Below are 115,343 nucleotides of genomic sequence, written 5' to 3'. Positions count from 1 at the left end.
GATGTCGTGGGCCGGGCATCTAGGCTGAGCTGCCATGAACATGCTCGCAGCTATTGGTTCGACCGGTTACAACGTCTTGTTGGTCCTTCACCTTCTCGCGATGGCGGTCTGGTTCGGGGCGAACGTCGCCATCGGCGTGACCCACGGGCGGGCCGTCGGGGCATCGAACGAGATCATCGGCTGGCTCGCTGGTGTTCAGCGCATGGTGTCGATGCGCATCAAGAGCGCGGCGTTTCTCGTGCTCTTCGTCACCGGCATGGGCCTCGTGGGCATGAGCAAGGAAATTTTCAAGATGTCCGACCCGTTCGTGTCGGTTGGATTCTTCGCCATCATCCTCGGCGGAGCGCTCGGTGGGATGGTGTATGCCCCCGGCTCCCGGGCGGTCGAGGCCGCTGCGAAGGACGGCGACGCTGCGGCGATCAAGCGTCACAACGACAAGATGGGACTCATCGGCATGGTCGAGTCGCTCGTCGTCGTGATCACCGTGTTGTTCATGGTGTTCAAGTGGGGTTGATCAGCTGCGGCTGAGCACCAGTCCTACGACTCGGTCGACACCACATCGAAGCCGAGGGCCAACGCGACGGGAATCTGCGCGGGGTCGAACGTCGCGAACCGGACCGGTCGTGGAAGTCGATCCGCGGCCGCAAGGTGAAGCGCGTCAATCGTGCGCAACGGCTGGGTCCGACCCAACTCGCTCGCTCGGTCGAGGCACCGCTGGTCGACCGGTACGACGTGGATGCGCTCCCAATCGTCGCGCAGGGTGCGCCGTAAGACATCCGCCCGTTCGGGGTCGTCACCGATCTGATCGATCAGCATCAATGCCTCGCTGAGGGCCAACGCCGACGCGCACCAGTCGTCGTCGGAGCGCATCGCGTCCAGCACGATCGGACGAAACGGGCCGTCGAGATAGCGCGCCAACAACGCGGTGGTGTCCAACATGAGCGTCACCGGCCGCGCACCTCACGCACGAGTTGATCGAGGCGCGTCCCCGCCCACATGGGCATGACGAACTCCGGTTCGGGCCGATCGCTGCGCCGTGCCGCGATGATGAGCCCCTTGGCGGCGAGATCGTCGATGGTCAGGTGGTCGAGGTCGGCCTCAAGTGGTCCGAGTTGGGCGACCGGCGTGCCGTCGATCGTGACGACGATGCGTTCGCCCGCTCCGGCCCGACGCAGGTGGGCCGAAAGATCGGCGCGTAGATCGCGTACCCCGATGCGTTCCATCGCCGGACCTTAGCGAAGCTCTGGCGACGATGTACAGCGATGGTGTACAGCGGTGTACACCGCGCCGATTGTGCCGTCGGCCAACACGCCACAGAATGTCGCCATGAATTTCGCCTTCTCAGAAGAACAAGAAGAACTGCGCAAGATCGTTCGCGACTTCCTCAACGCGAAGTCCTCCGAGTCGACGGTGCGTGAGCTCATGGAAACCGAGTCGGGCTATGACCCGGCGGTGTGGAGCCAGCTCGCCGAACAGCTCGGCGTGCAGAGCCTGATCATCCCTGAGGAGTTCGGCGGGCAGGGGTTCGGGTACGTCGAACTCATCGTCGTGCTCGAGGAGATGGGACGCCGCCTGTTGTGTGCCCCGTTCTTTTCGACCGTCGCACTCGCCACGAACGCGCTGCTGTCTTCGGGCGACGATGCCGCCAAGGCCGACTACCTGCCCGGTATCGCCTCGGGCGAGACCATCGCGACCCTCGCCTTCACCGAGGCCAACGGTCGTTGGGATGAAGCTGGTATCACCATCGAGGCCACGAAGTCGGGTGACGGATACACGATCTCGGGCGAGAAGATGTACGTGCTCGACGGCCACACCGCGAACCTCGTCCTCGTCGCCGCTCGAACCGGCGGGGCGGTGAGCCTGTTCGCCGTCGAGGGCGGTGCCGCCGGCCTGAACGCCACCCCGCTGTCGACCATGGACCAGACCCGCAAGCAGGCGAAGGTCACCTTCGACAACACCCCCGCCCGACTCGTCGGCGCGGAAGGTTCCGGCTGGGACATCTTGAGCCGTACCCTCGACCTCGCCGCTGTGGCCCTCGCCGCCGAGCAGGTTGGCGGCGCCCAGGAGTGCTTGGAGATGGCGGTGCAGTACGCCAAGGACCGCGTGCAGTTCGGCCGGCCGATCGGTTCGTTCCAGGCCATCAAGCACAAGTGCGCCGACATGCTGTTGGAGGTCGAATCGGCCAAGTCCGCCGCCTACTACGCCGGCTGGTGCGCCTCGGAACTGAACGACGAACTGCCGTCGGTCGCCTCGCTGGCCAAGAGCTACTGCTCGGAGGCGTACTTCCACACAACCGCCGAGAACATCCAGATTCACGGCGGCATCGGCTTCACGTGGGAGCACCCCGCGCACCTGTACTTCAAGCGGGCGAAGAGCTCGGAGCTGTTCCTCGGCGATCCGACCTATCACCGCGAGCTGCTCGCCCAGCGAATCGGTATCTGATTCTCCGGTCCTCGCCCTCAAAAACCCGTTCTCCGATAACCAGTGGTCGTGATCACGACCACTGGTTATCGGAGAACCGGCGAGGTCAACCGAACGGGTGAGCGGTGTTCAGCGAGCGATGACCGTGTCGCGGATGTCGAACGCGAAGTTCACCTGCGCATCGATGCCCACGGCGACGAAACGTGCGGGGTTGTTCCCCTTCCTCAGCGCCGAGGCGGGCAAGGTGATGCAACTCGCGGCCGGGTGCCCGTCTGAGACGCCGGTCACCGCTGACTTGAACGTTCCCTTGCCCGGGAGTTCGATCGCCCAAGCGGTGATCGTCGGCTCGTCGGAGGTGAGGAACACACACACCGTGCGTCGGCCGACCGCCTGCGCCGGGTACGCGCTCCACAAAGTCAACTTCGGCGGCGTCGTATCGACTGGCGTCGGGGCCGGGGCCAGTACGGATCCACCTGGTGGCGTGGCTGGCGGCGTTGTCGTGGGTGTGGGCGGCGCAGCCGTGGTAGTTGGTGCAGCGGTCGTGGTGGTCGTCGTAGGTGCAGCGCTCGTCGTAGGTGCAGCGCTCGTCGTAGGTGCAGCGCTCGTCGTAGGTGCAGCGCTCGTCGTGGGAGCAGCGGTCGTGGTCGTGCCGCCAGGCGTGAGCGGTGCGACCGACAGCCCGATGGCCTGGTTCAAGAAGCCGTCCTGTTGCTGTCCGCGCCGAATGGTGTCCCCATAGCCCAACCGCCCGCCTTCGCCGTTGCCCCAGCAGGTGATCGCTCCTGTGGTCGAGGTCGCGCAGGCGTGGTAGACACCCGCCGTGATTGCGGCGGTGTCTCCGGGCAGCGCGATCGGTGAAACCGTGGTCACCAACTCGTTGTCGCCGAGGTAGAACCATCCACTGTCGGGCGCGGTTTCGGCGCCGACCGCAGCGACGTTGCCTCCGAGTCCGAGCTGGCCCACCGAATTCATCCCGAAACAACGCACCTTCGACGTATTCAACACGACGCAGGTGTAGTCATACCCGGCGGAGACCTGAACGGCCTTGTCTGGCCCGAGGTTGACCGCGCCGAACGCATCGACCGGCTCGTTGTCGCCGATCACCGGTGAGGTTCCGCTGTCGACGGAGCGACCGAGTCCGAGGCGGCCGTGTTCGGCGTCGCCCCAGCAGTACACCTCGCCGCCAGCGGTGACGGCGCAGGTGTGGAAGTACGATGCCGACGCGGCGACGATCGGCCGGCCGGACAGGGTGATCATCCCGTTGGCGTTGGCGCTCCCTTGTCCGGTTGCTCCATAGCCGTTGTAGCCCCAGCACTGCAGCGACCCATTGCTCAACACGGCGCAGGCATGTTGACGACCTGCGGTGATCGAGGTGGCCTGGGACGCCAGCACGACCGTGCTCGGGAACTGCGTCGGACCGGTGCTGCCGCCCCCGACCTGTCCCCAACACGACACCGCGCCGCTCGTCAGTAGCGCACATGAGAAGTTCCAGCCGGCCGCCACCTGAACGGCTTTGCCCGGAACGATCACCTTGGTGGGCGTTTCAATGATCTCGCCGACATGGGTGGCCGTCTGGGAACCGCTGACGCGTCCGTACGCGTCGTTGCCCCAACACGACACGTCGCCGGCGGTCGAGAGCGCGCAAGCGTGGTCGCGGCCGACCGAAACGCTGGCTGCGGTCGCCCCGCCCGGCAAGGCGAGTGTGGCGGCGCTCGCCGCGCTCAAGATGTCCGCCGGAGCGCCACCGGTGATACCCGATGTTGTGCCGCCCCAGCAACGAACCGTGCCAGACACGACGGCACACGTGTTGCCGTAGCCCGCTGCGACCGTCGACGCTACGGCAGCGCGTTGGGGCGTCGTCGCCCCGCCCGGATCGGAGTTTGCACCAGCTTGGCTGGTGATGACACCGCCAGTGAACGCAGAGAATACGAGCGCCCCAAGCGCGACGCCGGCCCCCAGCCTGCGAAGTTTCATTCCAAGTCGCCTTTCGTTCTTGGGCCAGCCGACCCACTCGGGGACGGTACGGAAGGAGCGCGGGCGACGCAAGGGGGCTATCGGGAAACCGGTGTGCGGGAGCAAGTGCGCTGGCAAGCACTAGCGTCGGGGTCGTGATCTGGTTGTTTGTCGTGCTCAGCGCGTTGAGCGCGTTCGTCATTGCAGCGGTCGCGGTGGGTTCCGTGGTGTCGCAGCAGGGTGAAAAGGCGCGACCGGCCGTCTACGACCTCGACACGGCGGTGATCTTCGTGGGCGATCGACTCCCCGCGGAAATGACGGCGGTGCTGAGCTACGACGAGGTGCGCCAGGTGCTGCTGTGGCATCTCGACTACATGCAAGCCAAGGGGGTCGCGTCCTACCGAACCGACGCCGAGGTGAACGACGAGCTGGTGGTCGTCGACGACGACGAGCCGGTCGCATGGATTCTCGGCAAAGCCGACGAATCGGATCTCGAACTGACCGACGAACAAGTCGCGGCCGTGCTGTTGCAGCAGGCCGAGTACTACCGGCGGATCGGCGCGGTCGGCCCGCAGGTCGCAACCCCGTAGTCGCGGAGGGACGAACCGGGGCGCGACGGTTTCGGCACCGGACCGAAAGGCGCGTAACATCGCCGCTATGAAGCGCCTCGGTAAGTTCGAACACAACCGCTACGTCGGTGACAAGCGCAGCCAGGTTGTGTACGACATCGACGAACTCGACGACGAGTATCGGTCGGTCATCGACGAGTTGATGGCGGCCGAGACGTATCTGTGTTTCGGGCCCGACACCCTCGATGAGGCGCGCAACCGCGGCTATCGCCTGTTCGGTCCGCAACGACGCACCGCCGAGTCCGCGGCGAACTAGCTCGTCGCCGCATCATGGCCGGCGAAGCGACGATGGACTCGGTGCTCGAGGTCGACGGCTTACGCCTTTCGGCGCACATTGCCCGCCCGACACAGGATCGCGGCATCCCCGAATCGCTGCTGCCCGGGGTCGTCGTGTGTCATGGGTTTCCTGTTCGGGGCCGTGAGGCTCCGGCTTCCGGCAAGTCGTTTCCGGAGTTGGCCGATCGCATCGCACACGAGATGGGCTGGCTCGCGATGACGATGAATTTTCGCGGTTGCGGCAGGTCCGAGGGCGACTTCTCGCTCAGCGGATGGGTGCAAGACATCGAGGCGGCCGTCAGCCATCTGCAGGATCTCGGGGCGAGCGCCGTGTGGTTGGCGGGCTTCGGCAGCGGTGGCGCCCTCACGTTGTGCGCCGGCGCTCGTCGACCCGACGTTCGCGGAGTGGCCGCCGTCTCCGCACCGGCGGATTTCAGCGATTGGGCACGCCATCCCCGTCGCCTCGTCGAGCACTCTCGAAGCGTTGGCGTGATCAAGACTCCCGGGTATCCCTTCGACTTCGACCGATGGGCGGGGGAGTTTCGTGGGCTCACGGCGGTGTCAGCAGCCGAGCGTTTGGCGCCGCGGCCGCTTCTGGTGATGCACGGTGAGGTCGATGACCTCGTTCCGAGTATCGACGCGCGTGCGATTGCCGACGCGCATGGGAATGCTGAATTGCGAATCATCGCCGGAGGCGGTCACGAGTTGCGCCACGACCCTCGGGCGATCGCGGTGCTGTTGGGATGGTTGAACCGCCAGCACAACGCCGCCGTGGCGGACGCCTGAGCGACGGAACCCTCCGGATTGCCCCGTAGACTGTTCGGCTATGCGTTGGAGCGGTGACGGGCGGATTCGGGGGCGTCGATGACAGGTTCGACGTTTCTGTCCCGGCCAGGTCGGGTACACGCAGCATTCATCCCCGCCGAACCGCCGAGGTCCTCGCGGCTGGCCCTGTGGCACCGCGACCCCGAAGTCGTGGATGCGCTCGAATCCCTGGGGGCGCGCGGCTCGATCGATGTGGTGATCCCCGGTGACGTCGGGGTTGAACGGGTTGAGGTGGATGCGGTCTTCCTGCCGATGGCGGCCGCGATCGACTGGTTGATGGGTTCGTCGAACGAGATGGCCTCGACCCATGCGCTAGCGCGGGTGGTGCGGTCGGCGCTCGGCTTGGTCGCCCGCGGCCTGCTGCAACCCTCGGTGTCCGACGACGGTACCGACCGCTGGGTGGTGTCGCCGCTCACCTCCGATGACCTCATCGTCCGGTCGCTGTTGGTGACACACCTGCCCCCGAGTGCGCACTGCATCGCGACCGGTGTCGGGGCGGAGCGGATGCAGGCGGCGGCTGAGGTCGTTCATGGCCTGATCGCTGCGGTCGTGGACTCGATGCCTCGAACGCCGGGAGCGGCGGTTGCGGTCGACCAGGTGGCGTGGGCGACCGGCGCTGCGGTCGACGTGTCTCGGCTCCGTTCCCGACTGGCGGGCACCGAGGTGCACGAGCGTGTCACGGTGGGGTTGCGGGTGATCCCACCTCTGGATGAGGGGCTCGCGTTCACGTGTGAGGTTCAGGTGCGCTCCACCAGCGACCCGGCCGTGATTTCGAGTGCTGCGCAGTTGTGGGCCGGCGAGGTCGACTGGGTGGATCGCAGCGCAGAGTTGGAGGTGTTGCGCACCCTGCGCCGCGGGGCCGAGCGGTGGAAGCCCCTCGAGCGTCTGTTGGAACTGCCCGAGCCGGTCGGGATGGAACTCGACGATTCCGAAGCGATGGAACTCCTCGCCAACGCCGCCTCCGGGCTGACGATGGCGGGCCTTGAGATTCTGGTGCCCGCGGCGTTGACCCGGTCGCTTCGCGCCCATGCGACCGTCGATTCCGGCTGGCAGCGCGATGGGGTCGGTGGCCTCGACCTGTCGGCGGTGGTCGATCTGACGTGGCGCGCCACGGTCGACGGGGAGCCGGTGTCGGAAGAGGAGCTGCAGCGCCTCGCTGACGCGCAGCGGCCCGTTGTGAAACTGCGCGGCGAGTGGGTGGTGGTCGACGCGGCGGTCATCTCGCGAATCGGACGTCGTGACACCCTCCGTGCCTCGGACGCGCTCGCCGCTGCGCTCGGCGGATTCGTGAGCTTCGACGGACAGTTTGTCGAGGTTGACGTCGCCGGTCCGATCGCCGACCTCGCCGAACGCGTGCGTTCGGCGGGGGCGTTGCACGACGCGGTCGATCCGTTCGGGCTGAACGCAACGCTTCGTCCCTACCAGCGGCGCGGAGTCGCGTGGATCGACGAGATGGCTCGGCTCCGCCTCGGTGGGGTCCTCGCAGATGACATGGGTCTCGGCAAGACGATCCAGGTGATCGCAACGTTGCTGCGCCGTCTCGACGACCCCGATGTGACCGCGATCGGACCGACGCTGGTGGTCTGTCCGGCATCGGTCGTGGCGAACTGGCAACGCGAGATCACCCGATTCGCGCCCAGCCTGCGATGCGTCGCCTACGTCGGCCTCGAGCGCAGCCTGCCGACGTTGGGTGCCGATGACGTGGTGGTCACCACCTATGGGCTCGCCCGTCGAGACATTGACGAGTTGGTCGAGATCGACTGGCAACTCGTCGTCGCCGACGAGGCTCAGCACATCAAGAACCCGACCTCGGCGACGGCTCGCGCCATGCGCCGTTTCACCTCCGGTTCGCGCCTGGCGATGACCGGTACTCCCGTCGAGAACCGACTGGCCGACCTGTGGGCGCTGCTCGACTGGACGACACCGGGGTTGCTGGGTTCGCTGGAGACATTCCGACGGCGCATCGCCATTCCCATCGAACGCGACCGCGACCCGCTCGCCACCGAACGGTTCGCCCGGTTGATCGCCCCGTTCGTGCTGCGACGTCGCAAAGACGACCCCGACATCGTCCCCGAGCTGCCGCCGAAAACCGAGACCGTGCATCCCGTCGTGCTGAGCGCCGAACAGGCCGGACTGTACCGCGCGGTGTCGCAGGAGCTCATGGTCGAGATCGAGGCAGCGAGTGGACTGGCGCGGCGAGGCCTGGTGTTCAAACTGCTCACCGCCCTCAAGCAGATCTGCAATCACCCGGCGCAATACCTCAAACAGGAGGGGCCGCTCGAACATCGTTCCGGGAAGTTGGAGGCATTCGACGAACTCGTCGACGCGATCTGCGACGCCGGCGATTCGGTGCTGGTGTTCACCCAGTACGTGGTGATGGGCAACTTGTTGTCGAACCGGCTGCGTGGCCGTGGAATCGATGCCCGCTTCCTCGACGGCTCGACCCCGTTGGATCGTCGCGCCGATCTCGTGGACCGGTTCCAGGAACGCGAGTTCCAGGTGTTCATCATCTCGCTCAAGGCTGGCGGTACCGGCTTGAACCTGACCGCCGCGACCCACGTCATCCACTACGACCGCTGGTGGAATCCGGCGGTCGAGAATCAGGCGTCGGACCGGGCGTGGCGCATCGGCCAGGACCGCCCGGTACAGATTCATCAGCTCATCTGCGAGGGAACGCTCGAGGAGCGTATCGCCGAGTTGCTCGACGAGAAGCGGGCGTTGGCCGACGCGGTCGTCGGAGCCGGCGAGGCGTGGCTCGCCGAGCTGACCAATGACGACCTGGCAGAACTCGTGGAGTTGGGGGTGCAGGCGTGACGGGTTTCGACGACGGGTCGTCGTCGCTCGGAGCGCGGTGGATCGACTGGTTGGAGCGTCGCAGCGGCATCGACCCGACCAGGCTCACCGCCGGCAGAAATCAAGCGAGACGTCATCCGATGCGTCCGTTGGTGATCGACCGCGGGGAGGCTCGTAGCGAGGACACCCGGGTCGAGTTCGAGCGGTTCACCTCCCAGCGCTGGCGTCAGGTCCTTGAGGTGCTTGGCACAAAGTCGGGACATGTCGCTGCACTCTTGGACGGCGAACTGTCGAGCGCGATCCTCGACGAACTGGCGGACGCCGGGATCGAACTGTTCGCGACCGCCGACGAGATCGCCTCGAGTTGTCGCTGCGACGAATGGGGTGACCCGTGCCGCCACGCCGCGGCGGTGCTGTATCGCCTCGCCACCGAATTCGACAGCGACCCGTTGGCGCTGGTGACACTTCGGGGGCTGCGTCGCGATGACCTTGCTGCACTCTGGAATGAGCTTCGCGGAATCGAGCCGCAGCCGGCGACCGTCGAGGAGCCAGATGCCGCCGAGATCTGGGCTGGCGTGTCCCTTGCGGAAGCCGAATCTGTCGAGCTCCCGCCGATGCCAGCAGGCTTGGGGGCGCTGTTGGGGGCTCCCGAGCTTCTCGCGGCACCGGATCCGTGGGAACCCGACTTGGCGGCGAAGGACCCGATCGACCCCCACAGCGTCGACGAGCTGGCCCTCGATGCCACCGAACGCGCCTGGGCGGTGCTTGCCGATGGCGCCTCGGCGGGTCTCGTCGGGACGGTGCACGGCGACCTGGCGAGGCGTGCGGCCAATCTCCAGCACACGCCAGGGATGGCGATGCTGGCGTCGAGAACCAGGCAGAGTGTTGAAACGCTGCGGTCCTGGGCGGCGGCGTGGAGCCTCGGTGGCGATGTCGCCGTCGAGGTGCTTGCGGAGCCGCGATCGCGGCTCATCGATCAGCGGCGGCTGGCCGAGGGGCGCGATGCGCTCGTCGAGATGGGGATCTCGAAGCGGACGGTCGCGCTGAACTACGACTCGCTCGGAATGCCGGGTGGGGTGAAGTTGGTGATCGGTGCCGACGGGCGGTGGTACCGGTTGCGCTCCGAGCCCGGGGTCCGCGGTCGCCCCGAGACCTGGCTGCTCGACGGTCCGGGATCGTACGAGGTCGAGGACCTGGTGGGCGACGACGAGGCGTGATCAGCCGCCGGGAATCTCGAAGGGGAAGGGTGCCAGCAGAAACCCGGTGAGATCGTCGTCGGGGACGGTGCCGTGCACGAGGAAGTCGACGAAGGGCCCTACCGGAAGGTCCGTTGCGAAGTAGGCCTCGCCGGCATTGAACATCCCGGGAACGAGGAGGGCCACGACGAGTGCCGCCGCGCTGATCCAGGCCGATCCGTTGGCCGGCGAGGTGGACCGCGTCGAGGGAACCGTCCCACCGGATGGAATCACCCGGATCCCCACCAGGATTGCTGCACCTGCGAGCACGGGTGCGCTCACCATCGAATACACGCGGGTCTGATCGAGGGTGATCAGCATCGGTGCCAGCGACGCGAAAGCTCCGATGCCCAGGAGCACTGCAGCGTGACGCGGGGCTCCGGTCGCTCGTGGTGAACGGCTACACCACAGTGCGAGTGCGGCAACGGCGACCCACAACGGCCCCCACAGCGAGTAGATCAGCCAGCCGGGTGACAGGCGATGGTGCTCGGCGAATCCTTGAACGCCGATGGAGAGAAACGACGTCCTCGAGGTCGAAATGGTGATGTCGTTGAGGCGAAGGTAGCCCTCGACGATCATGCGGCCGGCGGCGACTCCGAGCAGCGGTGCGGTGGCCGCGGCCAGGCGCGGTCTGGTAATCCACGTCAGCGGCACCCGGCTCGCAAGCTTGTAGACGCCCTCGGCGGTGGGGGCGTCGCCGAGGAGGTCGATGGCGAGGCTGACGACCACCGCGATGAGGGCTGCCGCGAACCCCTGCTCGGAATGCGACAGCCCCAACAGCACGCCGAGCGCCACGCGGGCAGGCCACGACCGGGCGATGACGATCGACATGGCGAGGGGAAAGGTGAGCGCGTCGGGTTGGCCGAGCCATTGCATCACCACCGTGGTGCCCGGTGCGGCGGCGAGGGCGACGACCAGCGTCCTGGCGCTGAGATAGCCGAAACGGCGATGGGTCAGTGCCACGACCAACGCGGTCGCGACGAGGAACAGGCCCAGGTGGACCCGGACGTACAGGTGCGGGTCGGTCGAGCCGAGGAGTCGGGCGATGGCTTGACCCAACACGTTGGTGAGGAGGTAATCGCCGCCGATGCCGGACCCCTCGAACGGGTTCGATCCGAGGTGCTTCGACAGCTCCGAGAAGATCGCCAGGTTGGGGGTGGCCCAGAGGCGGTTGCGAAACAGTGCCACGACCAGCGCGACCATTGCCCAGGCGGCAAGCCGGGCGGTTTCGGCCCTCGCGGTTTCGGCCCTCGGGGTGCCGTCGGGCCTCGGCGCTTTGCTCCCGGTGGTCGAAGGCGTGTCAGCGGTCATGTCGAAAAGGCGATCTCTCGGTTCACGCCGTGACCTTGGCGGCGGCTGCGGCCTTCTTCTTCGCCTTTGCCGCCTTCTTCGCCTCGCGCACCGCCAGAAGCGAGGCTTCGTCGTGCACGTCGGCGACCGACCGTGGTTGGTCGTCGCCGAACGGTTCGGAGGCGAGTTCCCACCCCTGCGGTCGGCGGCCGAATCGCTTTGCGAGCAATGCCACAAAAATGCGGGACTTCTCGTCGCCGAACCCGGGGACCTCGCGGACGCGAGTCAGCAGGGTGGCCCCGTCGCGTACCCGCTTCCACAGCTTGGAGGCATCGTTGTCGTAGCGCTCGGAGATGAACACGCATGCCTCCCACACCCGAGTGCCCATCGAGGTGGGGTAGCGGTGTATCGCCGGGGTCTGCACGCACACGGCGATGAACTCGTCGAGGTCCATGGCGGCGATTCGCGCGGCGTCGAGGTGGCCGAGGCGTTCGGCGAGGACGGCGGGACCGCTGAACGCCTTTTCCATCGTGACCTGCTGGTCCAGCAACATCCCGAGCAGCAACGCCAACGGGTTGTCGGTGAGGAGTTGGTCGGCGTCGGGGTTGCCGGTGATCGGGAGTTTGACCTTGGACATGGCCCCGATTCTGGCACCTCGACGTCGTCGATCGGTTCGACGGGGCTGAACCGATCGACCATGTCGGACTCGGCTGGTGTCGAGGTCGAGCGGTCGAAACGAGCGGCGAGCGGTTAGCGGCTAACTCAGCGAGTCCACGGCGGTGCCACGTCGGGGTCGACCCCGAAGCGTTCGAGTGCCGAGCGCACCACCGACGCGTCGATCGTGTCGAGGTCCGCGAGTTGGGAAAGCACCGCGACGACCACGTGTGCGGCATCGGTTTCGAAGAATCGACGCAGCGAGGCCCGATCGTCGGAGCGTCCGAACCCGTCGGTTCCGAGCGTGGTCCAGGGGCGAGGCGAGTAGGGGGCCACCTGGTCGGGGACCATGCGCATGAAATCGGTGACCGCGACGATCGGCCCGTCGCCTTGCAGCGCCTCGGTGACGTGGGCCACGCGTCGCGGCTCGCCGGGGTGAAGGCGGTTGTGGCGTTCGACGGCGATCGCGTCCTCGCGCAGTGCCTTGTAGGAGGTGACCGACCAGAGGTCGGCGCCCACCCCGTAGTCCTCGGCGAGGATCTCCGCGGCATCGGCCGCCGCCCGCCAGGCGGTGCCGGAGAACAGGATGGAGGCCGGGATCAGGTCGCCAACTGGTCGCGGCCGCCACTGGTAGAGCCCCTCGATGATTCCCGAGGTCACCTCCTCGGGGGTGAGGTGGGTCGGCATGGCCGGCATGGGGTAGTTCTCGTTGTAGAGGGTGAGGTAGTAAAAGACGTCCTCGCCGTCGCCATACATGCGCTGGATGCCTTCGCGCACGATGATCGCCGTCTCATACGCGAAGGCCGGGTCATAGGCCTGGCACGGCGGAACGGTGGAAGCGAGCACGAGGCTGTGGCCGTCCTGGTGCTGGAGCCCCTCGCCGGCGAGCGTCGTTCGGCCGGCGGTGGCGCCGAGGAGGAAGCCGCGCGCTCGGGCGTCGGCGGCCGCCCAGATCAGGTCGCCAACCCGTTGGAAGCCGAACATCGAATAGAAGATGAAGAACGGCAACATGGGCACGCCGCGGGTGGCGTAGCTGGTTGCGGCCGCTGTCCACGACGCCATCGAACCCGCTTCGGTGATGCCCTCCTCGAGGATCTGCCCGTCGACCGACTCGGCGTAGCTCAACAGAAGATGGTGATCGACCGACTCGTATTTCTGGCCGGCGGATGCGTAGATCCGCAGCTCGCGAAACAGCGAATCCATGCCGAAGGTCCGCGCCTCGTCCGGCACGATCGGCACGATCCGTCGCCCGACGTTGGGGTCTCGAGAAAGGTTGCGCAACAGTCGGGTGAACGCGGTGGTCGTCGAGGCCGGCTGGCCGCCGGACCCGCCGAGGAGCTCGTCGAAGGTCGCGGGCGTGGGTAGGTCGAGTGGCCGTCGGACCCGCGTGGATCGCTGTGGGATCGGCCCACCGAGGGCGCGTCGCCGTTCACGCAGGTACTCCAATTCGCGACTGCCGTCGGGCAGCCTCACGAACGGCGGATCGTCGCCGGCAAGGTCGCTGTCGGAGATGACATCGTGGAGCCGTAGGCGATCGCGCAGCTCCTGCAACTGGTGGGCGTTGAGTTTCTTGATCTGGTGGGTCGCGTTTCGTCCCATCACCTCGGAACCGAGGGTCCAACCCTTGATGGTCTTGGCCAGGATGACCGTCGGCTTGCCGGTCGAGTTGTGGGTCGCCCAGTGGTAGGCGGCGTACAGCTTCTCGTAGTCGTGCCCTCCGCGAGGCAGGTTCGCGATCTGTTCATCGGTGAGGTGAGCCACCATGTCCCGCAACCGGGTGTCGGGGCCGAAGAAGTGTTCACGGGTGTAAGGGCCGTCTTCGACTGCGTAGCGCTGGAACTGTCCGTCCACGGTGGTGTTCATCTTCTCGACGAGCACGCCGTCCACGTCTGCGGAGATGAGTTCATCCCACGCGGAACCCCACACGACTTTGATGACGTTCCATCCGGCCCCGCGAAACGCTCCTTCGAGTTCCTGAATGATCTTGCCGTTGCCCCGAACCGGCCCGTCGAGGCGTTGCAGGTTGCAGTTCACCACCCACGTGAGGTTGTCGAGGCCTTCTCGGCCGGCGAGTGCGATCGATCCGAGCGTTTCCGGTTCGTCACATTCGCCGTCGCCGACGAAGCACCAGACCCGCGATTCGTCGGTGGGGTCGATGCGCCGGTTCTGCAGATACCGATTGAACCGTGCGTGGTAGATGGAATTGATCGGGCCGAGCCCCATCGACACGGTGGGGAACTCCCAGAAATCCGGCATGAGGCGCGGATGGGGGTACGACGACAGCCCGGGGCGAGAGACCTCTCGGCGGAACCCGTGCAGGTCCTCCTCATCGAAGCGGCCTTCGAGGAATGCCCGGGCGTAAATTCCGGGCGCGGCGTGGCCTTGGAAGTAGATATGGTCGCCGGGGTTGCCGTCGCTTTTGCCTCGGAAGAAATGGTTGAAGCCGACGTCGTAGAGGGCAGCCGAGGATGCGAAGGTCGACAGGTGGCCGCCGATGCCATCGGATTCGTGATTGGCGCGCGACACCATCGCGACGGCGTTCCACCGGATGAAGGCGCGGATGCGACGTTCGAGGTCGGTGTCGCCCGGGAACCACGCCTGTTCGTTCGGGGGGATCGTGTTGATGTACGGCGTCGTGACGAGCCCCGAGTTGTCGATACCCATCTCCTCGGCGCGCATCTCCATGCGGCCGATCAGGAAGCTGGCTCGGGGTTTGCCGCGGGTGGCGGCGACCGATTCGAGCGAATCGATCCACTCGGCGGTCTCCTGCGGGTCGACGTCGGGGAGCTGTTGGAGGAAGCCTTCTGCGCTCATCGTTCGTACGTCCTTTGTTTGCTGGAGAAGTGATCTGCCTCCGAGTCTACGAACTAGGGTCGAGCGCCGATGGTGCAGGTCGTGTACACCGATGGCGCGTGCCGCGGGAACCCCGGGCCCGGTGGCTGGGCGTGGGCGCTCGTGGAGGAGGGTCGTGGCGCCGGGCTAAGCGACCGGTGGGCGAGCGGGGCCGAGGCCCACACCACCAATCAGCGCATGGAGGTCATGGCGGCCCACCAGGCGGTGTTGGCGGTTGACGGGCCCATCGAGGTGCGCAGCGATTCAACCTATGTCGTGAAATGCTTCAACGACCGGTGGTATCGGGGCTGGCTGGCGCGAGGTTGGCTCAACAGTCAGAAACAGGCGGTGGCGAACCGCGACCTCTGGGAGCCGTTCATCGACGTGGTGCTCGCCCGTGGCGATGTCACCTTCACCTGGGTGAAGGGTCACGGAACCGATCGGATGAACCAGTTCGTCGATCGGCTCGCGGTGGAGGCGTCGCAGCGTCAACGCGGGGCCGTCGGTGGTGAAGCAGGTCGGGCGCTCGCCGGCGAGTCGGCTGCGCTGTTGTTGGGCGGCCGCGCGACTGGTGAACCTGGAGCGATCGTCGCCCAGGAATCGCTCTTCTAGACCTCGCTCGGAGAGACCTCAAACGTCCAAGCCGTTCCACGGATCCGGTGTAGAACGCTCCGGTTTCAGTACCAGGCCGGTTTCAGTACCAGGATTGGGGCGCTTCGGTGCGTCGTGCGGTCTGCAGGAGCGTGTACGCGCAGTTAGCTTCGGTGGTGCGGTCGACGGCCATCGCCATCTCCTCGGCGGAACGTTCCACAAAGCGGTCGGGGTGGTAGCGCTTCACGATGGCTCGATGTGCGGACACGACCGTTCGCCAACCCGCGTCGGAGCGGAAGTCGGTGAGCGGTTCGATCCCCAGGTCGTAGCACGCCCGGCACTCGGGACTCATGATGATTTCGCTGTGACCCGTCGTGGCCATGATTGCCTTTCACTTCGATCTTGAGTGTGCCTTCACATTCTTCGGACAGTCCTAGCGAAAAGTAAAGCTTTTCCCGGCTTTCTTGACCAAGTGGTCAACCCGTAGAATCCGGGCATGGATATCACCGGATCATCAGCAATCGTCACCGGCGGCGCTTCGGGCCTGGGTGAGGCAACCTCCCGACTGCTTGCCGAAAGGGGAGTCAAGGTCGTCGTCGCCGACCTCGACCGTCAACAGGACCGGGGCGACGCCCTGGCCAACGAGATCGGCGGACTGTTCGTCGCCTGCGACGTCACCGATGCCGAGCAGGTCCAGGCCGCGGTCGATGCCGCGGTCGAAATGGCGCCGTTGAAGTCGCTCGTCAACTGTGCCGGCATCGGCTGGGCGAGCCGCACGATCGGCAAGAACGGTGAGCCGCACGATCTGGAGATCTTCCGCAAGGTCATCGACATCAACCTCGTCGGCTCGTTCAACTGCATCCGTCTCGCCGCGTCGGCGATGAACCGCAACGAGGGCGATGCCGACGGTGCGAAGGGCGCCATCGTCAACACCGCGTCGGTCGCCGCGTACGACGGTCAGATCGGCCAGGCCGCCTACTCCGCATCCAAGGGCGGCGTCGTGGGCATGACGCTCACCATCGCTCGCGACCTTGCGGCCGCGGGGATCCGCGTGAACACGATCGCTCCCGGCCTGATCGACACCCCGATCTACGGCGAGGGCGAGGCCGCCGAGGCGTTCAAGGAGGCGCTCGGCAAGTCCGTGCTGTTCCCCCACCGCCTCGGTGTCAGCGCCGAGTTCGCGTCGCTCGCACTCGAACTGCTCACGAACTCCTACATGAACGCCCAGGACATTCGTCTCGACGGCGGCATCCGGATGCCTCCGAAGGCCTGAGCTTCGCGACGACCCCTGTCGGGGTCCGACTGAACCTGGGCGTATCGACGGTCACCTACGACCGTCGATACGCCCAGGTTCGCGTTTTGCGGCGGTGTCTACTTGGTCGCTCGGCGGCCAACCCAGGTCGGGTGTGTTGCCATCGCCAACAACTCGACGTCTCCGGAGGAGTCTCCGTAGGCCCACACCTCGGGGTCGATGAGACCCGCGGCGTCTATCCACGCGGAGAGCCGGGCGGCCTTTTCGGCCTTGCGGACGTTGTTGCCGACGAGATCGCCGGTGAGTCGGCCGTCGTCTCCAACCGCCATGTCCACGCCGATCACATCGTCGAAGCCAAGATCCTCGGCGATCGGGCGCAGGTAGTAGACGAGCGACGCGCTGACGATGACCTGACGGTGCCCCTGGGCTCGATGCCAGGCGATGCGTTCGAGCGACTCGCGTCGAAACCGGCGCGGCAGTGTTCTCGCATACTGAAGCCCAGCGGCTTCGACCTCGTCGAGTTGGCGCCCTCGCAAAACGTCGGACAGGACCAGTTCCTTGGCGCGGTCGCGTTGGGTGCTGGATCGCAGCCCCCGTGCCAGCACGGGGGCATGGGAAGCGAGCGATTTTGCGACCGCGGATCGTCCGGCGATGAAGGTGAGAAACGGAACGAGGGTGTCGCGCGTCGTGATCGTCTCGTCGAAATCCCACGCCGCGAGCCCGGGCCGTGGAGAGTGCTGGATGCTCATCGACTCAGCGCGCTCGTCGGCTCAGAGCGCGCTCGATCGATTGGTGACGTAGGTGTCGAGGTTCTCCAGCGTCTTGGCCATGTTGACCTTGTGGCGCTTCGGCCACCCGAGCCCCTCGATGTAGAACTTGATCGGCGAGGGTCGCCAATCGAAGGTCTCGGTGACGAGCGTGCGGGGCGTTCCGTCGACGTCGTCGAGCGGTTCGAAGGTGTAGCGCCAGATGTGCTTGCCAGGGTGTTGCCAGGCGATGAGACGATCCTGTTCAAACTCGACGACGGTGCTGGTCAGCCGGTAGGGAAGGAACATCTTCATGTTCATCCCGAACTTGGACCCCAGCTTCAGCGGTTCGCTCTTGCCGGTGGAGGAACGAACGGTTCCCGAGCCATCGATCACCGGGTGGAACGAGGCATCCGCGACGATCTTGAACAGTTCTGCTGGCGCTGCGGCGATCTCACGTGATGCCGAAACCTGCTTGGCGTCGTCGGTCATGGTTGCTCCGTTTCGGATTCTCGGGGGTTAACGAATGAGATTGGTGAGTGCGCTTCGCAGTTCGGGAAACCGGAAGGCGAAGCCGTCGTCGTCCAGTTTCTTGGGAAGCACTCGTTGACTTTCGAGCAGGAGCGTATCCGCCAACTCCCGACCGAACAGCAGCCGGGGGCCGAACTGGGGGATCACGCCGCATGGGCGGCGCAGCACCGACGCGAGCGTCGAGGCGAACTCGGCGTTGGTGACCGGGTTCGGAGCGGTGAGGTTGACCGGTCCGGCCACGGGGCGTTCGAGCAGCCAGACGATGGCCCGGACGTGATCGTCGAGGTGAATCCAGCTCTGAAATTGCCGGCCGTTTCCGCTGCGCCCACCGAGGCCGAGTTTGAAGGGCAACAGCTGTTGTTTGAGGGCACCGCCCTCGGCCGACAACACGATGCCGGTGCGTAACAAGGCCGTGGAGACCCCGAGTTCAACCGCCGGTGCGGCGGCGGCTTCCCAGCGCCGAACCACGTCGGCCAGGAACCCGGACCCGGCCGGCGAGTTCTCGGTGAGGACTTGAGCGCCACAATCGCCGTAGTAGCCGATCGCCGACCCCGACAGGAACCTCGTCGGCGGTCGAGAGGAGCGCGCCATGGCGTCGACCAACAACTCGGTCGAACGTACGCGGCTGTCGACGATGCGTCGCTTCTGCTCGGTGGTCCAGCGCTTGGCGCCGATCGGTTCGCCGGCGAGATTGACCACCGCGTCGAAGCCGTCGATCGCTCCGTCGGCGAGTACGCCCCGGTCGGGGTCCCACACGATCGTGTCGACACCGGGTCGACGCGAGATCGTCACCGCCTCGTGCCCGACGGAACGGAGTTCGGCGACGAGACGGCTGCCGATCAGACCCGTGGCACCGCTGACAGCGACTCGCATGGTGTCGTGATGGCCGTGTCGTGATGGCTGTGTCATGACGAGGGGCGACGATCAGTTGATGACGGTGTCCATGAGCGGCGTCATGGGGGCCACCGGTGGGGTCACACCCGTGTTCGACCCGCTGCTCGGCCACGAGTCGAAGGTGATCGTGGTCGAACCGACGACGGGAACGTCGACGATGACGACGTTTCGGAACTGGCTGAGTCCGGTGGTGCCCCGAGTCCCGGCCGCGCCGGTGGCCCTCAGGGTCAGATCGAGCGCTGGGAGGGTGATCGTTGTGCCCCCGGGAACGACCGTGGAACCGATGCTCGCCTGCACGTAGGGGAATTTCGTCTGGTTCCAGTTGCCGGTGAGTCGGGCCGTGCAATCGGGCCCGTCCTGGGTGCAGACCGCCACGACCGACCCGGTCGACGTGCGTTCGTCACCGCCGACGATCTTCGCGTCGATCAACTCGAACCCGGCGGGGATCGGGATCACCGACATGAAGGTCCGCACGTTGCGCACCGTGGCGGTGACGTCCTGGGCCTTTTGCTCGTTCGGAATCTGTGAGGATGCGGCGGCCACCTGCAGACCGACGATGTCGCCGGGCTTGGCGACCGTCGCGGCCCGTGATCCGATGTTGAGGACCTGATACTGGTTTTGGGTGATGCCGGCGACCGAGACCCTCGCTCCCATCGTCACCTGTTGGGGCGCCAACACCGACACTCGCACGGTCGCACAGTCGCTGCTGGCGGGTGAGTAGACCGACTCGGTGCGGCAGTAGCCGATCGTCATGTTGCCGGAACCGAATGGCCAGCTCGATTGAAGGTAGCGAACGTAGCTGTCGTCGCCGCGGCGCACGACGCTGGTCGGCACCAACCGCAGCTGCTGGGCGACGTCGCTCACCACCTCGACCGAGGTCGGGTGGAAGCCGGTCTTTCCACCCGGGATGATGCTGGACAGGGCGAAATCGGTTGGGGCGGCGGTGGTGACCGCCGCGCCGGTGTGCAGCGTCCCGGTCCCTCCGGTGCAGCCGGTGAAGGTGGTGGGGTTGCCTCCCGTGCACGACACGATCTGCAGGCCGGAGGTGGTGGCGATGGTGAGGTTGGTGAAGTCGCCGAAGCCCGTTCCGGGGCTGCGGTCGAACACCGAAATCGACGAGGAGGGAAGGGTCACCCCGTTCGAGGCGGGGGCGACGCTGGTGACCGCGACGGCGTTCTGGTAGCTGATGAGCCCGGCGGCGGCGACATCGATCGTGCCGTCGACGTAGGTGAACGCGTATTTCGAGTCGCTCGCTCCACTGCAGCCCGTGGGGAACTGACCGGCGGGCGGGTTCGCTGCGACGAGTGGTCGACAGGTGGCCCCGACGTCGATGGCGGTGTCGCCGTCGACCCACCCGCTGTAGGCCGCGGTCACCAGCGGGAGCGGGTCACCCTGGGTCATCGCTGCCGACGATGCCTGCACCGTCAAACGCGCTGCGGCGACCTGCATCGTTCCGTCGATCGTGGTGATCGTGTAGTTGGCATCGGCCGCACCGACGCAGGTCGTGGGGTAGGTCCCGTACGGCGAGGAAGTCGTCGCCGTCGTCGAACACAGCGGTGCGGTGGCCGGTGCGGTGTCGCCGGCGCGAAGGCCGGTGTAGAGCGGGGTGATGACGGGCGCCGGGTCGGTCGGGATCAGGTTGCCGCTCGAGGCCTGAATCGTCAGTGGGGCCGGGGTGATGGTGATGACCCCATCGACATAGCTGATGTTGGTCGTCCCATAAGTGGCTCCCGAACACACGACGGGATAGGTGCCGACGGGGCTGGTTGCCGTGGCGGTGGTCGAACACTGCAGGCCGCTGGTCGTCACCTTGCGCGGCGAGTAGGTCGGTTCGATCGAGGCGATGTCAGAGCCGTACACGACGCTGAACGACGGCGCCGTGATCGTGAGGTCGGTGAGCGGCGTTGATGACGACGATGACTCGACACACGCGGTCGCAGCGAACAGCGCCACGGTGCTCAACAAGCCGACAACTCGGGTTCGGCGTTTGGCGATGAACATGGTTCCCCCCTTTGATCGACCCGTCACGGCCTGTCGACCGTTCGAATCCACCTCGTTGGCCGAGACACTAACGCCTGAGGGCCTTTGGCGACAGGGGCTCAGCGATTCGACACGATTCGCCACAGCGGTCGAGGCAGGTGCCGCAGGGCCGAGAACAGGTAGCGAAGCGCCGCTGGCGACCAGATGACCGTCGCGCCTCGGTCCAATCCCGACACGATGTCGGCGGCCACCGCGTCCGGGGTCGTCGACAGCGGAGCAGGGTCCATGCCCTCGGTCATCCTGGTATGGACGAATCCCGGTCGCACGATCATCACTCCGACGCCGGTTCCACGGAGGCGGTCGCCGAGGCCTTGGGCGAATCCGTCGAGTCCGGCCTTGGTCGAACCGTAGGTGGCGTTGTCTTTGCGGACCCGTTCGCCGGCGACCGAGCTCAACACGACGATCGTTCCATGGCCTTGGATTTTCAGCTGTTTCGCGACGGCGGTGAGCGCCGACACCTGGCCCGCATAGTTCACGACCGCGAGTTCGCCGGCGGCGGTCGGGTCGTCGTCCAGTTCGTCCTGATCGCCGAGCTGACCGAAGGCGGACAACACGACGTCGAAGTCACCGTCGTCGAAGGCCGAGGCGATGACCCGGTCGTGGGAGGCGATGTCGGCGCCGTCGAACGGGATCGCGGCGACCTCGAGGCCACGCGATCGCAGATCGTCGACAACGTCGGCCACCTTGTCGGGGGAGCGCACGGCGAGAACGACTCGCCGAAGACGCCGTTTGGTGAGCGCCTTGATCGTCTCGACCGCAATTTCAGAGCCACCTCCGAGAACCAGAATCGAAGCGATGTTGCCGACAGCGTCGCGCATGGGGGCGTCTCCCAGAGGTTGGGTGCGGGGCGGGTGAATCCGCTTGGCAGGGTATCGGAATCGGGGCGGGGGCTCACGTCCCGTACGCTGTTTCGCGTGAGTACTCGAATGCTGATCACGATGGCCGTGGTGTGTGGTGTGGTGATCCTCGCCGCAGCCGCCGTTCAGTTCTGGATGGTCTCGCGCTGAGGGCGGTCGCGGGGACCTATGCTCGCAGGGTCGCACCTGGTCGCGTCAGATTCGCGCCGGCGACCGAGCTCAACGACCAAGCTCTTCGACCAAGAGGACTCCCGTGGAACAGATCAACCCCTCGCTCTATGACGTCGTCGTGATCGGCGGCGGACCTGGCGGTTACGCGACCGCGTTGTATGGCGCGAGCGCCGGCCTGAAGATCGCACTCATCGAAAAGGACAAGCTCGGAGGAACCTGCCTGCACCGCGGCTGCATCCCGGCCAAGGAGCTGTTGGAAACCGCGGCGGTGCGCCGGGCCGTGAAGCATTCGGCCGAGTTCGGCGTGTTCTCCGAAGAGACCGGAATCGACTGGAACGTGACGATCGATCGCAAGCAGCGCGTCGTCGACACCATGTTCGGCGGGCTCAAGAGCCTTGTGAAGGGCCGCAAGATCGATGTCTACGAAGGCACCGGGCTGCTCGGGCCGTCCCATCAGGTCAACGTGGTCGGCAGCGACGGCTCGCAGTCGACGCTGCTCGGAACGGCGATCGTGTTGGCGACCGGATCGGTGCCCCGCACGATCGGCGGGTTCGAACCGGACGGAACGATCGTGTTCACCTCCGACGAGTTTCTCGACCTGCGCAAACTGCCGTCGAGCGCGGCGGTCATCGGCGGCGGTGCGATCGGTTGCGAGTTCGCCTCGACCCTGGCCGACATGGGGGTCGCCGTCACGATTCTCGAAGGGTTGCCGAAGATCCTTCCCGGGTGCGACTCAGACGCAGCCAAGGTCGTCGAGCGCGCGTTCAAGAAGAAGGGCATCGACATCCGAACCGGCGTGTCGGTGACCGGTCATCAGCCCCGCCCCGCTGGGGGCACGACGGTGACCTTCGGTGAGGGCGACGGCCTCGACGTCGACATCGTGGTGGTGTCGATCGGACGCACGCCGGTGTCGTCGGGCGTGGTTGGCGAGGGAACCGATGTCGTCATCGATGAACGCGGCTTCTACGTCGTCGACCCCAACTGTCGCACCGCCGAGCCGGGGGTGTGGGCGGTGGGAGATTGCATCAACACCCCGCAGTTGGCACACATCGGATTCATCGAGGGCATCAACGTCGTCAAGGACATCCTCGGCGAGAACCCGGCACCGGTGGACTACTCCAAGGTGCCTTGGGCGATCTACTGCCACCCGGAGGTCGCGTTCGCCGGTCACTCCGAGGAGTCGGCGAAGGCTGCGGGGTACGAGGTCGTGGTATCCAAGCATCGCTTTGCCGGCAACGGTCGCGCCCAGATCCTCGGCGACACCGACGGCCTGGTGAAGGTCATCGCCGAGAAGCGGGCGGACGGAACGGCCGGCACCATTTTGGGGGTGCACATGGTTGGGCCGTGGGTGACCGAGCAGCTTGGCCAGGGGTATCTCGCGGTCAACTGGGAGGCGACCGTGGACGAACTGGCGGCGCTGATCCAGCCGCACCCGTCGCTGAGCGAGCTCTTCGGCGAGACGGTGATCGCACTGACCGGTCGTTCGTTGCACTGACGCGACGCTTCCCGCCCCGTCGCTGCGGCAGCGACGCGATCGGCCGCGTGGTGCCGGTCGGGTCGATGCCGGCCGGGCCGGCGTCGGTGTCGTTGCTCGCCGGTCGCCGTTGAGGCGATAGCGTGGTCGGACAGGTTGCTGACATGTGAGAGCGAATTTCCCCGAAACGCGCGTGTCCTACGGTCACGGCGAACGCTCTCACACAGAAGGGAAGCAGGACATGGCCGAAATCGTGATGCCCCAGCTCGGAGAGTCGGTGACTGAGGGCACGATTACGAAGTGGTTCAAGCAGGTTGGAGACTCGGTCGCCGAGGATGAGCCGTTGTTCGAGGTGTCGACCGACAAGGTCGACTCCGAGGTCCCGTCGCCGATCTCGGGGACCATCACCGAGATTCTGGTACCCGAGGGGGAGACCGTCGATGTCGGCGTGGTCCTGGCCCTAGTCGGCGATGGCGCTTCGGCCGAGGCGCCTGCGCCACAGGAGCCAGCGGCCCCCCGTTCGGTGGAAGTTCCTGCGGTGGAGGTCCCCGCTGTGGAGGTCCCCTCTCCGGTGCAGGCGGCCGCACCCGAGGCGACATCCGAGGCATCCGCTCCTGCTGTGGCTGCGGGTGGAGCGAACCTCGACGTGGTACTGCCCCAGCTCGGCGAATCGGTGACCGAGGGCACGATTACGAAGTGGTTCAAGCAGGTCGGAGACTCGGTCGCCGAGGATGAGCCGTTGTTCGAGGTGTCGACCGACAAGGTCGATTCCGAGGTGCCGTCGCCGGCGTCGGGGACGCTCGTGGAGATTCGCGTCAACGAAGGCGACACGGTCGATGTCGGAACCGTCATCGCGGTGCTGTCGGATTCGGTCGGGGCATCAGCGGCTGCCGCGCCCGCGGCCCCCGCTCCTCCGGCGCCGGCTTCCGCGCCGGCTCCAGCACCCGCGCCGGCTCCGGCTCCCGCCGCTGTCGTTTCAACACCGGTCGCGGGCGAGCCTGCGGTCGGGGCTGCAACCTCGGGACGTCTTTTGTCACCGCTCGTGCGGCGCCTCATCGACGAGCACAACCTCGATCCGTCGACGATCGCCGGCACCGGCGTCGGCGGGCGCATCACACGAGAGGACGTCCTGCGCGTCATCGACGGCGACGCCCTCAGGTCTGCGCCCGCAACCGTTGCGCCCACGCCGTCAGCACCCGCGACCGCTGCGCCCACGCCGTCAGCACCCGCGCCAACGCCGGCCCAGGTCCCAACTGCAGGTGCGGGCGACACCGTCATCCCGTTCAACAACATTCGACGACTCACGGCAGAACACATGGTGCGGAGCCTGGCGACCTCGGCGCACGTCATCACGGCGACCGAGGTCGACTACGAGGGGGTCGAGCGGGTCCGAAAGGCCGCCAAGGAAGCGTGGAAGGCCGAGGAGGGGTTTTCGCTCACGTATCTTCCGTTCATCACGCGGGCGGTCGTCGACGCGTTGCACGAGTTCCCGAACCTCAACGCCACGGTCGGAGCGAACGAGTTGATCGTGCACGGCGCGGTCAACATGGCCTACGCGGTTGACGTGAATTTCGAGGCGCTGCTGGCCCCGGTGGTCCCGGGGGCCGACGGTAAGCGGTTGCGACAGATCGCCCGCGATCTCCACGACGTCGCCACCCGGGCTCGTTCGAAACAACTCTCCCCGGACGACCTCTCCGGTGGCACCTTCACGATCTCCAACTCGGGAACCTTCGGCACGCTGCTCGTCGCCCCGATCATCAACCAACCGCAGGTGGCGATCCTGTCAACCGATGGCATCAAGCGACGTCCGGTGGTGGTCGAGTTGCCCGATGGGAGCGAATCAATCGCCATCCACTCGGTCGGTAACCTCACGCTCAGCTGGGATCACCGCGCGTTCGACGGGGCCTACGCGGCGGCGTTCATGGACCGGGTCCGCGACATCATCGAGACCCGCGACTGGGCCGCGGAGCTCTGAGGCCGGTGGCGCTGCACGCTCGCTGGTTGGGCCGGGTCGATTACGACGACGCGCTCGGCCTCCAGCGGGCGCTGCATGCGCACACCAAGCAGGACTACCTGCTGCTGCTCGAACATCCGCACACCTACACGATGGGCGTACGGGCGGATGCGGCGAACATCCTCATCGATCCTCACGAAGTCGGTGCCCAACTCGTGCGTGCCGATCGCGGCGGCGACGTGACCTATCACGGTCCTGGCCAGCTCGTCGGCTACCCGATCGTGACCTTGGCCGATCACGAGGCCGGCGAGATGCCGTCGACCCGCGACCACGTGTTGAACCTTGAGCACCTGCTGATCGACGTGTTGAGCGACTTCGGGATCGGCGATGCCTCGGTGATCGAGGGGTCGCCGGGGGTGTGGATCGGTGCCGGCACGTCGCGGCCCCGCAAGATCGCCGCCATCGGGGTCCGCATCAGCCGCGGGCGCTCCATGCACGGGTTTGCGCTGAACGTGCACCCCGACCCGGCGATGTTTTCCCACATCGTTCCGTGCGGGATCACCGACAAGGGCGTCACGTCGATGGCGCTCGAAGGCGTCGACGCGACGATGCGCGAGGTGGTCGACGCCGTGTGTGCACGCGCTCAGCAGCGGTGGTCGGCACTCGATCGCGCCGATGTCGTGTGGCGACAGCGCCACGACGATGCCGATCTCTCGCCGTTCTCGCGAGGCGAGGGGCCGGGCGCTGCGGTTCGGTACTCGAGTTCGGTCCGCCAATCCGACGGAACCTCGTTGCGTCTCCTGGGGCGCCTCGCCGAGGCCGGGGTCGAGGAGCAGGTGGCGATCACCGAACCGAAGCCCGAGTGGATGCGCGCCCCGATGAAGCTCGACGCCGGGGTGTTGAAGCTTCGTTCCCACCTGCGCGAGCAGCGCCTGGTCACGGTGTGTGAGGAGGCCGGGTGCCCGAACCTGTCGGAGTGCTGGTCGGACGGCACCGCAACGTTCATGGTCTGCGGGGAGCGTTGTACCCGAGCGTGTGGGTTCTGCCTGGTCGATACCCGCAAACCGGAGGCGCTCGATGTCGACGAACCCCGTCGTGTCGCCGAGGCCGCGGCCGCCATGGGTCTACGTTTCGCGGTGATCACGATGGTGGCCCGCGATGACCTTCCCGACGGTGGCGCGGCCCATGTCGCAGCGACGATCCGGGCGATCCACGAGCGGGTGCCCGGCGCCGGGGTCGAGGCCCTGACCTCCGACTTCCGAGGCGACGACGCATCGCTGCGGCTGGTTTTCGACGCTCGCCCTGAGGTGTTCAACCACAACATCGAGACCGTCGCCCGGATGCAGCGCGCGGTGCGCCCCAGCGCGTCCTACGCACGGTCGCTGTCGGTGCTCGGACGAGGCGCCGCGGCCGGGTTGACGACCAAGTCGGGGTTCGTCGCCGGCATGGGCGAGACCTTCGACGAGGTGGTTCAGACCCTCCGCGATCTCGCCGCAGTCGGAACCTCGATCGTGACGATCGGCCAATACCTGCGCCCGACCGCACACCACCTGCCGGTGCAGCGATGGTGGACACCGGCGGAGTTCGCCGAGTGGAAGCGGATCGGTGAGGAGGAGTTCGGTATCAGCCACGTCGAGTCCTCGCCGCTCACCCGCTCGAGCTATCACGCTCGAGACGCTGCCGAAGCAAGTGCTTCGGGGTTGGCTCGGTCGGCCGGCCCTGGGCCGGTGGCGGTCTCGATCGGAAGTCGCCATGGGTGAGGCGGTGTCGTCGGGTGAATCGGGTTCGGTCGGTGTCGCCCCGTTCGTGGCCCGGGTTGGTCGGGTCGCCGAGCGGATGCGAGCGCTGGGCGTCGACGCCTTGACCTTGTCGGTCGGCCCGGATCTGCCCTGGTTGGTGGGCTATGAGGCGATGCCCCTCGAGCGGATCACCATGGCGGTGCTGTTGGCAGATGGGACCTGTTCGCTGGTGGTCCCCGAACTCGAGGCCCCCCGTGTGGTGAGCCGCGACCACTTCAGCGTGATCCCGTGGGGCGAAACCGACGACCCCATTGCCCTCATCGTGGAGCGGGTCGGCGAAGCCGGAACCATCGCGTTCGGCGACCGGACCTGGTCGCGATTTCTGATCGAGTTGCAGGATCGGCTCCCGAACCGTCGTTGGCTCCGTTCCAATGAGGTGACCGGGCCGCTGCGGGCGGTGAAGGACGACCACGAGATCGACATGTTGGCCCGCGCCGGGGCGATCGTCGATGAGATCGCCGTCGAGTTGCAGCAGGGGCGGATTCCGCTCGTGGGCCGAACCGAGGCCGAAGTGTCTGCGGACCTGTCGCGCCGGATCATCGAACGCGGTCACGGCCGGGTGAACTTCGCCATCGTTGCGGCCGGTGAGAACGCCGCAAGTCCCCACCATGAAGCGGGCGACCGCCGGATCGAGGCCGGAGAGGTCGTGCTGTGCGACTTCGGGGGGACGCTGTTTGACGAGTGGGGGGTCGGGTATTGCTCCGACATCACCCGCTGTGTGTGGACCGGCCCGGTTCCAACCGAAGCGGCGCGTATCTACGACCTCCTTGAGGCGGCGCAGAGCGCTGGGGTTCGCGCGGCAACGGTGGGGGCGAGCTGTGAGTCGGTGGACTCGGCGTGTCGCGACCGGATCAGCGCAGGCGGCTACGGCGAGTGGTTCATTCACCGTACCGGCCACGGCATCGGTGTCGAGGAACACGAGGACCCGTACATGGTGAGCGGCAACGTTGCCGCCATCGAGGCGGGGAACGCCTTTTCGGTCGAACCGGGGATCTACCTTCCGGGTCGGTTCGGGTTTCGACTCGAAGACATCGTCGTCGCTACCGGCGAAGGCCCTCGGTCGCTCAACAACGCGCCGCACGGGTTAGCCGAGGTTCGTTAGGTCGATGCCGTGGCTGTCGATGCCGTGACGGTCGGGGCGGCGAGTGTCGAGGCCGCGAATCGGCGGCCTGGCTGGTATCGCGACCCGTGGCGTAGCGACGACCTGCGTTGGTGGGACGGCCGAACGTGGACCGACTGGGTGCACGCCCGTCCGCTTGCGGGTGGCGAACAGTCGCTGGTGCCGGGTGTTCCTGTTGTGCCCGGTGTGCCTGAGGCTCCGACCATGCCTGAGGCTCCGACCACGCCGGAGGCACCCCTCGCTGCCGAGATGCCGGCGGCCCCGGTGGCTCCGATGGCCCCGGCGACACCGATCGCCCCGATCGCGGCAATGCCGCCACCCAACGTTTCCTCGCAGGTTTCAGCCGCTGGAGTGGCTGGACCGACACTGCTCCCGGCGGGGAAGATCGCTCCCACGGCCGCAACCGCGGAGATGTTGTCGACGGAGATGTTGTCGACGCTCTCAACGTTGCCGCCACCACCGGTGCAGCGAGCGGAGGTTCCGGGGGAGTATGGGCTCGAGGGGTCGCCCTTGAGGCCCAGCGGACACGCGCAAGCAATCCGCGCCCGCACGGGGCGACCGTCGGCCTGGCCAACGGCGAGGCCGACGGTGTCGCCGTCGGTCTCAGCGGCGGGGCTCTGGCGATTCGTCGGCGTCGCGATCGCGATCGCAGTGCTGGTGACGAGGTGCGTGAACGCGTTCGATTCGGCGACCGATCGGGTCGACCTGGATGTCTCCGATCGCCCGGTGACTGCGCCAACGGTGCTGGAGACCGGTATTCAGGGCGAGCTGATCGCAACGGGTTGCGATCGCGTCTTGGCCGAGCCGACTTCAACCGCCCGTGAGATGGTGGTTCGCCTTGGCGTCGAATGGGGTGAGGTGTTCGATACGTCGATGGAGGAGTACGCGTCGCTGGCGATCGACCGGTGCGTCGCCAGTGCGTACGGCGAATCGGTGCAACCCACACACGACGGCATCCGGTGCTCGCCGGCCGACGTTTCGGTTCTCGCCGCCGGCCCGGCAAGGTACGTGGGAACCTGCGCCTCGGTGGAGTTGGTCGTGGTGGCGGTGATCGGACCCTGCGAGGTCGAAGCTGTCTATGACGAGGTCCAGCACTCAACCATCGAAGAGTTCCGGGGGGCGCCATCCATCTTCGACGGCAACGCCTTTGGTGTCGGATGTGTCTTCGAGGGCCTGGGGGATCAGCAGCCGACCCCCGGAACACGGATGAGTGCGACCGTCAGGGTCCTGGCGGGGAGGCCGGAGGTCATCTGGGGCCAACAGATGCGACCGAGCGGAACCTTCGAGGTCGTGTCCTTTGAGATCCATCGCTGAGATCCATCGCTGAGGTGCAGCGCTGAGGTGCAGCGCTGGGGCGGAGGAGAAGTCGGGTGCGGGTCCGGCGCTAGTGTCGACGCTGCCATGAGGTCCCCGACGTGTTGAATCTCGATGCCGCAACCGTGTTTCACCAGTGGGCGTGGGGCGGGCTGTTCTTTCTGTGGGTGACGACCAGAGGCCGTGAGGTCGGCATCGGCTACGGATGGTTGTTGCGCGGCGTCTACAGCGCGTTTGCGCTGATATCGATCGTCATCGGGTTGCGGTGGAACACCGTGTGGGTGCGCGAACTCTCGTCGATGGCGATGATTGCCGGAGCCGGCTTTTCGTTTGTGGTGAGCTGGCAGCGCCGCCGTGCCGGGGTGTTGCATCAGCGAGAACAGGAGCAGCGCAAGAGCCAACGGATCGTCGAGATGACCGGGATCGATCGGTCCGAGCAGCACTTCGACGACTCGGTGCCGGAGTTCGCGCCCGCGCTCGACCTCATCGCCCCGATCCTTGGTTTCGCAGGTTTGGTTGCTGGTGGAATCGATGCGGGTTCGCCAGCATGGCTTCAGGTGGCACGAGTGGTCGCCGGGGCGTTCTTCCTCGGAGCGGTGTCGGACGCGATGTTGCTCGGGCACTGGTACCTGACCCAGCCCGGTCTGCCGCGTCGCCCGCTGATCGAACTCGTCGACTGGCTGACGTGGGTCTGGCCGGTTCACCTGGCGACGCTCGTCATTCCACCCGGGATGGTTGCGGTCATCACCGGCGAGATCGACGATGGATGGAACGGGATGCTCGGCTGGTATTGGGCGGCGAGCGCGCTCGCGACGATCGTGCTGTGTCGCGTCACACGCCTGGCACTCAAGGAGCGCTATTACAGCGCGGTGATGGCGGCGACCGGCCTGTTGTACCTGGCGATTCTCACCGGCTTCAGCCAGGACCTTGTCGCAAGGTTGGTGCTCAACCAGGCGTAGGCACGAACGCCGAGCGGCCGATTCGACCGGCGCGGGCGCACCGGCACGGGCAGGCGCGCGGGAACACGATCAGCACGAACCGATCGTGCGGACGCTGTCGTCTGGTGCTGTGCTCAGTTTCTGTGTTCAGTTGCTGTGTTCAGTTGCTGTGTCGAGGTCGCCCTCGGTCGGACCCGGTTCTTTGGGGCCGCCGGTTCATTGGCGTATCGGTGGTTGGGGTGGTTTGGTCGGGGTGAGTGAGAGTTGCCCGGCGGTGGTTCGTCGCCCTGCCCTCGTCGCTCCGCCGGTTCGTCCGGTCCTGCCCGAGCCTCGGCTGGAGGCGGACCTGCGGGCGTCGTGGGGTCGGTACATGCGGGTGTTGGGGGTGGCGGTCATGCGGTCGTAGCGGTGCCGGATGGTGGCGATCGCGTCGCCCAAATCGACGGTCCCGCCGCGGGTTGTCACTTTGGGTCGGGCCGGTGGTTCGGGTTCTGCCGCGAGTTCTTCGGGGATGGGGCCTTGGCGTTGTACCCCGTGTTGTTGCCCCCAGATGGTGATGCCACAGGGGTGGGTGTAGAGGGTCCATCCGTCGGTGGTGATGTGCATGGCCCATCCGACGCGGTGTACGAGTCCGTGGTGGTGTCGGCACAGACACGCCAGGTTGTTCACCGCGGTGGCACCGCCGTTGCGGTGATGGCGAACATGGTGGGCTTCGGTGTGGTGTGCGGGAGCTTCACAGCCGGGGAAACAACACCCCCCGTCCCGGGCGGCGAGTGCGGCGCGTTGAGCATCGGTCGCCAACCGCACGCTATGGCCAACATCCAACAGTTGACCCAACGAGTCAACAGGACGAAAAACCATTCTGGATACACATCATCCGTTCGATCACGTCACGGTCAGTGGATCACCCGTAGGCGAATACGCGCGTGGTTCGCCGTGTTCGTCGGCCTGCAAGATGATGGTGACTTCGGCGGTTCCTGGCCGGTGTTTACCCGACAGGGTGAACTGGGTGCCGAACCGGCACAGGTCCATCAACGCTTTGGCCCGCAACTGAGATTCCGATGTCGACGGTGACCGCGTCTGGTGTTCGGCATCGTTGCGGACGGCACGGTGACGATTTGGTGGCGTCGTTGATAACCTGGCGAACAACCTCCGCAGCGGCAGTCGCCGAAGAACTCAGGCGATCCACGCCGATGACACCGTCGGGGCCGTGAATGTCGCGTAGGTCGAGCCAGGACTTTTCGGCGGGTGGGGCGGGTTCGGTGCCGTCGGTATCGACGAGGCGTGCCAACGCGGCGATGACCTTTTCCCATTTCGCGAACGTCAAATGTTCCGCGAGGTCCAGCATTGGTCCGGCGTTGTCGGACCAGGTGGGTTCGATCCGCGGGTTCGACCACCGTCCGATCACCACCAGATGATCAAACCCCACGACACCGGAGCGGAGCCGGTCCAACACGTCGGGCCGATACCGGCGCCGCACCGCCCGAGCCACCGAAACCCGTCGGGCCGCGGTCACCCCCGAGCAACGAGCGGTCTTGGACACCCACGCTTTGGTGGACAGGCCTTCGACGACGTCGGTCATCCCAACGGCATCCAGTTCGCCCAACACGTCGATCATGTGCAGATCCAAACGGCGTTGCAGTTCGAACAGGACCGCCACATCGTCGATCCCGGCACCCAGGCTATTCAGTTCGCTGTCGAAGTCCTCGAACATGCGTTTGATACTAAACGCGACCCCCGACAACGAAGCCCGAGACACCGCAAGCCCTCGAGAATTCCCGAGCAACCAGGTCCCGATGCGCTCGGCCCTTCAAAGTCGGCTACGCGAACGGAACGACGGGAATCGACGCGACGCAGGTGGTGTCGAGCTGTGTCGGGTCGTTGATGAATCGCAGGAAGAGGCCCTTGGTGCACGAGTTGGACGACTGCGCCCCGTGGCCGCCTCGGGGGATCTCGACGAACGCCAGGGCATCGATGGCTTCGGCAACCTCACGGGAACGATCGCTCGGAGTGATCGGGTCGTATTCCCCGGCGAACACGATGACCGCGACGTCATCCGGTACCAGGTCACGGGTGACGACGTCGCCGAATTCGACGGGCAACGGTTCGATCGGCCACTGTTCGCAGAACAGGTTCCAGCCGGCCAACAGCAACGTCGCCGCCTCGCCGGGATCCTCGATGAGCGAGTCGACCTCAGAAGGCTCGATCCGAGCGGTGTTGTCGGCGCATTCGTAGGACAGGTAGGCGCCCTCGGTCATCGAGTTGATGAACGGAATGCCGACCTGGGCGATCATCGCCACGATGCCCCGGCCGCCCGCTGCGAGATCGGTGATCGCCGCTGGCAACTGCGGGATCAGCGTGGTGTCATACATCGCGTTGAACAGCCCGGCGATCGCATCGGATCCGTCGAGACGCAGGTGCAGGTTCTGGTCGCCAACCGTGAGGTCGGTTTCGGCGGGCTGTTCGTTCATCGCCGCGTAGATCGCGTCGATAGCGGGGCGGATGTCGCCAAAGCGCTCATTGCACGCGGGTTCGGTGCCGCAGCCGTTCGCGAGCCTGTCGAAGGCCTCTCGCCCAGATACCAACGATCCGTAGACGTTCGCGGCACTCGGCGGAGAAACCGAGTCGAGTACGACCGAACGGATTCCCTCGGGGAAGAAACGCAGGGCGGTGAGCGCGAGACGAGTCCCATAGGACACACCCCAGAGGTTCCAGGCGTCGATTCCGAGCGCGACGCGCAGGTCGGCCAGGTCGGCGGCGTTGGCGAACGTGTTGTACTGACTCAGGTCGTGTCCGGCGGCGTTCAGCCGTTCGAAGCACGTGGAAAGCGCGGTCTGGATGTTCGCCAGTTCGACGTCCCATCCGGCGGTGCCAGAGAGCACTTCGATGAACGCGTCCTCGCGTTCGGGGCAGTTGAGGTTCGGCGACGACGCCCCGACGCCGCGTTGGTCGAAGACGATCACCTCGCGCCGAAGTTCGTGAGCCAAACGTTCCCACCGGGCGGAGCCGGATTGGTACACGCCACTGCCCGGCCCGCCATGGAGATACACCACGGGGTCGGGGGCAGCACCCTCGCCGACAAAGCCGATTCTGCGCACGGCCAACTCGACGAGGTTGCCCTGTGGCTCACGTCGGTTCTCCGGAACGGTGAGCGTCCCACAGGACACTTCGATGTTCGGATCGATCGGCGACGCGGTCGAACCTGGATCGCCACAGTCCCGTGCGGTCCACAGCGGTTCATAGGGGGCGAAGGACGCACGGGATAGGGCGTCGGGAACCGGCGCTGAGGTTGTCGTCGACGGGGTGCCGACAGCTCGGTGCCCGTCGTCACCTTCGTCTCGGCCAGCGCATCCCGCGACGATCGCGCACGCGACGACTCCGGCGATCAAACCGCGCCGGAGTCGAAGCATGCTCATCGGAACCTGCTCATCGGAACCTGCTCATCGGAACCTGCTCATCGGAACCTGCTCATCGCAACCTCTTGAGGGGTCGGAGGGCGCCCGGCGTCACCGAGCGACGAAGTACTTCGCCCGTGGATGGTGGCAGATGAGCGCCGAGGTGCTCTGTTCGGGGTGGTATTGCCAGCCGGTCTCCTCCGACACCTCAAGGCCGATGCGCCCGCCGTCGAGCAGGTCGTTGATGAGCGCATTGTCCTCGAGATTCGGGCACGCCGGGTATCCGGACGAGTAGCGCCCGCCACGGTACTGCTGGCGGAAAAGTCCGATCGTGGTCGGTCCGTCCTCGTCGACGAATCCCCATTCGGTTCGGATGCGTTTGTGCCAGTACTCGGCGAGGGCCTCGGCCATCTCCACACCGATTCCGTGAAACCGCAGGTAGTCGTTGTAGCGGTTGTCGGCGAACAGCTGCGCGCAGTACTCAGAGATGCGCGGCCCCATGGTGACGATGTGGAACGCGGCGTAGTCGAGTTCGCCGGCCCCGTCGTCGTAGGGGCGGAAGAAGTCCGCGATGCACAGCCACGGTTCCACCTGCTGGCGGGGGTAGTGGAACCGGCCCAGCTCCTCGGTGCGCGTCTCATCGGACCAGATGACGAGGTCGTCGCCGATGGAGTTGGCGCAGAAGTATCCGTAGACGACCTGGGGAACGAGCAGTTCCTCGGCCTTGCACTGTGCCAGTCGGGCGCGAAGCTCGGGACGCAGTCGCTCTTTGAACTGCTCGTCGGTTTCGCCGTTCTCGGGCCGGAACTGCCACTGGTTGCGAAAGATCGTCGTCTCGTTGATGAAGGGCGCAATGTCGTCGATCGCCAACCCCTTCACGATGCGACTCCCAAGGAAGGGCGGCGCGAACACCGGGTTGTCTGCGGCCACCTCGGGGGAGCGGGCAGGGATGGTGGCGGGGTCGATTTCAACTTTCTCGCGCTTGGGCAGGGCTCGACCTCCCGGCTCGACCCCCCAGGCGTCGTCGACCACGGTGCCGGCCTTGATCTGACCGAGCTTGTCCATGACATGGAGGCCCTCGAACGCATCCTTTCCGTAGAAAAGGCGGCCCGTGTAGACCTCGCGAAGGTCGCGCTCGACGTAGGTGCGGGTGAGTGCCGCGCCGCCGAGCATCACGGGGATCTTCGACAGGTTGCGGGCGTTGAGCTCCTCGAGGTTGTCGCGCATGATGAGCGTCGACTTCACCAGCAGGCCGCTCATGCCGATAGCGTCGGCCTCGACCTCAAGCGCCTTGTCGATCATCTCGGCGATCGACACCTTGATGCCGAGGTTGTGCACCTCGTAGCCGTTGTTGGTGAGGATGATGTCGACCAGGTTCTTGCCGATGTCGTGAACGTCGCCCTTCACGGTGGCCAACACGACCCTGCCCTTGCCCGCGCCCGCCTCGGAGCTGTCCATCATCGGCTCCAGATAGGCGACTGCCCGCTTCATCGTCTCGGCCGACTGCAGCACGAAGGGCAGTTGCATCTCCCCCTTGCCGAAGAGATCACCGACGACCTTCATCCCCTCCAACAGGACATCATTGATGATGGCCAGGGGGGCGAGGCCTCCGGCGATCGCTTCGTCGAGATCGTCGGTGAGGCCTTCGGAATCGCCGTCGATGATGCGCGTCGACAGGCGCCGCTCAACCGGCCAGTCGGAGCGGTCCTCCTTGACGACGGCCTCCACCTGTACGTCGGCGAAGATCTCCAGGAGCCGGTGAAGTGGGTCGTAGTTCGGGTCGCCGTTCGACAACGCTCCTGCGGTGCCCCGCCGGTCCCAGATGAGATCGAGGCACACGTCGCGCTGTTCATCGGGGATGCGGGACAGGGGAATGATCTTCGACGCGTGCGCGATGGCAGAGGTGAGTCCGGCCTTGATGCACTCGGCGAGGAACACCGAGTTGAGCACGTGGCGGCTCGCGGGGGATAGCCCGAAGCTCACGTTCGACAGCCCGAGGGTGGTGTACACGCCCGGAAGCTCGGCGTGGATTCGGCGGATGGCCTCGATGGTGGCGGCCGCGTCGTTTCGCAGGTCTTCGTCGCCGGTGGACAGCGGGAAGGTCAAGGCATCGAAGATGAGGTCGCCCGGCTCCAGCCCGTAGCGGTTGATGGCGATGTCGTGAAGGCGATGAGCGACCCGGACCTTCCATTCGACGTCGCGCGCCTGCCCCTCCTCGTCGATGAGAAGGCAGATGACCGCGGCGCCGTACTCGCGGGCCATGGTGAACACCCGGTCCATCCGGCTTCCCTCGGCGTCGCCGTCCTCGAGGTTGGCCGAGTTGAGAATGGCGCGACCGCCGAGCCACTGCAGGCCCGATTCGAGCACTTCCGGTTCGGTGGAGTCGAGCACCAGCGGCACCGTCGACTGGGTCGCGAAACGCTGTGCGATCTGGTCCATGTCGATCGTGCCGTCTCGTCCGACGTAGTCGACGCACAGGTCGAGCACGTGGCTGCCATCGGAGATCTGAGCCTTGGCGATCGAGACCGTGGTGTCCCAGTCCTCGGCCAGAATCGCTTCGCGAAAGGCTTTGGAACCGTTGGCGTTGGTTCGTTCGCCGATCATCAAGAAAGCGGTCGACGCGTTGTCGCCTTCCTCGGATCCGAAGGGCTGGAAGCTGTAGATCGAGGTGGCGCCGTCCTGATGCTGCGGGTTCAACGGGGCGGGCTCGGCCGCAGCGACGGCCTCTGCGAGTTGGCGGATGTACTCCGGTGTGGTGCCACAGCACCCGCCGACGACCCGTACCCCGAAATCGGTCACGAATCGTGTCACCTGCGCGGTGAAGTCCTCGGCGCCGAGGTCGTAGTGCATCTTGCCGTCGACCACCGAGGGGAGCCCGGCGTTGGGCAGCACCGAGATGGGTATTCGGCTGTGTTGGGAGAGGTAGCGAATGTGCTCACCCATCTCCGAGGGGCCAGTTGCGCAGTTGAGCCCGATGACATCGGGCCGCATCGGGTCGAGGGCGCCGAGCGCTGCGGCGATCTCTGTTCCGGGCAGCATGCGCCCGGTGGTCTCGATGGTCACCTGGGTCTGGATCGGCACCTCGCGTCCGACCCGTTTCATCGCCCGTCGAACGCCGTTCATCGCCGCCTTGATGCCGAGCAGGTCGAACTGGGTTTCGATGATGAACAGGTCGACCCCGCCTTCGAGGAGGCCGATTCCTTGTTCCTCGTAGAGGTCGCGCAGCGCGGCGTAGGAGACCTGTCCGAGCGTCGCGAACTTGGTGCCGGGTCCCATCGATCCGGCGACGAATCGCGGACGGTCGGGGGTGGAGAACGAGTCGGCCACGTCGCGGGCGGTACGTGCCGCGGCGAAGTTGATCTCGTGGGTTCGGTCTTGCAGGTCGTATTCGCCGAGCGGAATGCCGAATGCGCCGAAGCTGTTCGTCTCGACGACATCCGCGCCGGCGGCGAAGTAGTCGGCGTGCATCTGGGCGATGACGTCGGGCCGGGTGACCGACAGAAGGTCGGTGCACCCGTCGAGGGCCTCACCGCCGAAGTCGTCGGCGGTCAGGCCGACCTGTTGCAGGTAGGTGCCCGCGGCGCCATCGAAGACCACGACGCGTTCGCGCAGAAGCTGCAGGTAAGGGTGACGGTCCGACTCGGTGGTCGACGGTTGGATGGTCAAGAGGAACTCCTTCGCGGAAACTGCGGCGTCGAACGTCCACTGGCATCGTGGGTCGGGCCGCTGACTGTGCTGTGTCACCGCGAGCCGGGGCCTCTCGCCCTTCCCCATCGGGTCAGCTCCGCAGAATCTTCCACACCATAGTGGAAAAACCGATCGCTGGTCGCTCGTCTGAGAGCTCGGGCAGGTGCAGCGTTCGTCTGCGGGTGTGATCGACGAGCGCAACCTCAAATGAAAGTTGCAGTTCTCGGGAATCGTAAGGCAAACCGAACAACGGCTGTTGTGGTAACGGCCATTGGGGAGTGGCGCGTTGAGGACGGGCCACCTGCCAGCCAAGTCGAACACGAGGAATCATGAACGCTTCGAACTCGTCCGAACAGTCGGTGCCCACGCGTGCCGGCCTCCGTCGTCTGGGCCTCGGTGTCGCGGTGGGCGCCTTGGCGCTCACCGCCTGCTTTCCCCAGCAGACACCGACGACCCCGACCACCACGACCATCGAGGTCGTGACCCCGGATCCGGAGCCGACGTTGACCTTGTCGAAGACCTCGGGTCTCAACGCCGCTGGAGACACGATCACCGTCACCGGTTCGGGCTACGACCCCGACGCCTATGTCGGAACTCGCCCGCCGCTGGCCGGCAAACCCACCGGGGTCTACGTGAACTTCGGCAAGTATGCCGATCAATGGGCCCCGAGCACGGGCGCTGCTTCGCCGTCTCGTCAGACCATCGTTCAGCGCTGGGTGCTTCCCCAGGAGGGCTACGACGCACTCGTCGCGCTCGGCGGGCAGAACGCCGAGCAGGCGGTGCTCATGAACGAGGACGGTAGCTTCGAGTTCACGATCGACGTTGCCCCCACGACCACCGGAACCAACGCCTACGGCGTCGTGTCCTACCCGGGTGGCGGGCCGACCTTCGCTCAGCATGAGGTCATCGAGCGGGTGACCTTCGCTCCTCGTGTTACCGCCGACCTGCCCGAGGCGCCGGTTGAGGGTCAAACCGTCAACGTGCGTGGTGAGGGATTCTTGCCCTCCGCCACCGGAACGCGACTCCCGCTCGCTGGTCAGCCGGCTGGCGTCTATGTGGCCTGGGGCCGTTTCGCCGACGTGTGGCAGCCATCGACCGGTGCTGCTGGAAGCACCCGAACCGTGGGAAGCAACGGTACCGGCACGGTGTGGGCGATGCCCGAGCCGTCGTTCTCCATCATGAGCCCCGAGGGGACCGACCCCGCATACGCGCTCATCCGCGCTGATGGGAGTTTCGACGTGACGCTGACGGTGTCCACCATCGAATCCGCCAACCCGAACTACGGAATTGCGACCTATGCCGGCAGCGGAGCGAAGAACTCCGAACAGGAGCTGTTCATCGCTTCGGCGGCCCCAGCTGCGCCCGAGGTCCCCGCAACCTGAGCCCGGCTCACCAAACCGCTGGTGACCGCGACGGTGCCGCGCCCTTAGGCGCGGCACCGTCGCGTGGAACGCGGGGGCGCTGCCGATACGGTGGGAGGTCGACCTATCTGGAGACGTGATGAGCCCGACAGCCCCTGCCGACTGGTACCCCGATCCGCACGGACGCCACGAACTGCGATGGTTCGACGGTTCGGGGTGGACCGACCATGTGTGCTCGAACGGCCAACAAGGGATCGACCCCCAGCCGGTCGCTGCCGTTCCGTTCGCAGAAGTGAACGCTCAAGGCGGTGCGACGGTTCCGCGGGCGGATCTGTCGGCGGAACGGTTTGAAAAGTCGTTGGCGAAGGTCGGCCTCGATGCCGGTGACGCGGGCGGATGCACCGGACACCTGATGACCGAATCCGTTCTCGTCGTCAGCCAGAAGGCGAAGTTCGTCGAGCTCACCAACGAATATGCCGTGTTGAACCAGGCGGGAGCGCAGGTGGGAGCGGTTCGCGAGATCGGCCAGTCGACCGCTCGAAAGGTGCTGCGGTTTGCGACCAACGTCGATCAGTTCCTCACCCACCGCTATGAGGTCGTCGACATGGCCGGCAACATCATCTTTTCGATGGTGCGACCAGCGAAGTTCCTGAAGTCGAAGGTGCAGGTGAGCGACGCGATGGGAACGCCGATCGGCGAGATCGTTCAGGAGAATGCGCTCGGCAAGATCCACTTTGGGCTCAATGTCGAGGGCCAACGTCTCGGGTCGATCAATGCGGAGAACTGGCGGGCATGGAATTTCAACATCCAGGACGCCGGCGGCGCCGAGATCGCCCGGATCACCAAGACCTTCTCGGGGCTGGCGAGAGCCACGTTCACCTCGGCGGACAACTACGTCGTTCAGATCGACCCGACGTTGCAGGGGCCGTTGCGCGTGATGGCGGTGGCCGCAGCGGTCAGCGTCGACACGGCCCTCAAGCAAGACAGCAGATAGTGCCCGGCAAGCGTCGTTCCGGCAGCGGTGCCCGGTAGCGGTGCCCGGTAGCGTCGGCCCCATGTTGAACGTGGAGGTGTTGCGGGGCGACCTGGTCGAGAGCGTGCATCGAATCCGAGCGTGCGCGGTCGACAGGGCTGGTGTGGTGATCGGCGAGGCGAAGCCGGCCGATGCCGATTGGCCGATCTTCATGCGTTCGGCGGCCAAGCCGTTTCAGGCGGCCCCGGCCGCGGCGGCCGGGGTCATCGAGGAACTCGGGCTGACCGACGAACACTTGGCGGTCGCCTGTGCTTCCCACGACGGCTCGGCCTATCCCGTCGGGTTGGTGCGCGAAATTCTTTCAGCCGCCCGTCTCGACGAGTTCGCGGTGCATACCGGCGACGACGGTCAAGGTGGATTGGTGCGGCATCAATGTTCAGGAAACCATGCGTTGGCACTGGCGTTCTGCGTCGTAGCCGGGTGGCCGGTGGACGGGTACCTCGAGTTGGATCACCCCGTGCAACGGGCGATGAATGAGTCCGTCGCCGCGGCGTGTGGCGTGTCGCCCGTGCTCGCAGCCGACAACTGCGGCATGCCCACCCATCGCGTGCCGCTTTCCGCAGTGGCCCGGGCGTTTGGTCGCCTCGCTGGCGACGATGCCGGACTCGATGGCCTGGGTCGTGTCGTCGAAGCGATGCGCCAGCATCCCTACACCGTGCGACAGCGTGGGCAGATCGACAGCGAACTCATCGCGGCAAGTGGGGGAGCGGTCGTCGCCAAGGTGGCGGCCGAGGCGGGAGTGGGGGTCGGCACCAGCGATGGAGTCGGCCTTGCGGTGCGGGTCGAGGACGGATCGCCTCGGGCGTGGGGGGTGGCAACCATGGCGGTGCTGCGACGTTGGATTCCGGACGCTCCAGCGAACCCGGTGCTCGATTCGTTGGCCGCTCCCGTGCTTTTCGACGGCGCTCACCGGCCGGTCGGGTCGATGCGAGCCGTGTGGCGCGACTGAGCCCGCTGACGATCAGGCGGGGCCGCCGCAGATCTTGGGGAGCATCTCGCTGATCGATCCACGCACGATCACGTCGGCGAGCGGGTCCATATCGGTCTCGGTCCCGTTCACAATGACGACGCGCGCCCCGGCGTCCTTGGCGGCGGGAACGATTCCGGCGACCGGATAAACCGACAGGTTGGTCCCGACCGCGATGACGAGGTCCGCGTCCATCGCTGCGGCAAAGCTGCGATCGAGGTCGCGTTCGATGAGGTTCTGCCCGAAGCTGATCGTCGCGGACTTCAAGATCCCATCGCCGCACATGCGACAGTGTGGATCCCGGTCGCCGGAACGGATGCGCTCGAGGGTCTGCCCGGCGGGCTCGCGGGCCCCGCACGACAAGCAAACCACCTCGCGCATGGTCCCATGGATCTCGACGATGCGATCGGGGTCGACCCCGGAGTCGTGGTGGAGTCCGTCGACGTTCTGGGTGACGAGCAACAGCAGTTTCTTGCGGCGTTCGAGGTGGCGCACCGCGTCGTGGCCGCGGTTGGGGATCGCTCCCCACGCCGGATTGTCGATCCGCGCCTGCCAGGCGCGGACACGCACTTCGGGATCGGCAAGGTAGTACTCGATCGAGGACAGCTTCTCGGCATCGGGATTGCGGGTCCACACGCCTTTCGGCCCACGAAAGTCGGGGATTCCCGAGTCGGTGGAGATGCCAGCGCCGCTGAGCACGAGTATCCGCTCTGCTTGGTCGACGAGGAGCGTGGCATGTTCGATCGGGTCAGCGGAGGCGGTCGTCTCGCTCATCGGCACAACGTATCCGGTCGCCTTTCGATTTCCGGTGCGAGGGGGGAAACCCCCCACTGCGCCGAAGCGGTCCGACATGAGATGGTCAGACCCTTCCCCGTATCGCAGGAGACCTGCCTTCATCGATCAACGATCCAGGAGCCGTCATGGCACCCGCCACATCCACCATTTCACCCGCTGCACGCTCCGCCCAGCCGGCCCCCTCCGACCAGCCGGGCACTTCTGCCCAGCCGGACACTTCTGCTCAGCCCGGCGCTTCGGCGAGGCCGGACGGCTCCGAGGACCATCCGGCAGGTACCTCCCCGAGTGCCGAGGAGCGCCGTGTCGGCAGGACGGCAGCCAAGGCTTCGGAGGCCAAGGCCTCGGGGGTCAAGCGCCCTCCGTTCGAACGCACCCTCGAAGTGGTGCCGTGGCACGATGCCGAGGTGGAACGTACGGGGCATGATCCGCGCGGGGACTATGTGGAGCGGTTCTGGCTACCGATTCTCGGCCCCTCGACCACCTGGTTGGTCCGCCGCTTCGCACGCGGATTGATCGAACACCCCGGCGGCATCCGTGTCGACCTTGCCGAGACCGGCCTGGCGCTCGGCCTCGGCGACAACCTCGTCAAGAGCGCCGCGATTCAGCGCAGCCTGGTGCGGGCGTGCCAGTTCGGGTTGGCGGCGCGGGTGAGCGAACACCGCCTCGCGTTGCGAACGAGGTTCCCGGCGGTGAGCGCTCGACGAATCGAACACCTGCCGGACTCGCTTCAACTCGCACACGACCGGTGGTTCGACGCGTCGCGCACGCCCAACGCCGTGGCGAACGCGTTCCTGGCGGCCGACGCGCTCGCACGGGCCGGCGAACCGTTGGGTGTGGTCGAACGCCAACTCGTCGCGTGGAACATCCCGCCGGATATCGCCCGCGACGCGGCGCTCGAGGCCTTCGACCGCTGACGCCTCTGACACCGCTGACCCCGCTGACCCCGCCGCGGTCGCCGTTCGCCGCGGTCGCCGTTCTCCGATAACCAGCGGTCGTGATCACGACCACTGGTTATCGGAGAACGAGCGGGGTGGGCTGACGGGGCGCTGGCCTACGGAGCGAGAAGGCTTCGGACGGTGGTGACGATCGTGGAGAGGTCGTCGTCGGACAACTTCGGGTGCACCGGAAGCGACAGGACCTGTGAGGCGATTGCCGTCGCATTCGGAGTCTGCGCTGTGACGACTTGCGGGTGCGACCGGTAGCAGTCGTAATCGAACACGGTGCGGGGGTAGTAGACGCCCGCACCGACGCCGCGGCTGTTCAGTGCTTCCACCAACTCGTCTCGCGCGAGCGCCGCATCGGGGGTGATACGAACTGTGTACTGATGCCAGACGTGGTGGCGCCCAGCGTGGGCGATCGGCGTGAGCAGACCCGGAATCCCGCTGAGGCCCTCGGTCAGGACAGCGGCGTTTCGGTTCCGGCGATCGTTGATCGTGTCGAGGCGCTCAAGCTGGGGTATTCCCACTGCGGCCTGGAGGTCGGTCAGGCGATAGTTGTGCCCGGGAACCTCGTATTGGTAGCGGGCGCGCATCCCTTGATTGCGGAGAACTGCAATCCGGTCGGCCAACGCGTCGTCGTTGGTCGTCACGAGCCCGCCTTCGCCCGTCGTGACATTCTTGGTTCCGTACAACGAGAAGCAGCCGAGCCCGAACGAGCCGACCCGTCGCGTTCCGAGGGCTGCCCCATGACTTTGCGCTGAGTCCTCCACGATGTGCAGACCGTGTCTCCCGGCGACCGACGAGATCGCGTCCATGTCCGCTGGTTGACCGTACAGATGCACCGGCATGACGACCCTGGTGCGATCATTGATCAGCGACTCGATCGACGCAGGGTCGATGAGATAGTCGTCGCCGATGTCGGCAAACCGCGCAGTTGCACCCGCCTCCAGAATGGCATTGAGCGTCGCCACGAACGTGAACGGGGTCGTGATGACCTCATCTCCTGGTTGTAGCTGGAGACTTTCGAGGGCGACGACGAGCGCTGTTGTTCCGTTGTTGACCGCCAACGCGTGCTTCGTGCCCGCCATCTGGGCAGCGAGCCGTTCCAATTCGGCGACCTTCGGCCCAGAGGCGAGCATTCCGGAGCGAAGGACCTCGAGAACTAGCGTTTCGGCTTCCTCGGGGACGTCTACAGATGAAATCGGGATCACGACACGCTCCGTTTGGAAGAGATCAACATGACGGCGCTCGTCGGGCACCGGTGCGCTGAGGCGAGGCGATATTAGCTGTGGATTCCTATGTGTTTGGACGGGGGACGGCATCGATGAGGTAGTGCAAGCGCGCCGCTAGGCTCCGCACGTGGACATCGAGGAGAGCGTCGAAGGCAGGGGGGAAACGGGCGAGGCGGCCACGAGCGACGGCTCCGACGAAAGTCGAAATGGCCAAGCTGCCCGCCGTGACGGAACAGCCGATCATCGCCATCTCGGTAGGTCAGCGACGCGCTTAGCGGGTTCGCCGTGGCTCTTCCCCCTGGTTGCCTTGATGCTCGTCATCGTGTTGGGTTCGTGCAAGGTGTCGTTCTCATCGGTGGGGATGTATGCCGAGGCGACGGGCCGTGACGCCGCCGACACGGGCGCTGTTTTTGGCCAGCCCCGCGGCATTCGTAGCGACGAGTGGTACGTGCGTACCCCTTGGGTCGTGCGCCAGGCCGCGAACGGGTTCTCGACCTCTGTCATTGCCGGTGTAGGAAACCATGAAGTTGCGTTGATCTCCGAGCTTCCAGTGAGCTCATGGCAGACGTTCTCCTCGCCCGCATCGTTGTACTACCGGGTCTTCGACGTGGAGCGGGCCGTCGCGTTCGAGTGGATGAGCTGGTTGGCGCTTCAGTCGGTGGGCGTTTACGCGCTGCTCTACGCGATCACTCGAAGAGTCGGGCTGTCGGCCTTCGGCGGGCTGTTGATGCTGCTGAGCCCCATTTCCCAATGGTGGACGGTGTGTGCCACCTACACGGTGATCGGTTGGGCTTGCCTGAGTGCTAGCGCGCTGATCTGGTCGGCACGCGCACAACGGCCTGCGCGGCGCTATGGCCTGAGTGTTGCCAGCGGTGCGGCGTTGGCGTGCGCCACCGCCTCGATGTATTTGCCGTGGGTGATTGCCGCGGTGGTCGTGCTCGTACCTGTCGTGGTCGCAACGCTGTGGGCCGATGCGTCGGAACTGGGGACTGTCCGACTGCGCCTGAGGCGTATCGGCCCGCCAGCGATCATCGCCGGAGTCATCGCGATCGCGGTCTTCGGTTCCGTGCTCGTGTCGTACAGGGGAGTTGCCGACGCGATGGCGGCCACGATCTATCCCGGTGACCGAACGAGCGTTGAAGGCGGAGGCATGCCCGCGGCCTCGGCGTTGGGGGCCCCATTGGACTGGTTCGCGTCCGCCCCAGCGGCTGCGACCATCAATGGGAACAATCAGTCGGAAAACTCATCCGGACTCTTCTTGTTGTTGCCCGCGGCGTTGGCGTTGTTCGCAATACGTCAGGCCGCGTCTGAGCGGCGCAGGGTCGTTGATTCGTTGCCACTGTGGGCCTCCGGTGCCACGGCCGTAGTCGCTGCGGCGTGGGTTTGGCTTCCCCTGCCCCCATGGTTGGGTTCAATCGTGGGGTTCAACCGCATTCCTCCCGCACGGATGCTGCTAATGGCCACGTTGGCCGGAATCGTCTTCTTCGTTCTTGTCCTCGCCGAGATGGATCGGTGCAACCGGCGCCTCAGCACCGGTTCGGCGGTGTTCGTCGGGGCGGTGTTCGCTGCGGTTCACGGTTGGGCTGCGGGAACCTACACCGTCGATGGCCTGCGCCCCGACCTGCGGATCGCGGCAGTACTCATCTTTGTCGTGAGCGCGGGCGTCGCTTTGTCTGTGAGCAAGGCCCGCCAGGTTGGGTTGTCGCTGATCTTGGCGTTCTCGTTCGTCCTTGCAGCACGGATCAACCCGGTTCAAGTCGGCCTCGGCGCGTTGTTGGATAACGACCTGCGCTCCGTGATGGAAGACATCGGTGGCGGCGACCCAGCGGACAGCTGGGCGGTGTTCTCACTCGATGCCAGAGTTCGCGGCATTGTTCATTCGGTCAGCGTTCCGAACGTGAGTGGCGTGAGCGTGTATCCGGTTGTCGATGCCTGGGACGTGCTCGACCCCGAGGACGATGACGCTTCACAGTGGAATCGATTTGCGATTGTTTCGCTCGTAGAGGCCGATTCTGAGGGCGAAGAAATAGCGTTCTCGGTGCCGGCTCCGGACTCGGTCTGGGTTCACATCAGCCCGTGCGATGAGCGGTTGCGTGACCTGTCGGTGCGTTACGTCGTGGTTCCTTCATCGTCGACGGCGACCTGTGGCACAACGATCGATTCGGTGGCGCTCGCCGGCGAGCGCTTCGTAGGTCGTGATCTCGGTGACTGATCGGACCGGTGTGGCAGGTCAGCTGAAGCTCAATCTGGCGGCGCTGGTGGCGCTGACGGCGCAGCGAAGGTCGTAGTGACCGCCCGGTTGAGGAGCGCGATCGCGATGGCAACCGTGCACACAGCGCCGGCGACCATCGCGAGTTCGACCCGGAGAAATAAGTCATCCGATGCAAAGGCCGCGACGAGAACAAAGGCGACAACTCCCACGCCCCATGGCCACCCGGCATGGTGGTGGTCGTGCACCGCGATCTGAATCTGGTTGATCGTGAGCACACACATCATCGTGAGGCTCGCGAACGTCAACAGCCCCATGTCGCGTGCGCCGAGAACGGCGAAATCGGGCCCGAAGAGCAATCGGACGGCCAGTGGTCCGAGAGCGGCCGACACGATCGTGGCGACGACCGTAGCTGCGAAGACCGCACCGAGCAGCCAGCTGGTGGTCCGTCGGAACTCGACCTCGTCGCGGTTGGTGGCGAGGCGCGAGAGTCGGGGCAGCAGGACCGCCTGAATCGCCTGCGACAGAAATAGCGGCACCCGCGAAATCGACAGCCCGCTCAGGAACACCCCCGCACTCGTGCTCTCTTGGCTGCTCGACAGCACTTCGACCGCGAGCGTTCCCATATTGAGCAGCGTCTGGCTGAGTGTGGCGGTAATCAGTAGCAACCCGATTGCCCTGATGACCGCGCCCCACTGCGGGATGGGTCCAGGGTCGGTCGCCCGCACACCGCCGCGCGTCAGTGGGGCGGCCCCTCCCACGAATCCGCCGGCGACGAGAACGGCGACGAAGACCGAAGGGTTGCGGCCACCTGCCAGCCAGAAGATCACGGCCGGAAGCGACTTCGTCAAGCCGTCGGCGACGAAGAGGACGGCGAATCCGTAGAAGCGCCCGGAGCCTGCGAGTAGTCCGCGCACAAAGAACATGAACCCGATGCCGGCGATGCCGACGACGAGCGCAATGACAAAGGAGCGCTCCCCTCGAAAGAAGCCTTCAGCGATCGGTCCAGCGGCGATGGCTCCGATGAGGATCACGCAGGCGACGAGCGCTGCGGCGACGACGGCGTTGCGTCGTACGACCTCGCTGTAGCCGAGGCCGAGTGACCGGTTGGCGGAGACGGCGCGGGCGAGTTCCTGTTCGAACGGCTGAAACAACCCCGTTGCCACGAGGAACAACATCGTCCAAAGCACGGACAGCGGCGCGAACTCCGCAGGGCCGAGGGACCGTCCGGCCGCGGCGAGGAATACGTACGCCGCCAGACCGTTGAACGCCAGCCCGATAGCGGTCGCTGACTGTCCCGAGCGAATCAGACCGCCCAGTTGAGCGGCCCTGCGCTGGGCCACCTCAGCTCTCCGCAGAGGTGATACTTGCGCGCAGGGCCCCGAGTGCAAGGTGCGGCTCAAGAAGGCTCTCCCGCACGGCCGTGAGGTCGTGGTCGCCGGCGACCACGTCGAGGAATTCGTCGAGCTGCGCGGCGAGCGGTTCGCGTTGGAACCTGAGGACGGGGATGTCGATGACGGTCTGTTGGCGGTATCCGAGTCCGGTGCGGTCATCGGATGCGGCGTGTTCGACGTGGCGGTAGATGGTGATGTCCTGGCGGAGCAGGTCGAGTTCGATCTGGCGGTCGAGTTCGGTGATCACCAGCGTCCGTACTTTGCGTTGAGCGACGCGGCTCGCTGACGCAGTCGCCAGTCGGCCGGCACCGAAATCGAGGATGGCTTCGGCGATGTCCTCGGAACCGGGATCGCTATCGGGGTGTACCTCTCCCAGCTGGCCACGCTGCAACGTGGGGCGCGTGCCGAACAAACGGATGAGTGCATCGAGGTCGTGAATGAGCAGGTCCGAGGCCACACCGGTGCGAATTCGGGTGACATAGGGGGAGTGGCGAGCCGCGGCGGCGTGGACCGGTGCCTCGACGAATTCCATGGCCGTGCGGATGACGGGATTGAAACGTTCGAGGAACCCGCACATGAGCGGTATATCGCCAGCGGCGGCGGAATCGACGATCTGCATCGTGTCCGCAAGGGTGTCCGCCAACGGCTTTTCGACGAGGAGCGCTTTGCCAGCGTCGATTGCAGCGAGGGCCAACGCCGGATGGGTCTCGGTCGATGAGGCGATGATGACGGCGTCGACGGAGTTGAATTCCATTTCCGGGACCCAACGAGTGGTGAAGCGGGCTGCAGCGTTTCGCCCGCTCGTCTCGTTGCGATCGCAGATCCACGTCAGCTCGCAACGGAGCGATTCGGAAATGACCCGTGCGTGAAGCGTTCCCATCATGCCCGCTCCGACCAAGCCGATTCGGACTCGGGAAGCGGAGCTGGAAGTTGGCTGGGAAGGGGTCACGCTCGGCTCCAGTTCGTTCGTTGCGCGGAAGCCGATGCACCCTACCGCGTCGGTTGTGCGCGGCCATGCCTTCGTCGTGTCGTCGGCGGGCTGGGCTATGGCCTCGTCGGCTGAAGCTCGATGTCGAAACCGACGATCGTGACGTACGGGATGTGCTGTTCGGCCGACAGAGCTCGGGCGGGTCGAAGCGTCGGCATCGCTTGTGGCAGCTCGGAAGTCACGGGAGCCGGAGGATCAGCTTGTGGCGGCTGATGCCTTGGCCGCGCCAACGTGCACAGAGCGCCGTCGTAACCCACTTGCATGTACACACGGAGTATCGTCGCTGATCGGAACTCCCTCAGAGTGTCGCAGCCCTCGCGGCGGTACCGAGATGCCAAGGAACGATATGACACACAACATCGCGCTCGGTCGGCCGACGGTCGGGCCCGAGGAACTCGCTGCTGTAGCGGCTGTGTTCGAATCCGGCTGGCTTGCGGGCCAGGGTCCAACCACCAAGGTGTTCGAGGGGCGTTTTGCCGAGCGAATCGGCGTCTCACACGCGATGGCGGTCAACAACTGCACGGCTGGACTGCACCTCGCCCTCGGGGCGCTTGGTGTCGGTCCGGGCGATGAGGTGATCTGCGCCGATTACACCTACCCGGCCACGTCACATTCGGTCGCGTTCACCGGGGCGACCCCCCGGTTCGCCGACGTGCACCGAGACACAGCCTTGATCGACCCCGACTCGGTTGCTTCGTTGATCGGTGAGAAGACGGTCGGGGTAATAGCGGTCGACACGTTCGGTCAATGTGCCGAGTACGCCGAACTACGTGAACTCACCAAGAGGCACGGTCTGTTCCTCGTCGAAGACGCCGCGTGTGCCGCCGGAGCGACGTATCGCGGTATCCCTGCCGGCCACAGTGAACTCGCGGATATCGCTGCGTTCAGCCTTCACGGGCGCAAGGGCATCACGTCGGGGGAAGGGGGCGTGGTCACGACCTCTCGCTCCGATCTCGCTGCGTTCGTCGCCAAAAACCTTTGTTTCGGCGTCGAGTCTGCTTTGTCGCGCGCTGGAAACAACGATCTTGCGGTGCCACAGTTCACCGAGATTGGCTACAACTACAAGTTGTCCGACATCGCCTCGGCGATCGCCAACGTGCAACTCGATCGGCTTGATGACCTGGTGGCTACCCGCCAACGGATCGCTACGCAGTACATCGAGTTGTTGGGGTCGAATGAATTGCTGACGATGCCGGTTGAGCTTGCAGAGCGAACCCATCCGTGGCAGTCATTTGTCGTGACGTTGGCACCACATGTCCAGCGGGGCTCGGTTGCTCAGGCGCTTCGTGACCAGGGCATTGGTTGTAACATCGGCACATTCGCGTGCCACGTACAGCCGGTGTACGGATCGAGTGATGTTTGCCCGGTTTCCGCAGACATCTTCGAACATCATCTGGCGATTCCGATGCACGCGGAGCTTTCCGAATCCGACGTTGCGATCGTCGCTGAAGCGCTCGCGGCGGCGGTCGCCGCCGCGGTGTAGGCGGGACCCAGACCCAGCGCAATTGCTGACTCCTCCGACACCCGCGTGAATCGAAACGATTCAACAACCTCCCAAGGACACAACATCCAATGACCTCTGAACAAAAGACCGTGCTCGTCACCGGCGGCGCCGGGTTCATCGGGATGCACCTTCTCCCGTTGCTGTTGGAGCGCGGGTATCGCGTCCGGGTGATGGACTCGATGACCCACCGGGCGAACCGGGACGAACTTGAGGCGCTCGTCGCCGAAGGCAACGTCGAACTGTTCGAGCAGGACGTTCGTTATGGCGGTGCGGTTCAACGTGCGGTGGCGGGATGCGACAGCGTGATCCACCTCGCAGCGGTGTCGATCAACAAGAGCATCGCCGATCCCGATGAGAGCATCGACATCAACATGGTCGGAAACCACAACGTGATTGCGTCGGCGGCAAACGCTGGTGTTCGTCGGCTGGTGTTCGCATCGAGCGCCTCGGTCTACGGCGATCCGCCCAGCCTCCCAATGGCCGAGGATGGTCCGCTCAACCCGCTCACGCCGTATTGCATCAGCAAGCTGGCTGGTGAGCATCTGTGCAGGTTTTACGAGAACCAACAGAACCTGTCCTGGGCGGCACTTCGGTTCTTCAACGTGTACGGCGAAGGTCAAAAGACGAGCGCCTACTACACCTCGGTGATCAACCACTTCGTGAAGCGGATCAGCAATGGCGAACCGCCGATCATCGACGGCGCTGGTGAGCAATCGATGGACTTCATCCATGTGAAGGACATTGCACGGGCGATCGTTGCCGCTCTCGAAGCGGACCACGTGAACCAGCCGGTCAATGTGGGTACCGGCGTGCAGACCTCCGTCGCCAAGCTCGCCCAGGTGCTGATCGACGCGGTTGGGGTCGACGTGGCTCCGGAGTTCAACCCGCGCAAGGTTCTGGTGAGCCGTCGTGCCGCTGACATCACACGTGCCCGTGAACTGCTGGGCTGGGAGCCGACCATCACGGTCGAAGATGGGATGACCGCACTAGCGCGAGCAGCGATCGGGTGAGCGAACCGGCACACCCGTATCACCCGAGTGTCTGGCTCTCGGGTGACCCGACCATTGGCGAAGGCACCTGGATCGGGGCCTTCTGTGTGATCGATGGTTCGGGCGGCCTGGAGATTGGGAGGGGGTGCGACGTCTCGTCAGGGGTGCAGATCTACACCCATTCATCGGCGAAACGTTGCGTCTCCGGTAGGGCGTACCCGGAGGTTGAACGCGCCCCAACCACGATCGGAGACCACGTCTTCATCGGTGCGGGATCGATCATCAACATGGGGGTCACCATCGGTTCGAGTTCGGTGATCGGTGCCGGCTCCGTTGTGACGAAGGACATCGAGCCATTGAGCGTGGTTGCCGGCGTCCCCGCTCGTGTGATCGGCCGCGTGCACCTCGACGGCAACGACGTCGCATTTGAGATGTTCAGCGCGCCTGTCGATACTGTCGAGCCAAGCTTCGACGCAGTGAAATCGGAACGCTCATGAAGATCGCGGTCGTCAATAACTTCTTCCCTCCACGCGTTGGCGGGAGCTCCCATCTGTCGGCGTTGCTTGCCCGTGAGTACGCCAGGGTCGGCCATGAGGTGCTGGTGATCACGGCCGCGTATGGCGGCGCTCCGGCCGATGAGGAGCGCAATGGATACCGGATCATTCGACTGCCCGCGGCCAAGCTGCCGAACCTCGGCCTGTCGATCAGCTTCGACATGTCGTTCGCGTTCCGCCCGTCGAACATGCGCCGCGTGAACAGACTGCTGGACGAGTTTCGGCCTGACGTGATCCACCAGCACGGTCAGTTCTTCGATCTGACGTGGATGAGTGGCCGCTGGGCGGCGAAGAACAAGGTGCCGGCGTTGTTGAGCGTGCACACGCGCCTGGAGAATCCCAATCGGGTCTATGCATTGGTGTTCGCAGCGATCGACTACTTCTGGGTCCGACCGATCCTGGCGAGCTATTCCCCATCGATGGTGGTCATGGATCGCTTGATGGATGCCTACATCCGATCTCGTTACGCCGTGACCGAAACGCAGTTGGTCGACATCCCCGTCGGGATCGAACTCGAGCGGTTCAAGCGACGCGGCGACGGTGACAGGATTCGAGAACGCCACGGACTTGTAGGCAAACCGGTCATCGTGTCGGTCGGTCACGTCATCCCGCTACGCGATCGCCGATTGCTCGTTGAAGCGCTTCCAGGGGTGCTGCGCCAGCACCCCGATACGATGTTGCTGGTTGTCGGGGCGGTCCATGACGATTCGTTCCTTCGCGTCGCCGAGGAACTCGGGGTTGGCGATCACATCATCTGCGCAGGTGCGGTGCCGGCTCCGGAGGTGCCCGATTACCTCGCCGCAGGCGATCTCGAGGCGCACGACCTGCAAGGTTACGGTCTGGGTACGGCGAGCCTGGAAGCAATGCTGTCCGGCACACCGGTTGTGGCCGCAATCCGTTCGGACAATTTCCGTGGTATCAGCCTGGTGAACGGCGACAACATCGTGTTGGTGTCAGAGGGACGACCCGCTGAATTGTGCGGTGCGATCAGCCAGATTCTGAGCGATCCTGTCGGCGCGGCTGCGATTGGCCGTCGCCAAATCGAGCTGATCGAGTCATCGTTCAGTATCGAAGCGGTGAGTAACAAACACCTTGAAGTGTTCGAGCGCCTTATCCATGGCGTTTCGGAATCGACCATGCCCCCAAGCGATCGGATCGTCGACCTGTCCGACATCGAATCGAACGGGACGAGTCGCTACCCGGTGGATCGACGCGAGCCCTCAGCAGGGCTGTAACAGGGACACCAATCATCCGATTCGACCTGGCCGGTGTCTGGAAGGCTCAGTGGGCGCCAACGGCCTGGTTGAACCAGTCGAAGGCTGCCTGAAGTTCTGGCGCCATTACGTCGGAATCGAGCTCGATCTCCGATACGAATGCGGTGTGGAGCGCTTCGACGACGTTAGGGGCGATCCCCGCTCGCGACATGCCGACCCGGTTGGCTCCTTTCACCCGGGCGGGTGATCCGTACGCGATTGAGAAAGGCGGGATTGGACGGGTCACCACCGAATTCATCCCGATCATCGCCCCGGCGCCAACCACCATGAACTGGTGTAGCACTGACGCAAGCCCCAAGTTGGCGCCATCGCCAATCCGGCTGTGCCCTCCGATCATCACCGAACATGCCACCGTGACGTCGTTGCCGAGCTGAGCGTCATGAGGAACGTGGGCTTTATCCATGATGAAGCAGCGGTCACCGATCTTCGTCTGATCGCTCAACGAGGCCTGTATGGCAACGAACTCATGGATGATGTTGTCGTCGCCGATGGTGATCGCTGGACCGGGGCCTGGCTTATCCCACAGCGGCGGATGGGGATTTCCCTTTGATTCGCCGGGGGTGCCGATGACCACGTGAGGACCGATCCAGTTCCCGTTGCCGAGCACGGTGGGCCCGTAGAGAACCGCGTGAGGACCGACGATGTTGTCCTCGCCGAGTTCGACACCGGGGCCGATGATGGCTGTTGAGTGGATCTGGTTCATGCGGGCAGACTCTACGTCGTACGGTCTTGGACTTGGTTGAAGGTCGCTCCGAGGGTGGGTCGGCTCCACAACTGGTGCGGCGTTAGCGGGCCCGCGTCTCCAGGAGTTCGATCAGGGTGCGTACCCCGAATCCGGTGCCGCCCCGCGCAACCTCATCGGACGCGGCCTCGGTGAACGCGGGGCCGGCGATGTCGAGATGGGCCCAGGCGATGTCGTCGCCGACGAACTCCTTGAGGAACAACCCGGCGGTCAGCGTTCCCCCGTATTGGCCGCCGATGTTCTTGATGTCGGCGATCGGGGAGTCGATCAGCTTGCGGTACTCGGCGGGCAAGGGCAGGTGCCAGACCTTCTCACCGGCACGTTCGGCAGCGGTCTTCAATGCTTCGATCAATTCGTCGTCGGTTCCCATGAGTCCGGCGATCTGGTCGCCGAGCGCCACCATGCAGGCTCCGGTGAGCGTGGCGAGGTCGATGATGGTGCGGTGGCCGTCGTCGGAGGCGATCGAGAGCGCGTCGCCGAGCACGAGTCGACCCTCGGCGTCGGTATTGAGGACCTCAACGGTCGTACCGTTGTGGGCCCGGTAGATGTCGCCGGGCCGCGTCGCGTCGGGTCCGGGCATATTGTCGGTGAGCGGCGTGTAGCTGGTGACCGGAACGCCGACTCCGAGGGCCGGTAGGGCCACCATGGTCGCCACGACGGCGGCGGCCCCGGCCATGTCGCACTTCATCGTCATCATCCCGGCGACGGGCTTGATGCTTAGTCCGCCCGAGTCGAACGTGATCCCCTTGCCGACCAGCCCGACCGAGGGGCGCTTGCGCGCCGCGGCGGTGGCGGGGTTGTAGGTGAGTTTGACGAATCTGGGCTCTTCGACCGAGCCGCGGTTGACCGCCAGGAGCCCGCCGAGGCCTTTGGCGGCGATCTGCTTGGCGGTCAGCACCTCGACCTTGAGCCCCGCCGCGGAGGCTCGTTCTTTCACCCGTTGGGCGAACACGGTCGGGGTCAGGGTGCCCCCCGGCTCGTTGACGAGGTCGCGGGCCCAGTTCACCGAATCGGAGATCGCAATCGCTCGAGTGAGCCCGGCCTTGCCGCCCGGGGCGACGAGGGTGACCGTCGCGACGTACGGGGTGTCGGAGGCCGCCTTGTACTCGGTGAACCGATATGCGCCGAGTGCTGCGCCCTCGCCGGCTGCCTGCACGACCGCTTCGAGGTCGAGCGATGCCGATGTAGCGAGCACCCCCAGGTCCACGGCGACCGACGCGTGACCGCTGAGTTCGCGTACGGCGTTGGCCGTTGCCTTGCGTATTGCGGTGGGATTGACCTCGCCAGATGCGCCGAGGCCCACAAGTCGAATGACGGTGCCCTCAGAGGTGACGGTGGCTGATTGCCCGGCCTCACCCTTGAACGAGAGGCGCTTCAGTAGCGCAGCGTCGACGCCGGCGGCATCGAGTGCGTCGCTCGGGACGAGACGTGCGACCACCGCCGTGCGGGTGCTGAGTGTGCGGGCGTGCTTGAGCGTGGTCACGTTGCTCCTTGGGGGTGCGTCGGTGGGTGTCGGTGGGGAAGGGGTGAATACGAATGGGTTTGTCAGGCTGCCACTAGATGGAGCGAACGGTGAGCGCCGAGCCCTCCTGCCAACGCGCCAGCATCCAGAGAAGGTCGGACAGGCGGTTGAGGTAGCCGGTCGCGTGCGAGCCGGGGTCGTCGATGGCGACCGCGGAGCGTTCCGCGCGACGGCACACCGTTCGGGCGACGTCGAGCGCGGCCGACACGACGTCGCCTCCCGGGACGACGAATTCCGTCGGTGGTTCAAAACGGGTGGCGGTGGAATCGATCAGTTGCTCCAGAGCGGTGACCATCTCGGCGGTGACCGAGGTCCGCCCAGGCGTGAGCTTGCCCCGGTTGTCGCTTCCGGTCGCCAGGTCGGCCATCACGACCCACAGGTCGCGCTGCACCCCGATGAGGATCCGGTCGAGTTCCGCGACGTCGTGAACGCCCAGTTGCACGGCATGGGCCCTGGCCAGACCGATGGCCGATTGGGTCTCGTCGACGTCGCCGTAGGCCTGCGGTCGCGGAGAGTCCTTGGGCACCCGGCCACCGAAATACAGCCCCGTGGTGCCGTCGTCGCCCTTTCGGGTGTAGATCTGCATCGCTGCGACCCTACCCGCCGACACGCCGCGGGCGGTGCCGCTGCTGGCGCCGGGTACGACGGCTGCTGGCTGTCGGCCGCGGTCGTCGAGCGCGGGAATCAGCTGGCTTTTTCAATTGTTGACCAATTCACTAGGATTTCGTGCCGCTCGCGGGGGCGTTCCCCCATCCGGGCGTCGCGTACTTCGCAAAGAGAGCTGCCATGCCATCGTTTCGTGATTTGTTGAACAGCACCAAGGGTGAGATCGTCGAGGTCTCGACGTCGGAGGCGGAGGAACTCCGCGACGCCGGTGCCATCGTGTTGGATGTCCGCGAGGCCGACGAATTCGAGCAGGGGTCGATTCCCGGGGCGATCTTCATCCCCCGCGGCAACCTTGAGTCGAACATCGAGAACCGCATCAGCGACAAGGACGCCAAGATCGTGGTGCACTGCGCCGGTGGTGTCCGCTCGGCGTTCGCCGCCAAGACGCTGGCCGAACTCGGATACCGCGACGTCGTGTCGATGGCGGGTGGGTTCAACAAGTGGAAGGACGAGGGCCGCGAGTGGAGTGCGCCCAAGGTGCTGACCCCCGAGCAACGCAACCGGTACCAACGCCATCTGCTCGTCCCCGAGGTGGGCGAAGAGGGTCAACAGAAGCTGCTCGGTGCCAAGGTGTTTCTGCTCGGCGCCGGTGGCCTCGGTTCGCCGGCGGCGCTGTATCTGGCGGCCGCTGGTGTCGGGACGATCGGCATCGTCGACATGGACGTCGTCGACGCCTCCAACCTGCAACGCCAGATCGTTCACAACACCGATCGCATCGGCATGCGCAAGGTCGATTCAGCCCGCGAAACCATCGAGAAACTGAACCCGGACGTGAAGGTCATCACCTATGACCAACGCCTCGATGCCTCCAACATCGAAGAGATCATCTCGGGCTACGACATCATCGTCGACGGCGCCGACAACTTCCCGGTTCGCTACATGCTCAACGACGCGTCGGTGAAGCTCGGCATCCCGGTGGTGCACGGGTCGATCTTCCGCTTCGAGGGGCAGGTCACGGTGTTTCACCCACTCGAGGGCCCGACCTACCGCGACATGTTGCCCTCACCGCCCCCGCCGGAGATGGCGCCGAGCTGCGCCGAGGCGGGTGTGCTCGGTGCGCTGCCCGGCATCATCGGTGTCGTGCAGGCGATCGAGACCCTCAAACTGATCCTGGGCGTCGGCGATCCGCTGATCGGCCGCTATCTCACCTTCGACGCGCTCGACATGGAGTTTCGCGAATACAAGATCCGCAAGGACCCGAACAACGCGATCACTTGGGAGAACCGCGACCAGATCCAGGTGGTCGAACTCGAAGGGTTGTGCTCGCCAGCACCGTTGGTGCCGCCCGCGGCCTGAGGTCCGCCGACCCTGGCGGCAGCCGACCCTGAGGTCCGCCGCCACGGTGGTGCGCCGCTCGCTAGCGCACCACCGTGTGGCAGCCGATGAACGTCGCCGGGTTGCCCGGTCCGACGTTGAGTGCGTAGGCGCAGATGTCGTTTCGGCCGCGGTTGATCGGCATCAGCGAGAAGAACAGTCGATTGGTCCCGTGGCTCGGAAACCGCCCGGCGAGTTGGTCCCACGGATACATGGCCCCGGCGAGGTGCGCCATGCGACCGTTGTTGAAGAACAGCACCCCGATCGTGTCGGTCGTGTCGGGGTCGAGGGCCCACCCGACCAAGAGCGCGGAGTTCTGGTGACGGCCTGCGATAAGGAACTCGCCTACCGGATCCGGGTTGTAGCCGACGCTTCGGCAACCGAGACCGACGTTGGAAGAGCCGGCGCCGACGTTGATCGCGTAGGTGCAGATCGTGTGTCGACCGGAATCGGCGGGCACGACGATGTCGAAACCGGAGTTCGTCGGCGCTGCCGGTACGAGTGGTGCGAGGTCCGGACGTGGGGTTCCGGTCGTCGCGACGTGACCGACGCCATCGACGTAGACGTGGATGGGTATCGGTTGAGTCGTGTTGGGATCGAATGCCCAGCCCCTGACGAGATATCCGCCGGAAACGGCGGTGACCGCCTCGACGTTGCCGACCGGGTTGTTCGCCGCAGCGATCGTGGTGCATCCCAGCGATCGCCGTGCCCCATACGTCGTTTCTTCGACGTAGACACATATCGAGTTGTCCCCGTCGGCGAGCGGAATGTCGAGCGCGAAGCCTGCAGTGCGGGTTGCTGCAGGGAAGAGTGCGGAGACATCGGCACGGGCGCCTGATGTCACGGTGGACGCGACCTTGGATCCATTGCGGAACGCCGACACCTTCACGTTGTCGGACGACCGGACGTCGACGCCCCATCCGGCGGCGCGTACGGTGTCGGCCCGTGAGCGGACCCAATGGTCCACCGTTCCGTTGCTGACGGCGGCGCGAGCGGCGGCGAATGATCGGATCAAGCCCAGCTGGCCTTGGATCATGCCAGGACAGCTGGTGGTCCCGACATCGCGATGCCCCACGATGGTCGGCAGCGTGACGACCTGGCCGGGGACGAACTTGTTTGACTCGTTGCCCGTCACCGTGGTCGTCGCGTTCGCGTCGACGCCGTGGAGCGCGAACTTCCATCCGATGACGGCTCCGACGGCTGCGATCGCCGCGTCCGATGCTGCGGACGATGTGTAGTTGCCGAGCACGCTGACGCCGACCGAGCCGGTGTTGACACCGCTTGCGTGCGCTCCGACGACGGCCGCTCCGATGCCGCCGGCGCGCCCCTCCCAGATCCGACCGAACTTGTCGACGAGAAAGTTGTATCCGATGTCGTTCCACCCCTGTGAACGCTGGTGGTAGGTCTGGATCCCGGCGATGATCGATGGCACCTGTTCGGGGGTGTAGTCGTTGGACCCGGCGGTGTGATGAACGATCGCCATCTTGACGGCGGGTGCCGTTGTCGGCGACGACGCAGGAGGTGCCGCACCCCATTCGGATCGGCCGTGGATCGCAGGGCCGTCGTGGGGCGCCGCGGCGGCCCCCGCCTGGTCCTGCTGGAGGACCGGCACCATCACGGTCCTGGTTCGGATCAGGTGGACCGTTGCGTCCCTCACGCCTCGACGGGCTCGGACCCGGTATCCGTTCGCGTCCCCGACCCAGAACGGCTCGCTGAATCGCTCGTCCCCGGTGACCTGCTCTGCCGCGACCGCTTCTGTCGAGCCGTCGTCCGGGCCCAGATCCGGTTCGGCTCCGACGTTGCCGAGGCTCATCCAGCCGCTGGCAGTGTGAACCTCGATGGCCGGCGGTGTCTCCGAGGAGCCGGTCCAACTCACGCCGATCGTCGAGAACGGCTCGATTTCGACGACCTCGGCACCGAATTCGACTGGAACCTTGTCGAGATCTCCTCGGGTGGTCGCGGCGAGCGCCGGAGTGGGGGCGATTCCGAGGAGCGTCGCGATGAGGGCGACGCACACGAGTACGGGCACGGGTCGAAGCGAGTTCCGCATCGCGATGACGGTAGCGGCGTTCGGTGGGGAAGCGGCCGCGCCCGTCCCGGTGCCAGGCGACACCTTTCTGCTCACTCGCCTCTGGACGGGTGTCCTGCTAGACCATTATCCCTGTGAAGGGTCTGATACTTTCCGGCGGCGCGGGAACCCGGCTGCGTCCGATTACCCATACGAGCGCCAAGCAACTCGTTCCGGTCGCCAACAAGCCGATTCTGTTCTACGGCATTGAGGACATGGTCGAGGCCGGGATTACCGAGATCGGCATCATTACCGGCGAAACGGGAGCCGAGGTCCGCGAGGCGGTCGGTGACGGATCGCAGTTCGGGGCCAACGTCACCTACATCCCCCAGGACGAGCCGCTCGGCCTCGCTCACTGCGTGCTGATCGCTAAGGATTTTCTCGGCGACGACGACTTCGTGATGTATCTCGGCGACAACATGTTGCAGCAGGGACTCGTCGAGTTTGTCGCCCGGTTCAACGACGACAAGCGCGCCGCCAACGAGCCGACCCTCGACGGCTCGGTCGTGCCACCGGCCGCACAGATTCTTCTGTGCGAGGTTCCCGACCCGCATCGGTTCGGAATCGCCGCGGTCGACGACGAGGGTCGGGTCGTCCGCCTGGTCGAGAAACCGGCCGATCCGCCCTCCAACCTGGCGCTCGTCGGCGTCTACCTCTTCACCAAGCTCATCCACGACGCGGTCGCCGCAATCGAGCCGTCGCCTCGTGGGGAACTCGAGATCACCGACGCCATCCAGTGGCTCATCGAATCGGGCCAACGTGTTCGCCACGACCTGCTCGAGGGGTGGTGGCTCGACACCGGCAAGAAGGACCCGCTCCTCGAATCGAATCGACGTGTCCTCGAGGAACTCGAGCCCAGCATCGAGGGCGAGGTCGACGACGCGTCGGAAATCGACGGTCGCGTGAGTATCGAAGCGGGCGCGAAGCTCATCAACAGTCATGTGCGCGGCCCGGCGATCATCGGTGCTGGCACGGTGCTGACGAATGCGTATGTCGGGCCGTTCACCTCCGTCGCTGCCAACTGCACGATCACCGATTCTGAGATCGAGAACTCGGTGGTTCTCGACAACGCCGTCATCGAGAACGTGCCGCGCCTGGTCGACTCGCTGCTCGGCCGCAACACCACCGTTCACCGCACCGCGCAGCGTCCCAAGGCAACCCGCCTGATGATCGGCGACGACTGCACCATCGACCTGGAGTAATCACCTCATGGCAACCGTGACCGAGTCCGACGTGATTAAGGGCGTCTACGTCGTCGAACCCACCAAATTCGGCGACGAGCGCGGCTATTTCATCGAGACCTACCGCCGCGAGTGGTTCCCCCAGGGCCGCGAAATGATCCAGGGCAACCGTGGAAATCGCATCGCCGGGTGCCTCGTCGGTCTCCACTACCACCTGCACCAGGCCGACTACTGGTACGTCCCGTTCGGCCACGCCCGCGTCGTATTGCACGACCTTCGCCAGGGGTCGCCCACCGATGGCGCAACCCTGCAGTTCGACCTCGGCGAGGTGGATGGCGGCGAGAACAACCACCTCGGTATCTTCATCCCGCCGGGCGTCGCCCACGGGTTCGCCTCGATCACCGACATGGCGATCACCTACCTCGTCGACGGGTATTACAACCCGAAAGACGAATGCGGTGTGGCGTGGAATGACCCGGCGGTCGAGGCCGACTGGGGGGTCGCCGATCCGATTCTGTCGCAGCGCGACCAGCAGAACCCGCTGCGCAGCGAACTCGACCCCATGTTCCAACCTCACTATTCGCTCCGTACCTGAGGGATCCTCACGTGAAGCTTTTCGTCACCGGTGCCGCCGGTTTCATCGGTTCCAACTTCGCCCGCCACATCCTGACCACCTCCGATGATGAGGTCGTCGTCTTCGACGCGTTGACCTATGCGGGCAATCGCGAGAGCCTCGCCGACCTTGAGGGCAATCCGCGGTTCAGCTTCGTGCACGGCAACATCTGTGACCGCGATGCGGTCCGCGACGCGATGCAGGGATGCGACCAGGTGGTGCACTTCGCCGCAGAGAGCCACGTCGATCGCTCGCTGCTCGACCCCGACGTATTCGTGCGGACCAATTGCGACGGCACCAACGTGATGTGCGACATCGCGACACAACTCGGTGTCGAGCGGTTCCTGCACATCTCCACCGACGAGGTGTACGGCTCGATCGAGGAGGGCAGCTTCGTCGAGGGGGATCCGCTGATGCCGCGCTCGCCGTACTCTGCGGCCAAGGCCGGCTCGGATCTCATCGCCATGGCCTATCACGAGACCTACGAACTTCCGGTGGTTATCACTCGAAGCTCAAATCAGTTCGGCCCGTATCAGTTCCCCGAGAAGATCATCCCGTTCTTCGTGACGACGCTGCTTGAGGGCGGCAAGGTGCCGTTGTACGGCGACGGACTCAACGTCCGCGACTGGTTGTTTGTGCTCGACAACTGCCGCGGGGTCGAGACGGTGCTGCGCAAGGGAACCGTCGGCGAGGTGTACAACATCGGTGCCGGCAACGAGAAGACCAACCGGGAGATCACCGACATCATCCTCGCCGCGCTCGGCAAGGACGAGAGCTCGGTGAACTACGTCGAGGACCGTAAGGGGCACGATCGCCGGTACTCCATCGCCACCGACAAGGTCGCTGAGCTCGGTTGGGCTCCGCAGGTCACCTTCGAAGAGGCGATCGAACTGACGGTCCAGTGGTACGTCGACAACCGAGCGTGGTGGGCGCCGCTGCGCGAGCGGGTGAGGAACCGGTAGCCATGCGCATCTTCGTCACCGGATCGAACGGGCAACTCGGGACCGAGTTGATGCAGCGGCTGGGCGACAGCCATCACGAAGTGGTCGGGGTCGACGTCGACACCTGCGACATCACCGATCGCGACCAGATTCTTTCCGCCATCACCCAGTTCGCCCCCGATGCGATCATCCACGGTGCGGCCTTTACCGCAGTCGACCGCTGCGAGGCCGAACCCGATGTGGCGTTTCGCGTCAACTCGCTGGCGACACGCTTCATCGCCGATGCGGCAACGAAGGTCGGGGCGCACGTGGTGTACGTGTCGACCGACTACGTCTTCGATGGCACCAAGGGCACCCCTTATGTCGAATGGGACATCCCCAACCCGAGGTCGGTGTACGGCGCGTCCAAGCTCGGTGGTGAGCTTGAACTCGATCCGGCATGGACCGTGGCCCGGACCTCGTGGGTCTGCGGCCTGCACGGCAACAACATGGTCAAGACGGTGCTGCGGGTGGCGGCCGAACGCGACGAACTCACCTTCGTCAGCGACCAGTACGGCCACCCGACCTTTGCGGGAGACCTTGCCTCGAAGCTCATCGAGCTGGCTGTCGGCCGGGCCCGCGGGGTGCACCACGTCACCAATCAAGGCGCCGTGAGCTGGTACGAGTTCGTCCAGGACATCCTCGAAGCCGGTGGGCACAGCCGCGACAAGGTCCGCCCGATCACGACTGCGGAGTTTGAGGCGGCACGCCCAGCGGACGCCCCGCCGATGGCCGAGCGCCCGGCGTATTCGGTCCTCGACAACTTCGCTTTGCGTAACAGTGGGTTCGGCGAACTGCGGGACTACCGCGAGCCGCTCGCCGAAGTGGTTTCTGCGCTGCAGGCGCGCTGACAGCGACGCCCGCGTTCGCGGTTCGGGTCTGGTCCGCCGTGTCGGAGAACCCGCTGTGTCAACGTCTATGCTCTTGCGCGTGCCAAGTACACCTGACGTGACGGCCCCGACCTATGACGAGCAGTATTACGCCTCGTACGGAGGGGTGAATTACGCCGAGTCCACGGAATTTGCGGCGCTGTTCCATCATTTCGCCGATCGGGTCGTGGCGACGCTGAATCCGACCAAAACCCTCGACGCGGGCTGTGCGATCGGTCGGTTCGTGGAGGCGCTGCGCGCCCGTGGCGTCGAGGCGTACGGGTTCGACGTGAGTGACTATGCGATCGGCCAAGCGGACCCCTCGATCGGCGAGTACGTGTGGGTCGGCTCCCTGACCGAAGCACTTCCCGACACCTACGACCTCATCACATGTATCGAGGTGATCGAGCACCTTCCCGCCGCGGAGGCTCCGGTGGCGGTTGCCAACCTTTGTGCGGCGACGGATCGGATCTTGTTGTCGTCGACTCCCTATGAGTACGAGGAGCCGACGCATCTCAACGTGCAGCCGCCGGAGTACTGGTCGGCTCTCTTCGCCGCCGAGGGGTTCTTCCGCGTCGTCGATTTCGACGCGACGTTCATCAGCCCGTGGGCGGTGCTCTATGAGCGTCGGCCTGCGCAGTGGGCAGACCGGGTACGCGACTACGACCGATCGTTCTGGCGCCTTCGCGACGAGAACGTCCGTCTTCGCAACGCGTTGCTCGAAGCGACCTCCAACGGCGGATCAGGTGATCCGGACATCACTCGCGCTGACGTGCTCGAGTGGCGTGAGCGGGCGCAGGAGGCTGACGCTCTTGGCCGGCGGGTGGACGAACTCGAGTCGCAGTTGCGCGAGGCACAACACGTGCGGCTGCGCGCCGTCGATGCGTCGGTGGCAGCGGAACGTAAGGCTGGTACTGCGCTCGGCCGAGTGCGGGAACTCGAGAGCGAGATCGCGCGTCTCCAATCGCTGGAGCACCGCTACAACGAGGTCATCAACTCCACCACGTGGCAGCTGACCTGGAAGGCGCTCACGCCCTACCGGGAGCTCCGTCACCGGTCGGGTCGGTGACCGCAATGACCCCGCGTGTTTCCATCGTCACTCCGATCTACAACACCCCTGAGCCCGTGTTCCGGGCAATGGTCGAATCGGTGAGATCCCAGAGCTTCGTCGACTGGGAACTGTGCCTGGTCGACGACAAGTCGCCGTCGCCTCATGTCCGCCCGCTACTCGAGGAGTATGCGGCGCTCGACCCGAGGATCAAGGTCGCCTACCGTGCCGAAAACGGTGGGATCGTGGCAGCGTCCAACGATTGTCTCGAACTTGCCTCCGGTGAGTTCGTCTCGTTCCTCGACCACGATGACGAGCTATACCCGGAGTGTCTCGCCAAGGTCTCGGCGGTGATCGACGCCCACTACGAGGACATCGACTACATCTACACCGATGAGGACAAGCTGACCGAGGACGGCTTTCGCCACAACCCGTTCTTCAAGCCGGACTGGTCTCCCGAGCGCTTCCGCTACCAGATGTACACCTGCCATTTCGCCACGATGCGGGCATCGCTCGTGCGCGAGGTCGGCGGATTCCGGGCCGAATACAACGGCAGCCAGGACTTCGACCTGGTCTTTCGCGTCACCGAGCGGGCGAGGCGGATCGTCCACATTCCCGAGATCCTGTATGGGTGGCGCATCATCAGCGGTTCGGCAGCAGGTGATGTCAACGCCAAACCGTACGCATGGATCGCCGGCCAGAAGGCCATCCAGTCGCATTGCGACCGGACCGGGTTCGAGGCCCATGTCACCCACGATTTGGCCCAACCCGGTTGGTACCGCCTCGAACCGCGCCTGACGCAGTCGCCCCTTGTCAGCATCGTGATTCCGACGGCCGGGAGCGCCAAGTTGATTCGCGGGGCCGTCGAGCCGGTGGCGACGGCTTGCCTTCGCACGATCGACGAGGTCTCGACCTACGAGAACTACGAGGTCGTCGTGGTCGCGGACATTCACACCGACCCGCGGGTGCGGGCGGTCGCCGAGGAACGCTTCGGCGGCCGACTGACGTGGGTCGAGTTCGACAAGCCGTTCAACTTCTCCGAGCAGATCAACCTCGGAGTCCTGAACTCGCGTGGAGATCACCTCCTGTTGTTGAACGACGACATTGAGATCACGACGCCCAACTGGATCGAGTCGATGCTGATGTACTCCGCCCAGGAGGCCATCGGCGCGGTAGGCGTGAAACTCGTCTACGGCGACGGACGCCTGCAACACGCCGGCGTGACCACGGCCAATGCCGAGTCCGGGCCGGCACATGTCTGCATGGGCTTCCCCGGTGATGCGCCGGGTTCATTCTCGGTACTACGGCTGGGGAACAACTACCTAGCAGTGACTGCGGCAGCGATGATGACGCGACGCGACGCGTTCTTCGAGGTGGGAGGATTCAGCGAGCAGTTTCCGTCCTCCTACAACGACGTCGATTATTGCCTCAAGCTTCGCGAGACCGGGTACCGGGTCGCGTTCAACCCCGAGGTCGAGCTGGTGCATCACGAGTCCGCGAGCCGCGATCACAACGTCTCGCCGGTGGAGACCCGTGACTTCAATGAACGGTGGAGCCACTACATCGGAAACGATCCGTTCTACAACCCGAATCTGGTGTTCAACCCGAGCGACTTCGGAATCCCGGGATCCTACGTTTTGAATGAACGCCGTCCTGCGGTGAGGAGCTGATGGTCGTCTCCAACTCTCCGGTGCGTATCTGGCAGTACCGGAACCTCATCTACCACCTTGCTCAGCGGGACCTCAAGGCTCGTCACAAGAAGAGCATCCTGGGCTGGCTGTGGTCGCTCATCAACCCGGCAGCGACGCTCGGTATCTACACGCTTGTGTTCGGCGTCTTCCTGAAGGTCGAGCCGCCCGTCGCTGGCGATGGTTCCACCAAGGTCTTCGCGTTGTACCTGTTCTGCGCTCTGATCGCCTGGAACTTCTTCAACTCGGTTATCAATGGCTCGATGATGGCCTTCCAAGCGTCCGGCGGCATGCTCACCAAGGTGTACTTCCCTCCGGAATGCCCAGCGATCGCGAACATGTGCGTGGCGTTGGTCCAGTTCGGAATTGAGCTGTGTATCGCGCTGGCGTTCCTGATCGGCCTGGGAGTCGTCTCGTGGACTGCGGTGTTCGCGCTCGTGACGATTGTGCAGTTGGCGATGTTCTCGATCGGAATCGGCCTCGTTGTGAGCCTGTGGAATGTTCGGTATCGCGACGTGAGCTACCTCATCGGGATCGGACTGCAGTTGCTTTTCTACGCGACGCCCATCGTCTATCGGGCCGAGATCATTCCCGAGAAGCTGGGCGGATGGTTCCCGATCCGTCGGGTCTTCGAGTTGAACCCCATGACGCAGTTCGTGACGAACATGCGTAAGGCGTTGTACACGCTGGAAGCGCCCTCTCTGGGGAATCTTGCCGTGATGAGTGTCGTTTCGCTCGTGGTGGCGTGTGGCGGGTGGCTGCTGTTCGCCCGGTCGGCACCCGGCGTGATCGAGGAGTTGTGATGGCTGACGCAGCGATCTCCGTCGAGGGCGTCTCGAAGCAGTTCCGGCTCTACACCGAGAGCACCCGGTCGATCAAAGAACAGTTCACGCGCCGCAAGACCGGCCGCTACAACGAGTTTTGGGCGCTACAGGACGTCGACCTGACGGTTGAACGGGGCGAGGTTTTCGGTTTCGTCGGCCACAACGGTTCGGGTAAATCGACCCTGTTGCGCTGCATCGCCGGGATCTACCGGCCGACGAAGGGCCGGGTCGCCACCAACGGGCGCATCTCGGCCCTCCTCGAACTCGGTGCCGGGTTTCACCCGGAGCTGACTGGGCGCGAGAACATTTTCATGAACGCGACCATCCTCGGCTTCTCGCGTTCCGAGATCGAGCCGCTCGTGCCGAAGATCGCCGAATTCACCGGGCTCGGTGAGTTTCTTGACGTACCGGTCAAGGTGTACTCCTCGGGCATGTTCGTGCGGCTCGGTTTCGCCGTCGCGGTCAATGTCCAGCCGGAGATCCTGATCATCGACGAGGTGATCGCCGTCGGTGACGAGGAGTTCCAACGCAAATGCTTCGAGCACCTCTATCAGCTCCGCAAACAGGGAGTCACCATCGTGATGGTGTCTCACGGGTTGGGACTGATCCAGACGATGTGTGATCGTGCGATGTGGCTCGAACGGGGCAAGGTGCAGTCCATCGGGCCGGCTCTCGAGGTCGTCGAGGACTACATCCACAAGGTCAACCGCGACGAGACCCAGTCCGACGTTGCGGCGCCTACGGGTGGAATGGCGGAGTACGGGCGCCAGGGATCCGGCGAGATCGCGGTGACCTCGGTTCAGTTCCTCGACGGGACCGGCGACCAGGTCGGCTTTTTGCCCTCGCGTGATCCGTTGACGATCCGGATGTTCTACCGGGCGTCCGAACCCGTCGAATCCCCCGCCTTCGCGATCTCGGTCCACTCCGATGCAGGTTTCCACCTGACCGGTCAATGGTGTGGGGAAGATTTTGGACGCGTGAGCGGTGAGGGGTATGTCGACTTTCACATCGACGACATGCGCTTGATGCCCGGTGATTGGGAGGTGTCGACGTCGATCTACGACCGCAACCGCGGCCACGTGTTCGATCGGCTCGAACGGGCGTTTCACCTCACCATCCGTCCCAACGGGGACAGCGATGCGTTCGGGCATGTGAAGACCATCGGTGAGTGGTCGATCCACCGTGGCGCGTCCTGAGCCGAGACACCCTGAGCCGGGATGCCGGCGCTGAGGCTAGCGCTCGAGGTGGCCGCAGGGTGTCAGGTTCCTCGGAGAAAGTCGATGAGCCGCTGTGGGTCGACGGGCTCGGCGTGTTCAAGAGGTTCGATTGGGGCCTCTCCGTTCAGCCACGCCTGTACGAGTGGGGCGCTGAGAGGCTTGTGATGACGGCGGTGACCGCCCTCGGGGGAACCGGGGGCGCTCGCGACGGCGACGTCTGGTGTGGCGGCACGCCACCAACGAGCCCGCCGCGGCTGGGTCAGCGGGGAGGACAGGCACACGACAAGATCTCCAGACTGGCAGTATCGCCACAATGACCGCTCATCGGGGCGAATGACGATCTCGGCGTCACCGAGCCTGAGTTTGACGGCTTCGTCGAGTTCGTCGGCGCTCACCACGAGTCGGATACCGGTGCCAAGCTGGGCCTTGAGTGAGCCCACTGTCTCGATCGTTGCTTCCCAGGCCACGCGGTCGGCGGCGACATCGACATCGAAGATGATCGAGCGTGTAGTCGTCGGCTGAGCGGCAGGACCACCAGGGGCGGGAGCAGGGCGGGGAACAGCGACGATGTGCGGTTCGATGACTAACGACCTACCGCCGAGTGCGGCGTGAGCCGATGCTGTCGCGGCGTTGTTGCAGAGGAGATCGAGGTCACGAATCACCTCGTCGGGGTCGACGGCGATGGCGAGGCCTCGACGCGCATCGGCCGCGACGAGTGGACGGATGGCCGGGTCGATCGCCACGAGGGCATCGCCGTCGGGAAGCGGCCGTTCGGCGTGGGGTCCGAGGTGGACGACGCGGTGCACCGGGGCGCTCCGGGATGCGCCGGACACGATGGACCCGAACCACAGCGGGTCCTCGATCGCAGCGACGGCGAACACCGACTCAATGCCCATGTGGGCGAGGCGGGCGGCCACCTCGAGCGCGATCTCGACGTGAGGGTCGGTCGGTCCGGTGAGATGGCTGGCGACCCAGACCACTGTCGACAGCGGACCGTCGACACGTCGGTGGGCCGCGGCAGGGAGCTCGTTCCACGCGGCCTGGATGGCGGGTGCGGGCAGGTCGTCGTCGAGTCGCGGATCGAGGCGGCGATGGAAGTGCTGTTCCATCAGTTGTAGAGGTGTCGGATCCCAGGGGCGGGTCCATGACGGTTCCGGACCGATGATGCGCAGGTTCGGACTGAAGCGCGGGTCTCCCGCTGCGATCCAGTGTCGAAAGCGCCAGTAGCTGCGAAACGTGTCGTCCCACACGGTGGTGTTGCCTCGGGTTACCGACTCAAAGTGGCGCAGGCGGGCCCCCGAGGTGAGTACGTTGCGCGCGCCGCTGCGCAGCGCGTCGATGGAGAGTTCGACGTCGTTCCCGGTCAGCACGAGACGTTCGTCGAAGCCTCCGATCTCGTCGAAAAGCCGACGTTCGAGCGCCGCGCACGCTCCGGTGACGGCGGAGACGGTGCGGGTGAATCCGGCCGGTCCGGCGACCGTTTCGGTGCCTGGGGCGAGTTTCAAGAAATAGTGATCCGCCATGCCGTGATGCGACAGGCGGACCCCTGCGTGCTGAAGAGTGCCGTCCTCGAAGAGAAGTTGAGCCCCGACGACACCGACGCCGTCCCGGGTTGCCCAGCCGACGAGGTTGGTCAGCCAGTCGTGTGACAGCGCCTCGGTGTCGTCGTTGAGGAAGACGAGCACAGCGCCGGTGGTCGCCGCTGCGCCGGCGTTGTTGACGGCCGAGTAGTTGAACGGTTCCTCGGTCCACCACATGACGCGGAGGTCGAGGGTGCCCGTGTGGTCGCGGTACCACGAGGCCTTTTCCTCGCTGTGGCCGGAGTTGTCCACGATCACGACGTCGAAGTTGGGGTAGTCGGTCGCTTCGAGGCTGGGCAGCAGTCGCTCCAACATGGGTCGGTTGCAGCGCGACGGGACGATGATCGACACCGACGGTGGCGAATCCAGCGTCCACTCGAGGTCGATGTGGGTTTGACGGTGCACCGCCTTGGCCGGCCACCCGTGGCGTTCGAGCCAGTGATTGATGAAGGCGTCTGCCCCGTCGGGGGCATCGAGCGGGCGAACGGCCAGGTGGCCCAGAACATCAGGAATGTGTTCGACCCGCGAGTCGTCGAGATCGGAGCGCAGGACAAGGTCCCACCACGCGGCGTCGCCGTCGGTCGGGTGGAAGCCGCCGGAGCGCGTGAACATGTCGGCGCGCAGCGCGAACGAGCGTCCCAGCGTGTTGAAACACAGCAGAGTGTCGGGGGCCCAGCCGTCTCGGAACCTCGGCGAGGTTGCGCCGAGATCGTCGTCCCAGCTGACGAGTTCGACGTCGGGGCGTCGCCACCACGCATCGAGAACCCTGCGAGCCGTGTCCGCCTCGATGACGTCGCCGGCGCGCACGATGATGACGAAGGTCTCGAGGTCGGCACCGCATGACGACGGCGACCACTCGACGGCGTCGGCGTCCACAACCTCGAGGCGGGCTACCGCGCCGTGCTGTGATCGCACCGATGCGGCGGTGCGCTCGAGCGATGTCGCCGACGTATCGGGTTGCACGAAGGCGACAACGAGCACCGATCCCCGTTCGGCCGGGCGCGAGGATGCCGGTCGGGGAGCGCTGCGCCGTGAGTCCAACCATTGAGCGTAGGGGTACTCCCGCTCGGGCTTTCGACGGGTGCCGCCGTAGCGCAGCGGAACGAGCGAGCGGGCAGCGCGCAGCGCTGTGAGCGCGCGTTCAGCGCATCGTCGCGCCATCGTCCCTTCGGGGAGCCGTTCGTTCATCGCCTCCCGTATCCGGTCCCGACGCGTTGGAGGAGGAACCGGCAGCGCTCGTCGCTGGTCATCGGTCATGGGAGGGTGGCTCCGGCAGACGACGAGCAGACGTTCGGGCGGAGAGCACACCGAAACGTTAGCAGCCGTGGGGTTTCGCGCTCGGACCTCCTGGCGACGCCAGGGCGCCCGAGGGGTGATCTCGCGGTGCGGTGCCGCCGGTAGCCTTGGCCCCATGACGCTGCGCTTTGTGATCATCGGTGGTGGGCCTGCGGGGGTGCAGGCGGCGACGGTGGCGGCCCGCCTGGGCGCCAAGGTCACGCTGATCGAACGCGACGTGATCGGCGGCGCCGCGAATCTGTGGGACTGCGTGCCGTCGAAGGCGATGATCGCCACCGGAGGTGCGGTGGGAGAACTGGCCAAGGCCGAGTCGATGGGGCTGCAGCCGGCGCAGGGCCACGTCGATCTGGCCGCGCTCAAGACCCGCATCTCCACCATCACCGCCACCCTCGAACGTTCCGGTCGTCAGCTGCTTGAAAGCCAGGGTGTTCGCATCATCATGGGCACCGGACGACTCGTGGGCGAGCACCGGGTCGAAGCGCACACCGTCGATGGGGCGGTGGAGGAGATCGAGGCCGACGCCATCTTGGTGTCCACCGGATCGCGCCCACGGATCCCCGAGTTCGCCCAGCCCGATGGTGATCGGATTCTCACCACACGAGACGCCTACCCGCCCCGGGAGATCCCCGAACATCTGGTCGTGATCGGCTCCGGGGTGACCGGCGTGGAGTTCGTGCACATGTTCTTGTCGCTCGGGTCCAAGGTCACGCTCGTGGTCAGTCGCAATCAGGTGCTGCCGCAGAAGGATCCCGAGGTGGCGGCGGTGCTCGAGGAGGACTTCGTCAGCCGCGGGGTCAAACTGCTCAAGGGCGCCCGAGCGGTCGGCATCGAACGCAACGACTCGGGGGTCAGCGTGATCTGCGACGACGGTCGGATCGCGGCCGGCAGTCATGCGTTACTGGCCATCGGGTCGATTCCCAATTCCGAGGGCCTCGGCCTGGCGGAGGTCGGCGTCGAGATGGACGGCGGGTACGTCACTACGGTGGATCACCACCTGCGCACCTCGTTGCCGCACATCTACGTTGCCGGCGACCTCTCCGGCAAGCTGCCGCTCAGTTCGGTGGCCTCGATGCAGGGGCGAAAGATCGCCGAACACGTCATGGGCATGCACATCGTGTCGCATCGCCATCTCGACTACGACAAGGCGGCCTCCGCGATCTTCACCGACCCGGAGATCGCGGACGTCGGCCTCGCCGAAGCGGACGCGTTCGCCGAGGGACGCAAGGTGCGGGTCACCAAGGTGCCGTTCGCCACCACCGCGAAGGCCCTCATCAACAACGACAGCCGCGGGTTCGTCAAGCTGGTCAGCGACCCGGCGACGGGCGTGGTGCTGGGGGGCTCGATCGTCGGGCGTCACGCGGCGGAGCTCATCTCGGTCATCGCGGTGGCGGTCAATGCCGGGCTTCGGGTCAACGACATCGCCGAAAGCCTGCTGGTCCATCCGGCCCTCGCGGAAGCCCTGATGGAGGCCGCCGAGTAGCCTGCGGTACCCATGTTCCCGCCAGATCCGCCGCATCCGGAACGCACGCGCCCAATCGGGAGTTTCGCCGACCCCGCAGCGGGAACGGTGCCGACCTTGGCGGTGCGCGTCGGAGCCAAGATCTTCGACCTGTTGATTCAGGGGATCCCGGGGGCGGTGCTGTCGGCGGTGTTCGTCGACTGGGGCGACGGCGACGTGGTCGCGATAATGGCAAGTGTGCCGCTGTGGGTGCAGATGGTGAGCGCGTTCGTGCCCGTCCTCTACGACTTCGTGTCGGTGGCCGCCACTGGTCGGACGTTCGGCAAGGCGTTGTTCGGTATCCGGGTCGTGCGCATGGTCGACGGCGGACGGGTGGATATCAGCCGCTCGCTCATGCGCGCGATCGTTCCGGCACTGGGCGGGATTCTCGCCCTGGGGTTGCCCTTCGGCGGCTTGTGGATCGTGTGGCAGCCCGTCGTGTACGCCCGGGTCTTCTATGACCCGCAGCGACGCGGCCTGCACGATCGCGCCGCCGGGTCGATCGTGCTGTACGACTGACCCGGCGGCAGCGTGACTACTCGATGACCGCCAGCACGTCGCCCGAGCCGACCGCCTGACCGGCCTCGACACTGAGCGTCGCAATCGTGCCGTCCTTGTCGGCGACGATGGCGTTTTCCATCTTCATCGCCTCGAGCACGCAGATCGTGTCGCCCTCGGTCACCGTGTCGCCCACGGCGGCGACGACCTTGACGATCGTGCCTTGCATCGGCGCCACGAGCGTCCCGGACCCCTTCGCCGGGCCGGCCGCTGCGCCGGAACCGCGCTTGGCCTTCTTCTTCTTGGCGCCACCACCGGCTCCTGCGCCCCCGCCGAGGCCGGCACCTTCGGGAAGGTACATGGCGACGGAGAATCGCTTGCCGTTCACCTCGACGTCGACCGTGCGGCGAACCTTCGGCTCGTCGTCCTCGTCGGAGGCCGCGACCGGATCGACGCCGACGCCCGTGAGGTCGAGCCCGCTTTCCACCCACTTGGTGGAGTGTTCGAATGCCTGAAATTCGGGGGCCTTCAAGATGGCGAGGTCGGCGGGAATGGTCGTCGCCACGCCCTCGATGACGAACTCCTCGAGCGCGCGGATCGTGCGGTTGATCGCGGTCTGGCGATCCTTGGCCCACACGACCAGCTTGCCGGCGAGGTTGTCGTAGTACTGCGAGATCTCGTCGCCTTCTTCGTAGCCACCGTCCCACCGCACGCCGATGCCGGAGGGAACTCGGAGCTTGTCGATCTTGCCGGGGGAGGGCAGGAACTTGCCCTCGGCGACGTTCTCGGCGTTGATGCGCACCTCGATGGCGTGGCCGTGGATCTCGATGTCGTCCTGGGTGAACGGCAGCGGCTCGCCCGATGCGACACGCAGCTGCAATTCCACGAGGTCCTTGCTGGTGACCTCTTCGGAGACGCAGTGTTCGACCTGCAGGCGCGTGTTCATCTCGAGGTAGAAGAAGCCGCCATCCTCGTAGAGGAACTCGACGGTGCCGGCGTTGACGTAGTCGCAGCCCTTGGCGACGGCCACCGCCGCCTCGCCCATCTGGGTGATGATCTCGGCGGGGATGTTCGCGGCCGGCGCTTCTTCGATGAGCTTCTGGTGACGCCGCTGGGCCGAGCAGTCGCGGGTGCCGAGATACACGCAGTTGCCGTGTTCGTCGGCGAGGATCTGGACCTCGACGTGGCGCGGCTTGGTGAGGTAGCGCTCCATGTAGCACTCGTCGCGGCCGAAATACGCGAGGGCTTCACGTTGGGCTGACTCGAGTGCGTCGGCGGCCTCGTCGGCCGAGTTGACGACCTTCATGCCGCGACCGCCGCCCCCATACGCCGCCTTGATGGCGACAGGGAAGCCGTGTTCGTTGCCGAAGTCGATGATCTTTTGCGGGTCGGTGAGGATGTCGGTGGTGCCCGGAACGCCGAACACGCCTACCTTCTCCGCGGCGAGGCGTGCGGAGATCTTGTCGCCCATGACGTCGATCGCCTCGGGGCGCGGCCCGATGAACTTCACGCCCATCTCGGTGATGGCCTTGGCGAAGTCGCTGTTCTCGGAAAAGAAGCCATAGCCGGGGTGCACGGCCTCGGCACCGGATTGCTTGATGACCTCGAGCAACTTGTCGGTATTGATGTAGCTCTCGGCGGCGGTCTGCCCGCCGAGGGCATAGGCCTCATCGGCGAGTCGCACGTGCAGCGCGTCCCGGTCGAGGTCGGAGTAGACGGCGACGGTGGAGATGCCCAGTTCCTTGCATGCCCGAATGACTCGGACGGCGATCTCACCACGGTTTGCGATCAGGACTTTGGAAAACACGCTCTATCGTGGCCGAATGGACCTCACGCGTGCCACATCAGCGCTTGCCGGGACCCGATTTTCCCGGATTACCTGGGTCGGCGAGACGGGTTCGACCAACGCCGACCTCCTCGACGCGGCACGGCGCGGGGAAGGCGAGCAGGTGCTCGGCGCCGAATTCCAAACGGCGGGTCGCGGCCGCCTGGGTCGCGACTGGAGCGCGGGTGCCGGTGCGTCGATTCTGTGTTCGGTACTCGTTCGTCCCGCCCCGGAGACCTCGAGTCCCCACCTGGCGACGGCCGCGGTTGGGTTGGCGGCTGCGGAGGCGATTGAACACGTGGTCGGCTGGCGGGTCGGGATCAAGTGGCCCAATGACCTCGTGGCCGCTGCGGCATCGACCGGGACCCATGACGACCGCAAGCTGTCGGGAATACTTGCCGAGGCGGTCGTCGTGGACGGGCGTGTCGATGCGGTCGTCGTCGGCATCGGCATCAACGTGAACTGGCCCGAGATGCCCGCCGAACTGAGTGATACGGCAACGGCGCTGAATCACCTCGCGGGCCATGACGTCGATCGAACCGACGTGGTGATCGAGCTGATCCGACGCACCGCCATGCACCTCGACGCAGCGGCAGGTCCCGACGGACGGGTTGGGTTGCGCGATGCGGTGAGCGCCCGCTCGGCGACGTTGGGTCGGCGTGTTCGAATCGAGCAACCAAACGGATTGTTGGAAGGCACGGCCGTCGCAGTCGGCCCCGACGGGGAACTCGTTGTCGAGACCGCGACGGGTCCGGTGACCGTGTCGGTGGGCGACGTGGTGCACCTACGGCCCATCTGAGGCGGCAGGACCGTCAGGGGTCGAGGCGCTCGGCGACGCGCTCCAGCCACACCTCGCGCGCTCGCGTCGTCAAGGGGCCCGGCGCGAGGGGGAGCACCAGGTCGCCCATCGCGGTCACGGGCTGCACCTCTCGTGCGGTCGATACCAGGAACATCTCGGTCGCGTCGCCGAGGGAATTGACCGGGATGTCCTGCTCGGTGCCGACCCCGGCTTCGAGGAGCAGCGCCCGCGTGATGCCGTCGAGGCACCCCGAGTGCAGCGGTGGGGTGACGAGTCGGTCGCCGAAGCCGACGAACACGTTCGAACCGGTGCCCTCGCACAGATCTCCGACCGTGTTGGCGAACAGTGCCTCCGAGGCGCCCGACTCGGCGGCGGCCGCAAGCGCCACGACGTTTTCCCCATACGAGGTGGACTTCACCCCGGCGAGGGCGCCCCGCTCGTTGCGGGTGTAGCCCACGAGCACCACCGTCGTCGGGGCGACGCGGACTTCGCCGGGTCGCACGGCGACGATCAGTCGAGGCGTGAGCTCGTCGCGGTTCGACCCCAACGGTCCCGGTCCGGCTGTCAGCGTGACGCGCAGGAACCCGTCGCCCTCGTGGGTGGCGACCACCTCGGCGATCGCGGCGCGAACCACCTCATCGGACGGGGCGGGAATTTTCATGGCGTCGGCCGAACGGCGGAGTCGCTCAAGGTGGCGGGACAACGCGAACGGCCCGGAGTCGGTCAGCTTGATGGTCTCGAAAACGCCGTCGCCGACGGTGATGCCGTGGTCGTCGTAGGGCACGCGCGCGGCGTCGGCCGACACGAGGTGGCCGTCGATCCAGACGCTCGGGTTGGTCGGGTTGCTCATGTGGTGTCTCCTCGTGAGGTCGTCGCCGAGGCGACCCCGAGGAGTCGTCTCGCCTTGAGTTCGGTTTCGTTCCATTCGCCGGTCGGGTCGGATCCCCACGTGATTCCGCCGCCGGTGCCGAAGTTCAACTCGTCGCCCTCGATCCAGAAGGTCCGGATAGCGACGTTCAGTGCGCCTCGGCGGGAGTCCGCATCGACCCAGCCGATGGCACCGCAGTACACGCCGCGCGAGTCGGGTTCCAGCCGATCGATGATCGAACACGCGCTGATCTTGGGTGCACCCGTGACAGATCCCGGGGGAAACGTCGCGCCGATGGCATCGGCCCATCCGAGGCCGGAACGGAGGCGTCCTTCAACGGTCGACACCAGGTGGAACAGCCCCGGATGCTCTTCGGTCGCCAGCAGGGACGGCACCGTCACCGTTCCCCAGTCGCACACCATGCCGAGGTCGTTGCGCACGAGGTCGACGATCATGACGTTCTCGGCGCGGTCCTTGTCGAGGAACTCCTCCGGGGTCGGCGCCGTACCTTTGATCGGCGACGAGCGCACGACGTCGCCGTCGCGGGCGAGAAAGAGCTCGGGAGAGGCCGACGCCACCGCAATGTCGTGGTCGGGCAGCGACACGACCGCGCTGAATGGGGCCGGGTTTCCCAGCGCCAGCGCGGCGCCGAGTGCCTCGATGCGTTGGTGCTCAGGGTCGGTGAGGCGGGCACGAAGTCGGCGGGTGAGGTTCACCTGGTAGACGTCGCCCGCAGCGATGGACTCGCGGATGGAGCGGACTCCGGCCACGAACCCGTCGCGGTCGAGGCTGCTGTGCCATGAGTCGAGCGCCGGTCCGCGCCACGGTGCCCCGGCCCAGGGCACAGCGGGGCGCACCGTCGCGAACCGTGCGCAGACCGCCTCGCCGTCGTAGGGGATGACCACTGCCCAAAAGCCGCTGGAATCGAGTGCGGTGAAGTCGGAGGTGACATCGGCGAGTTCGGAGCACAAACGGTCGCCGACAACGGCGACGGGTGCGGGGTCGAAACGCTTGGCCACCGCCCCGACACTAGGGCAGCCGTGGAAGCGTCAGTCGGTGCGCGGCGTTCTCAGGTGCCAGCCTCAGGTGACGCCATAGCCACGGGTAGGATCGCCCACCATGGGTAACCGCCGTCGACGTCGCGGACGTCGCAGTTGGGGTCAACGCCTCCTCATCGCGTTCAACTCGCTGCTGGCACTCGCCTGCCTGGCAGCGGCCGGAGCATTTCATGTGGCGCGGGCCAAAGCTGCCGAAGTCCCCGTGTATCACATCGACTCGATCGCGAACGCCCGGATCTCCGATACCGAAGTGCGCAACATCTTGATGGTGGGCACCGACGATTCGTCGGGGCTCGATGACGACGACCCCACGAAGAAGGGTCGTGGTTCCGAGCATCTCGCCGACACGATCATGATCCTGCGGGTCGACCCGGTGGCCAAGACCGCCGCGATCCTGTCGATCCCGCGAGACACCTGGGTTCCGGTCGCTCCGAACTGGTCGAGCACCAAGATCAACGGTGCCCTCAACCGCACCGAAGGCCCGAAGCAACTGATCGCCACGATCCGCCACAGCTTCGGGATCTCGATCGACAACTACGTCGAAGTCGACCTCGGCGGTTTCAAGGAGGTGTACCGGGCACTTGGTGGCATTCGCGTCTACAACAAGTACCCGATCAAGGACCCCAAGACGAGCCTGTGGCTGCCCGAGACCGGCTGCATCACCCTCGACCCCGAACAGGCCTTGGCGTACGCCCGAACCCGCGACCTGTGGTGGCAGGACAGCGACACCTACACCAAGGGCGGGAAGTGGAAGCACGACACCACGGTGGATTACGGCCGGATCGCCCGACAGCAGGACCTGATCAAGCAGACGGCCCAGTCGGCCATCGAGCGTGGGATTCGAAACCCGATCACCGCGTACAAGCTCGTGAATGCGGCGATCGGGTCGGTGACCACCGATGACACGATCAACGCAGACTGGGTCGTCGATCTCATCCAGACCTTCCGGGAGTTCCCGGTCGACCAGCTCGCAACGCATCGTTTGCCGACGAGTTCAACGAACAAGGGCGGAGCGTCGGCCGAGAGCGTGCAGTGGGATGAAGCGGCCGACCTGTTGCGCTTCTTCCGCGGCGTGCCGGCCGAGGGTGAGGTGAGGGCTAGCGATGTGATCGTGTCGGTGCCCGATTCCTTCGAAGCCGCCGACGGCTTGGTTTCAGCGCTCGACGGAGCGGGTTTCGACGCGACGGCGGAGAGCGCCAAGGCCTTCAACGGGTCGACCACCGCCAAGAAGGACACGATTCGCTACGGGGCCGACGGAGCGGAAGCGGCAGCGGTGTTGGCGGCCCATCTCGACCTGGACCCGGCCCGCGAGATCGAGTTCGTGTTGGACGAGGACCTTCCTGGGCGGCGTCTCGAGTTCATCCCGAGACTCAACAGCGAACCGTCGCTTCGTCCCGAGCCGCTGCCGACCGACATGGTTCGTCAAGCGGCGGAGATCGTCGTGCCGACCACGACGACCACGACGACCACGACGACCACCATGAGGACCAGCCAGGCGGGTAATCACCCATCGACGACCGACGCGTCGGCAACTACAACGTCGGTGGCGGAGACGGTGGTCGGAAATACGACGACCACCTCTAGCCTTGACCAAGATGAATCGGAACCGGCAACGGTCGGTATGATCCCGTTCGATGCTGCGATGGCAGCGTCATGTCGGTAAACCCGACCGGGTTGTTGTGGGAGGAGCCCAGTGGGCGCAGTGCATGTCGGAACAGAGTCGAGAGTGGGCGCAGGGAGCCGCATTGCGGTGATCGGCACCGGATACGTCGGGTTGACGACGGGAGCGTGCCTTGCCTCGATGGGCCATGACGTCGTCTGTGCCGACATCGATCAGGCCAAGGTCGACGCACTCAACGCCGGTGAGATCCCGATCCTCGAGGACGGCCTGCCGAACCTGGTCAAGGAAGGGGTGCGATCGGGCCGCCTGCGGTTCGTGCTCGGTGCCACCAATGCCGTCGGCGACCGAGAATTCGTCTACCTGTGCGTCCCGACCCCACAAGCCGACGACGGATCCGCCGACCTGTCCTACATCGAGGCGGCCGCGCGCGAGATCGGTCCGGCGCTGCAACCCGACGCCATCGTGATCAACAAGTCGACGGTGCCGGTCGGTTCGACCCGCGTGGTCGAGCGGGCGTTGCAACGCGGCGACGTGCATGTCGTGTCCAACCCGGAGTTCCTTCGTGAAGGCTCGGCGGTGCACGACTTCTTGAACCCCGATCGAGTGGTGATCGGGGCCAACGACCAGTCGGCAGCGATTCGCATGGCTGGTCTCTACATCGGGTTGACGGCGCCGATCATGGTGACCGACCCGCCCTCCGCGGAGACGATCAAGTACGCCTCCAATGCCTTCCTCGCCACCAAGATCAGTTTCGTCAACGCGGTGGCCGCTGTCTGCGAGGCGGTCGGTGCCGACGTCGCCGACGTCGTGCTCGGCATGGGCTACGACAAGCGCATCGGTCATCAGTTCCTGAACCCGGGCCCCGGCTGGGGTGGGTCGTGCTTTCCGAAGGACACCCTCGCGCTCATTCACATCGCGGAGACCGCTGGATACGACTTCCGCATGCTCAAGGGCGTTGTCGAGGTGAACGAAGAGCAGTTCGACCGGGTCGTGCGCAAGGTGGTCGCCGCATGTGGAGGCGACGTCTCGGGCAAGAGCATCGCCGCGTGGGGTCTGACGTTCAAGGCCCGCACCGACGACACCCGCATGTCCCCGGCGATCGAGGTCATCAAGCGGCTTCAGGATCTGGGTGCCAACGTCACGGCCTACGATCCCGCCATCCGCCTCGATATTGAGGGAATCCCGGTGGTGTCCGACCCGCTCGACACCGTCAAGGGGGCGGAGGTTCTCGTCGTCTTGACCGAGTGGGATGAGTTCAAGTGGGTCGATCTCGACGACGTCGCTGCGGCGATGGCGGTCCGCAAGATCGTCGATACGCGTAACCTGCTCGACCGCTCGCGGGCTCGTCAGGCGGGATTCGACTACGAAGGCATCGGCCGCCGATAGGCGGTCGCGCAACGGAGACAAGATGCGCGTTGTGTTGACCGGGGGAGCCGGATTCCTCGGATATCACCTGTCCAGCCACCTGCTCAACCGCGGTGACGAGGTGGTCTGCGTCGACAACCTCTCGAGTGGGCAGCGGTCGAACATCGAGGCCCTGTCCCAACGCGAGGGCTTCGAGTTCATCGAGGCCGATGCCTCGCTGCCGTTCAAGGTGGACGGTCGGGTCGACGCGGTGATGCACTTCGCGTCGCCGGCGTCGCCTCGCGATTACCTCGGCGATCCGTTCGGCACGATGCAGGTCGGTTCGAACGGCACGTTTCACACCCTTGAACTGGCGCGGGCCAATGGCGCCCGGTTCATGGTCGCCTCCACCTCGGAGATCTACGGTGACCCGACGGTGCACCCTCAGCCGGAGAGCTACTGGGGCAACGTCAACCCGATCGGTCCGCGCAGTGTGTACGACGAGTCGAAGCGTTTCGCTGAGACCGTCACCGCCGCGTATCGGCGCATCCACGGCGTCGACACGGCGATCGTGCGGTACTTCAACACCTATGGTCCGCGCATGCGCGCCGGGGACGGTCGCGTGGTGTCGAACTTCATCGTGCAGGCGCTGCTCGGGCGTCCGATCACGATTTACGGCGACGGCAGTCAGACCCGCAGCTTCGGGTACGTCGATGACACGGTGGACGGAACGATCCGGTTCCTCGACAGCGGTCACCCCGGCCCGATGAACATCGGAAGTCATTTCGAGTTCACCATGCTCGAACTCGCCTCGCTGGTGCTGGAACTGACGGGAGCCAAATCCGAACTGGTCTTCGAGCCGCTGCCCGAGGACGATCCGACCCAACGAAGAGCCGACACCTCGCTCGCCAAGTCGGAGCTGGATTGGGAACCGACGACCTCACTTCGCGACGGGTTGACCGCGACAATCGAGTGGTTCGCATCGTTGCAGGCCGCCGGCCACGACATCACCCCGGGCGATCAGTTCATCGTGTGAACCGGCACCAGCGGGCCGGTGCGCGTCAAGGTGCCCCGGATGGGGCTACCGGCAAAGCGGCACTGCGGGCGATTCCGGGAACGTTCTCATCCGTTCATTGGCGTATCGGTGGTTGGGGTGGTTTGGTCGGGGTGAGTGAGAGTTGCCCGACTGTGGGGCGCCCGGACCTCGTCGCTCCGCCGGTTCGGCTGCTCCGGCCCGAGTTTCGGCCTGTGCTTGACCGGCGGGCGTCGTGGGGTCGGTACATGCGGGTGTCGGGGTTGGCGGCCATGCGGTCGTAACGGCGCCGGATCGTGGCGATAGCGTCGCCCAAATCGACGGTTCCGCCGCGGACTTTCACTTTGGGCCGAATCGGTGGTTCGGGTTCGGTGTCCAACTCAGAGGGGATGGGGCCTTGGCGTTGTACCCCGTGTTGTTGCCCCCAGATGGTGATGCCGCAGGGGTGGGTGTAGAGGGTCCAGCCGTCGGTGGTGATGTGCATGGCCCAGCCGACGCGGTGCACCAGTCCGTGGTGGTGTCGGCACAGACAGGCCAGGTTGGTCACTGCGGTGGCACCGCCGTTGCGGTGATGTCGAACGTGGTGGGCTTCGGTTTGTTGTGCGGGAGCATCACAGCCGGGGAAACAACACCCCCCGTCACGCGCTGCGAGTGCGGCGCGTTGAGCGTCGGTCGCTAACCGGACGCTATGGCCGACATCCAACGGTTGGCCCAACGAGTCCAACAGGACAGCGCGTAGTTCTGGGTCACACATCATCCGTTCGATCACGTCCGCGGTGAGTGGATCACCCGTAGGCGAATACGCGCGTGGTTGGCCGTGTTCGTCGGCCTGCAAGATGATGGTGACTTCTGCGGTTCCTGGCCGGTAGTTACCCGACAGGGTGAACTGGGTGCCGAACCGGCACAGGTCCATCAACGCTTTCGCCCGTAGTTGGGATTCTGATGTTGTCGGTGACCGGTCGAATTGTTCGGCGTCGTTGCGGACCTGTTTGCGGTGACGGTTGGTGGCGTCGTTGATGGCTTGGCGTACAACTTCGGCGTAGTCGCCGAAGAACTCTCCGACGATTTCTACGCCGATGACACCGTCGGGGCCGTGGATGTCGCGTAGGTCGAGCCAGGACTTTTCGGCTGGTGGGGCGGGTTCGGTGCCGTCGGTGTCGACGAGGCGTGCCAGCGCGGCGATGATCTTTTCCCATTTCGCGAACGTCAAATGTTCGGCCAAATCCAACATGGGTCCGGCGTTGTCGGACCAGGTGGGTTCGATCCGCGGTTCGACCACCGTCCGATCACGACCAGATGGTCAAACCCCGCAACACCGGAACGGAGCCGGTCCAACACCTCGGGCCGATACCGGCGCCGCACCGCCCGAGCCACCGAAACACGTCGGGCCGCGGTCACACCGGAACAACGAGCCGTCTTCGACACCCACGCTTTGGCGGACAGGCCTTCGACGATGTCGGTCATCCCAACAGCATCCAACTCGCCCAACACGTCGATCATGTGCAGATCCAAACGCCGTTGCAGCTCGAACAGGACCGCAACATCGTCGATCCCGGAACCCAGGTTGTTCAGTTCGCTGTCGAAGCCCTCGAACATGCGTTTGATACTAAACGCGACCCCCGACAGTGAAACCCAACCGCGCCCGGGGGGGGGAGAGAGAATCAGACGCGTCGCTCGGCCTCGTCGCGGTTGGCCAGGTACCACTCGATCGTGGTCCGGAGGCCTTCCTCGAATCCAACCTCGGCCTCGAAGCCGAACAACTCGCGTGCCCGGGAGGTGTCGACGCCGCGGCGCGGCTGCCCGTCGGGCTTGGTGGCGTCCCAGCGAATCTCGCCCTCGAACCCGGTGAACTCGGCGATCATCGGCACGAGTTCTTTGATGGGGCGTTCCTCGTCGGTGCCGAGGTTCACCGGCTCCTCGCCGTCGTAGCGCTCGGCGGCCATCACGATGCCCCGGGCGGCGTCGTCGACATAGAGGAACTCCCGGCTAGCGGAACCGGTTCCCCAGACCTCGATGTGGCCCTGCCCCGATTCCTTCGCGTCGACGCATTTCTTGATGAGGGCGGGGATGACGTGGCTCACCGCCGGATTGAACTTGTCGCCGGGTCCGTACAAGTTGGTCGGCATCAGGTAGATCCCGGACTGTCCGTACTGCGCCCGGTTCGCCTGGAGCTGCACGAGTTGCACGAGCTTGGCGATGCCGTAGGGGGCGTTCGTCTCCTCGGGGTAACCCGTCCACAACGAGGTCTCGTTGAACGGCACCGGTGTGAACTTGGGGTAGGAGCAGATCGTGCCGATGACGACGGTCTTGGGCACCGCCAATCGACGGGTGGAGTCGATGACGTAGGTGCCCATCAGCAGGTTCTCAAGGTAGAGATCGGCTGGGCGTTCTCGGTTGGCCCCGATCCCGCCGACACGAGCGGCGAGGTGGATGAGAACATCGGGGCGAAGGTGTTCGATCATGCGGTCGGCGGCCGAGGGGCTCGTCAGGTCGAACTCATCGCTGTCGGGGCAGAAAATGTCGGTTGCGCCGACGTTGCGAAGCCGAGCCACGACGGCATTTCCGAGGAAACCGTTTCCGCCGGTGATCACGACTCGGCGGCCACTCCAGAACTGTGCGGTGTCGCTGCTCATCGCGTGCCAACGCTACTCGCTGTTCCTCACCGCGGGGATCCTGCCGGACTGGTCCTCGCCCATGGCGCCCCGATCGGTGATCGCCGAGCCTCGTGGTAGCGTCGCCCGCCGATGCGAGTCGCGTTCTTGGCCCCGCTTCCTCCGCCCCGGACCGGCCAGAGTCTGTGCGACCTGGCGGTGCTTGAGCGCTTGAACACCAGCCATGACGTCGAGGTCATCGCCACGAGCAAAGGCGAGCTTCGCCAGGGGGTCGGTTCGTTGCGTCATCTCGGCGCAACCGCTCGTCAGGTGTGGCGGACCCTCGTTGCTGCAGTGCGCGTCCGGCGCAGCGACGCCGACACCATCTATCTGTCGCCGTCTCAGACCGTGGTCGGACACGCGAAGGACCTGTTGTTGCTCGGCGCGATGGGTGCCGCCAAGCGCAGACGCGCGGTCCTGCACCTGCACGGTGGTGGATTCGCACATGTGCTGAACGGCCGGTGGGCCCCGTTGACCCGCCGGTGGTTCGGTTCGGTCGGGGCGGTCATTGTGCTGGGCCCGAGCCTTCGTGGGCAGCTCTCGAGGGTGGTCGATGAGGAGCGCGTGGTGGAGGTGGTGAACTTCGCCGCGGACGAGCTCTTTGTCGATCCGGCGGTCCCACCGCAGCGTTGGCAGCAGGTGAACGACCGGCCGGTCGAGGCCGAGCCGATCACCGTGTTGTACTTGTCATCGTTGTTCGCATCGAAGGGATACCCGGCCGTCATCGACGCGGCCCACCGGTTCGCCGCTGAGGGCGACGACCGCGTGCGGTTCGTGATCGCGGGCGGCGCTCCCGACCCGAGCGATCTCGACGCCGTCGTGAGCGCTGCCGATGCGCTGGCGAACCTCACCTACGTCGGTGAACTCGACGACACGGCGCGTGCGGAGACGCTGCGACGCGCGGCGGTCGTCGCCGTGCCGACGCGATATCCGTGGGAGGGTCAGCCGCTCGCCATCCTGGAGGCGTACGCGAGCGGCTCGGTGGTTGCGGCGACCGATCACGCCGGGATCTCGGATGTCTTTGTCGTCGGGCGCAATGGGCCGCTGCTGGTCGGTGACACCCCGCAACAGATCGGAACATCACTCGCCGATGCGTTACGGTCGCTGCTCGATGACCCCTCCGGGTCCGCGGCGATCGCTCGCCATAACCGTGACCGGGCCGAGCTCTTCCGCCGGGATCGATTCGCCGACGAGGTGGTGCAGGTGCTCGAACACGCCGCAGCGGGGACGAGCGCCGGCCGTTAACGGCCGAGGGCCTCGGCGTATACCGCCTCGGTCAGCTCAGCGCACCGGTCCCAGGTGTAGCCCATTGCCCGTTCCCACCCGGCGGCACCCAGTCGAGCCCGACGCTCATCATCCGCGAGTAGCGACTCAATCGCTGACGCCAGGGCATCGACGTCGAGCGGGTCGATCAGCACACCGGCGTCGCCGGCCACCTCCTCGGTCGACGTGGCGAGGCTCGTGATGACCGCGGTGCCGTGCCCCATCGCCTCGACGACCGGAAGCCCGAAGCCCTCGAGCAGGCTCGGGAAGCAGAAGATCTCGGCACACGAATAGAGGGCGTCGAGATCGTCGCGGGGAACGAAGCCGAGGGTGCGCACGTTCTTGGGCTGCGGTGCGTCCAGGCCGGTCTGATCGCTGTGCCATCCGCTCGGCCCGACGAGCACGAGTTCGGCGTCGCCGGTGTCGGCCCGGGCGAACGCGTCGAGGAGTCGTGCCAGGTTCTTGCGCGGCTCGCGGGTTCCGGTCCACAACACGAATGGCCGCTCAAGTCCGTACCGGCGCCGGACCCGTTGGCGGTCGTCGTCGGTGACGGGACGAATGTCCACCCCGAGGGGCACGTGGCGCAGTCGTGAGCGGTCGATGCCGGCCTCCGCGCAGTCTTCGAGGGTCGCCAGCGACGAGCAGCACACGATGGCGGCGTGTCGCCGCGTGAGTTCGAGGGCGCGCCGGAAGAACGCGTTGCCCCGGCGCGTGTACATCTCGGGGAGGTGGAGGAACGCGAGGTCGTGCAGGGTGGCGACGAGGGGCACCTTCGTCGGAGGCACCGCGATCCCCGTGGCGTGGACGAGATCCACCGGCCCGGTCGTCGACTCAACGAGCGGTCGGCGCAGCCAGTGCCACGACTCGTACATGGCGAGGCGGGGGAGTGCGACGTGTTCGACGGGGATCGACGGTCGGTAGGCCTCGGCGGGCGGCGAGTTGTGTCGGGCCGCGATGCCGACCATCGCAACGTTGTCGCGACTGCGCAGAGCGTCGACGAGTTCGAGCGCCGCCCGTGCGGTGCCCCCGGGGACCTCGTGCCAGCACTGCTCGAGGGTCAACGCGACGCGCGGTCGCTGCGCCGTCATCGCGGCTTAACCCTCATAGGGGGTGAAGCGGTCGCGGGCGTCGTCGCCGGCGTGAATTCGGTTCGCCTCGGCGCGGTCCTCGAGCGACGCGTAGTCGTACACCTTGCGTGCGGCCCACAGGCCGCGAAACGCCACGCGGCGCTTCCAGTCGCCCTTGGTCCACGGCTCGTCAGGCGTGTTCGCGAAGTCGAGGCGGCCGACCGCGAATCCCAGTTCGCTCCAGCGGACCAGCTTGTCGACGGCGACCCGCGCGGCGGTGGCATCGTCGGCGGGCACCGTGCGCGGAAGCCCCTCGAAAACCCGCCCCTGTTCGTAGAACTCGGGATAGAAGTTCTCGAACTGGTACTCGGGCTGGCGATACAGGCGCGCGAACTCGTGCAGATGCGGCGGCCAGCACAGCGTGCGGTACACCTCGTTGGTCGAGAACCGCTCCGGGTGACGCCAGCGGCTGACGTTGAAGTACCACGCCCATTCACAGAGCAGGTTGTCGTCGCGCAACGAGTCCCACAGTTCGAAAGCCTCGATCCAGAGGTCTCTTCGCATGATCTGCGGGTGGTGCACGGCACAAGCCAGGCGGGGCGCCCCGAGGTAGGCGAGCACCGCACCGGTGATGCGCTGGGCGTCGTCGAAGTCGGTGCCGTAGCCGGTCCAGCTCTCGAGGTCGCCGAAGTAGTACGAGCGGTCGCGTTCGCCGTCGGTGAAGAACTCGCGTCGGATGGGCTTGATCGGGCGGTAGTCGTCGTCGGAAAGCACGAATACGTCCTCGACGAGGCCGGCATCGACCGCCGCACGTCGCAGGGTCACGTTTCGGGTGACATGGTTGAGCGCCGCGAGTTCGGCACCCGAGCGACCGGAGATCTCGGACTCGTCGACGAACGTCACCGAGGCGTCGTCCTCAAGGCCGAACTCGCCGGTGAGATTCCCGGGGGCGATGACGAGTGCTCGCGTGACGAAGGGCATATGGCGCCGAACGTGTTCCCACGTTTCTCGCAGAACCGTCGGCCGGTTACTCAGATAGACGATCTGCATGGGTGCGAAGCGTAGTGGGTCACGACCTATCATCGGCGTGCCGTGAAGCTGCTCGTCATCTGCCCCCACTACGCCCCCGATGTCGCCCCAACCGGCGAAGTCATGACGTCGATCGCGTCGGCGCTCGTTGAGCGCGGGCATCGCCTCGACATCGTGACCGCGCTGCCGTGGTACCGAAAGCACGACATCGAACCCGGCTGGGACCACAAGCTCACCCAGACCGAGACGACGCCGTGGGGCTCGATCACCCGCCTGCACCCATTCCCGACGAACAAGAGCAACATCTGGGCTCGGGCGCTCGCCTTCGGCGGGTTCACCGGGGTCGCGACCCTGGTGTCGATGTTTCGCCGCGAACGCCCCGACGCGGTGTTGGTGATGTCGCCCCCGCTGATTCTTGGGATCGCCGGGTGGCTGGCGGCTCGCCGGTTTCGTGTGCCGATGGTGTTCAACATCCAAGATGTGTTCCCCGACGTCGCGGTCGAGGTGGGAGCGATCACGAATTCGAAGGTGATCGCCGTCGCCAGGTGGCTCGAGCGGTTCCTGTATCTGCGCTCCGACGCCGTCACCGTGCTGAGCGACGACCTGCGGGACAATCTGCGAACCAAAATCGGTCGCCGGAACCCCGACCGGGTGCGGGTGATCCCGAACTTCGTCGACACCGAACGCATCGCCCCCGCCGACCGCATGACCACCTACCGCAAGGAGTTCGGCCTCGGCGATCGCACCGTGGTGATGTATGCGGGCAACGTCGGATACTCCCAGAGCCTCGACCTCCTCGTCGGCGCGGCGCGTCGATTTGCCGATCGTCGCGATGTGGTGTTCGTGGTCAACGGGGAAGGGTCCGGGCTCAACGAGGTCCGCGGGTCGGCGGACGGCCTCGACAACATCGTGTTCGCCGGGCTCCAACCCAAGGAACGCTTGGTCGAGGTCCTGGCCTCCGCCGACATCCACACCGTGCTGTTGAAACGCGGACTCGCGCGCTCAAGCGTTCCGTCGAAGATGTACTCGATCCTCGCCGCGGGGCGCCCCTGTGTTGCCTCGGTCGACTCCGACACCGAGGTTGAACGTTCGATTCGTGCAGCCAACGCTGGAGTATCGGTTCCCCCTGAGGACCTCGATGCGTTCTGCGAGGCGCTTGAGCCGCTCCTCGACGACGCCGAGGAGCGGCGTGACATGGGGGCGTCGGGGCGACGGTGGGTGGAGAACTGGGCGTCGCCCGCGGCGGTCGCTGAGGCCTACGAACGTCTCTTTGAGGAACTGATCGATCGTCGATCCCGCAGTTGACCCCAGCGCGGCGCCCACGACATCGACGTGGTGTGAAGTTCGGCCGCCGAGGGCGATTCGACTAGCTTTGGAGCGCTATGGCTACGCCTTCCTCGTCCAAGAAGATCCAGCGCGTCCAACGCGCCGGGGTGAATCGTTCCGTCGGGCAGCGGCGCCCGCTCGGATATCCGGCGCTGATCGCCGGGATCATCGTGGTCGGATGCGTTCTCGTGTGGCTCGCTCGAGATGCGCGAATTCACGGAGACGGCGAGCGACCTCGGGCGGGTCGCGACACCTGGTATCAGGCGTACGGCACTTACGAGTGCGACGGGTACCTGGCAAACCTCCTGCCGCCGGCCACCGAGTCGGACATCGAAGCCATGGGTAACGGCGTGATCATCGTCGGGCCTTCCTCCGAGGAGACCGCCGGGCGCAACGCAACGCTTGGGCGGTTCTTCGAAGCTCAGGGGATGGAGGTGACCGACGACTCGGTCACCTTCGCCGATGGCACCGAGCTCAAGGCCGGAGCCACCTGCGGCGACGGCGACGATGCGAGCACCGACACGGTCATCAAGTTGTTCGTCTGGCCGCCGCAGGCCTCGGATCGCACCAAGCCGACCGTGGTCGACGCCGACTTCGCGTCGGTTCGATTCGAGCAGAACGGCGCCGCGTTCGCCCTCGCGTTGGTCGACAAGGACACCGACTCGATCGACCTGCCCGGGGCGGTGGACAACCTTTCCAACCCGGACGCCGGTGCGGTGCCGCGCAACCAGGCCACGACGACCATTGCGCCGGCATCTGACGGCGACGCCGAGGGCACGGTGCAGGAGGGCTCCGGTGACGCCGGCGCGGACGAAGCCGACCCCGGCGCCGACGCAACCACCACGACCGCCGGGAACTGAGCGTGCGCGCCGTCGTGCTCGTCGGAGGGTTCGGAACGCGCCTGCGTCCGTTGACCCTGGCGACTCCGAAGCAGATGCTTCCGATCGGTTCGGTCACGATGTTCGAGCGTGTCATCGCACGGCTCGGCGCCGGTGGAGTGACCGAGGCGGTGGTGTCGCTGGGTTTCGCTCCCGACCGTTTCACCGAGGCATTCCCCGACGGGACCTGTGCGGGGGTGCGCCTGCACTATGCGATCGAACCCGAGCCGCTCGACACCGCCGGGGCGATCCGATTCGCCGCCCGCCATGCGGGGGTCGACGAGACGTTTCTGGTCGTCAACGGCGACGTGCTCACCGACCTCGACTACCGCTGGCTCGTGGAACAGCACCGATTCCTCGGTGGCGAGGCGACTCTGCACCTCATCGGCGTCGAGGATCCGTCGCGGTTCGGAGTGGTGGACACCGCCGAGGACGGTTCGGTGCGCGCGTTCGTCGAAAAGCCGGCCCCGGGAACCGAGCCGTGCAACCTCATCAACGCCGGCACCTATGTGATGGAGCCGTCGGTGCTCGACCTGATCGACGAGGGCCGCAAAGTGTCGGTCGAGCGCGAGACGTTTCCGGTGCTCGTGGAACGAGGCACCCTCAAGGCTGTGGCCTATGACACCTACTGGATCGACGCCGGCACGCCGAGCGCCTATCTCCAGGCCTGCCTCGACCTGATCGACGGCACGCGCTCGAACGAAGCCGGCGTGGCGGCCGACGCAACCGTGGCCGACGGTGCCGTGGTCGAGCATTCGATGGTGAATCCACGGGCGTCGATCGGGTCGGGGGCAACCATTCGTGACTCCATCGTCATGGCGGGGGCCACCATCGGTGCGGACGCCGTGGTCGAGGGATCGATCGTCGGGGCCGGAGCCAGAATCGGGTCAGGAGCCCGCGTGATCGGCGGGGCGGTGATCGGCCACGGCGAGACGGTCGCCGACGCAGCGACGATCGATGCCGTGACGGTGCCGGATCCGTCGACCTGGCAGTAGATTTACCTCGGACGATCGCACTTCGGCGGTCGATCCACTGCGGCGATGTGCCGTTCGGAAAGGGAGTGCAATGCGCGCGTTGGTGACCGGTGGTGCGGGGTTCATCGGGTCGACCCTCGTCGACCGACTGCTCGCCGAGGGCCACTCGGTCGACGTCATCGACAGTCTCTCGTCGGGCAAACTGTCGAATCTCGCCGAGGCCCGGTCGAATCGCGACCACGACCTCACGTTTCACCAGATCGACATTCGTAACGCCGAGGTCGTCACCCTGATCGAACGCCGCAAGCCCGAGGTGATCTTTCACCTCGCCGCGCAGGCCGACGTGCGGGTCTCCGTATCGGATCCCGCACTCGATGCATCCATCAACATTCTCGGTGGCATCAACGTGTTGGAGGGCGCTCGCCGCGCCGAAACCCGTAAGGTCGTGTTCGCCTCGAGCGGCGGCACCATCTACGGGGAACCGGACCCGTCCTCGCTGCCGGTGACCGAGGCTGCGCCCCAGCGGCCCGAGTCGCCTTACGGCGTGAGCAAGAAGGTGTTCACCGACTATCTCGTCGCCTACAACACGCTCTACGGACTCGACTTCACCTCGCTGGCGTTGGCCAACGTGTACGGCCCGCGCCAGGACCCGCACGGGGAGGCAGGGGTGGTGTCCATCTTCGCCGGGCGACTGCTCGCCGGTGAACCGTGCACGATCTTCGGCGACGGGACCCAGACCCGAGATTTCGTTTTCGTCGACGACGTGGTCGACGCGTTCGTGCGCGCGGCCACCCGCGGCGACGGAATCCTGTTCAACATCGGCACGGGCCGCGAGGTGTCGGTCAACGAGTTGTACACCTCGATGGCGACGGCGGCCGACGTGAGCGAACCGGCGATCTACGCTCCGGCGAGAACCGGCGAACTCGACCGAATCTCGTTGAGCGCAGCCAAGGCCGCGGTGCACCTGGGCTGGGAGTCGTGGACCCACCTCGACGCCGGCACGAGCGCGGTGATCGAGTGGGCCCGCGGCGAACAGAGCGCACCGTGATGCGAGCCTGGGCCTAACGGAAAAGGTCGTCGGCGGGGGAGCGAACGACGTCGGTGAGAACACCTCCGCCGACGTCGCCCAACCAGCTCGGATCGACGCCCCGGACGACGGCGACGGGCACGCCGGTCGACTTGCCCATGACGAGGTCGGCGGCACCGCACAACTCGTCGACCACGCAGACTTCGGTGACCATGAGCTCGCGGCCGTAGGCGTCGACCGTGCCGCGCAGGTCGAGCACCGCGACGATGCCGGCGGAACCGATGGCGACGTCGGTGACCCCGCGACGCCACGGGCGTCCGAAGGTGTCGCTCACGACCACCCCGACCGTGACCCCGAACTTGCCGCGGATGGCGTCGCGGATGCGCCGCGCCGAGCGGTCCGGGTCGTCGGGCAACAGCGCGGCCTGGCCGCGGTCGACGTTGGAGAGGTCGATGCCGGCGTTCGCGCAGACGAACCCGTGTTTGGTCTCGGAGATGATGAGTTCGCCGCGGCGGCGCAGGATTCGACGCGATTCGCGTTCGACGATCGGCTTGTGGCTGAGCGGATCGTCGGGGTCGACCTCGACCATGGCTCCCTCGGCCTTCGAGACGATCTTCTGGGTCACCACGATCACGTCGCCGTCGCACAACTCGACGGCGGCGCAGATTGCGGAGGCAAGGTCGGTTCCACGGGTGATCTCGCCGATGCCCTCGACGCCGAAGATTCGCAGTTCGCTCATGACGGCTCTCCCGATGCTGCGTGGGGGGTTGAGGATGCAGTGCCGGTGATCGCTTCGACGGTGCTGAGCGCGAGCCGGCGAGCGATGTCGAGGTCGCTCATGATCGTGTCGGTTACCACCACGGTCATCCCGAGGGCCTCGATGTCGGGGGCGAGATCGGCGTCGACGGTGTCGATCACCATCGTGGAGACGAGGTCGACGTACATGCGGGCGACCCCGAGCGCTGAGGACTCGTGGCCGAGCTCGCGCAGCAGGCGATCTGCGGGCCCCTTGAGTGCCTTGCCCCCGATGATGGGTGACACGGCCACGGCAACCTCGCGCCGGGCCTCGATCGCGTCGCGAACCCCGGGCACGGCGAGCACCGGGCCCACCGACACGATCGGGTTCGACGGTGCGATCACGATGACCTCGGCCCCGGCGATGGAACCGAGAACCCCGGGCGCCGCGGTCGCGGTGTCGGTTCCGTCGAACTCCACCCCGGTCACCGCAACCTCGTGGTGCTCTCGAACGAAATACTCCTGAAAGTCCAGGCGACCGTCCTCGGTGTGGAGCTTGGTGGACAAACGGTCGTTCGTGACCGGAACGATTCGCAGCTCGAGCCCCCACGCCCGGGCCATCTCCGCGGTGACGACGTCGAGTGCCGCCCCCTCAGCGAGGCGGACCGCCCGATACATGTGGCTGCCGAGGTCGAGATCTCCGAGATTGAACCAGCCGATATCGCTGCGCCCGTTTGCCTCCGCGTAGCGGCGAAGCATCGACATCGCCTGCCAGGTTTCGCCGCCGAGCCCCCAGCCGCGCTGCTCGTCGTTCGCCCCGGCGAGGGTGTAGAGGATCGAGTCGATGTCGGGGGAGACGGGAAGCCCGTTGACAAGCTCGTCGTCGGCGACGTTGACGATCGCGGTCAGCGACGAGGGTCCCCAGGTTGCGCCGAGGGCACGCAACATGCGCGCCGCTCCGACCCCCCCGGCGATCGTGGTGATCTGCATGGTGATGGTGAGGCTCCGGCCTCAGCTGATGCCTTTGAGCTTGCCCTCGAGGAAGGCGATGTCGGCGTCGACCATCATCGTCACGAGCTGTTCGAAACTCGTCTCGGGTTCCCAGCCGAGCCTGGTTCGGGCCTTGGTCGGATCCCCGATCAGCAGGTCGACCTCCGCGGGGCGGAAGAACTCCGGGTCGACCACGACGTGGTCCTCCCAGTTCAGCCCGGCATGGCCAAAAGCGATCTGGCAGAACTCGCGCACCTCGTGCGTTTCGCCGGTCGAGACCACGTAGTCATCGGCGGTGTCCTGTTGCATCATGAGCCACATCGCCTTGACGTAGTCGCCAGCGAAGCCCCAGTCGCGTTGGGCGTCGAGGTTGCCGAGGCGCAGTTCGGACTGGCGCCCGAGCTTGATGTTGGCCACCCCGTAGGAGATCTTCCGGGTCACGAACTCAAGGCCGCGGCGCGGCGACTCGTGGTTGAACAGGATGCCGGAGCTGGCATGCAGGTCGTAGGACTCGCGGTAGTTGATCGTGATCCAGTGGCCGTACAGCTTCGCCACGCCGTAAGGGCTGCGCGGGTAGAACGGGGTGGACTCGGTCTGAGGGACCTCGACGACCTTGCCGAACATCTCCGAACTCGAGGCCTGGTAGAAGCGGATGTCGGGGTTCACCAGACGGATGGCGTCGAGGAGGCGGGTCACGCCGAGGGCGGTGACCTCACCGGTGAGGACCGGCTGGCTGAAGCTGGTGGGCACGAAGCTCTGCGCCGCGAGGTTGTACACCTCATCGGGCCGGTACTTGTTGAGGACCTCGATCATCGACGCCTGATCAAGCAGGTCCGCATACACCATCGTCACATCGTCTTGAAGGTGGGCGATGCGCTCGAAGGTCACCGTCGAGGAGCGCCGGACCATGCCGAAGACCTCATAGCCCTGGTCGAGCAGGAACTCGGCGAGATAGGAGCCGTCCTGGCCCGTGATACCGGTGATAAGCGCGCGCTTGGTCATTGCTGGGAACTCCCGATCAGCGGATTCTTGACAGTAGTGGTGATGGCGGGCCGATCCACGGATCCGTCGGGGCCCCGCACCGGGGGATCACACCGAGGCCGCGAGTCGGGCGCGGCAGTCGTCCATGAGGTCGGACAAGGTGGTGGTGAGTGAGAGCTCCGGCTCCCAGCCGGTGCGCTCGCACAATTTGGTGTTATCGCCGCACAGCACGGGGATGTCGACCGGGCGAAGCAGCGATTCGTCCACCACGAGCTCCATGGGGTGGCGGGCCATGGCGACGAGTTGTTCGGCGAGTTCGGCGATCGCGACCGTGGTGCCGCTGCAGACGTTGTAGACCTCGCCGGGTTCGCCGCTCACGGCGAGGAGGCGGTAGGCGCGAACCACGTCGCGGACGTCGGTGATGTCTCGGCGGGCCTCGAGGTTGCCGACCGGCACCGAGGTTGCGGCGTCGAGTTCGTTTCGGGCGATACGGGTGGCGATCGCCGGGGCGACGAACCGGTCGCTCTGCCCCGGACCGAGATGGTTGAACGCCCGCACGCGGATCGTTTCGAGCCCGTGTCCGAGCCACGCCTGCTGGGTGACGGCGTCGGCCGCGATCTTCGAGGCCGCATAGGGACTTGCCGGACGCAACGCCGAGTGTTCGGTGAGCGGCAACTCGTCGACGGCCACCTTGCCGTACACGTCGGCGCTGCCGATGGCGACAACCCGCCGAACGCCGGCGGCCCGAGCCGCTTCCATCACGTTGAGCGTTCCGACGGCGTTCGCGAGGAACGTGGAGCGTGGGTGGTGCCAGCTTCCGCCGACGTCGCTGTCTCCGGCGAGGTGGAACACGACCTCGGGCCGGTGGGTCGCGAACACGTCGGCGATCTGGGCCTCGTCACACACGTCGGCCCCACTTGCACGGTCGGTGCAGACCACTTCGTCGCCGGAGGCTTCGAGGTGTGCGGCGAGGTGCGGTCCGACGAAACCGGAGGCGCCGGTGATCAGAGCCTTCACCGGAGCGCGCGACCCCGGGTATCGGCACATCGCGGGCCGCAACGACGGGTCGGTTCGTGCGCGAACATCGTCGGCAGTCTACCCGGTGGCGGTCGGTGCCGGTTCCGGGGCCGGTCGTTGCGGGCCGACCCGGTTGGTACGGTCATAGACCATGAGCGAGAACCGTTGGCTGCAGATGATCGAGCAGAACCCCGGCCATTCGGAGTGGTACATCGAACGGTTCCGGGCGATGGCCGCAGCGGGTGACGACCTCGACGGCGAGGCGAGACTCGTCGACGCGATGGTGCCGCGCGGTTCGCGGATTCTCGATGCCGGCTGTGGGCCGGGCCGGGTCGGTGGCCGCCTCGCCGCCCTCGGCCATTCGGTCGTCGGCGTCGACATCGACCCGGCGCTCATCGCGGCCGCGCAGGGAGATCACCCCGCCGCGACCTGGGTGTCCGCCGACCTCGCGGAGTTCAACCTCGAGGCGATGGGGCTTCCACACGAGTTCGACCTGGCCGTGTGCGCCGGAAATGTGATGACCTTCCTCGATCCGACGACCCGGCGCGATGTGCTGGTGCGATTGCATTCGCACCTCGCCGAGGGTGGTCGCTGCGTCATCGGGTTCGGCGCGGATCGCGGGTACGAGTTCGAGGAGTTCCGTGCCGACGCTGCGGCCGCTGGCTTTGGTGAGGAGTTGCTCCTGTCGGCGTGGGATGTCCGCCGGTTCGATGCGTCCTCAACGTTCCTGGTTGCCGTGCTCGCCCGTTAGCGCCCGGCGGCCGAAACCGACTCGGGCGGCGCGCCACGCGGTGTCGGCGAGCCACACCGTGGTCGTCGCGGCCGTGATCTTCGGCTGCGAGGTCGCGAGTGCGACGCCGGTGAGGTTCGCCGCCACCAAACCCAACCACGACCGCGTCGCGGCAAACCCCTCGGCGAGAAGCCGGTGTCCGCCACCGCGAAGCACCGCCATGAGGTAGGCGAGCGACCCCCACAGGATCTGGCCGTATCCGGCCACGACGAGCGTCCACACCCACTGCCGACTGAACGTGGCGCGACCATCGGCGCCCACCACGACCGCAGAGGCCACCACCGCGACCGCCCACCACAGCGTGCCCGCCCAGATCGCGATGAGGCGTGGCCCGGCCCACTCCAACTGCCGACGGGTGGGGCGCGGCAACAACGCGAGAACTGCGACGAGGCCGAAGCCATAGGCGGCGAGGCCCGCGGCCGCGACCGGGGCCCGCTGAGTCGACATCGCGGTACTGATGACGGCGACCGCGACGCTTTGCCACGCGACGACCATCACGATGCGCGACGCGGTGGCCTTCGGTGCCATCCGGCTGCGTCCGACCGTGGCGGTGAAAAACGGCAAGGTCCCAACCACCACGAGGCCGACGAGGCCCAGAACGTTGAGCGTGATGTGGGTGTCGACCCGTGCGGGCGTCGACCCGTCGAGGGCCATGACGGTGCCGACCACGACACCGGCGCATCCCGCGCACAGTGCGGCGACGTACGCGATGAACGCCGGGTCGTAGCGCCGCTCGACGCCGCGCCGCACGGTCAATGCCAACAACGCGGCCAGGAGCGCCAACCCCGTGAGATACAGAGCGGCACCGGGGACAACAACGGGGGCTCCGAGGTCGAAATGGCGCCCGGCGATGATCGCTACCGCTCCGATCGCAATGCAGAACCGCTGCACCAGAACCGCGGCATCGGGAGGAGCGGGAGCCGCCGACCAGGTGACCGTCAACATGAGCGAGACGCCGCTGATGATGGTGACGAGTCCGACCGCCGCCATGAGGTGGATCGCCACCCACGACGACCCGCCGAGTGCCCAGGCGCCGAACGCGGCCGCCATGGCGAACACCGTGATCGCCACCGTCGGGCGGGTTTGGCGATGAGTTCGCACCACGCGGTCGGCCGCACCGCGGGGTCGCTTGTCGGTGCGTGCGGTCGCTTCGGGCCGCTTGTTCTCGCTCGGGCCAGTGTTTGCGCTGTCTGGTGAGTCGCCTTCGGGCGAGTCGATCGTCATGGCACCCCCGACGGTCTCGATTCCACCGGTGATAGTTTCACTACCAGGTGATGGAAAAACGCTAGGGGGTTGGCTGGTGAATCGGCAACCGGGAGATGGCGGCACGGTCGACGCTCACGACCTCGGGGGAGACCCGCCGTGTTGGGCGCACTTGTTCGACGACGAGGAGGACGAGGATGGCGACGACGAGGATGGCGTAGCCGACGTTGGACCCGCTCCGTCCTGAGGTTGAACGCGTCGCGACCCCCGTCAGTTCGACGAAGCGACCCTGATGCGGCACCCGGCGGCGGCGGGTGGGCGCATGACGAGGTCCTCGATGACGTCGTCGGTGTCGGTCGCCTCGGCGATGCCCTCCGCGATGCCCCGGTGCAACTCACACACGATCTCGGGTGCTGTGGTGGCCGGGTCGACAAACGGGCAGCGCCCCAACACGATGTCGGCTCCGCGCTCGGTGAGTTCGACGCACGGTTCAAAGCCAAGTCGCCTAGCGACCCCGTCGAGGATCTCGACGGCGGAACCCGCCGGGGCGTTGTCTGCAGCGAGCCGACGACCGGTGTCGCGGCCGATCTCGAGCGCTGAGCGTCCGGTTCGGACCATCTCGAGCAACATGTCCGCCAGCGTCTCGTGCGGGCTGGTCCCGCCCCAACGTTGGGCCGCACCGGGAACGACGCGATAGAGCTTTGCCGGTCGTCCCGGGCCGGTGGAGGCCCGGAGCTCGTCGGTGATCAGACCCGCGTCGGCCAGACGCGCCAGATGCTGGCGGATGGCGTTGTGGTTGAGCCCGAACTTGGCGGTGAGTTCGGCCACATCGACAGGGCGTTCGGCTTCGCGAAGGTGGACGAACACGGCATGGCGGGTCGGGTCGCCGAGTGCGCGGTGCTGTCGCATGTGTTCGAGGTCGATTGGGGCGAGGGCTCCTGCCATGGCAGCTCCGAGGGTGCGTCGACCTCGAAATCCTACCAGCCGATAGAGAAACCTCCGGTCGACTGGGGCGGCCTGCCGCCGAAGTTGGGGCGGAGCCGCCGTGAAGTCGTCGCGGTCTACTATTCACAGCGCTCAGTCGCACCACACCCTTCATCTATGTCTGCACGCCGTCCAGCTTCCCCAACTTCCGGTTCTCGGCGTCGTCGCTCCGACACGACGCGATCGGACCGTCCATCGTCGAGTTCCTCCGTCGAGTCGCCCGCGTCCGCCGACGAGGAGTGGAACCCCGACGCAACGCCGTTCGTGGAGGGCTACGACGCTGCCGACGAGGCCGAATCGCCCGTCGCCGGAGTTGGGGTTCCGGCGGTGGTCGCCGTCATCGTCACCCGCAACCCGGGCGCTCGCTTCGACGATCTTCTGGCGTCGATCTCGGCTCAGGAGTACGCCAACCTCGTCACCCTCGTGGTCGATGCCGGTTCTGACTCCGACCCCACCGAACGGGTGGCTGAGGTGTTGCCGACGGCGTTCGTCAAGCGGATCGACGCCGGCGGTTTCGCTGTGGCCGCGAACGCCGCGCTCGGCACCGTCGATGGTGCGTCGTTCTACCTGGTGCTGCACGATGACGTGGAACTGGGCAAAGGTGCGGTGCAGGCGATGGTCGAGGAGGCGTTCCGCTCCAACGCCGGAATCGTCGGAGCGAAGCTGCTCGACGGCGCCGACCGTCGGACGCTGACCGACGTTGGCGCCTCGATCGATAAGTTCGGCTTCCTGTGGCCCTACGCCGAACCGGGCGAGCTCGACCAGTCCCAACACGACGCCATTCGTGAGGCGTTCGTGGTGTCGGGTGCGGCCATGTTGGTGCGCTGCGATCTCTTTCGGGATCTCGGCGGGTTCTCCACCGACATCGACGGCTCGGGCGAGGAACTCGACCTGTGCTGGCGTGCCCGGGTCGCCGGAGCACGCACGGTGGTCATGCCCGCCGCACAGGTGTTTCATCACGCTGAATCGACCTTCGACAAGGCCCATGAGCGTGGCCTGCGTCTGGCCTTGCGGCACCAGGCGCGCATCATGTTGGCCTGTTACAGCGCCCTGACGCTGCTGCGAATCCTTCCCCAGGCCATGGTGCTCGGGGTGCTCGACCTGGTCGGGGCGCTGTTGCGCGGTCGTTGGCGTCAGGCCGGCGACGTGTTCACCGCATTCATGTGGAACCTCGGGCATCTACCGCGGACCCTTTCGATTCGCCGTTCCACCCAGAAATCCCGGCGTACCCCCGATGACGAGATCCGACGTCTGCAGATCAAGGGAAGCGCGCGCTTCACCAACTTCTTCCACGCCTACACCGCGAGAGATCGTTCGCTCGGCCAGGCGGTCGCCGCCGCAGCGCGAGGGATGTCAGGCCCCAACGATGCACACAACACGGGAATTTGGGGCATCGGTGCCTTCCTCATCGCCGCGGTCGTGCTCGTGGGAGGGTCGCGGTCGCTGATCACCGGCGGGGTTCCGGTGGTTCGCGAGTTCGTCACCAATTCTCCCTCCGGCGATCTGCTGCGGGAGTGGTGGAGCGGCTGGCGAAGCGCCGGTCTCGGCCAATCCGGAGGGTCCCCCACGGTGGCTTTCGTGGTCGGTGCCTTGAACTGGATGACGTTCGGTTCGGAGGGGCTGGTTCGAACCGTGGTGTTCCTCGCCCCGCTCGGCGTCGGGGCACTCGGCGCCTGGCGCCTGCTGCGCGGCGTCGGGTCGCCGCTCGCTCGGACGGCCGTTTTGGTCGCTTACCTCGCCAATCCGATTCCGTACAACGCCATCGCCGAGGGGCGATGGCAGGCGCTCGTCGTCTGGGCGCTTGCCCCGTCGATCGTGGCGCGCCTCGCCGCGGCCGGAGCGTTCGAACCGTTCGCCGACACCGAACGTGCCGAGCGTTCGGTGCTTCAACAGACGTTCGCGCTCGGGTTGATCGTCGCCATCGGCGCCACCGTCGCGCCGGTGATCGTGTTGGTGGTGGCGCTGTTGGCTGTCGTGATGGCGGTCGTGGTCGGCGCCGGGTCCCGCGGCAATCTCGGCCGGCTCGGTCTGGTCGCCGTCGGCTCGCTCGGCGTGTCGGCGTTGGTGCACCTGCCGTGGACCATCTCGGTGTTGGGCGGGGCGAACCGTGTTGAGGTCTTGTTGGGCAATGCCGCCGGGCGTGGCGCTCCGATCGGCGTCTCTGAGGCGCTGGTGTTCGACACGGGTGCCCATGGGACCTTCCTGAGCGGCGGGTTGCTCGTGGCGATCGCTGCCGCCGTCCTGATCACGGTCGGTCCGGTGTTTCGTTGGACGTTGTTCGGACTCGTCTCGGCGCTTGTGGGTTTCGGGCTCGTTGCACTCGCCGGCCTGTTGGCCCCGTCGGTGGCGCTGCCGGTGCCCGAGGTTCTGCTGGTTCCGGCAGCGTTGGGCGCTGCGCTGTGCGTCGGGGTCGCTGCCGAAGCGATCACGACAACCCTGTCGGGAACCGCCTTCGGCATCCGCCACGTCGCGGCGGTTCTGTGCGCCGTCGGGGTTCTGGTTGCGGTCCTGCCGTTGTTGCTCGATTCGCTCAACGGTCGATGGGATGCGCCGACGAGCGACGTCGACGATGCGCTCGAGTCGTTGAGCACCGGGGCCGAGATCGAGAACTTCCGGACCTTGTGGATCGGCGATGCGGACGCTGTTGCCCAAGCGGGTTGGAGGTTCGGCGACGGCATGAAGTTCGCGGTGTCGACCGGCGTGTCGTCGGGGTTGCCGGATCTGTTCCCGCCTGCGAAGGGCGCCGGAGAAGCGGAGCTGGCACGCCTTCTCAGCGAGGTTCGTCGCGGCGAGACGAGCCGTGTCGGAGCCTCCCTTGCGCAGTTCGGTATCCGCTATGTGGTGGTGCAGGAGCGGCTCGCGCCGTTGCCCTACGGGCGAACGCTGTACGAGATCGATGCGGTGATGAAGGAACGGCTTCGCCAGCAGTTCGACCTGTCGTCGATCGATGTGGCCCCGGGTATCGAGGTGTACGAGAACCTGGCCGCGCTTCCGGTTTGGTCGACCACCGATGTCGATGTCGCGTCGGAGTGGAGCGACGAGGTGGGGCTGAGCCTCGTCGGTCGGGTCGGGCTGCAACCGGTCGACACGTCGGGTCGGCCCCCGACACGGCTGGATGGCGAACTGTCGGCCGACCAGACGTCGATGCTGTTGAGCGGGTTGGACGATCGCTGGACGATGAAGGTCGGCGGAGACGAGGTCGAACTCGATTCGGTGAGCGACTGGGCGTGGACCGCGCCGACCGGCACCGGTGGCAACGCGTCGTTGGAGTATCGAACCCCGCCGACTCAGGTCGCGATGCACCTCGTGCAGTTGCTCGCGTTGGCGGTGGTGGTGGTCAATCGCCGCGGAATGCGGTGGTGGATCGGACGTGCGCGCCCGCATGATCCGGAGATGGCCGAACTGCTCGCCTCCGAGGAGATCTTGTGATTCGCCGGGTGTTGATCATCGTCATGTCGGTCGCCGCGATCGCGGCGATGAACCAGTTCGTCGAACCCGAGGGGATCGGGCAGCCTTCACCGAACCCGGTCGTCGGCGGCGAGACGAGCGGGCGTGGCAGTGGTTCGACGTGGTTCTGCCCGTTCGGAACCTCAACGGCTGGCGAGGCTGCGGCGCCGACGAACTCGATTCTGATCACGACCGAGGACCGAGCCGTGGTCGCCGAGGTGACGATGTATCGCACCGCTGCGCTCGAGGACGGGTCGACGACCGTGTCCGAAACGGTGAATGCTGCGGCCAACACCGTCACGGAGGTGCGCCTCGACGATCGGGTCGACGGCGGGGCGACGGTGGAGATCTCGGGAGGTTCGGCCACGGTCGCTCAGAAGCTCGTGGCACCCAACCGAAGCGATCAGGCCGATTGTGTGACCGAGGCGGCCCAGCAAGCGTATTTCGCCGCGGCGCAGACGACGACCGGGTCGTTCGCCCAGTTATGGCTCGTCAACCCGTTTCCCACGTCGCTCAGCGTCGATGTCCGCGTCACGATTGAAGGCGGGGTGCGCATTCCGGGGCCGGTGTCGGGGGTCATCGTGCCGGCGCGATCGTCGCGCCTGTTGGACCTCGGCACGATTCCCGAGGTCGCAGAGCTGCGTGAACAGTTCTCGATCGCGGTGGAAGGCCGCTCCGGGCGCTTCGTGGCGGGCCTCGCCCAGACGGTCGCGGGCAACGGGCTTCGTGCGACGATCGGGGTGCAGCACCCGGCGACGAACTGGGTGATTCCTTATTCGTTCACGGGCTCGGACTTCAGCGAGAAGCTGTGGATCTTCAACCCGAGCAGTGAGGACACCGCGGTGATCGCGTCGGTGTTTCCCCAGGGCGTCGCGACCGAGATGATGCCCGAACCGTTCACGTTCGATCTCCCCGGCCGCCAGTACACGCTCATCGATCTCACCGCCGAAGGGCGCCTTTCGACCACCGAGTTGCGCTGGATTCATGTCGAGTCGCTGTCCGACGTCGGCATCGTGGTGAACAGCGTCGTGTCGATCACCGCGGCTTCTGGCACCGGCGAGCCGAATACGCGCCCGGCGCTTGCGGGCGGCCTCGCTGCGCAGGTCGGGGCGACGGTGCAGGCGACCTCGTGGATCGTGAGCAGCGTCGACCCGGCTTCGGAGAGCCAGTCGGTCGTGGCGGTGGCGAACCCATCGCCGGAGTCGATCGCCGTAGTGACGATCACACGAATCGCCCGTTCGGGGGACGGCGCTCCCGCCGAGGTGATCGTCGAGAACCAAGAGATCGCCCCACTCGGGACGGTGGCCTACGACATCAGCCAACTCGCAGACGTCAACATCGGTCTCCGGGTCGATGCGACGAGCCCGGTGGTGGTGGCGGGACGCACGACGAGTGGCGCCGCCACCGACCTGGCGGTGTGGACCGCGTTGCCGATTCGGGAATCGGTGATGCCGCTGCCGGTGACGGGAGGCTGACGGCGGTGGATCGCGTCCTGATCATGATCCCGATCCTGCTGGTGGCGGTGGCTGCTGCGGTGTTGTTGCAGCGTCGACGGCCCGATGCCCCGACTCAATCGGTGGAACACGTCGCCCCGGCCCAACTCGACCGTCGCGATTTCGCCCGGCCCGAAGCCGACTGGCTGGTCGCCGCGTTCACCTCTGCAACGTGTGACACCTGCAGCGATGTGGTCGCCAAGGTTGAGATTCTCGCCTCGGACGAGGTGGCGATCGACATCGTGGAGTACGGCAAGGCGCGATCGATGCATGAGCGCTACCGCATCACCGCGGTCCCGACCGTCGTCATCTGCGATGCCGCCGGGGTTGTGCGGCGTTCGTTCCTCGGGCCCACCTCGGCATCGCACCTGTGGGCCGCCGTCGCCGAGGTGCGAGAGCCGGGTTCGCTCCCCGAGGGCGGCTGCGGAAATCACTGATCGGGCCGTCGCTCCCGATCAGACCACGCCCTCGATCAGACCTGCAATGCCGACTCAGGCCGGGGGTGCGCTCAGGTCCGGTGGTGGGCTGAGCGGCGGGATCAACGGGGTGCGCGCCGGAGCTGGGGCAGGCGGAGGGTAGAACGCCTGCTGCGGCTGAACCGGCGGGGTCGGAGGGGTTGCCGCCGGGTCGGGAGGCGACACGATGGCGCCGCGGCTCTGAGCGATCAGGCGGTTGACATCGGCGCCAGAAATCGTCTCGTGCGCCAACAGCGCCTGAGCGACGGCGTCGAGCCCCTTGCGCTCGGTGGTGAGGGTGTCGATGCAGCGCTGTTCGCAATCGCGCAAAATACGCTCGACCTCCTCGTCGATGACGCGAGCGGTCTCATCGGAGTACTCACGGCCGCCACCCATGAGGTCGTCTCCGAGGAACACCTGCCCTTGAGAGCCCCACGCCATCGGTCCGATACGGTCGCTCATGCCCCATTCGCGCACCATCTTGCGGGCGCGTTCGGTGGACACGACGAGGTCGTTGTTGGCCCCGGTCGAGACGACGCCGAACACCAGACGCTCGGCGATCCGGCCGCCCATCGCCATCACGATCGAGTCCTCAAGGTACTTCTGGTCGTAGCTGTGGCGGTCTTCCTCGGGAAGCGAGATCGTGACTCCGAGCGCCATCCCCATCGGAATGATGGTCACCTTGTGCAGCGGATCGGTGTGGTCGAGCACCGCGGCACACACCGCGTGGCCAGCCTCGTGATAGGCGGTCAGTTCCTTTTCCTTGTCCGACAGCACCATCGACTCGCGCTTGGCGCCCATGAGCACCCGGTCGCGGGCGTACTCGAAATCGATGTTGCGGATGTACTGCGAACCCTGGCGAACGGCGTGCAGGGCGGCCTCGTTGACGAGGTTGGCCAGCTCGGCGCCGCTCATGCCCGGCGTGCCGCGGGCGACCAGGTCGAGATCGACATCGTTCGCCAACCGCTTGTGACGCACGTGGACGTCGAGGATCTGGCGGCGATCGGTGATTTCGGGCAGCGGAACCACGACCTGGCGGTCGAAGCGGCCGGGGCGCAGCAGCGCGGGGTCCAAGATGTCGGGGCGGTTCGTGGCCGCCATCATCACGATGCCTTCGGTCGCCTCGAACCCGTCCATCTCCGACAGCATCTGGTTCAGGGTCTGCTCGCGCTCGTCGTGGCCGCCCCCGAGTCCGGCGCCGCGTTTGCGGCCGATGGAGTCGATCTCGTCGATGAAGATGATCGCTCGGCCCATCTTGCGGGCCGAGTCGAACAGGTCACGCACCCGGCTGGCGCCCACCCCGACGAACATCTCCATGAAGTCCGAACCCGACACGGACAAAAACGGCACTCCCGCCTCGCCGGCGACCGCACGTGCGATGAGGGTCTTGCCGGTTCCGGGAGGGCCGACGAGCAGGATGCCCTTGGGGATGCGAGCACCGATCTCGGAGAAGCGATCGGGTTCCTTGAGGAAGTCGACGACCTCTTTGATCTCGGTCTTGACGCCCTCGTATCCGGCGACATCGGCAAAAGTGGTCGCCGGCCGTTCGGAACTGTAGGTCTTAGCGCGGCTGCGCCCGATCGACATGATGCCGCCCATCTGCCCCTGAGCCCGACGCTGCATCCAGACGAAGAAGCCGATCAGCAGGAGAATCGGGAGGAACACCGGTATCAGGTCGGTGAGCAGATTGGGCTGGTTCGTATGGAACGTCAGCTTCGTGTTGCTGCGCAACAGCGCCATCGTCGCTTCATCTGGTGTGACCGGGCCGGTGGTCTGGAACTTCGTGCCGTCGTCGAGCGTGCCGGTGATGATCGTCGTGGAGTTGTCCCACGTCGCCTCTTTGACGTCGCCAGACTCGACCTTCGCGAGGAACTCGCTGTATTCGATCTCGTTTCGCGACGAGGATTCGACTCGGGTCGCGGCGAACATGGCGATCATCACGATGCCGGCGACGATGAACAGCGTCCAGCGCGGCAACCCCTGATCGCCCTTGGAGAAGGGCCCTTGGGGACTGTTCGGCTTCTGGGATGGGGGAGAGGGCTCGGCAGCCATGGCGTACAGCCTAGAAGCTGTGGCGGGCCTTGCGTGATCGGAATCTGAGAGGTCGCGCTCAGTCCCAACCTCGCAGTCCCAAGCGGGTGGCCATCCGCGGGTTGCCGACCCGATGACACTATCGTCGCCGCCGATGAGCAGGACCTGTGCACGTCCGGGGTGTGACCGCCACGCCGTCGCGACACTCAGTTACAACTACGCCAACAGCGTTGTGTTCCTCGAGGACCTTGCGCCGCAGGCCCACCCGATGGTGCACGACCTGTGCGGGCCCCACGCCGACACGCTGCGGGTGCCGCGTGGCTGGACGCTGCAGGATTCGCGTCGGGTAACGTCGCTGCCCATGTTCGAGCATCGCAAGACCGCCTGAGCGTGAAGCGACCCTCCTTCGTCGAGGACGTCGCGCCGCCGTGGTCGAGCGCCCAGGCGGTCGGCGTGGTGCTTGGCTCGCACGCGTCGTTGATTCTCGGGGGGAGTCTGGTGATCGTGGCGTCGGGATATTCGGCGTCCGGAAGCGTTTCCGACATTCCGATCGGTTGGCAGGCCGCGGCAACCTCGCCGCTGTGGATCGCGGCGGTGGTGTTGACCTGGTTTCTGATGCGACGCACGCACGCCGATCCGGTCGCCGAGTTGGGGTTGCGGTTTCGACCGGTCGATCTGGTGATCGGGGTCGGCGGTGGCATGTTCATCCAGTGGGTGGTGTTGCCGCTGCTGTACTGGCCCATCTTCCGCCTGACCGATACCGGGGCCGACGAACTGGGTGAAGCGGCGCGTGAACTGGCCGACACTGCGTCGGGTTCGCGGTGGGGTGCGTTGGTGTTTCTCATGATGACGGTCCTGTGCGCTCCGATCGCGGAGGAGACGATCTACCGCGGCGTCCTGTTGCGAGGGCTGCACTCGTTCGGAACCTGGGGAGCGATCGTGTTGAGCGCCGTGGCCTTCGGGGCGTTGCACCTGCAGGGGCTGCAGCTTCCGGGCCTGATCGCGGTCGGTTTGATCTGCGCGATCGCAACGAAACTTACCGGCCGGCTCAGCACGGCGATCCTGGTGCACGCCACGTTCAACGCGATCACCGCAATTCCCCTGGTCTTCGGCTGAGGTGAGCCGTCGGACCCGGTTGAGGGTCGGGCGCACTAACCGGGGCGGGACTGGCGTCCGACACCGGACCCGTCGGGGTTGATCCGATCGGATCAAAGCGCCGCAAGGTGCTTGAACCCGGCGCGGTCTCGACGATGGAGAGGTTCCACTTTCCACTGAGGGGAACCTGTTCATGAGTACTGCACGGAAGCGGTCGACGGTCGCGCAGGATGCGCAAAGCGCCGTTCATTCGAAATCGCCGGAGCACCGCTGTGGCGGCTGCAATCAAATCGTGGTTTCGATCAATCTGCTGATCGACGGGGAGGAGTTGACGATGCGTTCCTGTTCGATCTGTGATCGGCGCAGCTGGCACCGCGGCGGTGAACCGGTGAATCTCAGTGGTATCCTCGCCGACTTGAGTTCCTCCCCGACGCGTTACCGGCGGGATCTCGCGAGCCGCTGAACGCTCCGGTGTGGCGGCGAAACCTCGACCCGTCGACCACACAGGTAAGAATCGACCGATGGACCCAGAGCCGATGACCGCCGTGGACGACGAGGTGCACGAGGTCGGAGACCCTTCGGAATTCGAACCGGTCGACGAGGCCGCCTCCGAAACGGTGGGGGTGAAGAGCCCCTCCTGGACATGGTGGACGAGGGAGCGGTTGTTCAGCCTCATCGTCGTCGCTGCCTGTTGCATCTACATGGTGTGGGCGGTTCACCCAGAGCTCGTCCTCACCGACACCACCGCCACCGGCGGTGATATGGGTGCGCACGTGTGGGGCCCGGCGTTCATGCGCGACTTCCTGTTGCCGCAGTTCGCGGTGACCGGCTGGAGCGCCGACTGGTATGCCGGGTTCCCCGCCTACCTCTTCTACATGGTCATCCCGTCGCTGATCATCGTGATCCTCGACGTCGGCATCTTCGACGTCACTTCCATCTTCGGGGCGCTGGCATCGGTCGTCGTGGTGGCCGGGGCCATCGCCGCGATGTGGCGGATCCGCCATCACGAGTCGCGGCTCGTTCGCTTCGTGGTGTGGGTCGGTGCGGGCCTCGGCGCACTGTTGTTGATCGATCTGCCCTACAACATCGCCTTCAAGTTGGTGGTCGTGTCGGGGCTCATCGCGTTCCCCGCCGCGGTGTGGTACCTGATGAACGCTCTGTCGCTGCGTCGCCCGGGCCCCGAACTCGGGGCGATCGCGTCGCTGCTGTTCTTGATGGACCGCTACCTGTTCAACATCTACGGCGGCAATATGGCCTCGACGATGGCCGGGGAGTTCGCGTTCTCGATCTCGATCACCCTCGCACTGTTCGGCTTGGGCCTCGTTGCGAACGGTGTTCGAACGGGCCGGTATCGGGCCCGTGCCGCGATGGTCATCGCGTTGTCGTTGATGTGCCACGTCATTCCCGGGTTCTTCTTCCTCGTCACCGCGGCGGTCATCATCGTGGTGTTGCGCCCGCAGGTGTCGTCGTGGAAGTGGGCGCTGCCGACGGGGTTGAGCGCCGGGTTGATGGGCCTGTGGTGGTACCTGCCGTTCTACGGTCACAGCCACTTCCTCAACGACATGGGCTGGGAGAAGCTCGGTGTCCAGTTGCGCGGGGAGAGTTGGGCCCGCACCCAGATCGGTGGCGCACTGCGAACTGCGGGGGTCGAGGTGGCCAGTTCGAATCCCGTCGACGCCATTCGCTTCGACATGAACTGGGTGCAGATCCGTCGCTACCTGTTGCCCTTCGCCCCGTTCGAGATCAACGGCCAAACGATCAACGACCCCAACATGCACCACGGCAAGATCATCTTCGCCCTGGCGGTGGTCGGCGCGGTGATGTCGCTGATCATGGTGGTGCGCGCCGGCATCTTCTTCACCCTCGTCACCGCCATCACCGCGATCGCGTTCATCGTGATGCCACAGCACCGCTTCTGGAACGCCCGGGTGCTGCCCTTTTATTACCTGTCGATCTTCCTGCTCGCCGCGATCGGCGTCGCGTTGTTGATTCGGGCCGGGGCGCTGGTGTTCAAGGGGAGGTGGGTCGATCCGCCGGCCCCGATCAGCATGGGGGTCACCCTCGCTTCATTCATCATCGTGTTCGTCGCGATGGGGATGCCCCTGCGTGCGCTGCCAGGGGGGTCGATGGGGGCCGACGGCGCCTACCACTGGCTCTGGTTGTCTGCGAAGGCCGACAACCCGGTCAGGGGTTGGGCGCAGTGGAACTTCGACGGCCTTGAACGAAAACCGGGGACCAGGATCGAGACCGAGAACGAGGGCACCGATCAGGCGGTGACGCGAAGGATCCTCGACACGTCGAATTCCGATGAGTTCTTCGGGATGATCGACATGATGGACGAGGTGGGTTCTGAGCATGGTTGCGGGCGCGCCATGTGGGAGTACGGCGAGCGGCTTGGCGACTACGGCACCCCGATGGCGCCGATGCTGTTGCCGTACTTCACCGATCATTGCATCGGGTCGATGGAGGGGCTCTATTTCGAGGCGTCCTCGACCACCCCGTTCCACTTCCTGGTCCAGTCGGAAATGTCGGAAAAGCCGTCGCGACCGCAGCGTTTCGACAGCCACCTTCAGTTCGCCAGTTCGCCCTACCGCAGCCTCGACGTGGCGGCGGGGGTGAGCCACCTGCAGTTGATGGGTGTGAAGTACTACCTGGCGTTGACCGATGCCGCCAAGGAGATGGCCGACGCCGAACCTCGCCTGACCAAGGTGGGCGAGAGCGGTCCGTGGCGGGCCTATGAAGTGGCCGACATCGACCTCGTAACTCCCTTGGAGAACGAGCCGGTGGTGTGGAACGACGTTCCCAACGACATCTACGACTATGCGAAGCCGGCCATCGACTGGTTCAACGACGAGTCGCAGTGGGAGGTCGTCTTGGCGACCTCTGGACCAAAGGAATGGAAACGTATCTCGGCGGGCGAGACCGCTCCGCTGACCCCGACCGATGCGAAGTCGGTCAAGGTCACCAACGTCAAGTCGACCCAGGACACGATCAGCTTCGACGTGAGCGAGACGGGCGTGCCGGTGTTGATCCGCAGTTCGTACTTCCCGAACTGGCGGGTCGATGGTGCCGACGATGTGTACCGCGTGACCCCCAATCAGATGGTCGTGGTTCCGACCTCCAATCACGTCGAGTTGTCGTATGGGCGTAGCGGTATCGAGTGGATCGGATATCTCCTGTCGTTGATCGGATTCATCGGGTTCCTGTACTTCGTGATTCGCGGGCCGGGGTTGGCGGTCACGCCGGAGACCGGCGAGTTCTTTGGAGATCGCGAGTTCATCCCCGAGGACGACGACGGCGAGGGCGAGGACGGCCCGGCCGAGGGCAGCGGTCTTGCCGGGGACTCTGACCCGCCCGAGGAGGACGCGGGTGTCGTCGCCGAAGCGGACGTCGGCCCGCCCGAGGACCCGCTCTTGTCGTGAGGTTCGTGCGGCGCTTCACGACGATCGGTGCCCTCGTCACGATTGTCGATATCGGCCTGTTCCTGGTGCTGCGCTCGGTCGTGGGGTGGCCGGTCATCGTCGCGGATGTCATCGCCATCACCGTGGCCGCGGTCGCGTCGTATTGGTTGCACCGCGCCATCACCTATGCAGCGGAGCCCGCTCGCCGCTGGTACCGCGATGTTCGCCACTACGTGGCCGCGGCGACGTTCGCCGGGTTGGTCGATCTCGCCGTGCTCCTGGTGGTGGCCGGCAACTCGACCGCGGTGCTGCACCTGCTGATAGCGAAGCTCGCCGCGGTGGTCGTGGCGTTTCTTATCCGTCTGGTGTCGTACCGCCAGACCATGTTCGACGTGATCCGATCCGACCAGGGGCGCGACCCCGAACGCGGGCCCGCTCCCGGCGAGGTGCGCCTCAGCCTCGTCATTCCTGCCTACTGCGAGGAGGCGGGCATCGCGGCGACGGTGGATCGGGTCGAACAAGCGCTCGGTCACCTGCGCGACGAAGGCGGTTTCGAACTCATCGTCGTCGATGACGGCTCCCCCGACGACACTTCGAGCGCGGCACGAGACGCCGGGGCCGACGTCGTGATCACCCTCGAGCGCAACCAGGGCAAAGGGGCGGCGGTTCGTGCGGGAATGCTCGCGGCGCGGGGCCGATCGGTGGCCTTCACCGACGCCGATCTCAGCTACTCACCCGACCAGGTGCTACGGCTGCTCGCCGCGCTCGAGGAGGGTTGGGATGTCGTTGTCGGGTCGCGCAAACACACCAGCACGCTGACCCTGGTGGAGACCGGTCGGCTTCGCGAGATCGGCAGCCGGGTCGTGAACGCCCTGACGATGTTCGTGCTGTTGGGGCAGTACCGAGACACCCAGTGCGGGTTGAAGGCGTTTCGTTCCGACGTCGCCCGACTGGTGTTCAGCAGGACGCGCATCGATGGGTTCGCGTTCGACATCGAGGTGTTTCACCTCTGTGAGCGTTTCCGCCTCACGCTGACCGAGGTGCCGGTCGAGGTGGCGAATTCGGAGCGCTCGACCGTCCACGTGGCTCGCGACACCATTCGGTTGATTCGCGACGTCTTTCGTATCCGCTCGATCGCCCACACCGGCGGATATGAGATCGAGCCGGACGAACCGACGGACTTCGTTACCGCAAACTGAGCCGGCGACCCTACAGTGGCCATCGTCATGAATGCATTCGAAGCGATTTTCAAGGCCTACGACGTGCGGGGCATCGTGCCCGAGCAGTTCGATGCGGAGATGGCCCGCTCCATCGGCGCGGCCTTCGCCCGGTTCGTCCTCGACGACGACCCGTCGGTGACCAAGGTGCTGGTGGCGCGAGATATGCGCCCGTCCGGCCACGACATGGTCGCGGCGTTCGCCGATGGTGCCACCGGCCAGGGCGTCGACGTCGTGGATCTGGGTCTCGGTTCGACAGACCTGCTCTATTACGCCGCAGGCTCCATGCATGCTCCCGGCGCGATGTTCACCGCATCGCACAACCCGGCGCAGTACAACGGCATCAAGTTCTGTCTGTCGGGAGCCCGTCCGGTGGGCGAGGAGTCGGGGCTGTTCACGGTTCGCGACCTTGCGGCGGCCGGACTCGAACGCGTCGCCACGCCGGGAACGGTGTCGCAACGCGACGTGCTCGCCGACTTCGCGGCGCACGTGCGCAGCTTCATCGACCCGTCGGTGCTGAAGCCGCTCAAGGTCGTGGCCGACACGGCGAACGGCATGGGCGGCCTGGTCGTGCCGGCAACCTTCGAGGGTCTTCCGTTCGACCTTGAGGTGATGTACGGCGAACTCGACGGGACGTTCCCGAACCATCCGGCCGACCCGATCCAGCCGGAGAACCAGCGCGATCTGATCGCCCGGGTGCTCGAGGTCGGCGCCGACGTCGGGCTCGCGTTCGACGGTGATGCCGACCGGGTGTTCCTCGTCGACGAACTCGGCGTGGGCCTGTCGGGCTCGACCACCACGGCGATCCTTGCGGACGCGATCGTGCGGCGCCACGGCGGCGGCAAGGTCGTGCACAACCTGATCTGTTCCAAGGCGGTGCCCGAGGTCATCCGCGAAGCCGGCGGAACCCCGATCCGCAGTCGAGTGGGCCACAGCTTCATCAAAGGGGTCATGGCCTCGGAGGGAGCGGTGTTCGGCGGCGAACACTCGGCGCACTATTACTTTGCCGACAACTACCGCGCCGATTCCGGTCTCATCGCGGCGGTGATGGTGCTCGAGCAGTTGTGCGTTCGCGACCTTCCGCTGTCGGAGTTGCGCAAGCCCTACGAGCGATATGCCGCCTCGGGGGAGATCAACACCAAGGTGCCCGACACCGCCGAGGTGATCGAACGGGTTGCTGTGGCCTATGAGGGTGAGCAACAAGACCGCCTCGACGGGCTCACCGTCGACCTCGGCGACTGGTGGTTCAACCTGCGGCCGTCCAACACCGAACCGCTGCTGCGCCTGAACCTCGAGGCCGCCACACCCGACGACGTCGCTCGCCGTGTCGCCGAGGTCCGAGGGCATTTCGGCCTCGACTGATCCGGCTACGCTCGGTTCATGGCCATCTCCGACGACGCCCTCCTCGAGTTTCTCGCCTGTCCGCAGGACAAGGGTCCGCTGCTGTATCTCGCGGATGAGGATCTGCTCTACAACCCTCGCCTGAAGGTCGCGTACGCGATCAAGGAGGGCATTCCGGTGATGTTGGCCTCGGAGGCGACCTCGGTGAGCGAGGACGAGCATCAGCGCATCGTTGCCAAGGCCGAGTCCGCCGGCGCCAAGTCCTGAGCCGATCATCGTGAGTATCGACAGCGACTCGGCGGGGGAGGTCCTGGACTCGATGGGCGCGATGGCGTCGTTGTTCCAGGCTCCCGCAGCCATTCGGGCGACGATCGCCGCAGCGGGGTCGGCCGGAGTGCCCGAGGGATTGGAAATCGGAGCGGTGGTGCTCGCAGCGTCGCAGCGCTCGGCGTTGACGGCCAAGACGGTTGGCTCCATCGCTGCTCAACGCGTCCAGCGCCCGGTCATCGTCAACCTCGGCGAACCTCTGCCGGTGTGGCTGGGGTCGCGTTCGTTGGTGGTGGCGCTCGACGATGCGGCCGCGAACGAGGTCGTGAGCGACGACAGCGTGGCGGGTGTTCCGGTGATCGCCATTGGCGCTCAGACCGAGCGTCGCCCGAACCCGTTGGTCGAGACGGCCGCAGCGTTGGTCGCGTTGGCCCAGTTCGACATTGCTCCTGGTCTGCTCGACGACCTGATCGGTGCGGCCGACCTGGTCGAGTCGCGGCTCGAGGAGTGGGTGGCCGACAAGGGGCCGGCGCGTCGCCTTGCCCGACGAATCGGCCGCACGTTGCCGCTGGTGTACGGCGCCGGCCCGGTGGGTGCCGCGGCGGCCGCGTCGTGGAAATTCTCGGTGAATCGCAACGCCAAGGCCCCCGCCTATTGGAATGCGGTGCCCGGTGTCGACTTCGACGAGGTGTGCGGCTGGGCGCAACACGGCGACGTGACCCGGCAGGTTTTCACGCTCGCGGTGTTGCGCTCCGCGCTTGAAACCGACGATCAGCGCCACCGGCTCGACGTGACCGCGGAGACCTGCGAGGAGATCGTCGCCGGGGTCCATCCGGTCGACGCGACCGCGACCACCGATGTCGGGGTGCTGTTCGAGTTGATGGCGTTTGGCGAGATGGTGTCGCTGCACATGGCCGATATCGCCGACATCGACCCGGGTCCGACCCCGGTGCTCGGCCGCTATTGAAGCCCACGTCGTCTCGCCCGTTCGCGGTGGTGGGATAACCTGTCTCGCCGTCGGCTGTCTTGAACCCGGTGTCTGATGACCCCAGCCGCGCCTCCAATCATCTCGACGAGTCGCGACGCCGTCGGCGCGCGCTCGTTTGTCGCGAAAGGCGCACCACGTGGACTTCAAGGTCGCGGACATCAACCTGGCCGAGTTCGGTCGTAAGGAAATCACCCTCGCCGAGCACGAAATGCCCGGTCTCATGTCGACCCGGGCCGAATACGCCGACGCGCAGCCGCTCAAGGGCGCTCGCATCATGGGTTCGTTGCACATGACGATCCAAACGGCGGTGCTCATCGAAACCCTCGTCGCCCTCGGCGCGGACGTGCGATGGGTGAGCTGCAACATCTTTTCCACCCAGGACCACGCCGCGGCCGCCGTGGTGGTCGGCCCCGACGGCACGACCGACAACCCGCAGGGGGTTCCGGTCTACGCGTGGAAGGGTGAGACGCTCGAGGAGTACTGGTGGTGCACCGAACAGGCGCTGCGGTGGCCCGACGGCGGTGGCCCCAACATGATTCTCGACGACGGCGGCGACGCCACCCTGCTGGTCCACAAGGGCGCCGAGTACGAGGCCCACGGTTCGGTCCCAGAGCCGCACGAGTCGAACTCCGACGAGTGGAACGTCGTGCTCGATCTGCTCGCCCGTTCGGTGGCAGACGAGCCGACCCGTTGGAGCGAGGTGTCCAAGGCCATCATCGGTGTGACCGAGGAGACGACCACCGGCGTGCATCGTCTCTATCAGATGCATGAGGCGCAGCAGCTGTTGTTCCCCGCCATCAACGTGAACGACTCGGTGACCAAGTCCAAGTTCGACAACCTGTACGGCTGTCGCCACAGCCTCATCGACGGCATCAACCGTGCGACCGACGTCATGATCGCCGGCAAGACCGCCGTGGTGTGCGGGTACGGCGACGTCGGGAAGGGATCGGCTGCCTCGTTGCGCGGCCAGGGGGCGCGGGTGATCGTCACCGAGATCGATCCGATCTGTGCGCTGCAGGCCGCGATGGAGGGCTATCAGGTCCTCACGCTCGAAGACGTTGTCGACACCGCCGACATCTTCATCACCACCACCGGCAACAAGGGCATCATCTCCGCAGAGCACATGGCGCGGATGAAGCATCAGGCGATCGTCGGCAACATCGGTCACTTCGACAACGAGATCGACATGGCCGGCCTTGCCAAGATGAGCGACGTGCGCCGCATCAACATCAAGCCGGGCACCGACGAGTTCGTGTTCCCCGACGGACACTCCGTGATCATGCTCGCCGAGGGGCGTCTGTTGAACCTCGGTTGTGCGACGGGCCACCCGAGTTTTGTGATGTCGAACTCGTTCACGAATCAGGTCATCGCCCAGATCGAGCTGTTCACCAAGACCGAGCTGTATCCGGTCGGCGTGTACGTGTTGCCCAAGCACCTCGACGAAAAGGTCGCTCGGTTGCACCTCGACAGCCTCGGCGTGAAGCTCACGAAGCTGACCGACGAGCAGGCCGACTACCTCGGCGTTCCGGTCGAGGGCCCCTACAAGCCGGATCACTACCGGTACTGAGTCACTCCCGGCTGACCAGCGCCAGCCCGTTCTCCGATAACCAGTGGTCGTGATCACGACCACTG

At 65.9% G+C, this 115,343-nt stretch carries 97 protein-coding genes; 57 read left to right on the top strand and 40 right to left on the bottom strand.

What is annotated here, in order from left to right; genetic code table 11:
• Window positions 1-34 precede the first annotated feature (34 nt).
• Entirely contained in the window at window positions 35-514 is a 480-nt protein-coding gene (locus M9952_13245; protein ID MCO5313890.1) for a hypothetical protein, read from the top strand.
• Between the two features lie 23 nt (window positions 515-537).
• Here the strand turns inward: M9952_13245 and M9952_13240 are convergent, their stop codons facing one another.
• A complete protein-coding gene (locus M9952_13240) occupies window positions 538-939 on the bottom strand; it encodes a type II toxin-antitoxin system VapC family toxin (GenBank protein MCO5313889.1) in 402 nt (133 codons plus the stop codon).
• Between the two features lie 5 nt (window positions 940-944).
• Window positions 945-1,223, bottom strand: a complete 279-nt coding sequence (locus M9952_13235; protein ID MCO5313888.1) for a hypothetical protein — start codon at window positions 1,221-1,223, stop codon at window positions 945-947.
• A gap of 103 nt (window positions 1,224-1,326) precedes the next feature.
• Between M9952_13235 and M9952_13230 the strand changes: the two genes are divergently transcribed.
• Window positions 1,327-2,442, top strand: coding sequence for an acyl-CoA/acyl-ACP dehydrogenase (locus M9952_13230; GenBank protein MCO5313887.1), 1,116 nt, complete (start codon window positions 1,327-1,329; stop codon window positions 2,440-2,442).
• Window positions 2,443-2,550: 108 nt separating this feature from the next.
• Here the strand turns inward: M9952_13230 and M9952_13225 are convergent, their stop codons facing one another.
• On the bottom strand, window positions 2,551-4,395 hold the full coding sequence (locus M9952_13225) for a hypothetical protein (protein ID MCO5313886.1): 1,845 nt from the start codon (window positions 4,393-4,395) through the stop codon (window positions 2,551-2,553).
• A gap of 134 nt (window positions 4,396-4,529) precedes the next feature.
• Between M9952_13225 and M9952_13220 the strand changes: the two genes are divergently transcribed.
• The 5 genes from M9952_13220 (at window position 4,530) to M9952_13200 (ending at window position 10,114) form a co-directional block, all read left to right on the top strand.
• Complete coding sequence (locus M9952_13220) at window positions 4,530-4,964, top strand: hypothetical protein (protein ID MCO5313885.1); 435 nt, start codon at window positions 4,530-4,532, stop codon at window positions 4,962-4,964.
• 67 nt (window positions 4,965-5,031) lie between these two features.
• Window positions 5,032-5,259 carry a hypothetical protein gene (locus M9952_13215; GenBank protein MCO5313884.1) on the top strand — a complete coding sequence of 76 codons (228 nt, stop codon included), beginning with the start codon at window positions 5,032-5,034 and terminating at the stop codon, window positions 5,257-5,259.
• 14 nt (window positions 5,260-5,273) lie between these two features.
• Complete coding sequence (locus M9952_13210; GenBank protein MCO5313883.1) at window positions 5,274-6,065, top strand: lysophospholipase; 792 nt, start codon at window positions 5,274-5,276, stop codon at window positions 6,063-6,065.
• A 78-nt stretch (window positions 6,066-6,143) separates the two neighbouring features.
• On the top strand, window positions 6,144-8,918 hold the full coding sequence (locus tag M9952_13205) for a DEAD/DEAH box helicase (protein MCO5313882.1): 2,775 nt from the start codon (window positions 6,144-6,146) through the stop codon (window positions 8,916-8,918).
• Entirely contained in the window at window positions 8,915-10,114 is a 1,200-nt protein-coding gene (locus M9952_13200) for an SWIM zinc finger family protein (protein MCO5313881.1), read from the top strand. The genes M9952_13205 and M9952_13200 overlap by 4 nt, the downstream gene beginning before the upstream one ends.
• Here M9952_13200 and M9952_13195 read toward each other — a convergent pair whose 3' ends face one another.
• The 3 genes from M9952_13195 to aceE form a co-directional block, all read right to left on the bottom strand.
• On the bottom strand, window positions 10,115-11,443 hold the full coding sequence (locus M9952_13195) for a hypothetical protein (protein ID MCO5313880.1): 1,329 nt from the start codon (window positions 11,441-11,443) through the stop codon (window positions 10,115-10,117).
• Between the two features lie 22 nt (window positions 11,444-11,465).
• Complete coding sequence (locus M9952_13190; GenBank protein ID MCO5313879.1) at window positions 11,466-12,059, bottom strand: Fe-S cluster assembly protein HesB; 594 nt, start codon at window positions 12,057-12,059, stop codon at window positions 11,466-11,468.
• Window positions 12,060-12,184: 125 nt separating this feature from the next.
• Entirely contained in the window at window positions 12,185-14,890 is a 2,706-nt protein-coding gene (aceE, locus tag M9952_13185; GenBank protein MCO5313878.1) for a pyruvate dehydrogenase (acetyl-transferring), homodimeric type, read from the bottom strand.
• A gap of 69 nt (window positions 14,891-14,959) precedes the next feature.
• On the opposite strand from aceE, the gene M9952_13180 reads away from it, so the two are divergent.
• Window positions 14,960-15,520, top strand: a complete 561-nt coding sequence (locus M9952_13180; GenBank protein ID MCO5313877.1) for a ribonuclease HI — start codon at window positions 14,960-14,962, stop codon at window positions 15,518-15,520.
• Between the two features lie 82 nt (window positions 15,521-15,602).
• Here M9952_13180 and M9952_13175 read toward each other — a convergent pair whose 3' ends face one another.
• Window positions 15,603-15,881, bottom strand: coding sequence for a hypothetical protein (locus M9952_13175; protein MCO5313876.1), 279 nt, complete (start codon window positions 15,879-15,881; stop codon window positions 15,603-15,605).
• A 114-nt stretch (window positions 15,882-15,995) separates the two neighbouring features.
• On the opposite strand from M9952_13175, the gene M9952_13170 reads away from it, so the two are divergent.
• Entirely contained in the window at window positions 15,996-16,772 is a 777-nt protein-coding gene (locus tag M9952_13170) for an SDR family NAD(P)-dependent oxidoreductase (protein MCO5313875.1), read from the top strand.
• 98 nt (window positions 16,773-16,870) lie between these two features.
• Here M9952_13170 and M9952_13165 read toward each other — a convergent pair whose 3' ends face one another.
• The 5 genes from M9952_13165 to M9952_13145 form a co-directional block, all read right to left on the bottom strand.
• A complete protein-coding gene (locus M9952_13165; GenBank protein MCO5313874.1) occupies window positions 16,871-17,500 on the bottom strand; it encodes an HAD-IB family hydrolase in 630 nt (209 codons plus the stop codon).
• 21 nt (window positions 17,501-17,521) lie between these two features.
• Window positions 17,522-17,989: an SRPBCC family protein gene (locus M9952_13160; protein MCO5313873.1), complete on the bottom strand. Its 468-nt coding sequence runs from the start codon at window positions 17,987-17,989 to the stop codon at window positions 17,522-17,524.
• 27 nt (window positions 17,990-18,016) lie between these two features.
• A complete protein-coding gene (locus tag M9952_13155; protein MCO5313872.1) occupies window positions 18,017-18,901 on the bottom strand; it encodes a TIGR01777 family oxidoreductase in 885 nt (294 codons plus the stop codon).
• Between the two features lie 51 nt (window positions 18,902-18,952).
• Complete coding sequence (locus M9952_13150) at window positions 18,953-20,923, bottom strand: hypothetical protein (GenBank protein MCO5313871.1); 1,971 nt, start codon at window positions 20,921-20,923, stop codon at window positions 18,953-18,955.
• A gap of 98 nt (window positions 20,924-21,021) precedes the next feature.
• Window positions 21,022-21,780: an SDR family NAD(P)-dependent oxidoreductase gene (locus tag M9952_13145; protein MCO5313870.1), complete on the bottom strand. Its 759-nt coding sequence runs from the start codon at window positions 21,778-21,780 to the stop codon at window positions 21,022-21,024.
• A 292-nt stretch (window positions 21,781-22,072) separates the two neighbouring features.
• Here M9952_13145 and lpdA point away from each other — a divergent pair, with 292 nt between their 5' ends.
• The 6 genes from lpdA (at window position 22,073) to M9952_13115 (ending at window position 30,610) form a co-directional block, all read left to right on the top strand.
• Entirely contained in the window at window positions 22,073-23,485 is a 1,413-nt protein-coding gene (gene lpdA, locus M9952_13140; GenBank protein ID MCO5313869.1) for a dihydrolipoyl dehydrogenase, read from the top strand.
• A gap of 220 nt (window positions 23,486-23,705) precedes the next feature.
• Window positions 23,706-25,439, top strand: coding sequence for a 2-oxoglutarate dehydrogenase, E2 component, dihydrolipoamide succinyltransferase (gene sucB / locus M9952_13135; protein MCO5313868.1), 1,734 nt, complete (start codon window positions 23,706-23,708; stop codon window positions 25,437-25,439).
• Between the two features lie 5 nt (window positions 25,440-25,444).
• Window positions 25,445-27,178 carry a lipoyl synthase gene (gene lipA, locus M9952_13130; GenBank protein ID MCO5313867.1) on the top strand — a complete coding sequence of 578 codons (1,734 nt, stop codon included), beginning with the start codon at window positions 25,445-25,447 and terminating at the stop codon, window positions 27,176-27,178.
• Window positions 27,171-28,319, top strand: a complete 1,149-nt coding sequence (locus tag M9952_13125) for a Xaa-Pro peptidase family protein (protein MCO5313866.1) — start codon at window positions 27,171-27,173, stop codon at window positions 28,317-28,319. Before lipA ends, M9952_13125 begins: the two co-directional genes overlap by 8 nt.
• A gap of 9 nt (window positions 28,320-28,328) precedes the next feature.
• The gene (locus tag M9952_13120) at window positions 28,329-29,651 is read left to right on the top strand and encodes a DUF2510 domain-containing protein (GenBank protein MCO5313865.1); all 1,323 of its coding nucleotides are present in this window, start codon (window positions 28,329-28,331) and stop codon (window positions 29,649-29,651) included.
• A 101-nt stretch (window positions 29,652-29,752) separates the two neighbouring features.
• On the top strand, window positions 29,753-30,610 hold the full coding sequence (locus M9952_13115) for a hypothetical protein (protein MCO5313864.1): 858 nt from the start codon (window positions 29,753-29,755) through the stop codon (window positions 30,608-30,610).
• A gap of 195 nt (window positions 30,611-30,805) precedes the next feature.
• On the opposite strand, the gene M9952_13110 is transcribed toward M9952_13115, so the two are convergent.
• From M9952_13110 to metH, 4 genes are all read right to left on the bottom strand, one after another.
• Window positions 30,806-31,426 (bottom strand): HNH endonuclease, encoded by a 621-nt coding sequence (locus tag M9952_13110; GenBank protein ID MCO5313863.1) that lies wholly within the window; start codon window positions 31,424-31,426, stop codon window positions 30,806-30,808.
• 151 nt (window positions 31,427-31,577) lie between these two features.
• On the bottom strand, window positions 31,578-32,303 hold the full coding sequence (locus M9952_13105) for a DUF222 domain-containing protein (GenBank protein MCO5313862.1): 726 nt from the start codon (window positions 32,301-32,303) through the stop codon (window positions 31,578-31,580).
• Between the two features lie 106 nt (window positions 32,304-32,409).
• Entirely contained in the window at window positions 32,410-34,005 is a 1,596-nt protein-coding gene (locus M9952_13100; protein MCO5313861.1) for an alpha/beta hydrolase, read from the bottom strand.
• 90 nt (window positions 34,006-34,095) lie between these two features.
• On the bottom strand, window positions 34,096-37,650 hold the full coding sequence (gene metH, locus M9952_13095) for a methionine synthase (protein MCO5313860.1): 3,555 nt from the start codon (window positions 37,648-37,650) through the stop codon (window positions 34,096-34,098).
• 350 nt (window positions 37,651-38,000) lie between these two features.
• Here metH and M9952_13090 point away from each other — a divergent pair, with 350 nt between their 5' ends.
• The 3 genes from M9952_13090 to M9952_13080 all read left to right on the top strand — a co-directional run bounded on the left by M9952_13090 (window position 38,001) and on the right by M9952_13080 (window position 41,014).
• Window positions 38,001-39,053 (top strand): hypothetical protein, encoded by a 1,053-nt coding sequence (locus M9952_13090; protein MCO5313859.1) that lies wholly within the window; start codon window positions 38,001-38,003, stop codon window positions 39,051-39,053.
• A gap of 118 nt (window positions 39,054-39,171) precedes the next feature.
• Window positions 39,172-40,026 carry a DUF2510 domain-containing protein gene (locus M9952_13085; protein ID MCO5313858.1) on the top strand — a complete coding sequence of 285 codons (855 nt, stop codon included), beginning with the start codon at window positions 39,172-39,174 and terminating at the stop codon, window positions 40,024-40,026.
• Between the two features lie 61 nt (window positions 40,027-40,087).
• Window positions 40,088-41,014 (top strand): asparaginase, encoded by a 927-nt coding sequence (locus tag M9952_13080; GenBank protein MCO5313857.1) that lies wholly within the window; start codon window positions 40,088-40,090, stop codon window positions 41,012-41,014.
• 12 nt (window positions 41,015-41,026) lie between these two features.
• On the opposite strand, the gene M9952_13075 is transcribed toward M9952_13080, so the two are convergent.
• Window positions 41,027-41,806 carry a Sir2 family NAD-dependent protein deacetylase gene (locus M9952_13075; protein MCO5313856.1) on the bottom strand — a complete coding sequence of 260 codons (780 nt, stop codon included), beginning with the start codon at window positions 41,804-41,806 and terminating at the stop codon, window positions 41,027-41,029.
• Between the two features lie 146 nt (window positions 41,807-41,952).
• On the opposite strand from M9952_13075, the gene M9952_13070 reads away from it, so the two are divergent.
• On the top strand, window positions 41,953-42,741 hold the full coding sequence (locus tag M9952_13070; protein MCO5313855.1) for a hypothetical protein: 789 nt from the start codon (window positions 41,953-41,955) through the stop codon (window positions 42,739-42,741).
• Window positions 42,742-42,878: 137 nt separating this feature from the next.
• Here the strand turns inward: M9952_13070 and M9952_13065 are convergent, their stop codons facing one another.
• On the bottom strand, window positions 42,879-43,976 hold the full coding sequence (locus tag M9952_13065; GenBank protein ID MCO5313854.1) for a DegT/DnrJ/EryC1/StrS family aminotransferase: 1,098 nt from the start codon (window positions 43,974-43,976) through the stop codon (window positions 42,879-42,881).
• 331 nt (window positions 43,977-44,307) lie between these two features.
• Between M9952_13065 and M9952_13060 the strand changes: the two genes are divergently transcribed.
• Window positions 44,308-46,209, top strand: coding sequence for a hypothetical protein (locus M9952_13060; protein MCO5313853.1), 1,902 nt, complete (start codon window positions 44,308-44,310; stop codon window positions 46,207-46,209).
• Between the two features lie 29 nt (window positions 46,210-46,238).
• Here the strand turns inward: M9952_13060 and M9952_13055 are convergent, their stop codons facing one another.
• The gene (locus M9952_13055; GenBank protein MCO5313852.1) at window positions 46,239-47,549 is read right to left on the bottom strand and encodes a hypothetical protein; all 1,311 of its coding nucleotides are present in this window, start codon (window positions 47,547-47,549) and stop codon (window positions 46,239-46,241) included.
• 1 nt (window position 47,550) lies between these two features.
• A complete protein-coding gene (locus M9952_13050) occupies window positions 47,551-48,483 on the bottom strand; it encodes a Gfo/Idh/MocA family oxidoreductase (protein ID MCO5313851.1) in 933 nt (310 codons plus the stop codon).
• Between the two features lie 451 nt (window positions 48,484-48,934).
• Here M9952_13050 and M9952_13045 point away from each other — a divergent pair, with 451 nt between their 5' ends.
• The 4 genes from M9952_13045 (at window position 48,935) to M9952_13030 (ending at window position 52,870) form a co-directional block, all read left to right on the top strand.
• Window positions 48,935-50,071, top strand: coding sequence for a DegT/DnrJ/EryC1/StrS family aminotransferase (locus tag M9952_13045; protein MCO5313850.1), 1,137 nt, complete (start codon window positions 48,935-48,937; stop codon window positions 50,069-50,071).
• Between the two features lie 89 nt (window positions 50,072-50,160).
• Window positions 50,161-51,102 (top strand): NAD-dependent epimerase/dehydratase family protein, encoded by a 942-nt coding sequence (locus M9952_13040; GenBank protein MCO5313849.1) that lies wholly within the window; start codon window positions 50,161-50,163, stop codon window positions 51,100-51,102.
• On the top strand, window positions 51,099-51,578 hold the full coding sequence (locus M9952_13035) for an acyltransferase (GenBank protein MCO5313848.1): 480 nt from the start codon (window positions 51,099-51,101) through the stop codon (window positions 51,576-51,578). The genes M9952_13040 and M9952_13035 overlap by 4 nt, the downstream gene beginning before the upstream one ends.
• Entirely contained in the window at window positions 51,575-52,870 is a 1,296-nt protein-coding gene (locus M9952_13030) for a glycosyltransferase family 4 protein (protein ID MCO5313847.1), read from the top strand. Before M9952_13035 ends, M9952_13030 begins: the two co-directional genes overlap by 4 nt.
• A 46-nt stretch (window positions 52,871-52,916) precedes the next feature.
• On the opposite strand, the gene M9952_13025 is transcribed toward M9952_13030, so the two are convergent.
• From M9952_13025 to M9952_13015, 3 genes are all read right to left on the bottom strand, one after another.
• Complete coding sequence (locus tag M9952_13025) at window positions 52,917-53,612, bottom strand: hypothetical protein (protein ID MCO5313846.1); 696 nt, start codon at window positions 53,610-53,612, stop codon at window positions 52,917-52,919.
• Between the two features lie 82 nt (window positions 53,613-53,694).
• Entirely contained in the window at window positions 53,695-55,134 is a 1,440-nt protein-coding gene (locus M9952_13020; protein ID MCO5313845.1) for a leucyl aminopeptidase, read from the bottom strand.
• A gap of 73 nt (window positions 55,135-55,207) precedes the next feature.
• Window positions 55,208-55,759, bottom strand: coding sequence for a cob(I)yrinic acid a,c-diamide adenosyltransferase (locus tag M9952_13015; GenBank protein ID MCO5313844.1), 552 nt, complete (start codon window positions 55,757-55,759; stop codon window positions 55,208-55,210).
• Between the two features lie 200 nt (window positions 55,760-55,959).
• Here M9952_13015 and moeB point away from each other — a divergent pair, with 200 nt between their 5' ends.
• Window positions 55,960-57,135, top strand: a complete 1,176-nt coding sequence (gene moeB, locus M9952_13010) for a molybdopterin-synthase adenylyltransferase MoeB (GenBank protein MCO5313843.1) — start codon at window positions 55,960-55,962, stop codon at window positions 57,133-57,135.
• A gap of 61 nt (window positions 57,136-57,196) precedes the next feature.
• Here moeB and M9952_13005 read toward each other — a convergent pair whose 3' ends face one another.
• Entirely contained in the window at window positions 57,197-59,203 is a 2,007-nt protein-coding gene (locus M9952_13005; protein ID MCO5313842.1) for an N-acetylmuramoyl-L-alanine amidase, read from the bottom strand.
• A 113-nt stretch (window positions 59,204-59,316) separates the two neighbouring features.
• Here M9952_13005 and M9952_13000 point away from each other — a divergent pair, with 113 nt between their 5' ends.
• The 8 genes from M9952_13000 (at window position 59,317) to M9952_12965 (ending at window position 67,620) form a co-directional block, all read left to right on the top strand.
• Complete coding sequence (locus M9952_13000) at window positions 59,317-60,423, top strand: glucose-1-phosphate thymidylyltransferase (protein MCO5313841.1); 1,107 nt, start codon at window positions 59,317-59,319, stop codon at window positions 60,421-60,423.
• 7 nt (window positions 60,424-60,430) lie between these two features.
• Window positions 60,431-60,997, top strand: coding sequence for a dTDP-4-dehydrorhamnose 3,5-epimerase family protein (locus M9952_12995; protein ID MCO5313840.1), 567 nt, complete (start codon window positions 60,431-60,433; stop codon window positions 60,995-60,997).
• Between the two features lie 11 nt (window positions 60,998-61,008).
• A complete protein-coding gene (gene rfbB, locus M9952_12990) occupies window positions 61,009-61,977 on the top strand; it encodes a dTDP-glucose 4,6-dehydratase (GenBank protein ID MCO5313839.1) in 969 nt (322 codons plus the stop codon).
• A gap of 2 nt (window positions 61,978-61,979) precedes the next feature.
• Window positions 61,980-62,846, top strand: a complete 867-nt coding sequence (gene rfbD, locus M9952_12985) for a dTDP-4-dehydrorhamnose reductase (protein ID MCO5313838.1) — start codon at window positions 61,980-61,982, stop codon at window positions 62,844-62,846.
• Window positions 62,847-62,925: 79 nt separating this feature from the next.
• Entirely contained in the window at window positions 62,926-63,933 is a 1,008-nt protein-coding gene (locus M9952_12980; GenBank protein ID MCO5313837.1) for a methyltransferase domain-containing protein, read from the top strand.
• A gap of 5 nt (window positions 63,934-63,938) precedes the next feature.
• The gene (locus M9952_12975; GenBank protein ID MCO5313836.1) at window positions 63,939-65,582 is read left to right on the top strand and encodes a glycosyltransferase; all 1,644 of its coding nucleotides are present in this window, start codon (window positions 63,939-63,941) and stop codon (window positions 65,580-65,582) included.
• Complete coding sequence (locus M9952_12970) at window positions 65,582-66,403, top strand: ABC transporter permease (protein MCO5313835.1); 822 nt, start codon at window positions 65,582-65,584, stop codon at window positions 66,401-66,403. Before M9952_12975 ends, M9952_12970 begins: the two co-directional genes overlap by 1 nt.
• Window positions 66,403-67,620, top strand: a complete 1,218-nt coding sequence (locus M9952_12965) for an ABC transporter ATP-binding protein (GenBank protein ID MCO5313834.1) — start codon at window positions 66,403-66,405, stop codon at window positions 67,618-67,620. Before M9952_12970 ends, M9952_12965 begins: the two co-directional genes overlap by 1 nt.
• A gap of 62 nt (window positions 67,621-67,682) precedes the next feature.
• Here the strand turns inward: M9952_12965 and M9952_12960 are convergent, their stop codons facing one another.
• Window positions 67,683-70,409, bottom strand: a complete 2,727-nt coding sequence (locus tag M9952_12960) for a glycosyltransferase (protein ID MCO5313833.1) — start codon at window positions 70,407-70,409, stop codon at window positions 67,683-67,685.
• A gap of 223 nt (window positions 70,410-70,632) precedes the next feature.
• On the opposite strand from M9952_12960, the gene M9952_12955 reads away from it, so the two are divergent.
• Window positions 70,633-71,997 (top strand): FAD-dependent oxidoreductase, encoded by a 1,365-nt coding sequence (locus M9952_12955; protein MCO5313832.1) that lies wholly within the window; start codon window positions 70,633-70,635, stop codon window positions 71,995-71,997.
• A 12-nt stretch (window positions 71,998-72,009) separates the two neighbouring features.
• A complete protein-coding gene (locus M9952_12950) occupies window positions 72,010-72,534 on the top strand; it encodes an RDD family protein (protein MCO5313831.1) in 525 nt (174 codons plus the stop codon).
• Window positions 72,535-72,550: 16 nt separating this feature from the next.
• On the opposite strand, the gene M9952_12945 is transcribed toward M9952_12950, so the two are convergent.
• Window positions 72,551-74,320 carry an acetyl-CoA carboxylase biotin carboxylase subunit gene (locus M9952_12945; protein MCO5313830.1) on the bottom strand — a complete coding sequence of 590 codons (1,770 nt, stop codon included), beginning with the start codon at window positions 74,318-74,320 and terminating at the stop codon, window positions 72,551-72,553.
• Window positions 74,321-74,336: 16 nt separating this feature from the next.
• Here M9952_12945 and M9952_12940 point away from each other — a divergent pair, with 16 nt between their 5' ends.
• Entirely contained in the window at window positions 74,337-75,137 is an 801-nt protein-coding gene (locus M9952_12940; GenBank protein MCO5313829.1) for a biotin--[acetyl-CoA-carboxylase] ligase, read from the top strand.
• A 13-nt stretch (window positions 75,138-75,150) separates the two neighbouring features.
• On the opposite strand, the gene M9952_12935 is transcribed toward M9952_12940, so the two are convergent.
• The gene (locus M9952_12935; GenBank protein MCO5313828.1) at window positions 75,151-75,987 is read right to left on the bottom strand and encodes an aminotransferase class IV; all 837 of its coding nucleotides are present in this window, start codon (window positions 75,985-75,987) and stop codon (window positions 75,151-75,153) included.
• A complete protein-coding gene (locus M9952_12930) occupies window positions 75,984-77,024 on the bottom strand; it encodes a chorismate-binding protein (GenBank protein MCO5313827.1) in 1,041 nt (346 codons plus the stop codon). Before M9952_12930 ends, M9952_12935 begins: the two co-directional genes overlap by 4 nt.
• Before the next feature lie 100 nt (window positions 77,025-77,124).
• Between M9952_12930 and M9952_12925 the strand changes: the two genes are divergently transcribed.
• The 3 genes from M9952_12925 (at window position 77,125) to M9952_12915 (ending at window position 81,064) form a co-directional block, all read left to right on the top strand.
• Window positions 77,125-78,726, top strand: a complete 1,602-nt coding sequence (locus tag M9952_12925) for an LCP family protein (protein ID MCO5313826.1) — start codon at window positions 77,125-77,127, stop codon at window positions 78,724-78,726.
• 63 nt (window positions 78,727-78,789) lie between these two features.
• Window positions 78,790-80,070 carry a UDP-glucose/GDP-mannose dehydrogenase family protein gene (locus M9952_12920; protein ID MCO5313825.1) on the top strand — a complete coding sequence of 427 codons (1,281 nt, stop codon included), beginning with the start codon at window positions 78,790-78,792 and terminating at the stop codon, window positions 80,068-80,070.
• 22 nt (window positions 80,071-80,092) lie between these two features.
• Window positions 80,093-81,064, top strand: a complete 972-nt coding sequence (locus M9952_12915) for an SDR family oxidoreductase (protein ID MCO5313824.1) — start codon at window positions 80,093-80,095, stop codon at window positions 81,062-81,064.
• Window positions 81,065-81,158: 94 nt separating this feature from the next.
• Here M9952_12915 and M9952_12910 read toward each other — a convergent pair whose 3' ends face one another.
• From M9952_12910 to M9952_12900, 3 genes are all read right to left on the bottom strand, one after another.
• Window positions 81,159-82,292 carry a DUF222 domain-containing protein gene (locus tag M9952_12910; protein MCO5313823.1) on the bottom strand — a complete coding sequence of 378 codons (1,134 nt, stop codon included), beginning with the start codon at window positions 82,290-82,292 and terminating at the stop codon, window positions 81,159-81,161.
• A complete protein-coding gene (locus M9952_12905) occupies window positions 82,268-82,657 on the bottom strand; it encodes a DUF222 domain-containing protein (GenBank protein MCO5313822.1) in 390 nt (129 codons plus the stop codon). Before M9952_12905 ends, M9952_12910 begins: the two co-directional genes overlap by 25 nt.
• A 65-nt stretch (window positions 82,658-82,722) precedes the next feature.
• Window positions 82,723-83,694: a GDP-L-fucose synthase gene (locus tag M9952_12900; GenBank protein MCO5313821.1), complete on the bottom strand. Its 972-nt coding sequence runs from the start codon at window positions 83,692-83,694 to the stop codon at window positions 82,723-82,725.
• A 111-nt stretch (window positions 83,695-83,805) separates the two neighbouring features.
• Here M9952_12900 and M9952_12895 point away from each other — a divergent pair, with 111 nt between their 5' ends.
• The gene (locus tag M9952_12895; GenBank protein ID MCO5313820.1) at window positions 83,806-84,957 is read left to right on the top strand and encodes a glycosyltransferase family 4 protein; all 1,152 of its coding nucleotides are present in this window, start codon (window positions 83,806-83,808) and stop codon (window positions 84,955-84,957) included.
• On the opposite strand, the gene M9952_12890 is transcribed toward M9952_12895, so the two are convergent.
• Both M9952_12890 and M9952_12885 read right to left on the bottom strand, forming a co-directional pair.
• Window positions 84,954-86,063, bottom strand: coding sequence for a glycosyltransferase family 4 protein (locus M9952_12890; protein ID MCO5313819.1), 1,110 nt, complete (start codon window positions 86,061-86,063; stop codon window positions 84,954-84,956). The two genes, M9952_12895 and M9952_12890, sit on opposite strands and share 4 nt — an antisense overlap.
• A gap of 6 nt (window positions 86,064-86,069) precedes the next feature.
• Window positions 86,070-87,092: a hypothetical protein gene (locus M9952_12885; protein MCO5313818.1), complete on the bottom strand. Its 1,023-nt coding sequence runs from the start codon at window positions 87,090-87,092 to the stop codon at window positions 86,070-86,072.
• Window positions 87,093-87,134: 42 nt separating this feature from the next.
• Here M9952_12885 and M9952_12880 point away from each other — a divergent pair, with 42 nt between their 5' ends.
• The 4 genes from M9952_12880 (at window position 87,135) to M9952_12865 (ending at window position 91,297) form a co-directional block, all read left to right on the top strand.
• Entirely contained in the window at window positions 87,135-88,376 is a 1,242-nt protein-coding gene (locus tag M9952_12880; protein MCO5313817.1) for a glycosyltransferase family 4 protein, read from the top strand.
• Window positions 88,377-88,453: 77 nt separating this feature from the next.
• Complete coding sequence (locus M9952_12875; protein MCO5313816.1) at window positions 88,454-89,257, top strand: hypothetical protein; 804 nt, start codon at window positions 88,454-88,456, stop codon at window positions 89,255-89,257.
• 2 nt (window positions 89,258-89,259) lie between these two features.
• The gene (locus M9952_12870; GenBank protein MCO5313815.1) at window positions 89,260-90,270 is read left to right on the top strand and encodes an NDP-sugar synthase; all 1,011 of its coding nucleotides are present in this window, start codon (window positions 89,260-89,262) and stop codon (window positions 90,268-90,270) included.
• 70 nt (window positions 90,271-90,340) lie between these two features.
• A complete protein-coding gene (locus tag M9952_12865; protein ID MCO5313814.1) occupies window positions 90,341-91,297 on the top strand; it encodes an NAD-dependent epimerase/dehydratase family protein in 957 nt (318 codons plus the stop codon).
• Between the two features lie 13 nt (window positions 91,298-91,310).
• Here the strand turns inward: M9952_12865 and cofE are convergent, their stop codons facing one another.
• The 4 genes from cofE to M9952_12845 all read right to left on the bottom strand — a co-directional run bounded on the left by cofE (window position 91,311) and on the right by M9952_12845 (window position 94,999).
• Window positions 91,311-92,015 (bottom strand): coenzyme F420-0:L-glutamate ligase, encoded by a 705-nt coding sequence (gene cofE / locus M9952_12860; protein MCO5313813.1) that lies wholly within the window; start codon window positions 92,013-92,015, stop codon window positions 91,311-91,313.
• Window positions 92,012-93,001: a 2-phospho-L-lactate transferase gene (cofD, locus tag M9952_12855; GenBank protein MCO5313812.1), complete on the bottom strand. Its 990-nt coding sequence runs from the start codon at window positions 92,999-93,001 to the stop codon at window positions 92,012-92,014. Before cofD ends, cofE begins: the two co-directional genes overlap by 4 nt.
• A 21-nt stretch (window positions 93,002-93,022) precedes the next feature.
• The gene (gmd, locus tag M9952_12850) at window positions 93,023-94,003 is read right to left on the bottom strand and encodes a GDP-mannose 4,6-dehydratase (protein MCO5313811.1); all 981 of its coding nucleotides are present in this window, start codon (window positions 94,001-94,003) and stop codon (window positions 93,023-93,025) included.
• A gap of 87 nt (window positions 94,004-94,090) precedes the next feature.
• Entirely contained in the window at window positions 94,091-94,999 is a 909-nt protein-coding gene (locus tag M9952_12845; protein MCO5313810.1) for a GDP-mannose 4,6-dehydratase, read from the bottom strand.
• Window positions 95,000-95,150: 151 nt separating this feature from the next.
• Here M9952_12845 and M9952_12840 point away from each other — a divergent pair, with 151 nt between their 5' ends.
• Entirely contained in the window at window positions 95,151-95,750 is a 600-nt protein-coding gene (locus tag M9952_12840) for a class I SAM-dependent methyltransferase (GenBank protein MCO5313809.1), read from the top strand.
• Here M9952_12840 and M9952_12835 read toward each other — a convergent pair.
• A complete protein-coding gene (locus M9952_12835; protein ID MCO5313808.1) occupies window positions 95,718-97,013 on the bottom strand; it encodes a hypothetical protein in 1,296 nt (431 codons plus the stop codon). The two genes, M9952_12840 and M9952_12835, sit on opposite strands and share 33 nt — an antisense overlap.
• Window positions 97,014-97,089: 76 nt before the next feature.
• On the opposite strand from M9952_12835, the gene M9952_12830 reads away from it, so the two are divergent.
• Entirely contained in the window at window positions 97,090-97,239 is a 150-nt protein-coding gene (locus tag M9952_12830; GenBank protein ID MCO5313807.1) for a hypothetical protein, read from the top strand.
• Window positions 97,240-97,262: 23 nt separating this feature from the next.
• Here the strand turns inward: M9952_12830 and M9952_12825 are convergent, their stop codons facing one another.
• Window positions 97,263-97,937 (bottom strand): helix-turn-helix domain-containing protein, encoded by a 675-nt coding sequence (locus M9952_12825; protein MCO5313806.1) that lies wholly within the window; start codon window positions 97,935-97,937, stop codon window positions 97,263-97,265.
• A 156-nt stretch (window positions 97,938-98,093) separates the two neighbouring features.
• On the opposite strand from M9952_12825, the gene M9952_12820 reads away from it, so the two are divergent.
• The 3 genes from M9952_12820 to M9952_12810 are packed head-to-tail and all read left to right on the top strand — an operon-like array spanning window position 98,094 to window position 103,353.
• Complete coding sequence (locus M9952_12820) at window positions 98,094-101,405, top strand: glycosyltransferase family 2 protein (GenBank protein MCO5313805.1); 3,312 nt, start codon at window positions 98,094-98,096, stop codon at window positions 101,403-101,405.
• A complete protein-coding gene (locus tag M9952_12815) occupies window positions 101,402-102,898 on the top strand; it encodes a DUF5719 family protein (GenBank protein MCO5313804.1) in 1,497 nt (498 codons plus the stop codon). The genes M9952_12820 and M9952_12815 overlap by 4 nt, the downstream gene beginning before the upstream one ends.
• Before the next feature lie 5 nt (window positions 102,899-102,903).
• Window positions 102,904-103,353 (top strand): hypothetical protein, encoded by a 450-nt coding sequence (locus tag M9952_12810; protein ID MCO5313803.1) that lies wholly within the window; start codon window positions 102,904-102,906, stop codon window positions 103,351-103,353.
• Window positions 103,354-103,407: 54 nt separating this feature from the next.
• Here M9952_12810 and ftsH read toward each other — a convergent pair whose 3' ends face one another.
• Window positions 103,408-105,423: an ATP-dependent zinc metalloprotease FtsH gene (gene ftsH, locus M9952_12805; GenBank protein ID MCO5313802.1), complete on the bottom strand. Its 2,016-nt coding sequence runs from the start codon at window positions 105,421-105,423 to the stop codon at window positions 103,408-103,410.
• A 133-nt stretch (window positions 105,424-105,556) separates the two neighbouring features.
• Here ftsH and M9952_12800 point away from each other — a divergent pair, with 133 nt between their 5' ends.
• The 8 genes from M9952_12800 to ahcY all read left to right on the top strand — a co-directional run bounded on the left by M9952_12800 (window position 105,557) and on the right by ahcY (window position 115,278).
• Window positions 105,557-105,790, top strand: a complete 234-nt coding sequence (locus M9952_12800; GenBank protein ID MCO5313801.1) for a DUF3499 domain-containing protein — start codon at window positions 105,557-105,559, stop codon at window positions 105,788-105,790.
• A 2-nt stretch (window positions 105,791-105,792) separates the two neighbouring features.
• Complete coding sequence (locus M9952_12795) at window positions 105,793-106,518, top strand: CPBP family intramembrane metalloprotease (protein MCO5313800.1); 726 nt, start codon at window positions 105,793-105,795, stop codon at window positions 106,516-106,518.
• Between the two features lie 500 nt (window positions 106,519-107,018).
• Window positions 107,019-109,919, top strand: coding sequence for a hypothetical protein (locus M9952_12790; GenBank protein ID MCO5313799.1), 2,901 nt, complete (start codon window positions 107,019-107,021; stop codon window positions 109,917-109,919).
• Complete coding sequence (locus M9952_12785) at window positions 109,916-111,097, top strand: glycosyltransferase (GenBank protein ID MCO5313798.1); 1,182 nt, start codon at window positions 109,916-109,918, stop codon at window positions 111,095-111,097. Before M9952_12790 ends, M9952_12785 begins: the two co-directional genes overlap by 4 nt.
• A gap of 27 nt (window positions 111,098-111,124) precedes the next feature.
• Window positions 111,125-112,477 (top strand): phosphomannomutase/phosphoglucomutase, encoded by a 1,353-nt coding sequence (gene manB / locus M9952_12780; protein MCO5313797.1) that lies wholly within the window; start codon window positions 111,125-111,127, stop codon window positions 112,475-112,477.
• An 18-nt stretch (window positions 112,478-112,495) separates the two neighbouring features.
• Entirely contained in the window at window positions 112,496-112,723 is a 228-nt protein-coding gene (locus M9952_12775) for a Trm112 family protein (GenBank protein ID MCO5313796.1), read from the top strand.
• Between the two features lie 10 nt (window positions 112,724-112,733).
• Window positions 112,734-113,690 (top strand): hypothetical protein, encoded by a 957-nt coding sequence (locus M9952_12770; protein ID MCO5313795.1) that lies wholly within the window; start codon window positions 112,734-112,736, stop codon window positions 113,688-113,690.
• A gap of 157 nt (window positions 113,691-113,847) precedes the next feature.
• The gene (gene ahcY / locus M9952_12765; protein ID MCO5313794.1) at window positions 113,848-115,278 is read left to right on the top strand and encodes an adenosylhomocysteinase; all 1,431 of its coding nucleotides are present in this window, start codon (window positions 113,848-113,850) and stop codon (window positions 115,276-115,278) included.
• Window positions 115,279-115,343 lie beyond the last annotated feature (65 nt).

This window comes from Microthrixaceae bacterium (genome assembly GCA_023957975.1).
Lineage (GTDB): Bacteria > Actinomycetota > Acidimicrobiia > Acidimicrobiales > Microtrichaceae > JAMLGM01.
This window is presented reverse-complemented; position numbering and strand designations above follow the sequence as displayed.

Coding starts and splice junctions, on each gene's coding strand:
- M9952_12865 (MCO5313814.1), top strand. CDS start 90,341: ATGCGCGCGTTGGTGACCGGTGGTGCGGGGTTCATCGGGTCGACCCTC.
- M9952_13165 (MCO5313874.1), bottom strand. CDS start 17,500: ATGAGCATCCAGCACTCTCCACGGCCCGGGCTCGCGGCGTGGGATTTC.
- M9952_13060 (MCO5313853.1), top strand. CDS start 44,308: ATGCTCGTCATCGTGTTGGGTTCGTGCAAGGTGTCGTTCTCATCGGTG.
- M9952_13105 (MCO5313862.1), bottom strand. CDS start 32,303: ATGTTCGAGGACTTCGACAGCGAACTGAATAGCCTGGGTGCCGGGATC.
- M9952_13245 (MCO5313890.1), top strand. CDS start 35: ATGAACATGCTCGCAGCTATTGGTTCGACCGGTTACAACGTCTTGTTG.
- M9952_12800 (MCO5313801.1), top strand. CDS start 105,557: ATGAGCAGGACCTGTGCACGTCCGGGGTGTGACCGCCACGCCGTCGCG.
- M9952_13025 (MCO5313846.1), bottom strand. CDS start 53,612: ATGAACCAGATCCACTCAACAGCCATCATCGGCCCCGGTGTCGAACTC.
- M9952_13235 (MCO5313888.1), bottom strand. CDS start 1,223: ATGGAACGCATCGGGGTACGCGATCTACGCGCCGATCTTTCGGCCCAC.
- M9952_13180 (MCO5313877.1), top strand. CDS start 14,960: ATGGTGCAGGTCGTGTACACCGATGGCGCGTGCCGCGGGAACCCCGGG.
- M9952_12790 (MCO5313799.1), top strand. CDS start 107,019: ATGGACCCAGAGCCGATGACCGCCGTGGACGACGAGGTGCACGAGGTC.
- sucB (MCO5313868.1), top strand. CDS start 23,706: ATGGCCGAAATCGTGATGCCCCAGCTCGGAGAGTCGGTGACTGAGGGC.
- M9952_13230 (MCO5313887.1), top strand. CDS start 1,327: ATGAATTTCGCCTTCTCAGAAGAACAAGAAGAACTGCGCAAGATCGTT.
- M9952_13195 (MCO5313880.1), bottom strand. CDS start 11,443: ATGACCGCTGACACGCCTTCGACCACCGGGAGCAAAGCGCCGAGGCCC.
- M9952_13145 (MCO5313870.1), bottom strand. CDS start 21,780: ATGCGCGACGCTGTCGGCAACATCGCTTCGATTCTGGTTCTCGGAGGT.
- M9952_12970 (MCO5313835.1), top strand. CDS start 65,582: ATGGTCGTCTCCAACTCTCCGGTGCGTATCTGGCAGTACCGGAACCTC.
- M9952_12995 (MCO5313840.1), top strand. CDS start 60,431: ATGGCAACCGTGACCGAGTCCGACGTGATTAAGGGCGTCTACGTCGTC.
- M9952_12825 (MCO5313806.1), bottom strand. CDS start 97,937: ATGGCAGGAGCCCTCGCCCCAATCGACCTCGAACACATGCGACAGCAC.
- M9952_12890 (MCO5313819.1), bottom strand. CDS start 86,063: ATGACGGCGCAGCGACCGCGCGTCGCGTTGACCCTCGAGCAGTGCTGG.
- M9952_13155 (MCO5313872.1), bottom strand. CDS start 18,901: ATGCGAGTCGCTGTCAGCGGTGCCACGGGTCTGATCGGCAGCCGTCTC.
- M9952_13085 (MCO5313858.1), top strand. CDS start 39,172: ATGAGCCCGACAGCCCCTGCCGACTGGTACCCCGATCCGCACGGACGC.
- M9952_12875 (MCO5313816.1), top strand. CDS start 88,454: ATGGCTACGCCTTCCTCGTCCAAGAAGATCCAGCGCGTCCAACGCGCC.
- M9952_12925 (MCO5313826.1), top strand. CDS start 77,125: ATGGGTAACCGCCGTCGACGTCGCGGACGTCGCAGTTGGGGTCAACGC.
- ftsH (MCO5313802.1), bottom strand. CDS start 105,423: ATGGCTGCCGAGCCCTCTCCCCCATCCCAGAAGCCGAACAGTCCCCAA.
- M9952_12820 (MCO5313805.1), top strand. CDS start 98,094: ATGTCTGCACGCCGTCCAGCTTCCCCAACTTCCGGTTCTCGGCGTCGT.
- M9952_13215 (MCO5313884.1), top strand. CDS start 5,032: ATGAAGCGCCTCGGTAAGTTCGAACACAACCGCTACGTCGGTGACAAG.
- M9952_12775 (MCO5313796.1), top strand. CDS start 112,496: ATGGCCATCTCCGACGACGCCCTCCTCGAGTTTCTCGCCTGTCCGCAG.
- cofE (MCO5313813.1), bottom strand. CDS start 92,015: ATGAGCGAACTGCGAATCTTCGGCGTCGAGGGCATCGGCGAGATCACC.
- M9952_13030 (MCO5313847.1), top strand. CDS start 51,575: ATGAAGATCGCGGTCGTCAATAACTTCTTCCCTCCACGCGTTGGCGGG.
- M9952_12965 (MCO5313834.1), top strand. CDS start 66,403: ATGGCTGACGCAGCGATCTCCGTCGAGGGCGTCTCGAAGCAGTTCCGG.
- M9952_13015 (MCO5313844.1), bottom strand. CDS start 55,759: ATGCAGATCTACACCCGAAAGGGCGACGACGGCACCACGGGGCTGTAT.
- manB (MCO5313797.1), top strand. CDS start 111,125: ATGAATGCATTCGAAGCGATTTTCAAGGCCTACGACGTGCGGGGCATC.
- M9952_13240 (MCO5313889.1), bottom strand. CDS start 939: ATGTTGGACACCACCGCGTTGTTGGCGCGCTATCTCGACGGCCCGTTT.
- M9952_13050 (MCO5313851.1), bottom strand. CDS start 48,483: ATGATGGGAACGCTTCACGCACGGGTCATTTCCGAATCGCTCCGTTGC.
- M9952_13125 (MCO5313866.1), top strand. CDS start 27,171: ATGGGTGAGGCGGTGTCGTCGGGTGAATCGGGTTCGGTCGGTGTCGCC.
- cofD (MCO5313812.1), bottom strand. CDS start 93,001: ATGCAGATCACCACGATCGCCGGGGGGGTCGGAGCGGCGCGCATGTTG.
- M9952_13005 (MCO5313842.1), bottom strand. CDS start 59,203: ATGCGGAACTCGCTTCGACCCGTGCCCGTACTCGTGTGCGTCGCCCTC.
- M9952_12975 (MCO5313836.1), top strand. CDS start 63,939: ATGACCCCGCGTGTTTCCATCGTCACTCCGATCTACAACACCCCTGAG.
- M9952_13045 (MCO5313850.1), top strand. CDS start 48,935: ATGACACACAACATCGCGCTCGGTCGGCCGACGGTCGGGCCCGAGGAA.
- M9952_12910 (MCO5313823.1), bottom strand. CDS start 82,292: ATGTTGGATTTGGCCGAACATTTGACGTTCGCGAAATGGGAAAAGATC.
- M9952_13210 (MCO5313883.1), top strand. CDS start 5,274: ATGGCCGGCGAAGCGACGATGGACTCGGTGCTCGAGGTCGACGGCTTA.
- M9952_13090 (MCO5313859.1), top strand. CDS start 38,001: ATGAACGCTTCGAACTCGTCCGAACAGTCGGTGCCCACGCGTGCCGGC.
- M9952_13080 (MCO5313857.1), top strand. CDS start 40,088: ATGTTGAACGTGGAGGTGTTGCGGGGCGACCTGGTCGAGAGCGTGCAT.
- M9952_12885 (MCO5313818.1), bottom strand. CDS start 87,092: ATGCAGATCGTCTATCTGAGTAACCGGCCGACGGTTCTGCGAGAAACG.
- M9952_13040 (MCO5313849.1), top strand. CDS start 50,161: ATGACCTCTGAACAAAAGACCGTGCTCGTCACCGGCGGCGCCGGGTTC.
- aceE (MCO5313878.1), bottom strand. CDS start 14,890: ATGAGCGCAGAAGGCTTCCTCCAACAGCTCCCCGACGTCGACCCGCAG.
- M9952_13150 (MCO5313871.1), bottom strand. CDS start 20,923: ATGTTCATCGCCAAACGCCGAACCCGAGTTGTCGGCTTGTTGAGCACC.
- M9952_13205 (MCO5313882.1), top strand. CDS start 6,144: ATGACAGGTTCGACGTTTCTGTCCCGGCCAGGTCGGGTACACGCAGCA.
- M9952_12950 (MCO5313831.1), top strand. CDS start 72,010: ATGTTCCCGCCAGATCCGCCGCATCCGGAACGCACGCGCCCAATCGGG.
- M9952_12840 (MCO5313809.1), top strand. CDS start 95,151: ATGAGCGAGAACCGTTGGCTGCAGATGATCGAGCAGAACCCCGGCCAT.
- M9952_13075 (MCO5313856.1), bottom strand. CDS start 41,806: ATGAGCGAGACGACCGCCTCCGCTGACCCGATCGAACATGCCACGCTC.
- M9952_13190 (MCO5313879.1), bottom strand. CDS start 12,059: ATGTCCAAGGTCAAACTCCCGATCACCGGCAACCCCGACGCCGACCAA.
- rfbD (MCO5313838.1), top strand. CDS start 61,980: ATGCGCATCTTCGTCACCGGATCGAACGGGCAACTCGGGACCGAGTTG.
- M9952_12940 (MCO5313829.1), top strand. CDS start 74,337: ATGGACCTCACGCGTGCCACATCAGCGCTTGCCGGGACCCGATTTTCC.
- M9952_12905 (MCO5313822.1), bottom strand. CDS start 82,657: ATGTTCGAGGGCTTCGACAGCGAACTGAACAACCTGGGTTCCGGGATC.
- M9952_12900 (MCO5313821.1), bottom strand. CDS start 83,694: ATGAGCAGCGACACCGCACAGTTCTGGAGTGGCCGCCGAGTCGTGATC.
- M9952_13070 (MCO5313855.1), top strand. CDS start 41,953: ATGGCACCCGCCACATCCACCATTTCACCCGCTGCACGCTCCGCCCAG.
- M9952_13100 (MCO5313861.1), bottom strand. CDS start 34,005: ATGAGCATGCTTCGACTCCGGCGCGGTTTGATCGCCGGAGTCGTCGCG.
- M9952_12960 (MCO5313833.1), bottom strand. CDS start 70,409: ATGAACGAACGGCTCCCCGAAGGGACGATGGCGCGACGATGCGCTGAA.
- M9952_13175 (MCO5313876.1), bottom strand. CDS start 15,881: ATGGCCACGACGGGTCACAGCGAAATCATCATGAGTCCCGAGTGCCGG.
- M9952_13225 (MCO5313886.1), bottom strand. CDS start 4,395: ATGAAACTTCGCAGGCTGGGGGCCGGCGTCGCGCTTGGGGCGCTCGTA.
- M9952_12915 (MCO5313824.1), top strand. CDS start 80,093: ATGCGCGTTGTGTTGACCGGGGGAGCCGGATTCCTCGGATATCACCTG.
- M9952_12955 (MCO5313832.1), top strand. CDS start 70,633: ATGACGCTGCGCTTTGTGATCATCGGTGGTGGGCCTGCGGGGGTGCAG.
- M9952_12895 (MCO5313820.1), top strand. CDS start 83,806: ATGCGAGTCGCGTTCTTGGCCCCGCTTCCTCCGCCCCGGACCGGCCAG.
- M9952_12835 (MCO5313808.1), bottom strand. CDS start 97,013: ATGACGATCGACTCGCCCGAAGGCGACTCACCAGACAGCGCAAACACT.
- M9952_13160 (MCO5313873.1), bottom strand. CDS start 17,989: ATGACCGACGACGCCAAGCAGGTTTCGGCATCACGTGAGATCGCCGCA.
- gmd (MCO5313811.1), bottom strand. CDS start 94,003: ATGACCAAGCGCGCGCTTATCACCGGTATCACGGGCCAGGACGGCTCC.
- moeB (MCO5313843.1), top strand. CDS start 55,960: ATGCCATCGTTTCGTGATTTGTTGAACAGCACCAAGGGTGAGATCGTC.
- M9952_12935 (MCO5313828.1), bottom strand. CDS start 75,987: ATGAGCAACCCGACCAACCCGAGCGTCTGGATCGACGGCCACCTCGTG.
- M9952_13170 (MCO5313875.1), top strand. CDS start 15,996: ATGGATATCACCGGATCATCAGCAATCGTCACCGGCGGCGCTTCGGGC.